Genomic DNA, 113120 nt, shown 5'->3' on the forward strand with positions numbered 1-113120 from the left:
GGGATAGAGGGGATGGATCGGGGCTGAACGAGGACCCCCACCCAACCTCCCCCTGCAAGGGGGAGGAGACCGCGCCACTCGTGGGGTGGGATCGGGCTCAATCATTCGGTCAGAGTCTCGATCCCAGTTCCACCCACCGGGCGGCTCCTCCCCCTGCCAGGGGGAGGTTGGGTGGGGGTGCAGGGAGCCACGATATCGCTGTGTTACGGACACCTTCCGGCTGGGGGTGCATCTCGGGATGGATACCGGCTGGCGCCGGGATGACATCGTGGGTGGGTAGGCGTGGTGATGGAGCCACGGCATCGTACCCCTCACCCGGATCGCGTGGCGATCCGACCTCTCCCCGGAGGGGCGAGGTGACGAAAGCAAAATCTTGACTGGACCACCTTCCGGCTGGGGGTGCATCTCGGGATGGGTACCGGCCTGCGCCGGTATGACACCGGGAGGTGGGGCGTTGGTGTTCCAGCCAAGTGAAAACCGCGGGATCGGGCTAACGAGGACCCCACCCTTGCCACTCGAGCGCAGGTCTCATGGCCTTCAGGGCTTGCGCAGCGTCACTGGCATTGCTTGTCCTTGGGGACGCGCCGCGAAGTGTCATGCTGTCTTCGCTCAAATCCCTCCACAGTGGCCATTGCCTACCCAAGGTTTGGAAGGCCATCATCGAGGGGCGAAGACTTGATCGACGGGCATGGGCGGTTTGGGTATCAGGGTCGCGAGTGTTCATGAGAGTCGAAGGGGAATGACTATGTATGGTCTGATCGGGAAAATGCTGGCGGCGCCTGGCAAGCGCGAGGCCCTCTTGGCGATCCTGCTCGACAACAGCACCGCCATGCCGGGATGCTTGAGCTATATCATTGCACGCGATGCCGCTTCGGAAGACGGCATCTGGATTACCGAGGTATGGATCGACAAGGAGCAGCACCAGGGATCGCTGCAATTGCCGCATGTGCAGGCCATGATTGCCAATGCGCGTCCCATCATCGCCGGCTTTGGCGAACGATTTGAAACCGAGCCGCTGGGTGAGATCGGATCGCTCAATTTGGGTGACGCGGCGCTCGCTAAAGCTTGACGGCAGTGCCCGAGACCGAGACCATCAGCATGGAGCCGCCCTGGCCAACGACTTCGTAGTCGATGTCGATGGCGATGACAGCGTCGGCACCCAGGCGATCCGCTTCGTCCTCGAGTTCGCGAAAAGCTTGTTGGCGGGCACTGCGCAGGGTGGATTCATAGGCGCCGGCGCGGCCGCCGACGATATCGCGGATGCCGGCAAACAGGTCCTTGAAGATATTGGCGCCGACGATGACTTCGCCGGTGACGATGCCCAGATAATTGCGGATCGGGCGGCCTTCGACGGTTGGCGTGGTGGTGATGATCACGGGTCAGCCCTTCTTGATAAAACTGTCCAGGACCTTCTTGCGGCCGGCTTTTTCGAAGTCGATGGTGAGTTTGTTGCCTTCGATGCCGGAAATGGCCCCGTAGCCGAACTTCAGGTGAAACACCCGGTCGCCGAAGGTGAAGGCGGAACTGTCGCCGCCGAGATCGACGGAGCGGGCGACGAGATCGCCGTCGATGGTCAGGGGACCGCCCCCTTTGCGCTGGCCCTGCTGGGCGCGGGCACGCTGCCAGCCGGGGGTTTCGTAGACGCTTTCGAAGGGGTCGGCCTTGTTGAAGCGCGCGGACGTGCCGCCGCCATAACCGTAGCCGCCATAGGAGGAGCCGGTGTCCTTGACCTCGACGGCATCGGCGGGGAGTTCGTCGAGAAAGCGCGACGGAATGGCGGACTGCCAGAGGCCGTGGATGCGGCGGTTCTGCGCCACCGACAGGCGCACGCGCTTGCGGCCGCGGGTGATGCCGACATAGGCCAGGCGCCGTTCCTCCTCGAGGCCGGCGCGACCCGACTCGTCCATGGTGCGCTGGGAGGGGAACAGGCCTTCTTCCCAACCTGGGAGAAAGACGGTGTTGAATTCGAGGCCCTTGGCGGAATGCAAAGTCATGATGGAGACCGAATCGTCGGCTTCGCCGGTGTCGCGGTCCATGACGAGGGAAATGTGTTCGAGGAAACCGGCCAGGGTTTCGAACTCCTCCATGGAGCGAACCAATTCCTTGAGGTTTTCGAGGCGCCCGGGGCTGTCGGGGGATTTGTCGTTTTGCCACATGGCGGTGTAGCCGCTCTCGTCGAGGATTTGTTCGGCGAGCTCGAAATGGGGGATGGAGCGGGAGCGTTCGGCCCAATTGTCGAACTGGCCGACCAGTTCGCGCAGGGTGGTGCGCTGCTTGGGCTTGAGCTCTTCGGTTTCGAGCAGCATGCGGGTGGCGCTCATCAGCGGGACGCGCTGATGGCGGGCGGTGTCGAACAGGACCTTGAGCGTGGTATCGCCGAGGCCGCGCTTGGGCGTGTTGATGATGCGCTCGAAGGCGAGGTCATCGGCGGGCTGGGCGGTGAGGCGCAGATAGGCCAGGGCGTCGCGGATTTCCTTGCGTTCATAGAAGCGCGGGCCGCCGATGACGCGATAGTTGAGCCCCAGGGTGATGAAGCGCTCTTCGAAGGAGCGCATCTGGTGGGAGGCGCGCACCAGGATGGCCATGGAATTGAGACTGTCGCCGGCGCGCTGGAATTGCTCGATTTCCTCGCCGACGGTGCGGGCTTCCTCCTCACTGTCCCAGACCGAGGTGACCGAGACCAGTTCACCCTGTTCGGCGACATCGGTCTGCAGGGTCTTGCCGAGGCGGCCTTCGTTGAAGGCGATCAGGGTGGAGGCAGCCTTGAGGATGTTGGCGGTGGAGCGATAATTGCGCTCGAGCTTGATGACCTTGGCGCCGGGAAAGTCTTTTTCGAAGCGCAGGATGTTGTCGACCTCGGCGCCGCGCCAGCCATAGATGGATTGGTCGTCGTCGCCGACGACGCAGATATTGGCCTTGCTGGCCTCCTTGCCCTGGGCGAGCAGGCGCAGCCAGAGATATTGGGCGACGTTGCTGTCCTGGTATTCGTCGACCAGCATGTATTTGAAGCGGGCGTGATATTCGGCCAGAACGCCGGGGTTTTCGCGGAACAGGCGGATGCATTCGAGCAGCAGATCGCCGAAATCGGCGGCGTTGAGGGATTTGAGCCGCGCCTGATAATCGGCATACAGTTTGGCGCCCAAGCCGTTGGCGTAGATGCCGCTTTCGGCAGCCGAAATATCCTTGGGCAGCATGCCCCGGTTTTTCCAGTTGTCCATCATGCCGGCGAACTGGCGGGCGGGCCAGCGCTTCTCGTCGATGTTCTCGACTTCGAGCAATTGCTTGATCAGGCGGATCTGATCGTCGGTATCGAGGATGGTGAAATCGGATTTGAGATCGACCAGCTCGGCATGGCGGCGCAGCAGGCGCGCGCCGATGGAGTGGAAGGTGCCGAGCCAGGGCATGCCCTCGACCGAGGCGCCCACCAGCTTGGCGATGCGCTCCTTCATCTCGCGGGCGGCCTTGTTGGTGAAGGTGACCGACAGGATCTCCGATCCGCGCGCCTTGCGGCTGGTCAGGATGTGGGCGATGCGGGTGGTCAGCACGCGCGTCTTGCCCGTGCCGGCGCCGGCCAGGACCAGCAGGGGACCTTCAGTGGTCTCGACTGCCTGGCGCTGCTCGGCGTTGAGGCCGGTGAAATAATCGGCAGGAGGACGGCCGAACTGGCTGGTAATCGAGCCAGCGGCGGGGCGCTCCAATCTGTTGGCATCGGCGGTCATGCGGCTTGGCTAATCTCTTTTTGTTCTCGTTCGGCAATATAGGCAGCGCGGGCGGCGATGTATATGGCGGGGTGTAAATGCAGCGGCGTTTGCGCTTAAAGCGCGGCGCCTGACGCAAGCGTGATAGAGGTGGTGGCGCACAGAGCAAATCTGTCGGCAGTACAAGGCAATCGCGCACTTGCGCGCAAGGCCGACTTGCCTAAACTCGCCACAGCCACTTCAGACCGGAACGCCCGTGCTCAACCGCATTTACATCATTATCGGCGTGCTGGCGATTCTCGTGCTGGCGGGGGCGTTCCTCGTGCCGCGGTTCGTCGAATGGGGCGATTATCGCGAGCGCATGGAGGCGCTGGCCTCCGAAGTGGCGGGCAGCCCGGTGGTGATTCGCGGGGATATCGATTTTTCGCTGCTGCCGCAGCCGCGGTTGCGCTTTTCCGATGTGCTGGTGGGACCGCCATCGGACCCGGCAGCCACGATCGGCTCGGTGGAGGCGGAGTTTTCGCTGCTGCAGTTCTTGCGCGACGACTATGAAGTGACCAACCTGGTACTGCGCCAGCCGGTGATCGATGCAGCGATCGATGACAGCGGGCTGTTCGGCAGCGGGGTGGCGTTCGGCTCCAATGGCGAAGGGCAGGTGGCGCTGCGACAGGCCAGCATCGTGGATGGCACGATGCGGCTGGCCGATGTGCGGGCGGGCGAGAATTTCGTGGCCAGCGATGTCGATGGGGAATTGACGCTGGCGGGGTTTGCCGGGCCGTACCAGTTTCAGGGCAGCGCGACGCTGGCGAGCCAGCGCTATGGCATCAGGCTTAATTCCTCGGCGGTCGATGGCGACGGGCTGAGCCGGATGACGGCCAGCGCGACGGGCATCGATGGTGGAATGTCGATCACCGTCGAAGGGCAGTTGAGCACGGGTATCGCGCCCAAGTTCGATGGATCGCTGAGCCTGCGGCAAAAGCCGCCGGCGGCCGAGGCGGCGCAGGATATTCGCGGCGACCTGCTGTTGCAGGCGCAGGTGACGGCGTCGACCGACCGGGTGGTGTTTTCATCCTATGTGCTGCAGCCGGATGAAAACCGGGCGGGCACGCGGCTGACCGGCGCGGCCAGCATCCAGATGGGCGCCCGGCGCAGCTTCGATGCGGTGATTTCGGGTGGGGTGTTCAGCCTGCCGCCGCGCGATGCGCAGGAGGATGCCACGACGCTGCCCTATGAGGCGGTGCGCATGCTGAGCGAATTGCCGGCGCCGCTGGTGCCGCCGCTGCCAGGACGGATCGGGGTCGATCTGGCGGAGATCGATCTGCGCGGGGTGGCGTTGCGCAATGTGCGCATGGATGCGGCGACGGACGGACGCTCGTGGCAGATCGAGCAGTTCCAGGCGCAATTGCCGGGTGAGGCGCAGGTGCGGGCCAGCGGGGTATTGCAGGGGCAGAACGGGCGGCCGGGATTTGGCGGGCAAATCTCGATCAGCACGCAACGGCTGGACGCGCTGGCGCGGCTGTGGCGCAAGCCGGACGAGAATTCGCCGCTGTTCAACCTGCCGGGCGAGCTGGATGCCAAGGTGATGCTGGCGGGGGATGCGCTGGGGCTGAGCCAGGGCGTGCTGACGCTGGACGGCATTGCCCATGCGGTGGAACTGCGGATTGGGTTCGGGGCGGAAAAGCGGCTCGACGTGGTGGGGCATTTCGATGATCTGGATGCCGCCGATAGCGCGGCGCTGAGCGCATTGTTGCCCAGGATCGCGGACGAGCCGTCGTTTCCGGTGAGCTTTCCCAGCGGCAGCTTTGCCCTATCGGCAAAAAGCGCCACGCTGCTGGGGCAAAACGGCACGGCATTGGCGGCGGAGGGACAATGGGGCCTCAATGGGCTGCAGTTTACCCGGCTTGCGGCAGGTGAATTTGGCGGTATCGGGCTAGACGCGGCGCTGCAATTGGCAGGGACATTGGCCGAGCCGCGATTTTCGGGATCGGGGCGGCTGAAAGTCGCCCGCGGCACTGCGCCGGCGCTGCGGGCGCTTTATGATCTGGGCGAGGTACCGGCGGATTGGCGCGACTTCGTGGGATTGTCGCTGCCAGGCGATGTGGGCTTCACCTTGAGTGCGCGCGATGCGGCAGGGGCGCAGACGCTGACGCTGGACGGCACTATGGGGGCCGCCAAGCTCGATATACGGGCGCAGATGGCCGGGGGCATCGGGCAGGCGCTGAGCGGGCAATTGGAGTTGAACGGTACGCTGGAGGCGGATGATCCGGCGGCGCTGACGCGGCAGCTCGCACTGGGCGAGGGGACGTTGTTTGCGGCCGATGGACCCATGATGGTGGCGATCGCCATGCAGGGATCGCCGTCCAACAGCCTGGCCAGCCAGATTACCGCAAGCGTCGGTGGCGGCAGCCTGAGCTATGCGGGAACGCTGCTGGCGGCCAATGGCGAAGTGCAGGGGACCGGGACGCTGAGTGGCACCGACATCGAGGGAGGCGGGGTGGCACACCTAGTGGGGGTCGAGGGGTTGGGCTTGCCGATCAGCACGCTTTCGGCGGCGCTCGACTTCGAAGGCGGCCGGATGGTGAAGTTGAGCGCTATCGATGGACAGTCGGGGGCAGCGGCATTTTCGGGAGCGCTGTCGCTGTTGCGCACCGGAGCGGTGGCGGCGGTGACGGGGGCGATCGATCTGGGCAGCATTGATGTGTCAGGGCTGGCGGGGGGTGTGATGGGGTCGGTGGCGCTGCTGCCGGGAGGCGAGGTGTGGCCGGACGGACCGATCGCCGTCGGGGACACGCCGCGGCAGACGCGGGGAACCGTACAGGTCACGGTGCCAGTGGTGACGGCCGGCGGAACGGCCAGGCTGCGCAATGCACGGTTCGAGTTCAATTGGGACGACACCAGGGTGCGGCTGTCCAAGTTCACGGCGGCGGCGGGCGCGGGTAGCGTGAGCGGCGATGTTGCGGTGTGTTGCGCGGGGGCGTTGCCGGACAAGACGGTCAGCGGGCATCTGTCGCTGGCCGGCGTGGCGCTGGACGATCTGGCGCCGCCAGCCGTGGCCGAGGCGATGAGCGGGGTCGTGGATGGCGGCATCAGCATCGAAGGGACCGGCGCGAGCATTGCCAGCATTCTGGCGGTGCTGTCGGGGGAAGGCAATTTCACCGTTCGAGGCCTGGATGTGCGCCAACTCGACCCCCAGGTATTTCCGACCGTGGCGCAACTGGACGACGTGCTGAACACCCCGGCGGACGATCTGGGGGTGCTGATCGGGATGGCGCTGGGGCGGGGCCATTTTACCGCGCCGAGCGCAACGGGGGCATTCACCGTGGCTGGCGGAGTGGCGCGATTGACCAATTTGATTGTCGCGGGCAGCGGCGCGCAGCTGGCGGGCGATTTGAACCTGAACCTGGAGACGCTTGGGCTGGACGGTAGTTTCGTGCTTAGCCCGGCCGGGTTCACCGATCCGAACGATCTGGTGACGGCCGATACCGCGCTGATCGGCAATCGCATCAGCGGCACGGTGGTGGCGCCGGAAACCCGGCTCGACCTGGATACTTTCGTGGCGGCGGTACAGGTGCGTGCCAATGAAATCGAGGTCGATCGATTGCAGGCCTTGCAAGCTGAAGATGCCGAGCGGCAACGTGCGGCGGCGCAGGAGCGTAACCGGCTGATCGAAGCACAGCGCCAAGCGGCGGCGGCAGCCGTCAAGGCCGCTGCCGAGGAAGCGGCGCGCCTGGCGGCGGAAGAAGCGGCGCGTCCGCAGCAGGTTTCGCCAACGCAACCGGCGCCGGTGGTGGCGCCGCAGCCGGCCTTGCCGGGAACGCTGAATTTGACATTGCCGCCACGAACCGCAAACCCCGATACACGGTTGCCGCTGAACCAGCCGTTTCTCGCGCCGCCAAACTAGGGATCCGATCGCTGCGCCAGCGCTATCTGCTCCTGGCTTGATACCAGGCGAGAACGGCCAAGCGGGTTGCCGAGGAGAGGTTGGCGCTGGTTCGGCTGGTGTCGATCGTGCGGATCAGGGCGGCCAGAGGCTGCCCGGCCTCGTGGGCCATGGCTTCGAGCGCGGCCCAGAATTCGGGCTCAAGCGCAATGCTGGTGCGATGGCCGGCAATGGAGAGCGACCGCTTTTCCATCGCAGGTGGCCGGTTCAGGGTTTTTTGCGGAAGGCGTCGAGGCTGACGACTTTTTCGCCGGGCTTTTCGGCGACCGGGGCGACATCCCCATTGGCGGCGCCTTCGCGATCATCGCCATCATCCTCGTCGTCATCGTCAGTCTTGGCGCCGGCGGGATCGAACTGCAGGCCGAACTGCACGGAGGGGTCGAAAAAGCCCTTGATGGCGGAAAACGGCACGACCAGCAGTTCGGGTTGGCCATCGAAGGACAGGCCGATTTCGAAACCGGTTTCGGTGACCTTGAGGTCCCAATACTGGTTCTGGATGACGATCGTCATTTCCTTGTCGTACTGGCCAAGCAGTTTCTCGGAGATGCGCACGCCCGGTCCGCGAGTGATGAACGAAATAAAGAAATGATGATCGCCCGGCAGACCGGTCTTGGCCACTTCGGACAGAACCTTGCGCACGACACCGCGCAGGGCTTCCTGAGCCAGGATGTCGTAACGGATCAAATCTTCGGCCATGAGCGCCCTTCCGGCGTTTGCAAACTGCATCAGGATACTGAACAGCCCATATCAGCCCCACGTTCCATGATAATTCAAGAACAAAGGCAACAGAAATCCGAAGGGGATAAGGTGCAGGCTTCTGTTGCCAGGTGCCTGCGGACCCCGCCTGTCACCCGGCTAGGGGTGGAGGACTTAATTTCCCAATGCTAGCACCGCTTACGCGGCGAGAGCGACTGGAGCCTTATGGTTGTCATTTGCAACTATAAGTTTCGGACCGATAACGGTGGTACCTCACCGAGCAAAAGCACACCCTTTACGCCCTCGTCGATCCTGTTTCGCCCCCATTGGCTGCCCGCCTGCGCGGGAAGATGGTGGAGGCGCCGGGTACTGCCCCCGGGTCCGATAGGTTTATTACGATGACAGTTTATCGCCATAGCCCTTACGGGCAGGTTCTATATAGGCGCGGCGCGTGCGCGATGCAAATGCTGCATAGCTGCAAATCGCCGGCTTGCGGCTGGAACCGGCGTGCCCTTTTGTTGGTTTGCAGCGTGATGTGACATAGTGTTGCAATCACGCGGGACAAGCACTCGACCATGCAGATCAAGGCCGGTTTCTCCTTAAGCTATGATTGCCCTAGTCCCACCCCAATGTTGCTATCGCTCAACCTGCACCCGTCGCGGCGCCAGGACCTGCTGACGCCCCATATCCTGAACTTTTCGCCGGCAGTGGAAAGCTGGGACTACTATGACAGCTACGGCAATCTGTGTACGCGAATAACGGCGCCGCAGGGCCGGATGACGATATCGGCGCAATTTGACATCTACGACAGCGGGACGCCCGATATCGTGCCCCATGACGCCACCCAGCACAGCATTCGCGACCTGCCGGACGACACTCTCCTATACCTGCTCGGATCGCGCTATTGCGAGACCGACCAGCTGACCGAGATCGCCTGGCAGCTGTTTGGCGGCACCACGCCGGGCTGGCCGCGGGTCCAGGCCATCCTGGATTTCGTGCACAACCACCTGACCTTCGACTATCAGCAGGCGGACCGCACCAGGACCGCGTTCGGTGCCTATGTCGGGCGGGTCGGGGTCTGCCGCGATTTTGCGCATCTGGCGCTGACGCTGTGCCGCTGCATGAACATACCGGCGCGCTACTGCACCGGCTATCTCGGCGATATCGGGGTGCCGCCCAACCCAGCCCCGATGGATTTTTCGGGCTGGTTCGAGGTTTACCTCGGCGGGCATTGGTACACGGCCGACGCCCGACACAATACGCCACGCATCGGCCGCATCCTGATGGCGATCGGGCGCGATGCGACCGATGTCGCGCTGTCGACGCAATTCGGACCGGCGACGCTGGCGGCGTTTGCGGTGACGACGGACGAGGTTATGCCGGGCTAGGCATCGAGCAGGTTCTCGAAACCGCCATAGATCATGCGCTGGCCATCGAAGGGCATCTCCATCGCGGACATGCGGGTATCGCTCATCATCCTGGCTTGTCCGGCATCCCGGACCTGTTTGGACGGCCATTCGACCCAGGAAAAGACGACGACCTCGCCGGCCTCGGCTTTGACCGCGCCCTTGAAGTCGGTGACTTTACCATCAGGCACGTCGTCGCCCCAGTTTTCAACCACGCGTAATGCACCATATTCCTTGAACAGTCCGGCAGCTTCCATCGCCAGCGTGCGATAGGCTTCCTTGTTGGCCAGTGGCACCGCAATTATGTAGCCATCGACATAGCTCATGATCGGTCTCCTTTGCTGATGTAAAACCGTCTCGGCGGATGCGAGCCTGTCGCGTCCTCGGGCCAGTTTGGCGTGGATAGGGCAATTGTGCCAGACCGAAATGGTGCCAATTCCCTTACCCGGTTTTTTGGCAAGCAAGGCGGCGCTCATGTCGTCATGCTGCCGGTGTGGACAGTCCAATACAGCGCAGCCTTGTGCATGGAGAATCGTTTAAACTGATCTCATGCAGATCTATCTCAAACTTCTGTCCGATATTCTCGAACACGGCACCGACAAGGGGGACCGGACGGGGACGGGTACGCGTTCGCTGTTCGGCTACCAGATGCGGTACGACCTGGGGCAGGGATTTCCGCTGCTGACGACCAAGAAGCTTCATCTCAAGTCGATCGTCTACGAGCTGCTGTGGTTCATCCGGGGTGAGACCAATGTGCGCTGGCTGCAGGAGCGCGGGGTCAAGATCTGGGACGACTGGGCGGACGAGAACGGCGATCTCGGGCCGGTTTACGGATCGCAGTGGCGCAGCTGGCCGACGCCGGGGGGCGGACATATCGACCAGATCGCCAATGTGATCCACTCGATCAAGACCAAGCCCGATTCACGCCGGCACATCGTTTCGGCGTGGAATCCGGCCGAGGTGGACGAGATGGCGCTGCCGCCCTGCCATTGCCTGTTCCAGTTCTACGTGGCGAACGGCCGGCTGAGTTGCCAGCTTTACCAGCGTTCGGCCGATAGTTTTCTGGGTGTGCCGTTCAACATCGCGTCCTATGCGCTGCTCACGCATATGGTGGCGCAGGTGACGGGGCTGCAGGTGGGCGATTTTGTCCATACGTTCGGCGATGTGCATCTGTATTCGAACCATTTCGAGCAGGCGAGGCTGCAATTGACCCGCGAGCCGCGGGTGCTGCCGAGGCTCGAGATCAATCCGGCTGTCATGCAGCTTGAGGATTTCAGCTTTGAGGACTTCGCGTTCGTCGGCTACGATCCGCACCCGCATATCAAGGCGGCGGTGGCCGTTTGAAGGTTCGGTGTTTGCAGGGGGAATGATGAAGCTGATCCACGTGCTGGCCGGGGCTATGGCGCTGGTGTCGCTGCCGGCGCTCGGCAATGACACGATGGCGCAATTGGGGACGGGCGGGCTGATCTTCGTCACCAATCCCGATATTGCCATGATGAGCGAAGAGCTGTCGATCTCGCCCGAGCAGGTCGAGGTGGTGTACAAATTCCACAACAATGCCGAGACGGACCAGCATATTCTGGTGGCGTTTCCGATGCCCGATATCACCGGCGATGGTGATTTCATGGTCAGCATTCCCACCGAGGATATGGACAATATCTTTGGCTTCAAGACCACCTTCAACGGCGAGCCGGTGGAGGCGACGCTGCATCAATATGCTTTTGCCAACAATATCGACTATTCAAAGCAATTGCGGGCGCTGGGCATTCCTTTCGCTCCCTTCGGGCAGGATACGCTCGACGCGCTCAACGATTTGCCGGAGGCCGACAAGGCCAAGCTGCAATCTGAGGGGCTGGTGATCCCGATGGAGTATGACGCCGGCGAAGGGCCGCAGGTGGATACGACGCCGGTCTGGACGTTGCGGTCGAGCTATAGCTGGGAAGCGACTTTTCCGGCTGGCGAGGATGTCGAGGTGGTGCACACCTATCAGCCCAGCGTGGGCGGCACGGTGGCGACGACGTTCATGCCCAATGCCGATGACGATGCCTATGCCAAGGACCGGTTCGCCGAATACCAGGCCAAGTATTGCGTCGACGACGATCTGGTGAGCGCGCTCAAGAATCGGGCGACAACGAGGGATGGTTTCACCAACTATCCTTATACCGAGAGCTGGATTTCCTATGTGTGGTCGACCGGGGCGAACTGGGCGGGCAGCGTGGGCAAATTCACCTTGACGGTGGACAAGGGCGATGCGGGCAACCTGGTGTCGTTTTGCGGCGAGGGCATCAAGAGGATCGGGCCGACGACGTTCCAGATGACGGCGACCGACTGGTATCCGCCTTATGGGCGGGAGCTGGATATCCTGCTTCTGGTCAAGAGCGAGGCTATGCAATGACGGGGCGAGCGCGATGAGCCTGGCGATCCGGCCAGCGGTTATTGGGGATGCAGAAACGATCGTCGAATTCGTGCTGGCGCTGGCGCGCTATGAAAAGCTCGAGCATGAGGCAAAGGCGAGCAAGGCCGATATCGGGCGCGACCTGTTCGGGCCTGAGCCCAAGGTGTTCTGCGAGATCGCCGAATGGGAGGGCAAGCCCGTGGGATTTGCGCTTTGGTTCTATACCTATTCGACGTTCCAGGGACGGCACGGCATCTGGCTGGAAGACCTGTTCGTGGATCCTGCCATGCGCGGCAAGGGGATCGGCAAGGCCCTGCTGGTCGATCTGGCACGGCGGTGCGTCAGGGCGGGGCTGGGGCGGTTCGAGTGGTGGGTGCTCGCCTGGAACAAGCCATCGATCGACTTCTACAGAGCGCAGGGTGGCGTCATGCAGGACGAATGGACCAAGGTGCGGCTTGAGGGTGAGGCGCTGGCCGCGTTGGGGGCAGCATGAGCGCCTGGATCTCGATGATCGCGGCGGTCGCGGAAAACGGCGTCATCGGCGCGGGACAGGCAATACCTTGGCGTATTCCGTCGGATTCCGCCTATTTCAAGCGCGTGACAATGGGCAAGCCGATCATCATGGGACGCAAGCAGTTCGAGACGGTCGGCAAGCCGTTACCGGGGCGCACCAATATCGTGGTGACGCGGCAGCAGGGCTATCACCCACGAGGTGTCGTGGTGTGCGAGGACATCGAGGTCGCCTTGGGTCGCGCGGAAGATATTGCGGCCGACGATGGCGTTAACGAAATCATGATCATCGGCGGGGGTGAACTTTATGCCCAGCTTATGGAGCAGGCCGACCGGCTCTACATCAGCCATGTCGATCTACAGCCGCAGGGCGATGTACGGTTTCCCGTGATTGTACCCGAGAAGTGGGCCGTTATTGACATGCCGGAGGTCCAACCGTCCGAAAAGGACAGTGCGACATACCGCGTCAAAGTGTACGAGCGACGTTAGCAAAGCACGCATTGATCGGCAGAGAAGCCGTGCCTATATAGGCCCGCAATGCATTTGGATAATCCGAAAGGGACGCGATGCCGTGGGAGAATAACGGAGGCGGAGGTGGCCGCAACAATAATGGCGGTCCGTGGGGCCAGGCCCCCGGCGGTAGCGGCGGTCCACGTCGACCCGGCAATACGCCCAACCTCGAGGATATTCTCAATCGTGGCCGCGACCGGTTCCAGGGTGGCGTGCCCGGCGGGCGCTGGGCGATCATCGGGGGTGTGGTCGCCATTGTGGCGTTCTGGCTGTTCAATTCGCTCTACACCGTCGATCCACAAGAGGTCGGCGTCGAGCTGCGGTTCGGCAAGCCCAAGCCGGAATTGTCGCAGCAGGGGCTGCACTTTCATTTCTGGCCGATCGACACCGTCGAAAAGGTCGCGCTGACCGAAAACCAGACCAATATCGGCAGTGCCGGCGGGTCGGGCTCGCGCACGGGCGATGATGACGGGCTGATGCTGTCGGGCGACCAGAACATCGTCGATGTGCGGTTTTCAACGCTTTGGTCGGTGCGGACGACCGATAATGGTCCGATCGAATATCTGTTCAATGTGCGTGATCCCGAAGACATGGTGCGCAATGCGGCCGAAAGCGCGATGCGCGAAGTCGTCGGGCGCCGTCCGGCCCAGGATATTTTCCGTGACGACCGGGCCGGGATTGCTGCCGAAGTGCAGGACATTACGCAATCGATCCTGGACGAATACCAGATCGGTGTGCAGGTGAGCCAGATCACCATCGAGCAGGCAGCGCCACCGGCCGAAGTGGCCGACGCGTTTAACGAGGTGCAGCGCGCCGAGCAGGATGAAGACCGCCTGCAGGAAGAGGCTCGCTCTTATGCCAATACGCTGCTGGGCGATGCCCGCGGCCGGGCTGCGGCGCTGCGGGAAGACGCTGCCGCATACACCAATCGCGTGGTGCAGGAAGCAACCGGCGAGGCCCAGCGCTTCAACGCCGTCTATGCCGAATATGTCAACGCGCCCGAAGTGACGCGCAAGCGGCTTTATCTTGAAACCATGGAAGAAGTGCTGGGCGGATCGGAAAAAGTGCTGATCGAAAATGGTCAAAACGGGCAGGGCGTCGTGCCGTATCTGCCATTGCCTGAATTGCGATCGGGGCCCACGACGGCACCGGCAACCACGGGGGCGGGCAATTGACCATGCAAAACCGTCTTATCGTCATCGGCGTCGCCATTGTTGCCGTGCTTTACGTGGTGTTCTCCTCGATCTACGTGGTCAACGAGCGCGACCAGGCGATCGTCATGCGCTTTGGCCAGATTACCGACATCCGCAAGGAGCCGGGGATCTATTTCAAGATCCCGACCGATATCGTGGACAGCGTGCAGATCATCGAAGATCGGCTGCTGCGCCAGGACATTGCCAACATGACCGTGCAGGTTTCGGGTGGCGCCTTTTATGAAGTCGACGCATTCCTGACCTATCGCATCACCGATCCGCGGCTGTTCCGCGAGCGGGCTCTGGGGCAGTTGCAGGTGGCCGAGGACCGTATCGCGACCCGGTTCGACGCAGCATTGCGCCAGGTCTACGGCTTGCGTGAATTCAACGCGGCGCTGTCCGAGCAGCGGCCGCAGATGATGCGCGAAGCGCGTGACCTGATCCGGCCGGACATGGCAGAACTGGGCATCGAAGTGGTGGATGTGCGTATCCTGCGCACGGATCTGGCGGCGGAAGTGTCCGAGCGGACCTATGAGCGGATGCGGGCCGAGCGCCTGGCCGAGGCCGCATTGCTGCGGGCGCGTGGCCAGGAACAGGCGCAAAGCCTGCGCGCGATCGCGGATCGCCAAGCGGTGGAAATCGTGGCGGCGGCGACGCGCGATGCGGAAATCATCCGCGGTACGGGCGATGCCGAACGCAACCGCATCTTTGCGGCGGCCTATGGACAGGACGAGGAATTCTTCGAGTTCTATCGCTCGATGGAATCCTATCGTACGGCGTTGTCGAATACCGGCACAACAATGGTGCTGTCGCCCGAAAGCGAATTCTTCCGCTATTTCGGGTCCAACGGCTCGCTGCCAGCGGCCAATGCGAACCTGGCGCCGCCGATCGCCCCCATTGCCGCGCCGATTACGCAGCAAAGCGACGAGCCGGCGCTGGATGGCCTTGGTATCGAGGACACGACGGCGCCGTCCATTACGCTGGACGATGGCTCGCAATTGGCACCGACAGTGGGGACCGAATTGCCCGAGCCGGTCGAGGCGCCTCCAGCAATCCCCGTCGCCCCGGCAGCGGACACGCCGGCCGCGCCTGCACCAGCGCCGGCCGCTCCCTAAGCGGCAGGCTTTGCACCGAACATGAAGCCGGTCCCGCAGATGCGGGGCCGGCTTCACCGTTTCGTGCAACGCTTTAAACCGTACAGGCGACGGGAGTTTATTGCTTCGCGCGCGGGCGCGGGTACATTGGCTTTGCGTCAATGCGGTCAGTGTGGGGAGTGCAGCATGCGGCGTTTTACAATCGGGCTGATCGTGGTGGCGGCGGCCCTGGCGGGAGCGCCAGCCTTTGGGCAGACACAGCCGGACGGGCCTGCATCCGTGGCGAGTCTGGCGGCCAAGCTGTCGCCAGCGGTGGTCAATATCGGCTCCAGCCGGCGCGTGCCCGGTGGTACGCCATTTCCCGAATTTCCCGAGGGCTCGCCGCTCGAGGATATGTTCGACCAGCTCAATCCCAACCAGGGGCAGGGCGAGGGGCCGATGCAGCAGGCGACGAGCTTGGGCTCGGGCTTCATCATCAGTGCCGACGGCTATGTGGTGACCAACAACCATGTCATCGAAGGCGCCGAGGAAATCCAAGTGTTCCTGCCCGATGGGCGGCGGTTGCCGGCGGTGTTGACGGGGCATGACGACAAGACCGACCTGGCGGTGCTCAAGATCAGCTCGTCGACGCCCCTGCCGTTCGTGGAATTCGGCGACAGCGACAGCGCGCAGGTGGGCGACTGGGTGATGGCGATCGGCAATCCGTTCGGGTTGGGCGGCTCGGTGACGCTGGGTATCGTTTCGGCGCGCAATCGCGATATCGCGTCGGGGCCGTATGACGATTTCATCCAGACCGATGCGTCGATCAACCAGGGCAATTCGGGCGGGCCGCTGTTCGACATGAACGGCAAGGTGGTGGGTATCAATACTGCCATCATCGCGCGCGGCAATGCATCGCTGGGGATCGGCTTTGCGGTGCCGGGCAACCTGGCCGATCCGGTGGTGCGCCAACTGGCCGAGTTTGGCGAGACGCGGCGGGGCTGGCTTGGCGTCGGCATCCAGGAAGTGACCGACGATATCGCGCTCAGCCTCGACCGACCCGACACGCATGGCGCCATGGTGGTCGACATCGATCCGGACGGACCCTCGATCGGGGTGTTGCTGGAAGGCGACGTCATTCTGCAGTTCGACGGCAAGACGGTGGCGCGGATGCGCGACCTGCCGCGAATCGTGGCGGAGACCGAAGTCGGCAAGGCGGTGCCAGTGACGGTGTTGCGCAATGGCGCGGAAACGAGCCTCGACATTACGCTGGGGCGGCTGGAAGTGCCGGGCGATACGGCAATGGTCGCCGGGACTGAAGCGCCGGCCGTCAGCGAAATGGATAGCGTGCCGGCGGCGGGGCTTGCCGAACTGCTGGGGCTGGGCGTGGCGCCGCTCAACGATGCGGCGCGGGCCGAGTTCGGGATTGATCCGGCGACACAGGGCATCATCATCACCCAGGTGGCGGACGGCAGCGATGCCTATGACAAGGGGCTCATTCCGGGCCTGCTGATCACCGAGGTGAACCAGAAGGCGGTGACCAGCGTCGATGAGATCGAGACGCTGGTGAGCGAGGCAAGCGTCGCCAAACGCGCGGCCGTTCTGTTCAAAGTGGTGGACCCGGCCGGCGCCAGCCGCTTCATCGCGGTGCGGCTGGACTAGGCGGTGTTCGGATTGGCGAGCCGATACAGCAGATGCGGGCGCAGGGCGTGGCCTTCGGGAATGTTGGGATGCTCGAAATCGGCCTGCGGATCGTAGCGCATGCCGAGCTTTTGCATGACCCGCTGGCTGGGCAGGTTGAGGCGAGCGGTGAAGGCGACGATCTCGGGAAACGCGTGGTCGGTGAAGGCGAAGTCGATCCAGGCCCTGGCGGCCTCGGGTGCGTAACCCTGGCCCCAATAGGCCTGGCCGAGCAGCCAGCCGACTTCCACTGGCGGATTGCCGCGCAGCGGCATCTTTACCGGCATGATGCCGACATCGCCGATGAACGATCCGTCACTCTTGCGCTGGACCGCGAGAAAGCCGAAGCCATCGTGCGCGAGCCCGGCAATGAACCGGTCAACCAGGGCGTTGCTGGCCTCTGTGGTTGGCATGTCGGGGTAAAAACGGCGCACGACAGGATCGGCATTGAAGCTGGCATAGGGCGCCCGGTCGCTGTCCAGCCATTCGCGGATGATCAGGCGCTCGGTTTCAAACCTCATCGCACAATTTCCTCGTCGTCGTAGCCCTGGAGATACAGCAGGGCCGTCAGGTCGGCGTGGTCGATGCGGATGCCGGCCTGGGCGGCGACGGCGGGCTTGGCGTGCAGGGCGACCCCGAAACCGGCAATGCGGATCATGTCGAGGTCATTGGCGCCGTCGCCGACGGCGATGGTCTGGTCTAGGGACAGGCCGCGTTCGGCGGCCAGGGACGTCAGGCGTTCGCGCTTGGTGTCCTTGTCGACGATGGGCTTTTGCACGGCGCCGGTGAGCGCATCCCCCTCGAACAGCAAGACATTGGCGACGGCCTCGTCGAAGCCGATGCGCCGGGCGAAGTAATCGGCGAAAATGGTGAAGCCGCCCGAGACCAGCGCCGTATGGGCGCCATAGGCCTTCATGGTCGAGACCAGCGCCCGGCCGCCGGGAGCCAGGGTGATGGTCTCGCGCCGGATGGTTTCGATCACCTTGCGTTCGAGCCCCTTGAGCAGGGCGACGCGGGTGTCGAGAGCCTGGGCGAAGTCCAGTTCGCCCCGCATGGCGCGGTCGGTGATAGCGGCGACCTGCTCCTTGAGGCCCAGGGCAGCGGCCAGCTCGTCGATGCATTCCTCGTTGATCATGGTGGAATCCATGTCGGCAACCAGAAGCTGCTTACGGCGGTTTTCGCTGGGTACGAGGGCGGCATCGACCCTGGCGGTGCCGATGATCTGGCGGGCCTCGGCAACAGCGTCGGTTGACTTCGGCTCGCGGATTTCGCAGGCAATGGAATGATTGAGCCAGTTGAGCTCGCCCCCCACCTGCTTGACGACGCGAGCGGCCAGGGCCACGTCGAGTTCGCTGTCGGCGGGATTGGCGATGAGGCAGAGAACCGGCATGGATAAGGGCTCTTGGGAATGTCGGTAATGGGCGGCAGGCGCGCTGCAGTGCTGATAGCGGGTCCGACTGCGAGCGGCAAGTCGGCGCTGGCGCTGGCGCTGGCGGCAGAGGGCGACGCGGTGATCGTCAATGCCGATGCCATGCAGGTTTACGATACGCTGGCGGTGGTGACGGCACGGCCGGGGGCGGCGGATCTGGCGGGGGCGGAGCACCGGCTTTACGGGACAGCGCCGGCGGGGGAGCGGTTTTCCACCGGGCGCTGGCTCGAGGCAGTGGGTGCCGTGATCAACGAAACGGCTGGACGAAAGCTGATTTTTGTTGGGGGGACGGGGCTTTACTTCGATGCTTTGATCCATGGATTCGCCGAAATTCCACCGGTGCCGGCTGAGATCGCGTTGGCGGTGGAGGAGGAGGTGCAGGCGTTGGACGGTGCGGAAAGGCTGGCGTTGTTGCAGCGGGAGGACCCCGATACGGCGGCGCGGCTCAAGGTGGCGGACCCACAGCGGGTGATCAGGGCGCTGGCGGTCAAGCGCGCCACGGGGCGGACGATTTCGAGCTTTCAGGACGCGCCGCAAGCCGGCATGCTGGATTTCTGGACGATCGAACGGGTGGTGCTGGACCCAGATCGCGCGGTGTTGCGGCAGCGGATCGCGCGGCGGTTCGAGGCGATGTTCGAGGGCGGCGCGGTGGCGGAGGTCGAGGCGCTGCTGCAGCAGGGGCTCGATGCGAGCCTGCCGGCGATGAAAGCGATCGGGGTGCCGGAAATCTCGGCCTGGCTGGAGGGGCGGATCACCCGCGAGGAGGCCTTGCGGTTGGCAATTACGGCCACGCACCAATATGCCAAGCGGCAGCGGACATGGTTTGGCAACCGCATGGGTGACTGGCCGCGGCAATAGGCGATTGACGCATGCGGCGGGCCTTTGCACAGTGTGGGCATGATCAAATCCATTGCGCTTGCCATCTTCATTCTGACTACCGGTTCTATGGTTCAGGGCGCGGAGCCAGCGGTGCGGACGGCGACGCTGTTCGAGCAGCAGTTTCCACTCACTACCAAAGTGTTGACGGCAGATTTTCCGCAGGACCTGCGAGCGTTGCAGCAGGCTTTTTCCGAGATCGACCGCAGCGAAGTGTCGCCGCCGATCAAGCTGCACCGGGCGTTCCAGAGCCTGACAGCGCTGCGCAAGGTGTATTCGGACAAGCTGCAATATGCGCGGGCCGACATGTCGGCGCTGCTGGTGCTGGGGCTCGCCGGTTTTTATGACAGCGTGCTGCAGCGCGACGGGGCGGACGTGTGTGGCGGGTTCGCTGTGGATGGCGCGGGCGCGCTGTTCGCGCTTGGGCGCTCCGCCGGCTATGGCAAGGAACTCGATGTGCAGGCGGCCGCCTATTTCGCTGCCGTTGCCAGCGCGCTGGAGGATCCCGACGTGGTGGGGCAGGCGAGCGAAGCGGATTGGGCCGAGGTGATGGGGCAGGTGGTCGCGCGGGGCAATCCGGCCTCCTATATTGCCACGATGGAAGAGGGACGAGCCGAAGACCCGGATCTGTGCCCGGCCCTTGCGGCATTTTTTTACGTGCTGGCCGACATGGATTCGGACGCAGGCAAGCGGGCGCGCGCCGAGTTGATCCAGGGCCTTACCGGGTACTAACGCGTGCGCATCAGGCCCAGTCGTTCACGCATCGCAAAGCGAATGACCAGCACGATGGCGACGAAGGCGAGCCCGGCGGCAAGGCCAAGCCAGATGCCGACGCCGCGCCACTGCAGGACAAAGCCCAGCACATAGGCGATGGGCAGGCCGATCAGCCAATAGCCGGCAATGGCAAAGAGCATGGGGATGGTGGTGTCGCTGAGCCCGCGCAGGGCATGGGCGGCAACGACCTGGGCGCCATCGACGAGCTGAAATACACCGGCGACGACGAGAAAGCTGGCCGCGAGGGCCAGTGCGTTGACATTGGCAGGATCGCCGGCGTTGAGGAACAGGGCCACGATCCAGGAGGCCAGGGTGAGAAAGACCAGGCAGGACAGCGCCATGAAGCCGACGCCGAGTCCGATCGCGGTCCAGCCGGCGCGGCGCACGCCATGCGGGTCGCTGCGGCCATAGGCCATGCCGACGCGCACGGTGGCGGCGGCGCCGATGCCCAAGGGCACCATGAAAGCCATGGAGGCGCATTGCAAAGCGATGGCATGGGCGGCGACTTCGTCGGTGCCCAGCCGGCCCATCAGCAGCGCGGCGGCAGTGAACAGGCTGACCTCGGCCAGCACCGTCAGACCGATCGGGACGCCGATGTGAAAAATCTGGCGAAAGCGCCACCAATCGGGTCGCCAGAAATGATGCAGGATGTGGAAGCGCTTGAGCCTGCGATGCCGGAGCACATAGGCCAGCATCAGGGCGAACATCAGCACATTGGTGGACAGGGTGGCGACGGCCGCGCCGCGCAGTTCCAGCCGGGGAAAACCGAAACTGCCGAAAATCAGCAGATAATTGATCCCCAGGTTGAACAGGAAACCGACGACCGAAATCACCAGGATGATCCGCGTCGCATCGAAGGCCGAAAGAAGCGAGCGCAACAGGGTCAGCAACAAAGCCGGAAACAGCATCCAGACGGCGATGTGAATGAACTGCTCGGCCATAGCAGTGGCATCGGGGTCCTGGCCCAGAGCTAAGAAGAGGGGCCGGATCTGCCAGATGACCGGCACCATCACAGCGCCCAGGGCGATGGCGGCCCAGGCGCCCTGGCGCACGATGCGGCGTACGGCCTTGATGTCGCGCGCACCCCTGGCTTGTGCCACCAGCGGCGCGACGGCCCCCACGATGCCGAAACCGGCAAGCAGGAACGGCATGAGGAAGGTGGTGCCGAGCGTGCTGGCGGCAAGGTAGCGCGGACCCAGCCAGCCCAGCATGATGACATCGGTCGTGGTCAGCGCGTTTTGCGCCAATTGAGCGATCACCAGCGGCCAGGCCAGGGTGAACATGGCGCGCAGTTCGGTGGTCCAGCCGATCGAAGGCGAAATGCGTGGTGCGGCATCGCCGCGCGCTGCCGTCAGGTGGTCGGTCATGTTATGTCGTCCCATTCGCGCCCCTGCTCTAGCCGAAGGCGAGGGCAGGCGAAAGGGGAGGGCCATTTGGCACCAGCTGGGAGGAGAGTCATGGCAAGGACCAATCCGGGGTTTGAGCGCATAACGATTGCGCTTGCCGGCGTTCTGGGCGGCGGCGGGGTGATGGCGGCGGCCGGCGCGGCGCATGGCGGGGCGGGGTCCAATCTGGGTTCCATCGCCATGGTGTGCCTGGCGCACGGACCGGCATTGCTGGCGCTGGGGCTGGCGGGACCCCGGGGACGACTGTTCGCCGCGGCGGCAATCCTGCTCGGTCTGGGAACGCTGGTGTTTGCGGGCGACCTGCTGGCGCGCCAGTATCTGGGGCGGGCCGCGTTTCCGCTGGCGGCGCCGCTGGGCGGAATGGGGATGATCGCGGGATGGATCGCCGTGATCGCGGCTGGGCTTTGGAGCCAAAGCCAGGCAGCGCAATAACCAGACATAGTTTGGTTGAATTTGTATTGGAACCAAGTGCGGGGCCGCACGTTTGAGCCCTGACTGTTATCGGAGGGTTTTCCTAAATGCATAAGTTCCTGATCGTCGCCTGCGCAGCACTGTCGATGACTGCCTGCACCGCTACCCAACAAGGCGCCGCCGTTGGCGCGGGTGCCGGCGCAATCGTCGGCGCGGCGACCACCGGCTCGGTGCTCGGCACTGTCGTTGGCGCTGGTGTGGGTGGCGTCGTTGGCGCCGCTGCCGGCAATGTTCTCGGTCGCGTACCAAACAGCAACAATCTGTGCTGGTACGAAAACTCACGTGGCCAGCGCTACCAGGATACCTGCCCGCGCGGCTAAACGCTAACAGCCGCATCGCCCCATGCGGCTGCGCGCCGAAACGGCGCCAAAGCACCCGATCCGAGACTAGTCTTGGGTCGGGTGTTTTCTTTCGAGTCGGGAATTGCCTTGTAATCGTCTTCGATTGACGCCATATTCGAGAGATACGTTTACACTCGTCTTGCGCTATCTGATCGACCGGCTCGCCGGGAAGCTTGGCTACCTCCTGATCTGTGAATCGTTAGGCCCGGGTCTCGCGTGTTGCAAAACCTGGTTTTCAACCCTTAGCCGCGCAGTGCGGCAACCACTCATTTGTGAGGATCACAAGCATGTCGACCTTTACCGGCACCGTCAAATTCTTCAATACTACCAAGGGCTTCGGCTTTATTTCGCCTGAAGGCGGCGACAAGGACGCATTCGTTCATATCTCCGCTGTCCAGCGTTCGGGCCTGCAGGGCCTGTATGAAGGCGACAAGGTGACCTATGAGCTCGAGACCGGCCGTGACGGCAAGGTTTCGGCAACGAACCTGACCTTGGTCAGCTAAGTCCAGTTGGATCGCAATGATGAGAAAGGCCCCTCGCGGGGCCTTTTTTGTTGCCGTTGTTGATTTGGTTAGGATGCTAGCAGTCTCGGACGGTCGTTGTTGAAGCAGAAACGCGCGATGGCAGTTGTTGTTTAAGTCATGTCGAGGTTAATTTTGGACTGTCTGGTTCGAACGGCCAAGCCTTGCCATCTCATGGTTCGGATGCGGTCCCTGCACTCCCCACAAGGTGGCGATGGCTGTCCGTTATGGCTTGGCACGATCCCGTCCGGGTCGGGACGGCTCCTTCCCGTGAAGGGGAGGGGTGGACTGCATTACTGCGCCAAGAGCCTTGTCCTGACTCGATAACCTTACCCCAAGGGCCGACGCGATCGGTTGCTTAAGTCAGCATGGATCTGGGTCCCGGCTTGACACCGTGCGGCGTTTGCCGATATCAAAGCGGCTAGAACTTTAAGGAGAGGTCCCGTGCGGACATCCATTCTCGTCGTACGAACGCGCATTGGCACCGTGGGGTAACGCCCCGCGAGCACGCTGATGCGCGAAACACAGGTCCCGAACGGGGCCTTTTTTATTGCCTTTTTTCCGGCGATGCGGACTAAAGGCGCCAACAAACGGAACAGACAGCCTGCCCAGTGCGGCTGACCGAGGAGACCGAAGATGGCCGAACAGATGACCGGCGCGGAAATGGTGATCGAGGCGCTGACCGATCAGGGGGTCGAGCATATTTTCGGCTATCCGGGTGGGGCGGCGCTGCCGATCTATGATGCGCTGTTCCAGCAGGACAAGATCCAGCACATCCTGGTGCGGCACGAGCAGGGCGCTACCCACATGGCCGAGGGCTATGCCCGGTCGACCGGCAAGCCCGGCATCGTGCTGGTGACCTCGGGGCCGGGGGCCACCAACGCCGTTACCGGGCTGACCGATGCGCTGATGGATTCCATCCCGCTGATCTGCATCACGGCGCAGGTGCCGACCAACCTGATCGGTTCGGATGCGTTCCAGGAGTGCGACACGGTCGGCATTACCCGCTCCTGTACCAAGCACAATTATCTGGTCAAGACCGTCAACGACCTGCCGCGGATCATGCACGAGGCCTTCCTGATCGCGACCACGGGCCGGCCGGGGCCCGTGGTGATCGATATTCCCAAGGATGTGCAGTTCGCGCTGGGAACGTACACCAAGCCCGATATCGAGAACTTGCGCCATCCCAGCTACCAGCCGCGCATGGACGGCGATCATGGAGCCATCGAGGCGGCGGTCGATCTGATGCTGCGTGCGGAGCGGCCGGTGTTTTATACCGGGGGCGGGGTGATCAATGCGGGACCGGAGGCTTCCGAGCATCTGCGCGAACTGGCCGAGCTGACCGGGTTTCCAGTGACGTCGACGTTGATGGGACTGGGGGCATTCCCGGCGTCCAATCCGCAGTGGCTGGGCATGCTGGGCATGCACGGGACGTACGAAGCGAACCTCGCCATGCATGACTGCGATCTGATGATCAATATCGGGGCGCGGTTCGACGACCGGATCACCGGGCGGGTGGATGCGTTTTCGCCCGATAGCCGCAAGATCCATGTCGATATCGACCCGTCTTCGATCAACAAGGTGATTGCGGTGGATGTGCCGATCATCGGCGATTGTGCGCGGGTGCTGGCGGAAATGGTGCGCATTTATCGCAGCAAGACCAACCAGCCGCGCACCGAGGCGATCGCACCGTGGTGGAAGCAGATCGGCAAGTGGCGGGCGGTCAATTCGCTGGGCTATAAGAACTCTGATACCGTCATCAAGCCGCAATATGCCATCGAGCGGCTCTATGAGCTGACCAAGGACAGGGACGTTTATATCACCACCGAAGTGGGCCAGCACCAGATGTGGGCGGCGCAGCATTTTCATTTCAACAAGCCCAACCGCTGGATGACATCGGGCGGGCTGGGGACGATGGGGTATGGCCTGCCGGCTTCGGTGGGCGTGCAGGTGGCGCATCCCGAGGCGCTGGTGATCGATATTGCCGGCGAGGCCAGCGTGCAGATGACGATGCAGGAGCTTTCGACGGCAGTGCAGTATCGCCTGCCGGTCAAGATCTTCATCCTCAACAACGAGCGCATGGGCATGGTGCGGCAGTGGCAGGACCTGCTGCACGGCTCACGATATGCGCATTCCTATTCGGAGTCGCTGCCCGATTTCGTCAAGCTGGCAGAGGCTTATGGCGGCAAGGGCATAAGATGCTCGAACCCGGCGGAGCTCGACGCTGCGATCACCGAAATGTTGGATTACGATGGGCCGGTGCTGTTCGATTGCCTGGTGGAAAAAGACGAGAACTGCCTGCCGATGATTCCATCGGGCAAGCCGCATAACGAGATCATTTTGCCGGATACGGCGAATATCGGGGACATCATCGACGAAAAGGGACGGGCGCTGGTCTGACATCGTACCCAGCCCTCGTGGTTCGAGGCGCCCATTGGGCGCACCTCACCGTGAGGGCCGAAGGATTGGATGCTCGCGAGACCTCATGGTGAGGCGCGAGCGCTTGCGAGCCTCGAACCACGAGGTCAGCCACCGCACTGAAAGGGAATAACAATAATGAACGCACATTTGCAGCCGACCGGCTCCGCCTATTTCCTCACTCAGGAAACTCAGCAGATCGAAAAGCACACGCTGTCGGTGCTGGTCGATAACGAGCCGGGGATTCTGGCGCGGGTGGTCGGGCTGTTTTCGGCGCGAGGCTACAATATCGACAGTCTCACGGTCAGCGAGACCGAGCACAACAAGCGCTTGAGCCGCATCACGGTGGTCGTGGTAGCGACGCCCAAGACGCTGGTGCAGATCAAGCTGCAGCTGGAGCGGCTGATCCCGGTGCACAAGGTGCATGACCTGACGGCGGAGGGGGCTTCGATCGAGCGCGAGCTGGCGCTGATCAAGGTTGCCGGTTCGGGCGATCATCGGGCCGAGACGCTGCGTCTGGCGGACGCGTTCCGGGCGCAGATCGTGGATGCGTCGGTGACCAGCTTCGTGTTCGAGCTGACCGGAAAATCGTCCAAGATCGACAGCTTCATTGCGCTAATGACGCCGCTGGGGCTGGTGGAGGTCGTGCGGACGGGGCTGGCCGCGATTTCGCGGGGGCCCGATGGGATGTGAAAGCGGTTAGGGAGTGGCGATCGGACAGCCAAGCGGCTAGCGTTGTCGCTCGCCACTCGCTGTCTGAACGGTTCTCATGACGCATCTTTCGGTCAATCTCAATGCGGTGGCGCAGTTGCGCAATCGGCGCGACCTGCCGTGGCCCAGCGTCACGGGAATTGCGCGGGTGGTGCTCGATGCGGGTGCCAGCGGCATCACCATCCATCCGCGGCCCGATGAGCGCCATATCCGGCGCACCGATGTGTTCGAACTGGCCGAGGTGCTGAGGGCGGAGTATCCCGAGGCCGAATACAATATCGAGGGCTATCCTAGCCCCGAATTCCTGGCCCTGGTCGAGGAAATCGCGCCGGACCAGGTGACGTTCGTGCCCGACGATCCGCGCCAGAATACCTCCGATCACGGCTGGAACATCGCGGGCAGCCACAATATCCTCGTGCCGGCGATGACGCGGATGAAGGCGGCTGGTATCCGGATTTCGCTGTTCGTGGACGAGGATCCGCTGGCGCCGGCGCTGGCCAAGGCGATCGGCGCCGACCGGGTCGAGCTTTATACCGGGCCCTATGGCGGCAGTTATGGCACGCCGGAAGGGGACGAGCATTTGCGGCTGCTCGCCGTGACGGCGGGGGCGGCGCATGCGGCGGGGCTGGTGGTCAATGCCGGGCACGACCTGACGCTGGAGAACCTGCCGGTGTTCATGCAGGTGATGCCCGATATCGCCGAAGTGTCGATCGGCCACGGCATTACCGCCGATGCACTGCTGCTCGGATTTGCCGAGGCAGTGCGGCAATACCGGGCGGTATTAGGGGGATAGGATTAGGGGCGGGCGCCGAACGCGCGCAGGAATGTCGAGACGCCGAGCGTGGCGGTGCTGCGCAGCGCTTCTTCGCTGGGGCGCACGCAGGGGCCCTGGTCGGTGGGAAGATCGGCATTGATCAGGGCCATGAAATGGCGGGCAGCCAGGCTGGCATCGGTGATGTCGAGATAGCCGTTGCGGGCCAGGCGGTCGAAACAGGCAGCGAGCGCCGGCCAGTCCTTGCCGGGTCCATATTGGTGCCAGGTTTCGAACAGTTCGGGAAAGCGGTGGCTTTCACGCACCAGAAGCAGGCTCAGTGCTCGCCCATCGATATCACACATGCACCGACCGAGCAGACGCACGGCGAAATCGGTCAGGTCCGCCTGCAGATCGCCGGGGCGGTCGGGGAAGGTGGCAAGCGTGGCCATCAACAGCGCGCTGGAGCGGGTGGTGACATCCTCCACCACCGCCACGAAGAGCTGATCCTTGTCGCCGATCTGGTTATAAACGGTTTGGCGTGACACACCGGCATCGATCGCGATGGCGTCAATGCCGACGGCGCCGATACCGTCGCGCACGAAGGCGCGCTTGGCGGCGTCGAGAATCGCCTGGCGCTTGGATGCCGGGCGCGTGACAGAAGGCGTGGCGAGGGCTTCGATCTGGCTCATTGCGTCCGAAATAGCACCAATCCAGACGGTTTACAAGTTTGTCCAATTTTTTGGACGCGGGTGGTTGACGGGCTTTACACTTGTGTCCAATAATGACGGTGCGGTCATGGCGACCTCCCTCGCTCCGCCGTTCACATTCTCAACACGCGACCTGCCGGCGTCTGCCTGGCGGTCAACAAGGTATTCGGCGATGAACTCAACCCTGCTGCGCGCGGCGCTGGTGCTCGGCCTGCTTTCGGCTATCGGGCCTTTCGCAATCGATATGTATCTCCCCGCCTTGCCGGCCATCGGCGTCAGTCTGCAGGCCAGCACCGCCGAGGTGCAAATGAGTCTGTTGGCCTTCATGGCGGCGATTGCGGTGTGTCAATTGTTCTATGGCCCGGTCAGCGACATGGTCGGGCGCAAGCCGCCGCTCTATTTCGGCATTGCCGTGTTCAGCCTCGGCGCGATCGGTTGCGCGCTGGCGCCCAGCATCGAATGGTTGATCATTGCCCGGTTCGTGCAAGGCGTCGGTGCCTGCGCCGCCATGGCTCTACCGCGCGCTATCGTGCGCGATGGCTATACCGGGGCCGATGCGGCGCAGTTGCAGAGCCTGTTGATGCTGGTGTTTTCGGTATCGCCGATCCTGGCGCCGCTGGCCGGCAGCCTGATGGTGCAGTTTGGCGACTGGCGCACGATTTTTTGGGCTATCGCGGTAATCGGCGTGCTGGGTCTGGCGTTGATCGGGTTTTTCCTCAAGGAGACGCGACCGGCGGCCGACCGGACCGAAAGCGGCGTCGGCAGCGCGATCAAGGGCTATGGCGTGTTGCTCAAGGATGCCAATTTCCTTGGGCTGTCGATGATCGGCGCTTTCGGCATGGCCAGCTTCATGGCGTACCTGGCCAATTCGTCGTTTATCCTGATCGAGCATTATGGGCTGAATCCCACGCTATATAGCGTGATGTTCTCGATCAATGCGGTGTCGTTCATCGGTGTGTCGCAGATGACCGGGGTGCTGACGCGCCGCTATGGTCTCAACAGCGTGGTGCGCACCTCGGTCACGGGCTTCATCGTGGTGATGGTCGCACTGGCGGCGCTGTTCGGGCTCGGGGTCGACCGGCTCGACGTGTTGGCGACCTTGCTGTTCGTCGGCTACGGTTTTCTGGGGTTGGTGATTCCCACGACCGCCGTTCTGGCGCTGGAGAACCACGGCAAGATTGCCGGCACTGCTTCGGCCCTGATGGGGACGCTGCAAATGGTGACGGCGGCAGTGGTGATGGGCATTGTCGGGGCGTTCTTCGATGGCACGGCAAAGCCCATGGTTATCGGCATTGCCGTGTGCGCCGTCATTGCTTTCACCCTGACGCGGGTGACCATGAAGGGCGGCGTTGGGGCTCCGGCTGCAGCCGAATAAAGTGGAGATTAAAGGGGCGCGTTCGCTGAGCGGCGCCCCTTTGCCGATCAGGCCGATCAGGGATTGAAGTTGAAGTCGGTCAATTCACAAACGTTGTTGTCGCGCGTGACGAGCTGATCATCGTCCTCGAACACGGCCAGGAAATCGAATTTGCAATAGCCGCTGCCATCATCGATGTTGATGAGAACGCTGTTGCCCGCCGGCAGAATGTCTTCGCCAAGGATGTCCTCTTCCCAGCTATCAGTGCCCTTGTTGGACGCGTAGAACTGGACGATATCGTAGTCGGTATTGTTGTTGATGCGCACGCGCCGATCGAGCGCAGCAGCCGAAGACATGTTCAGCGCGACCATAGCGCCGGCGACCGCAATTGCGGTCAATTGTCGTATCCACATGATTCTGTCCCCCAAGCCGAAATTCCCGGCGCAGTTTTGTAGAACAAACGCTGATAAAATGCACTGTCGGTGCCGGTGCGACAGTTAAAACACGGCGAATACTTGATCGGGGTGGTGAACGGTTTGTTCCCGAAGCCGATACGATCGACTGATCGAGGCGTCGGGTGGCGACGCCGATATCGGCAAACTCCAGGATTGGCAAATACTTACCTTTAGGTGCCTATGGCAAGGGAATGTGCCTGTGCCACACCTGCGTGCCCCCTTGTGAGACGGGATGGAAGGCACATATATCGCCTCAGTTACGATTTGTTACCAAGGAGGGCTTCCATGTCCAAACTCAAGATTGCCGTCATCATCGGTTCAACCCGCGACGCCCGTTTCGGCGACAAGCCGGCAAAGTGGATCGCCGACCTGGCCGCCGAACGCCCCGAACTCGATGTCGAGCTCGTCGACCTCAAGACTTTTGATTTGCCGCTGTTCAATGAGGCCACTTCGAACGCCTGGGCACCTTCGCAAGATCCGCGCGCCATTGCCTGGCAAAACAAGATCGGCGAATTCGACGGCTACATCGTCATCGCCGCTGAATATAACCGGTCGGTCACCGGCGCGCTCAAGAATGCGTTCGACCAAGCCTATAAGGAATGGAACCGGAAGGCGATCGGCTTTGTCGGATATGGTTCGGTCGGTGGCGCCCGCGCTATCGAGCATGCCCGCAATATTTCTGTCGAGCTGCAGATGGTGCCGGTCCGCTCGGCCGTTCACATCGGCGGCAGCGACTTCATGCCGATCCTGTTTGGCCAGAAGACCTTGGCCGATATCGAAGCCAATATCGCCCCGTCGGCTAAGGACATGCTGGACCAGCTGACCTGGTGGACTGCCGCCACCAAGGCTGCGCGCGAGCAGGACGCCGTTCGCGCCGCCGCCGAGTAACCTATTCGAAGACCTCCAAAGCTTCGTTTACCGAGAGGGGCCGCTTCGCAAGGAGTGGCCCCTGCTGTTGAGGCGGTTTGAACCAATGTGGCAGCAAAGTGTTGTGTGTGACCGGTGCCGGGTGTAGAGAGGCGCCGCCTTAGACCCACGAGAGCGCACCGTTCATGACGCAGACGAACACGCCCGGCCTCTCTGCCGGTGGCGAGGCGAGCGAGACTGGCGGACACGCGCGCACCGACCTCAACGTGTTGATCCTGGGTGCGCTGGGCGTCGTTTATGGCGATATCGGCACCAGTCCGATCTATGCATTTCGCCAGGCCATGAGCATTCGTCCCGGCGCCGCGTCCCATGACAGCGAAATTTTGGGGCTGTTGTCGCTGATCGTTTGGGCGCTGACGCTGACCGTGACGGTCAAGTACATCTTCTTCGTCACCCGTGCCGACAATAATGGGGAAGGGGGCACGCTGTCGCTGGTGGCGCTGGCGCGCAAGACCTTTACCAGCGCGCCGGCCTGGATTACCGGGTTGGGCGTATTGGGGGCAGCGCTGTTTTTTGGCGACGCCATCATCACGCCGGCTATTTCCGTGCTTTCGGCCGTGGAGGGGTTGGAACTGGTGGCGCCGAGCCTAACGCGGTTCGTAGTGCCGATCACGCTGGTCATTATCGTCGTGCTGTTTTTCGTGCAGCGGTTCGGCACGACCAAAGTTTCAACCGTATTCGGACCGATTACGGCCGTGTGGTTCCTGGCGCTGGGTATTTCGGGCCTCGTGCATATCGTGGCCTATCCCAGCGTGCTGGCGGCGCTGAATCCGTTCCTCGGCGTGAGCTTTCTCGCCACCCATATCGGCATTGCCTTTGTGGTGGTGGGCGCAATTTTCCTGGCGGTGACGGGTGCCGAGGCGCTTTATGTCGACCTCGGCCATTTCGGGCGCAAGCCGATCGTGATCGCCTGGTTCGGGATGGTTTTTCCCTGCCTGCTGCTCAATTATTTCGGGCAGGGCGCGTTCGTTCTGAGCGTCGGCATCGAGAACGTCGAAAGCCCTTTCTTCGAGATGGTGCCCGAATGGGCGCTGGTGCCTATGGTGGGGCTTGCCACCGCGGCGACGGTGATCGCCAGCCAGGCGGTGATTTCAGGCACCTATAGCCTGGCGCAGCAGGCTATCGCGCTCAATATGCTGCCCCGGCTGGAGGTCATGCATACGTCCGAAACCCAGAGTGGGCAGATCTACATGCCCCAGATCAACACCATGCTGATGATTGGCGTTCTGGTGCTGGTCGTCATTTTTGGTAGTTCGGGAGCATTGTCCAACGCCTATGGCATTGCCGTGTCTGGCGTCATGATCGTGACGTTGATGCTGTTGCTTGTGGTGATGTGGCGGGCCTGGAAGTGGCATCCCCTGGCGGTAGTTGCCTTTGGTGTGGTGTTCGCGGTAATCGACGCCGGGTTTTTTGCGTCCAATGCGTCGAAATTGTTCCAGGGTGGCTGGATGCCGGCGCTGGTGGCGGCAGCTGCTGCCATCGTCATGGCAACATGGATTTCGGGCCGACAGCGCCTGGCCGACAAGACGCGGCGCGACGAAGTGCCGTTGCAATTCCTGGTCGAGAATCTATCCAAGAAGAAGCCGACGCTGGTGCCGGGCACGGCAATCTTCCTGACCAGCGATATCGAAGGGGCGCCGACGGCGCTGCTGCACAGCCTCAAGCATTATAAAGTGCTGCACGAGCAGAACGTGATCCTGACCGTCAAGACTTCGGCGTCACCGCGGGTCAACGACGACGAAAAAGTGCGGATCGAGGCCTATAACGAGCTGTTCAGCCGCGTTGTGGTGACCTTCGGCTATATGGAGACGCCCAATATTCCCAAGGCGTTGGCGCTCGGGCGCAAGCTGGGCTGGAAGTTCGACATCATGAGCACGTCGTTCTTTCTGTCGCGCCGGTCGCTCAAGGCGGGCAACAAGCAAGGCCTGCTGCGGTTCTGGCAGGACCGTCTCTACGTGCGGCTGGCGCGCAATGCCAGCGACGCCACGGAGTATTTCCATATTCCAACCGGGCGCGTGGTGGAAATCGGCACGCAACTCGCTCTGTAGCCAGCGCTACTTCTGCATGTCCGGACACACATAGGGCGTGGTGGCGACGACGAAGCGCTGTTCCTGGATCTCGTTGCCGAGCTTTAGGTTGAGCACCAATTCGGTCGGGCTGATCAAGGCGATATCGGCATTGATGGTCGTGCCGTCTTCATCCCAGCTGATCGCATTGGCCGAGACCTGTTGCCACTTCGACAGGCGATAAGTTTCCCAGCAACTGTCGGTGACCAGGGTTCCGTCTTCGAGGAAGATCTGCATCGGACCGGGCAGGTTGGCGTCGGCATCGGCGCGCACCCAAACGCGGTCGAGCAAAGGATTTTCGCCATCGTCACCGGCATCGTCGGTGGTTTCCTCGGTATCCTGCGCAGTTGCCGGGGCGGTGCTGGCGGCACCAACGCCCCAGACCGCCAGCAAGGCCAGGATAGCGGCCTTGGTATCCATGCCCATGTTCAATCTCCCTTGCCCATAACCCGATCTGGTGACCGGGACGTTCGAGCGCAAGAGTGCCTGCCCGATAACGGCAAATTTGCGTTGCGGGCAGGGCGGTTTGACGATGGTTGCGGAAGATTATTTCGCGAAGCTGTGGCGCTTGAGCGAGCGGTCCATGCTCTCGACGCGCTTGGTGGGGTCGGGCCACAGATCGTAATTGGCACCGTCCAGCGCGAGCCTGGCGTGGACGGCCCAGTTGGGATCGTCCAGGGCACCGCGCGCCAGGGCGACGAAATCCCCAGCGCCATCGGCCAGAATGGCTTCGGCTTCCTCGGGCGTCGAAATCAGGCCGACAGCGATGGTGGGAATACCGGCGCCATCACGGACGGTCTTGGAGAATGGCACCTGATAATTGGCGACTGAATTGATCACGCCGCCATCGAACCCGCCGCTAGAGCAATGCACCGCGTCGACGCCACGCGCCTTGAGTTCCTGGGACAGCACGACACTATCCTCGGGCTGCCAGCCGTCGGGGCGATTGTCGCTGACCGAAATGCGCACCAGGAGTGGCTTGTCGGCCGGCCAGACGGCGCGAACCGCCTCGACCACCTGCAAGGGCAGGCGCATGCGGTTTTCGCGGCTGCCGCCATATTGGTCGGTGCGGCTATTGGCCAGGGGCGAGAGGAACTGGTTGAGGAGATAGCCATGGGCCGCGTGAATTTCCACAGTGTCGAAACCGGCCTTTTCGGCCCGGATCGCGGCCGCGACGAAGGCCTGGATCACGCCATCGATGCCGGCCTGATCGAGCGCGGTCGGCGTGGTGAAGGCGGGATCGGCATTGTGGGCGACGGCGCTCGGCCCGACCGGTGTCCACTGCTCGTAGCCAGCTTCGATCTTGCCGGCGTCGGTCTTGATCAGCTCATCGTGCCAGGTGACCGGCGTCGAGGCTTTCCGACCGGCATGTGCCAGTTGAATGCCGGCGGCCGCGCCCTGGCTGTGCAGGAAATCGACGATGCGCGACAGCGGCGCGATATGCTCGTCCTGCCACAGGCCCAGGTCCGCGTAGGAAATTCGTGCTTCGGGGGTTACCCCGGCCGCTTCGAGGATGACCAGACCGAAGCCACCGATGGCGAAGCGCCCCAGATGCACTAAGTGCCAGTCATTGGCGAAGCCATCCTTGGCCGAATATTGGCACATCGGCGCAACGACGGCGCGATTGCGCAAATGCAGGCCGCGCAGGGTGGCAGGAGAGAATAGCTGGGACATGAAGGGCTCGTACATAACGGGGGAACAGGCGCAAGCATGCACAATCAGGTATCCATCGGCAAGTGCCGATGGAACAAAGCTGACGGCCTTGTCGCGCATGGGCGGGCGTGCGGGCTTGGCGGCCGCGGAGCGGCACGATATCTGTGAACCGTTGGGGGGAATAGCGCCATGAAAATCATGCTCGATCTGGAGGCGCTGGCTGCTGCAGGCTCGCTGAGCGTGTCGGAGGCGGCGCCGCTCAAGACTTTGGCTGCTGCCGATACCGGGGCGTCCGGCTTCGGACTGCTGCTGGCCCGGTGCAACCGCTGGATCGGCGCCTGTCGCCAAGGCTTGGCCATCCCCGCTTAGCCAAACCAAGTTTGTGCTTGCATAGAACCGTACCGTACGGTACGGCAGTGTTCTCGCGGGTGGGGCCAGTCGATGTTGCGCATGCCGGTCGTCAGCAGACAAGAGGAAGAGGTGTTTACGCCCCGCCAGCAGGCCGTGCTGACGGCAGCGCTTGATCTGTTGGTGGAGAATGGCGACGGGCTGACCATGACGGCCGTCGCGCGGCGGGCGTCATGTTCCAAGGAGACGCTCTACAAATGGTTCGGTGACCGCGACGGCTTGTTGACGGCGACGGTGCAGTGGCAGGCCGCCAAGGTGCGGATGCCGCAGGTGAGCCGGTCCGGGCTCAATGCCAAGTCGCTGCGTTTGAGCGTCGAGCAGTTCGCGCGCGACCTGCTGACGGTGCTGATCGGGGAAATTTCGGTGACGCTCAACCGCACCGCCGTGACCCATGCGGCGCAGGAAAAAGACAGCCTGGGCGCCATCGTGCTGGAAAACGGGCCGATGGCGATCCGTCGCCGGCTCAAGCCAATCCTAGAGGCGGGGCGTGATGCGCGGTTGCTGCGTTTCGAGGGCAGCGAGGACGCCTATCGCACGTTTTTTGGCCTAGTGGTGCGCGACGTGCAGATCCGGCTGCTCCTGGGCGACAAGACGCTGACGCAAACCAATGTCGCCGAGAACATCGAAGCCGATGTGAAGACCGCGACGGATCAATTCTTTGCCCTCTATGGGGCGGATAAAACGCAATAAAAGGGAGAATTCCAATGCGTGTCTATTACGATCGTGATGCCGATCTCAACATCATCAAGTCGCGCAAGGTCGCCATCATCGGCTATGGCAGCCAGGGCCACGCCCATGTGCTGAACCTGCGCGATTCCGGGGTAACCGATGTCGCCGTCGGCCTGCGTCCCGGTTCCGCATCGGCCAAAAAGGCCGAAGGCGAGGGGCTCAAGGTGATGAGCGTCGCCGAAGCGTCCGCCTGGGCCGATGTCATCATGATGCTGACGCCGGATGAATTGCAGGCCGATATCTACAAGCAGCACATCGAGCCCAATATCCGCGATGGCGCGGCGCTGGCGTTCGCGCATGGCCTCAACGTGCATTTCAACCTGATCGAACCCAAGGCCAGTGTCGATGTGATCATGATCGCGCCCAAGGGCCCGGGCCATACCGTGCGCGGGGAATATCAGCAGGGTGGCGGCGTGCCGTGCCTGATCGCGGTGCACCAGGATGCATCGGGCAATGCCCATGATATCGCTTTGGCCTATGCTTCGGGCGTCGGCGGCGGGCGGTCGGGCGTGATCGAAACCAATTTCCGCGAGGAATGCGAGACCGATCTGTTCGGCGAGCAGGTCGTGCTGTGCGGTGGCTTGGTGGAACTGATCCGCGCCGGCTTCGAGACCCTGGTCGAGGCTGGTTATGCGCCGGAAATGGCGTATTTCGAGTGCCTGCACGAGGTCAAGCTGATCGTCGATTTGATCTATCAGGGCGGCATCGCCAACATGAACTACTCGATATCAAATACTGCCGAATGGGGCGAATATGTTAGCGGCCCGCGTATCATTACGTCCGACACCAAGGCCGAAATGAAGCGCGTGCTGAAGGATATCCAGTCGGGCAAGTTCACCGCCGAGTGGATGCAGGAAATCAAGGCGGGGGGTTCGCGCTTCAAGGCGACGCGTCGCCTTGCGGACGAACACCAGATCGAAGAAGTCGGCACCAAGCTGCGCGACATGATGCCCTGGATCAAGGCCGGCGCTTTGGTGGACAAGGCGAAGAACTGAGGCCCTGGCCTATCGGTAACATCAAGGCCGCGCGCGCAATCGCGCGGCCTTTTTCGTTTGGGCGTCAAATCGGGCGCGACAGCAGTACGTATTATCGATAATATGGCTGCGGAACACATAGAGGAGTCGGTTCGTGTCCGTGGAAAGCGATCTGGAAATCATTGCCGAGCAGGAGCGTCAGCTGGTGTTCACCCGGTTTGACGAAGACGTTGCCTTTGCCCTTGGCGCCCATGTGCGCGAGGCGGGCAGGGCGCTTGGCAAGGGGATCGCAGTGGGTGTGTATCTGTGGGACCGGACCATGTTTTATGGCGCGACGGCGGGTGCTTCGGGTGGCAATCGCGGCTGGGTGGAGCGCAAGGCCAATACGGTGCGCCTGCAGATGAAGAGCACGTACCGCATCGTGCTGGAGCGTGGCGACAAGCCGCGCCTGTTCGAGGACAGCTGGGCGGTGGATGCGGGCACGTACGTCATTGCCGGGGGTGCCTTTCCCATCGTCATGGCGGGACTTGGCGTGGTTGGCGCCGTTGCGACTTCCGGCCTCAGCGAGCGTGACGACCACGAGTTGTCCCGCCGGGCGATCGCCGTTGCCATTGGGCGCAATCCGGACGATCTGGCATTGCTGCCGGTATAGCGGTCTTCTTTGCCCAAGCGGTTTGGTCCAAGCCTGACGCAGTTGGCTGGATTTCCCGAATCGCGTCAGATGGACTTGCCGGAATTTCCGTCAAAGGCGGATGCTAATGCGGCGCGGTGCGGCCGCGCCGACTGGTCGTCGCCGAAGGTTGGACGGCATTGACCCGCAGGGAGGGCTGAGCATGGAAGCTGCCGCCGATATCGCGCTGATCAAGCGCCAGGAGCAGGAGCTGGTGCTGCCTGCATTTGACGAACATGTAGCGTTCGCGCTGGGCAGCGGGATCTACCAGCGGGCGGTGGCCGAAAGCCTGTCGCTGGTGGTGGATGTTCGCAGCTGGGACCGGCAGATGTTTTTCGCGGCCACGCCGGGCACCACCGCCGACAATGCCGAATGGGTCCGCCGCAAGATCAATACGGTGCGGCGCTTTCAGCGAGCGAGCTATCGCATGGTGGTCGAGCGTGGCGGGGATGCGGTGTTTTCCGACATCGTTCATGCGCCGGCGAGCGACTATGTGATTGCCGGCGGCGGCTTTCCGCTGCGCGTGCGCAATGCGGGGATCATCGGGTGCCTGACCATTTCGGGCCTGCCGGGACGCAGCGACCATGGCGTTGCCGTTGCAGCGCTGTGCCGGCATCTGGGATTGGACGAAAGATTGCTCGCCTTGCCCCCGGACTAGCGCGGCGCGGCTTGACTGAAAGCGCAATTTGAGCCGATCTGAGTGTCAGTGCGGGGGCCACCATGAAACTCAATTATCTGTTGCTCGACGTGTTCACACAGGAGCGCCTGAAGGGCAATCCGCTCGCCGTGGTGTGCAAGGCCGATGGCCTGCTTGATGGCGAAATGCAGGCGATCGCGCGCGAGTTCGGGTTGAGCGAGACCGTCTTCATCCAGAAGCCGCATGGCGAGCGCAACACGGCGCTGGTGCGCATTTTCACGCCCATGGTGGAACTGCCGTTCGCCGGTCATCCAACGGTGGGTGCCGCGGTGGTGCTGGGCTTGCAGAACAAGGTCAGCGCCGTGCGTCTCGAGGAAAAAGTCGGCTTGATCACTGCCTTGTTCGAGCGCAGCGACAAGCGGAGCGGGGAGGCCAGGTTCGGCCTGCCGCGCCTGCCGGCGCGGATCGCAGCGCTGAACGACAAGCTTATCCTCGCCCAGGCCCTGGGCCTTGAGGTTGAGGACATCGGATGCGGCGTCTATCAGCCGGGGGTGTATTCGGCGGGGGTCGAGTTCCATCTGGTGCCAGTGCGCAACAGCGATGCGCTGCGCCGCCTCGAGCGCAACATGCAGATCTGGCCGCTGGCGTTTCCGCATGGCCGCCAGTCCGTCTATGTTTTTACCACAACGCCGGACGAGCCCGACAACGACCTGGCCGCCCGCATGTTCGCGCCGGGCATGGGGCTGGGGGAAGATCCCGGAACGGGCGCTGCGGCAGCGGCGCTGATCGGGCTCCTGTCCGAGCACGCCGATATCGGCACCGGGCAGGCCGATTTCGTCTTGCGGCAAGGCGTCGAGATGGGCCGGCCCTGCCGCATCACCATCCAGTTGCGCAAGGACAGCGACGTGCTGGTGCATGGCGGCATAGGTGGCCATGCGGTGATCGTGGGCGAGGGGGTACTGGACCTCGACGACTGATCAGGCGCGCAGGCGCTGCGGTGACAGGGCGGCGCTATCGCTGAGTTGGGGCAAGCTTGCGGCGTCCGCCTTGTCCAGGTTGGACAGGGTTCGCGACAGACCGGCCATGCGCTCGCGGCTTTCGGTAACCAAGAGGTTGACGTTGCGCGCCGCCGTGGTGGATTGCTGGGCCAAGGTGCGCACTTCGGCGGCCACGACGGCAAAGCCGCGTCCGGCATCGCCGGCTCGAGCGGCCTCGACTGCGGCGTTGAGCGCCAGGATGTTGGTCTGGAAGGCGATCGAGTCAATATTGGTCACAATATCGGCAATGCGCTGCAGCATATCGCGCATGACCTGGCTGGTTTGATCGATCATCAGACGGCGGTCGGAGGTGTCGATGCCGCACATCAGCACGCGCGTGACCTTGCCCTGCAGATTGCGCAGCGCGGAAAACACCGCGTCCAGATAAAGCGTTTCGCCACTGGCTTTGGGCCAGGCGACTTCGCGCCGGACGCTGGAGCCGTCCAGAACCTTTTTGAGTTCACCATCGCCGAGCAGCCGGGTGAGGCGCACGGCGTCGCCGCCGGACAGGCCTTCCCAATCGACCAGCGCATCGTTGACGCTGGCAATGGCGCCCGAGGTTTCCCATTCGGCCAAGGCATTGGATTGACCGATGGTGTCCAGCTTGGTGGTATATTCCAGCGCCTGCTGCTTGGTGGCCGTCACGTTGGCCTGGATGGAGATGAAGCGCTCCAACTGCCCATCGGCGCCATGAACCGGGTTGATGGCAAGGCTGATCCAGTAGGGTTCCTTGCTGGCGGAATAGTTGAGAATTTCCTCGTAGAAGGGTTCGCCGCGATTGAGCTTGTCGCGGATGCGCTTGACCGTGGCTGGATCGGTGTGTTGACCCTGCAGCAAGGCGCCTGGGCTTTTGCCGAGGACCTGCGCCATGCTGTAGCCGGTCAGGCGTTCAAAGCCGTTATTGACGTATTCGATCCGCCGATTGGCATCGGTAATGATGACGGAATTGTCGGTGCCGTTGGCAACCAGCGACAGCTGGTGATGCCGTTCGCGCAGTGCCACCTCCTGGGTGATGTCGGTGGCGAACTTGACCACCTTGAACGGCCTGCCGTTCATATCGAGGATGGGATTGTAGGCGGCCTGGATCCAGATATCGTTGCCGTTCTTGCCGCGGCGGCGAAACTCGCCGGCCTCGTACCTGCCCTGGTTGAGGTCGGCCCAGAAGGTGCGGTAGGCAGCGCTCTCGGCCTCCGCCGGGTCCATCAGCATGCGGTGATGGCGGCCGACGAGTTCGTGACGGGCATAGCCGACGGCGGCGCAGAACTTGTCGTTGGCATTCAGGATCGTGCCATCCAGCGCAAATTCGATGACGGCCTGCGATTTGCCGATGGCGGCGATCTGCCCGGCGAAATCGGCAGCCTTCAGCTTGGCTTCGGTAACATCGCTGGCATATTTGACGATCTTGAACGGGGCTCCGTCCAATCCGAAGATCGGATTGTAGGAGGCCTGCAGCCAGATTTCGCGGCCGCCACGCGCCAGGCGCTTGAACTCGCCCGAAACGTGTTCGCCCTGGCGCAGCCGGCTCCAAAAGGCGCGATAGTCGTCGCCGGCTGCCTCGGCGGGTACGACGAACATGGCGTGGTGCTTCCCCCGGATCTGCTCGAGATCGTAGCCGACAGCGGCGAGAAACAGCGGGTTGGCCGACAGGATGGTGCCGTCGAGGCCAAATTCGATGACTGCATGGGATTTGCCGACGGCCGCGATCTGGCCTTCGTGGTCGGCGTTGCGCAGCTTGGCGGCAGTAACGTCGCTGGCGTATTTGACGACCTTGCGCGGATTGCCGGCGGCATCGAGAATTGGATTGTAGGAGGCTTGCAGCCACACGTGGCGGCCGTCCTTGGCGATGCGCCGGTATTCAGCGACAAAGAATTCGCCCTTGTTCAGGTTTTGCCAAAACGTCTTGTATTCGTTGCTGGTGCGCAGCGGCGGCTCGACGAAAATGCTGTGATGCTGGCCGATGATCTCTTCGGCACGATAGCCCATCGTCAGCAGAAAGTTTTCGTTGGCAGCCAGAATAGTGCCGTCCATGGCAAATTCGATGACCGCCTGGGAGCGGCTGATAGCCTCGCTCTTGGCCTGCAATTCGCGCAGGAGTTCGTCGTGGGCCGTGTCGATTTCCACAGGGCGCCGCAGTTTGCCGAATATGTTCATCACAATCCCGTCCATGGGCATCAAGCCGTCGGCAAGGAGGCCCGTCCCGTTCCCGCGAGACGACAATTCCGATGGCATCCGTATTAATGCGGATGCGGGGTAAAGAAGAGATTGACGAGAGAATGCCGGTACTTGGCGTACAAACCGGGCGTTGCCGCGGCCGCTCCGAACGTGGGGGACTTGCACAAAAAGGCAATCTCGCGCATGCTCGGAAAGAACCGGGATCGGACCTATGCAGCGCAAGCGCGCTATTGCCATCGCCATCGAGCAGCAACAGACCGTCAGGGTCCGCTTGATCGTAGCCTCCGGAACGCTGGTCGGCGCGGCACTGCTTCTCCTTCTTATCAGCCCCTGATAACCGACAGCTCGGCAAGCGAGCGGGTGGTCAGGGGATCGTCTTAAAACAAGCCGAACAGTTTATGTCCGGCCTGCAGAGCCAATGTCTCTGGGCCGATTGATAGGAATAAACCAATGCCTGCCGTAACCAGCGATACCAACAAAGACCGCGTCTTCATTTTCGACACCACATTGCGCGACGGCGAACAGTCGCCCGGCGCCACCATGACGCTGGAGGAAAAACTCCAGGTCGCCGAGGCGCTCGACGAGATGGGCGTCGATATCATCGAGGCGGGATTTCCGATCGCGTCCAACGGCGATTTCGAGGCCGTGGTCGCGGTGGCCAAGCAGGTCAAGACCGCGACGGTGGCGGGTCTCGCCCGCGCCATTCCCGCCGATATCGACCGGGCAGGGGAGGCCATACGCCACGCCCGGCGCGGGCGCATCCACACCTTCGTGTCCACCTCGCCGATCCATCTGGCGCACCAGATGAAAAAGAGCGAGGACGAGGTCATCGAGATCATCGCCCGCACCGTGGCGCAGGCGCGCAACCTGATCGACGATGTCGAATGGAGCGCGATGGATGCGACGCGTACGCCGATGGAATTCCTGATGCGCTGCGTGGAAACGGCGATCAAGGCGGGCGCGACGACGATCAACCTTCCCGATACAGTGGGCTATGCGGTGCCCGAGGAACATTTCGCGATGTTCAAGACCATCATCGAAAAAGTGCCCGGCGCCGACAAGGCGATCTTTTCGGTGCATTGCCATAACGATCTGGGCATGGCCGTCGCCAATTCCCTGGCCGGGGTCGCCGGGGGGGCGCGCCAGATCGAGTGCACGATCAACGGGTTGGGCGAGCGGGCAGGCAATGCGGCGCTCGAGGAAGTGGTGATGGCGCTGCGGACGCGCGGCGATGCCATGCCGTATCAAACCGGTATCGAGACGACGCACCTGGCGCGCGCCAGCCGCATCGTCGCGGCAGCCGCCAATTTTCCGGTGCAGTACAACAAGGCGATCGTGGGCAAGAACGCCTTTGCCCATGAAAGCGGGATTCACCAGGACGGCATGCTCAAGAATGCCGAGACCTATGAGATCATGACGCCAGCCAGTGTCGGCATCAAGGCCACGACGCTGGTCATGGGCAAGCATTCGGGCCGCGCCGCCTTCAAGGACAAGCTGAGGGAACTGGGCTATGAGCTTGGCGACAACGCGTTCCAGGAAGCGTTCGTGCGCTTCAAGGATCTGGCGGATCGCAAGAAGCATGTGTATGACGCCGATATCGTGGCGCTGGTCGATGACGAAGTGGGCTCGGTGGGTGATCGCATCCGGCTGATCGCCATGGAAGTGGTGTCCAAGATCGGCGGCGTGCACAAATGCGATCTGACGCTGAGCATCGATGGCGACGAAACCAGCGTCAGCTATGAGGGCACCGGCTCGGTCGATGCCATTTTCAACGCGATCAAGCAGGGCGTCGGGCAGGAGCCCAATCTGGTGCTCTATGCCGTCGATGGCGTCACCGGCGGGACCGATGCGCAAGCCAGCGCGCATGTGCGGCTGGAAATGAACGGCCGCATCGTTTCGGGCAATGCCGCCGAGCCCGATACGCTGGTGGCCTCGGCGCGGGCGTATCTGAATGCCTATAACCGCCTGTTGATCGATCGCGGCGCGGCAGCGCAAGGGGCGATGGCCGGCTAGCGCGCATGGCAGGGTCGAACGCGAGCCGCTTGCGTTCGACCCCGATTTGGGCGACCACCGTGTCGGGCCATTAGCGAGCGCGCCGGATTTGCTGTTCAGGGTAGAAATTCGTGGCGTGTTGACCGGCCTGGGGCTGGTGGCCGTGGTTTTGCTGGCGGCCATTTCAGTGCGGACGGGGCTTCCGGGCCAGGAATTGCTCACCAGCTTGCGCTTTCATATCGGGATCACCCTGCTGGCCCTGCCGGTGCTGCTGGCACTGACCGGGGGGCATTGGCGGGCATCGCTCTTGGCGGGATTGATTTGCCTTAGCCTCGGGCAGGGCGCCCTGGTGGTTCTCGGGCAATTGAGCAAGCGGGCAGAATTGGCGCAGCAGCAGCCGGTGGCCAGCTTCAGGATGCTGAATTTCAACGTGCTGGCGCGCAATCCGCGCGGGGCGGAAATTGCCGATTACATCGTGCGCACGTTGCCTGACGTTGCAGTCATTCTGGAAACCCCGGCGATCGAGGACGAAATGGGCAAGCTCAGTGCCCTTTACCCCTATCGCGTCGGGTGCGAGAGCCGCGCGACCTGCGATCTGTCGCTGTTCTCGCGCACGCCGTTGCGTGATGCCGTCATGTATCGGCCCAAGCCGTTTTTGCGCGAACGGCTGATCGTGGCCAAGACCACGATCGGCGGGCAGGAGGTAACGCTGGTTGCCGTGCATTTGAGCAAGCCGTATTTCGACGAGGCGGCGCAGACCGAGTTGCTGCAGGTGCAGGCGCTGTTGCGCAGCCTCGATGGCCCGGTGGTGGTCAGTGGCGATTTCAACGCTGCCGCCTGGTCAGACGATCTCGCGGCGCTGGTTGCCGGCAACGATCTGGTGCCGCCGCCGCGGTTCGTCTCGACCTGGCCGGTGGAACTGGGATCGTTCGGCGTTCCCATCGACAATATGTTCAGCCGGGGCGGCGCCTTGATCGAGGATGTGGAGCCGCTGGAGTCGGCCATCGGCTCCAATCACCGGGGTTTGCTGGCGCGCATTTCGATCATGGAACGCCCATAGCGCGGGCTGCAGCCAAGGCGGCGGGCAGCTCGGCTTCCAGAATGTCCAGCATGGCTTCGGGGCCGACGGTGATGCGGACGCAGCGGTCGAGACCGGGTGCCATCGGCTTGCGGATGAAGACGCCGCGGTCGGCCAGGGCTTCGAGCACGGATTTGGCAAAGGCCGCGTGGCGGCCGCAATCCACGGTGACGAAATTGGTGGCCGAGGGCAGGGGGTTCAAGCCGTGGGCGCTGGCCATGGCGGAAACCCGATGGCGCGCCGCGATGGTGCGGGCGACGACAATGTCGAGGAACGCTTGGTCCGCCAGCGCGGCCAGGGCAGCGGCCTGGGCAAGGCTGGAGACGCCGAAATGGTTGCGCACCCGATCGAATGGTGCGATCAGCGAAGCGTTGCCGATAGCGTAGCCACAGCGGACGCCCGCCATGCCATAGGCTTTGGAAAAGGTGCGCAGGCGCAGCACATTGGGGCGGTTGATGTCGATGGGCGGCAGCGCGCCGGGCGGGGCGAGTTCGCCATAGGCTTCGTCCAGCAGGAGCAGCGTGGTTGGCGGCAGGGCATCGACAAAGGCGGTCACCGTGTCGGCATCCCACCAGCCGGCCATTGGATTGTCGGGATTGGCCAGATAGACGATGTTGGCCGCAGTCGCCTGTGCGGCGGCGAGCAGGGCCTCGAGATCGGCCCGGTCATTGCGATAGGGCACGGCATGCAGCTGCGCGCCAAAGCCGATGATGTGGTAATTCATGGTCGGGTAGCCGCCGATCGAGGTCACCACCGTTCCGCCCTGGCCGGCGAACAGGCGGACGCAATGGCCCAAGAGGCCATCGATGCCCTCGCCGATGGTTACGTTGTCGGCCGGGACGCCATGGTGCCGACCGACGGCCCGGCGCAGGTCGAACACATCCGGGTCGCCATATTTCCAGCTGTCCCCGGCGGCATCGGCGATGGCGGCGAGCACCTTTGGCGATGGACCGAAGCCCGACTCGTTGGCGCCCAGGCGCGCGCGAAACGGGCGGCCCAAGCGCCGCTCGATCGCCTCGGGCCCGACAAAGGGGACGGTCTGCGGCAGGCCGGCGGCAAGCGGGGTCAGCAAAGAAGGGGGCATGGGGCGGCCTCGATTCGTCTAGCCATTATCATAAGGCAAGTTTGAACGGTGTCGCGCATCCGCGCGCTCGACTGCAAAGGCGGTTTTGCACAGGAGTAGCCCCTTTGCCTTGGTGCTAATCCCTTGTGACACAAGGGATTGCGCCGGCTTGTGCGGCTGGTGGTCTTTGAATCAAAAGCGGCGGGTCCAGGCAAGGTCTGGGAAGGCATGGCGGAGCAGATTGGGCCCGTGCCGGTGCAGGCACAAGACCTCTGGAAATAGCTAGGAGCTTTGTCATGCCGCCCACCTTTGTGCTCGCCCGCGATCATCTGGAACGTGCCGCTGCGATCCTGCAGGGGCCCGACAGCCAGTCCCGTCAACTCCGCCATATCATCGAGCGTACCATCGGGCTCATGGAAGAACTCGAGACGGAACTGCCGCCCGAAGCCGGCAATATCCTGGATTTTTCGGCGTTCCGTCGCGGCCGTCATGCGTAAGTCCACGTCTCGTCGTGGCGGGGTCCCAGGGATCGCTATCGCGCCGGTTCCACATGGCTTTCCGGACTCGGCGTGGCCGGGTCCGGTGCCACGGTGATGGCCGATTTTTCGGAGGCGCTGGTGGACAGTTCCTGGTCCAGGGCCAGCTTGGATTCCTCAGTCAGGCTGTAGAGCGTGGGCAGGTAGTCGGGCGTCAGCACCCAGGCGCGCAGTTGCATATTGACCGTCGAGCCGTCAAAACTGGCCACATGCACGATCGGCGCCGGATCGACCAGCACACGCTGGTCCAGTGTGGCGATGCGCAGCAGGAGCTTGCGCGATTTGGGAATGTCGATGGTTTGGGGCACGCTGACATTGACATCGATGCGCCGGCGCGGCTCGCGGCTGTGATTGGTGATCGCCGAGGCCCACAGCTTTTGGTTGGGGGTGAAGATATAGAGCCCGCTGGTGGAGCGCAGGCGCGTGCCGAAGAGGCCGATCTCGACCACGACACCCGCCACGCCATCGCCCTGGATGAACTCGCCGATGGCGATGGGGCGCAGCCAGATCAGCATGATGCCGGCGGCGATATTGGCGAGGGTGCCCTGCAAGGCGAGCGCGACCGCCAGGCCGGCGGCGCCCAGCACGGTCAGGATTGAATTGTTGGCGACGCCGAGCAGGTTCAGCGCGGTGACCACGGCAAAGATGATGATGGCGTAGCGGGCTGCCTGCGACAGCAAGGGAGCAAAATTCTTGTCCACACCGGAGGCCAGCGGCAGAAAGCGCCGGATCGCGCGCGCGGCGAGACGCGCCAGGTGCCAGCCTGCCACCAGCACGGCGATGGCTGACACCAGGCCGATGCCATTGGCGACAAACCAGGCTGCGGTCAGACTGAGAAAATCGGGAAGGTGCATGGATGGGCCGGTCCTTGGGGCAGGTGCGCCAAACCCACCTTAGCAAAGCCGCAAGCGCAGGAAAGTGGCCCCCGGCTGTAGACATGGGGAAATCCCTTTGCTAGAGAGCGTCCACTTTGGAAGCCCGGGCAAGGGCGAGTAGCTCAGCTGGTAGAGCAGACGACTCTTAATCGTCGGGTCCACGGTTCGAATCCGTGCTCGCCCACCAAAGCAAAATCCCGATATCGATAGTTTATCCGTGCGCCTTCCCGCTTTGCTAACCACGCGCGCGGAAGGCGAACGCGCGTATGCGACCGCTTAGCTCCTCTTAATCAATGGGGTCTATCTGTGTCGCGTCTTAAATTCCATAGTGGAACAAAAATGCGCGCAGTCTTCAAACCTCTGGTTTTCGTCGCCGCCGCCGCTCATCTGGCCGTCGCGCCGATCGCTTACTCCACGCAGTCCTTCGCCCTGACCGGCGATGTCGATCTGCCCAAGCCTTACGTGTCACGGGCGCTGGACGCTGTGCTGCTGCCGATCGATGCAGTGGTCCGCACCACATTCGCGCTCGATGCCAAGGACCAGGGCGTGCTGGTCTTGTCGGTACAGCCCGGAGGCGTTGCCGACCAGCAGGGCCTTGTTCCGGGCGATGTACTGTCGCAGGTGCGCGGCCACAAAATCGTCGATCCGATCGAGCTGGACGAAGTGGTCTATTATTGGATCAACCAGGGTAGCTTCGACTTCTCGTTCGACTATTATCGTGCCGGTGTCCTTGCCGCGACGACAGCGGTGATCACGCTCGAGCTTTACAGCGAGGTCGTCGACGTCGCTACGGTCGCCAGCTGGGAGACATGGTCGACCGAGACCAGCTTCAGCTATGCCGAGTTCTACGCGGAATATTCCGAGGAAATCACCGAGAGCTATGAAAGCTCGGAAAGCACGATCGAGGAAGTGGCCAGCGCTGAGGAATTCACCGAGGAGGTGACCGAGGAAGATGCAAGCGACGACAGCGTCGATGACGCCACAGACGACGACGGCACCGACGATGCTGCTGACGACACGGCCGATGATGATGATGATGGCGACGACGCCGACGATGATGGCGACACTGACGACGGTGACGATGGTGGTGACGACGGCGATGATGGCGGCGATGACGATAGTGGCGGTGATGACGGCGGCGAAGAATAAACCCAAGTTCGGCTGATGATTTGGGGCCCCGATCCTAACCGGTTGGGGCCTTTATCGTTTGCGAGCGCCAATCGCCTCTTACAAGCGATCACCAAGGCTCCATATTAGGCTAAACCTTGCAACTTTTGCCGACCCGGTCCGGTTCGGTCTTTCCCTGCCGCAGCCAGACCGCTATAGCGCCACCAGAACATTTTCCCGCCAGAGGTCACCGATGCCGTTTACCGACCCCAGCTTCCTGAGTTCACTGTTGCAGGTGATCCTGATCGATTTGGTGCTGGCGGGCGACAATGCGGTGGTGATCGGGCTGGCCGCGGCGGGCCTGGCGAGCGATGTGCGCCGCAAGGCTATCCTGATCGGCATCATCGCGGCGACCGTGCTGCGGATCTTCTTTGCGCTGATCACCACGCAACTGCTGGCGCTGGGCGGGGGCTTGCTGATCGCAGGCGGCGTGCTGCTGCTCTATGTGTGCTGGAAGATGTACCGCGAGCTATCGTCTTCTCATGCCGACGAACATGAGGCGCAGGAAGCGCTGGACAATGCGGATACCAACGCGGATGGCACCGTGGCCGGCAGGGCGCCGCGCAAGACGCTGCGCCAGGCCGTCATCCAGATCATCATTGCCGACGTGTCGATGTCGCTCGACAACGTGCTGGCCGTGGCGGGGGCGGCGCAGCATCATTTCGAGGCACTGGTGATCGGGCTGGGCCTGTCGGTCGTGATGATGGGCGTCGCCGCCAGCTTCATCGCGGGGCTGTTGCAGCGTTTCCGCTGGATCGCGTGGGTGGGCCTTCTGATCATCCTGTTCGTGGCCATCCGCATGGCGCTCGAGGGGCTGGGCGCGTTCGTTGCGATCCCGGAAATTCCGCTGCTTTATAAGCCGCACGCAGTCGGTGAAGTTGCGGGCGCGGCGCATTAGCCTTTGGTAACCACGGCTCGAACTTTGCGGCATTATCCTCGGCGAAATAGGACTTTGATCATCTTGGGCGGGTAGTTTCGGGGGCAATTGCCAGCCGGAACCCTGCGCCATGTCCGCCATCGTCAATCGACTGGCTCCAGCAAACGCCGTTGTCCCCGAGCAGCAGCCCAGTGCTGTGGCCGGGTTGCGGCTCGAAACGCGCATCGTCGACGGTGCCGAGTGGGACCGGACCATTGCGGGGTTCGACGAGGTTTGCCAGGAACAATTGCATGTGTTCGCCACAGCGCGCTGGCCGAGTGTCAAGCAGGAGCCGATGCTGTTCCTGGCCGACGGGCAGGTGGTGGGCGGCTCGCTGATGATGGTGCAGCCCCTGCCATTGCGCATCGGTCATATCGCGGTGTCCAAATGGGGCCCGATGCTCAAGGACAGCAGCGCGCCCCATGCTGCCGCCCTGCGCGACGCCATGGTGGAAGCGCTGATCGCCGACTATGCCGAGCGGCGCGGACTGATGCTGTCGGTGCTGCCGAGGGCGGCGCTGGAGACGGACAATAGCGCCTATGAGCGGTTGCTGGCGCGCGGCTTCAAGCGCGGATCGGAGCTGGGATTTCCCAGCCGCTATATCGTCAGGCTGGGTTTGAGCGATGCCGAGCAGCGCAAAAGCCTGCAGCAGAAATGGCGGTACCACCTCAATAAATCCGAAAAAGCAGGGCTCAGTTTCGAGCATGCCGGGCCCGAGCGGATGGGGGAATTCGACAGGCTTTATGCGGCCATGAGCGAGCGCAAGCAGTTTCCCGACCATTCGGCCTATGACACGGTGCCGCTGCTGATGGCGCTCGATATCGAGACGCTGCGGCCGGAACTGTTCTTCGTCCGGCACGCGGGCGAGGTTGTCGCGGGGGCATTGATCTTCAAGGCGGGGGACCGCGCGGTTTATCTCTACGGTGCCACCAACGACACGGCGCTGCCGCTGCGCGCGGGCTATTTCATGCATTGGCAGATCATCCGCTGGTTGCGCGATAATACCAGAGCCGGCTGGTACGATCTGGGCGGCACCGATGGATTTCACGGGTTGCACCAGTTCAAGAAGGGCATGGTGGGGGAGGCGGGCGTGATCACGCCCGTGCCGCCCGTCGCCAACTATGCGGCCAGGCCGTGGGCTTACCTGTTGGGCAACGGTGCATTCTGGGCACGCGACGCGGCCTATCACATCCGGCGCGTCGTGACGGGCGCGCTGCGGCCCAAGGCACGGCCGGACCAGGCACCGGTCGTGGTCGAAGCGGGCCAGCCATGAGCCTGCAGCGCCGGCTGGCGTCGCAATCAACGATCATTTTCGCCGCCCGGATCGGCGGGTCGGGACTGGTGTTTCTGACGCAGGCGCTGATCGCTCGGCTCTGGGGCGCCGCGTTGCTGGGCGATTACCTGCTGGTTACGGCCACGATCAACCTGATCGCGGTGGTGATGCCCTTGGGCTTTCATACCGTGGGTGCGTATTTCGCCGCCGACTATCGAGCGCGGGGCGAGAAGCGGCAGCTGGCGCAGTTCATGCGGCGTGCCTATGGGCATGTGCTGGGCACGTTCGTCGCCCTGCTGCTGGCGGGCTATCCGCTGCTGATGGTGCTGGGCCAGACCGGCTCGGCGCTGGGACAGCATTTCGTGCCGCTGGCGGTGCTGGCGTTCTGTTCGGGGCTGGTGCATGTCAACGGCTCGGTGCTGATCGGGCTCAAGCGCCCGCTGGCCGGGTATTTTGCCGATGCCGTCGTGCGGCCGATGATCGTGCTGGCGGCGTTTGTGCTGGCGCTGAGCTTTGCGGTGCCGGATGCGGCGTTCGGCTCCATGCTGTGGATCATGGCAATTGCCTATCTCGTCGTCGCGCTGGGGCATTTCGGCTTCGTGATGTTGACCATGCGCACGGTGCCCGACACGGCCGAGCCGCGGCTTGAGGATGTGCGACGCTGGTGGCGGTTCGCGCTGCCATGGGTGCTGATATCGCTGGCCACGGATTTCTTTTTCGATATCGACCTGCTGCTGTTGTCGCATGCGCTGCCCAAGGACCAGCTGGCGATATTCGGGGTCTGCACGCGCATTTTCTCGCTGGTGTCGTTTGGCGTGGCGGTGGTTTATGCCGTGACCCTGCCGGATATCTTCGAGAGCGAAGCCAATGCCGACCGGGCGGCATTCACCCGCAAGATCGGCGATGCCAACCTCGTGGCCAGCGGCATTTCCGTACTGCTGTTCGCCGGCATGGCGATCGTCGGCCCGTTCGCGCTGATGCTGTTCGGCTCCAGCTTTTCCGCAGGAGCGTTGCCGCTGGCGATCTTGTGCCTGGCACTGGTGGTGCGCTCGGTGATGGGTCCGGCTTCGGTGGTGCTGTCGATGCATGACCGGCCATATGCGAGCCTGCCGGCAGTGGGGCTGGGGATCGTGTCGCTGGTGGTGCTCAATGGCGTGTTGGTGCCGCGGTTCGGGATCATCGGCGCGGCGCTGGCGGCAACGCTGGCGATCACGCTGTGGTCGGTCGCGCTGTGGTGGACGGCGTTGCGGACGGCCAAGCTGGATGTGTCGATCGTGCAGCGGTTTCGCCGGGCGGGGGTGCCTGAGCCGGTGTGAAGCCTATGCGCCGACCAACGTGCCAAGACGCTGCTTCAGGCGGCCCAGGCGGCCAAGGTTGACGCCGTGATCGTAGCCGTCGCTGACCTTGGTATAGGGCTTTTCGACGAACACGTAGTCCTGCCCGAACAGATGGTTTTCCATCACGAAGGTCTGTTTATAGCCATAGCGGCGCAGCAGCAGGAGGGCGACTTCGTTTTCGGGGCGCACGAAGGTGAAGGCCTTGTGGAAGCGGCCGTTGTTCCAGTGCTCGTCGAAGGCGCGCATGCCGAACATGCCCAGCTTGGTATTGCGGAACTTGGGGAATACCCAGGACCAGTAGCGGAAGATGGCGCCGTATTCGGGGCCGGACACCATGGCGCCGCCGGGCTTGCCGTCGCTCATCATGATCATGATGTGCCAGGGGTCATGGGCGATCAGCGCGCGCAGGAAGGCCTTGCTCAAGCGGCCCATTTCGTGGGCCTTGAAGATGTCATTGTAATGGGGCGAATTGCCGATCACGTCCATCAATTCGACGTGGATCATGTCGATATCGGCGGGCGTTGCTGCCCGGATCGTCATTTCGGCCATGGAACTCACCTCATCGCGAAAACAGCATAGCAAATCGGGGGCTTAGGCTGAAGCGCGGGGCTTTTTCGCGGTTAATGTCCGGTACTGTCGAGCCGCCGGAGATATACCCATAGCTGGGCGTTTGTGGCCTTGCGGGGCACGGGAGGCGCCAGTAAAACCGAAAGAAAAGGGAGCACCATCCATGAGCGAGCCGCTCGTCTTCCAGCCCAGCGCGGCTGCCATCGCGCATACCCATGCCACCAAGGCGCAATACGAGCAGATGTATGCCCGCTCGCTCAGCGATCCGGACGGGTTCTGGGCCGAACAGGCGAGGACCGTGGACTGGATGGAGCCGTTCACGAGGATCAAGAACACCAGCTTTGCCTATCCCGACGTGTCGATCAAATGGTTCGAGGACGGGGTGCTCAACATCTCGGCCAATTGCATCGACCGGCATCTGGCCACCCGGGGCGAGCAGGTCGCCATCATCTGGGAGGGGGACACGCCGGGGACAGACGAGACGATCACCTATCGGCAATTGCACGAACAGGTCTGCCGCTTTGCCAATGTGCTCAAGGCGCAGGGGGTCCGAAAGGGCGACCGCGTCACCATTTACCTGCCGATGATCCCGGCGGCCACCTATGCCATGCTGGCCTGCGCGCGGATCGGGGCGGTGCATTCGGTGGTGTTCGGGGGCTTCTCGCCCGAGGCGCTGGCCGGCCGCATCGCCGATTGCGACAGCCGCATCGTCATCACCGCCGACGAGGGAAGGCGCGGCGGCAAGACGGTGCCACTCAAGGCCAATGTCGATGCGGCGCTGGCCAAGACACCGGGGGTCGATCGCGTGCTGGTGGTGCGCAATACCGGTGGCGCGGTGCTTATGCAGGAGGGGCGCGATCTTTGGTATCACGAGGCTGCGGCAGACGTATCCGCCGATTGCGCGCCCGAGCCGATGCATGCCGAGGACCCGCTGTTCATCCTTTACACGTCTGGTTCCACCGGCAAGCCCAAGGGCGTGCTGCATACGACGGGGGGATATCTGGTCTGGGCGGCGCTGACGCATCGCTATGCGTTCGATTATCGCGATGGCGATATCTACTGGTGCACGGCCGATGTGGGCTGGGTCACGGGGCACACCTACATCGTTTACGGGCCGCTGGCCAATGGCGCCACCACGCTGATGTTCGAGGGCATTCCGAGCTATCCCGATGCGGGCCGGTTCTGGGAGGTGATCGACAAGCACAAGGTCAATATCTTTTACACCGCGCCCACCGCCATTCGTGCGCTGATGGGGGCGGGAGCCGATTGGGTCGACAAGGCCGACCTCTCCTCGCTGCGGCTGATCGGGTCGGTCGGCGAGCCGATCAATCCCGAAGCCTGGCTGTGGTATCACAAGCATGTGGGGCACGAGCGGGCAGCGGTAGTGGATACCTGGTGGCAGACCGAGACCGGCGGCATATTGATCACGCCATTGCCCGGCGCCATCGCCGCCAAGCCGGGCTCGGCGACACTGCCGTTTTTCGGGGTCAAGCCGCTGGTGCTGTCGCCCGAGGGCAGGCTGCAGGAGCAGGCCGTGGCAGAGGGGGTGCTGGCCATCGCCGATAGCTGGCCGGGGCAGGCGCGCACGATCTGGGGCGACCATGCGCGGTTCGTCTCGACCTATTTCGAGACCTATAAGGGGCTCTATTTCACCGGCGACGGCTGCCGGCGTGATGCAGACGGCTATTACTGGATCACGGGCCGGGTCGATGACGTGCTGAACGTGTCGGGTCATCGGCTGGGCACCGCCGAGGTGGAGAGTGCGCTGGTCAGTCATCCCAAGGTTAGCGAGGCCGCCGTGGTCGGCTATCCGCACGAGATCAAGGGGCAGGGCATTTATTGCTATGTCACCCTGATGGCGGGCGAGCGCTATGACGACGCCCTCAAGAGTGAATTGCGCAACTGGGTGCGCAAGGAAATCGGGCCAATCGCCTCGCCGGACTTGATCCAGTGGGCGCCCGGCCTGCCCAAGACTCGATCCGGCAAGATCATGCGGCGCATCTTGCGCAAGGTGGCGGAGAACGATTTCGGCTCGCTGGGCGATACCTCGACGCTGGCCGACCCGGCCGTGGTGACGGACTTGATCGAGAACCGGCAGAACAGGTAGCCCGGCACTGCGCTCAGCGGTCAACCTAGGCCCTTCCGCTCTCCTTGCGGGTAGGGTTATTGCATGTGGCTTGGCACGATTCTGTCGGTGGCACAGGACGGCTCCTCCCCCTGTCAGGGGGAGGTTGGGTGGGGTGAGGGAGCCCGGATATTGGGGCCAATGGACCCCCACCTTGATCCTCCCCCTGGTAGGGGGAGGTGTCGACTGAGGCGTTTTGCCAAGAGACCTGGTCGTCTGCGATAGTCCTGCACTTGCGGGAGAGGACAGGGTTGGGAAGCTCCGCAGGTAGAGGTCACAGGCGGACACGCCAAGATTTCCGATCCCGCCATTGTTTTGGCTGGTTTGCTGCATCAACGTGCGGCCAGCGAATCACGATCCGGATCATCCCCTTGCCCTCATTGTTGTCTAGGCTGCTGCTGGCGTTCGGCCTGCTGACCCTTTCGCTTGCCTGCGCCCAGGCGGCGAGCCTTGAGCAGATGGCCGGGCAGATGATCGTGATCGGCTTTCAGGGTGATGACGCCGACGACGCCTCGGTGCGGGCCCTGCGCGACGAGATCGCGGACGGGCACCTGGGCGGGGTGATGTATCTCAAGACCAATGTCAAAAGCCTCGATGCCGTCGGCGCGATGAACGCCGCGTTCAAGGCCGCAGCGCCCGATCTGCCGCCATTCATCACGCTGGACCAGGAAGGCGGCTCGGTCGAGCGGCTGACGCGCGCGGTCGGCTTCATGGAAGTTCCCAGCGCGGCGGCCGTAGCGGCGAAGAGTTCGGTGCAAAAGGCGCAAGCGATCTATTCCAGCATGGCGCAGGATATTGCCGCCCTGGGATTCACCGTCAATTTCGGGCCGGTCGCCGACATGGCGGTCAATCCCGACAACCGGGTCATCGCCAGGGTCGGCCGGGCTTTCGGCACCGATCCGCAGACCGTGGCCGCCTATGACAGCGCCTTTATCGCAGCGCACCACCAGGCGGGACTGGTCACTGCGCTCAAGCATTTTCCCGGCCACGGGTCCTCGACCGCCGACAGCCATGCCGGCTTTGTCGATATCACCAATACTTGGAACCAAGCTGAGCTCGATCCCTATCGCACCCTGATTGCGCAGGGCTATGACGACCTGATCATGGTGGGTCATCTCTACCATGCAAACTATTCCGGCAGCGACCAGAAGCTGCCCGCGTCGCTGTCGCCGCAATGGATCGACGGCGTGCTGCGCAGCGAGCTCGGGTTCAAGGGCGTGGTGATCAGCGACGATCTGGAAATGGGCGCCATCCGCAAGCTTTTCAGCTTGCGCGAGACCGTGACCGGGGCCGTACGCGCGGGCACCGACGTGCTGCTGTTTTCCAATACGGCGCAGTATCATGAAGGGCTCGGCGCCGAGATCCTGGCCATCCTGATGGACGAGGCGCAGAAGGATCCGGCTTTTGCCGCCCGGATCGAGCAAAGCTACAATCGCATCGTCGCGCTCAAGGGGCGCCTGCACTGAGCCGATTCGGTTGCGTTTTGGCTTGAAAGCCCGGCAAACAGCCGGTCTCAAGGCCGCTGTTCCTTCTTGCGCGCGTGGCGGATAAGATGGCGGTCCGCGCTGGCCGCGGGGGGTAGCAGGAGAAGGCGCGCTTGACGATCGAGGGCCGCGAAACGCGTCATGTGCGCGCGATATTCATTTCCGACGTGCATCTGGGCATGCGCCCGATCCGGGTGGGGCAGCTGATCGCGTTTTTGCGCGCCCATGATGCCGATACCATCTATCTGGTGGGCGATATCCTGGACGGGTGGCGGCTGGCCAAGTCCTGGCATTGGCCCAGCGAATACAATGTGCTGGTGCAACTGTTGCTGGACAAGGCACTGGCGGGCACCCGCGTCATCTACATGCCGGGCAATCACGACGAATTCCTGCGCGAATATCTGGGCACCTATTTCGGCGAGGTTGAGATCGTCGATCGCACGATCCACACCACGGCGCTGGGCAAGACCTATCTCGTAATCCATGGCGACCAGTTCGACGTGGTGGTGATGAATGCCAAATGGCTCGCCCATGTCGGGGACTGGGCCTATAACTTCGCCTTGCGCGTCAACATCGTCATCAACTGGATGCGCCGGCGGCTGGGGCTGCAATATTGGTCATTGTCGGCCTGGGCCAAGCAAAAGGTCAAGAATGCCGTCAGCGTCATCGGCCGCTTCGAGGAGGCATTGGTGCACGAAGCCAAGGTTTCGGGCGTCGACGGGGTTATTTGCGGGCACATTCATTTTGCCGACATGCATGAGCGCTTAGGTATCCACTACATCAACACCGGCGATTGGGTTGAGTCGTGCACAGCGATCGTGGAAACCCCCGAGGGCCAGTTCGAACTGGTCAAATGGACCGAGATGGCGGCTGGCGAGCCGCGCAAGTTCCGGCTGCGGCGCGCCGCGTCCTGATCGTCACGGATGCGTGGCGACCCCAAACCAATGGCGTGGTGCGCACGCTCGAGGCACTCGGGCGCGAACTGGAGCGCCGATCCATCGAGGTTCGCTACCTGACACCGGAGCGCTTCTGGACCCTGCCAGTGCCGACCTATCCCGAAATCCGGCTGTCGCTGGCGACCCAGAGCAGCGTAGCCGCCTTTATCGACGGGGTCGCGCCCCAGCATATCCATATTGCCACCGAGGGGCCGCTGGGCCTGCAGGCGCGGCAATATTGCCTGGATCGGGGACTGGCCTTCACCACCAGCTTCCACACCCGCTTTCCTGAATATCTGGCGGCGCGCGTGCCGGTGCATCCTGATTGGAGCTATGGCTATTTCCGCTGGTTTCACGAGCCCGCCGTGCGCACGCTGGTGCCCACGCCCTCGCTCTTGGCCGAACTGAGCCTGCGCGGACTGGACAATCTGGTGCTGTGGTCGCGCGGCGTCGATGCGTCCCGCTTTGCGCCGGGGCCCAAATCGCGGTTTCTCGATCTCGCGGGGCCGCATCTGCTTTATGTCGGCCGGATCGCGGCGGAAAAATCGGTGGAGGATTTCCTGCGGCTCGATCACCCCGGCACCAAGATCGTGGTTGGCGATGGCCCCGACCGGGCGGCGCTGGAGCGCGATTATCCCGAAGCGGTGTTTCTCGGCTATCAGTTCGGCGAGGAACTAGCGGCGCTGTATCGCAGCGCCGACGTGTTCGTCTTCCCCAGCCGCACCGATACGTTCGGCAATGTCGTGATCGAGGCTCTGGCCTCGGGCCTGCCGGTGGCGGCCTATCCGGTCACCGGGCCCAAGGATATTCTTGCCGGCACCCAGGCGGGCGCGCTCGACGATGATCTGGGGGCAGCGGTGGCGCGGGCGTTGACGCTATCGCGGCAGGCCGCGAGGCGGCTGGGCGAAAGCTTCACCTATGCCGCCAGCGCCAGCCAGTTCCTGATGGCGCTGGCGCCAGTGGGGCAGATGGTCTCGCAACTGGCCCATGCCGGCTGAAATCGATTGCGGTGTGTCGGCTGCGCCCTTGCGCGGGTAAGCGCTTCGGGCGAGGACATTTGCGGGCGGCGGATTCGCCCGGAGTGCATATTCATGTCGGCTGCATTGGCGCGCTGGGCTTCGCCCGAATTGCGCGCATCGGTATTCCATTTTACCGTGTTCGGAGCGGGTGGGGTCGCCTCGGTCTATCTGGGCATCTGGCTGAGCCAGAAGGGCATTGTTCCCGATCAGATCGGGCTGATCAGCGCCGTGCCGGTGTTTGGCCTGCTGCTGCTCAACCTTTATATCGGCCGGCTGGCTGACAAGGCCGGCGATTGGCGCACGGTGATCCTGATCCTGTCGCTGCTGGGCGCGGCGTTTCCGATCGGATTGTTCTTCGTCGATGAGTTCTGGGGCATTCTGCTGGTCTGGGCGTTCTGCACGCTATCGGCGGGGGCCATTCCGCCGGTGATCGACGCGGCAACGGTGCGGCTGACACAGCGCAACGGCACCGACTTCGGCTTCGTGCGGGCCTGGGGCACGATCGGCTATGTGGTGGCGGCTGCCGGCACGGGGCTGGTGGTCACGCTTTGGGGTCCGCGTGGTTTCGTGCCGCTGTTTTTCGCCTTGTCGCTGCTGCGGGCTCTGGCGGCCTTGCAATTGCCGCGCTTTCGGGCGCCGGCGCAAGCGGTGACGCTGGCTTCGGTCGCTGCCCGTCCGGGTGCCAGCAGGCTGGGCGAGGTGCTCAAGCCCTGGTTCGTGCTGCCGCTGCTGGGCTTTGCCCTGGTCAATTTCAGCCACAGCGTCATCGGCTCGTTTTCCGCCCTGCTCTGGCACAATGACGGGGTGCCCGACTATTTCATTGGTCCACTGCTGGCCACGTCGGCGGGCGCCGAGGCGGCAATGATGTTTATCTGGCGCCGCGTCGGGGGACGGTTCACGGCACGCAACATGATCCTGGTGGCCGGCATGACGGCGGTGGTGCGCTATGCCATCATGGCGTTCAGCCCGCCGGTGCCGGTGCTGTTCGCCATTCAGTTGCTGCATGCGCTGACCTTCGGGGTGGGCTATTTCGGCGTGGTGCATTTCATTGCCAACTGGACGCGAGAGGAAATTGCCGCCGAGGCACAGGGCTTCGCCAATGTGCTGCAGCAGGCGATCGCCGTGGTCGGGCTGATGGGGTTCGGCTTGCTGGTGTCGCATTTCGGCACGCGCTCGTTTTTGGCATGTTCGATCGCCGGAGCGCTGGCGATGGCCTGCGTGCTGGGGTCGCTGGCATTGCGCTCGCCCAAGGAAGCGCATTGAAGGTCGGCAGTCGGGTCTTACGGCAAGTGTCCAGACGCGTTACTGTTCAAGTGCAAAGCGCCCCGTTTGGCTTCAAGGTACCATGACCGCATCGCAGGCTATCGACCAGTTGATCGCCAATCTTGCGGATTGGCGCGGTGAAATGCTGGCCGGGGTTCGCCGGGCAATTCTTGCGGCCGACCCGCAAATCATCGAGGAATGGAAGTGGATGGGCAGTCCGGTATGGTCCCGCCACGGCATCATCGCGGTCGGCAATGCCCACAAGGACAAGGTCAAGCTGACCTTTTCGCATGGGGCCAGCTTGAGCGATCCGGACAAGCTCTTCAACGCCGGGCTGAACGGCAAAGTGTGGCGGGCGATCGACCTGTTCGAGGGCGACGTCATCGACGTAACCGCCCTGCAAAGTCTCATCCGCGCGGCCGCAGACTACAATGGGGCCAAAACCAAGCGCAAAGCACTCTAAGCAGAACGGCCCCGGTTTGCCGGGGCCGCGTTGGTCGATACTCAGTTCAGCCGGCCGCTGGCGTGGGCGAGGGTGGTATAGACCTTGCCGCGATCGGAGAGCAGGTATTCGCGGGTTTCGGCGGCCGGGCGGGCGCCGCTGGCGGCACGCTTGAGCAACTGCTCGAACTCGGACATGTAAGCCTGGGCGGTACGGGCGAATTCCGGATCGCGCTGCAGTTTCTTGCGCACTTCGTCATAGGTGCCCTGGCCGGTCAGCGAGTAGATGCGGCGCGAGAAGACGTTGGATTCGCCGGCCTGGTATCGGGTCCAGGCATCGGCCAGCGCATTGTCGTCGATCGAGCGGGCGATTTCCTCGGTCAGTCCGGAGAGGCCCTGCGGTTGGGCACTGGCCTGCTTGGCCGTGGCATTGCGCAGTACGTCGCGCAGCCAGCCGCCGTCTCCCTGCGGAGCAGGTGCGGCTTCGGCGACCACGGGCTGGGGTTCCGGCTCGGGCTGGGGGGCCGGGCGCGGTTCGGGCCGATAGACGTCCTGGCGCGCCGGCTCCTGGCGTTGGGGAACGGGGCGCAGCACATCCTGGATGGCCGCGGGGCGCGCCGGCTCAGCGCGAACCGGCTCGGGCCGCGTGTCCTGGCGGACGGGCTCGGGACGAGGCGGCTCCTGCCGAACGGGCTCGGGACGGACCGGTTCGGGCCGGGGCGCCTCGACCTGGCGGGGCGTCTGGTAGGGGGCTTCGGCGCGGCGGCGATCGTTGAGATCCCGCGTTGCCGGCTGGGCGCGCACGATGGCGTTCAGTTCGCTCAGCGCCTCGATCTGCTCGGCCACGACGCGGCGCATGGCGGCGGCGCTGGCGCGGGTTTCCTCGGGCAGTTCGGATACACCGCGAGCGAGTTCGGAGCGGGTTGCCTCGAGTTCGCTGCCCACTTCCTTGGCGGTGTCGCGCATCGCCCTGGCGGTGTCGTTGAAGCGCGCGGTGGCTTCCTCGATGGCCTTTTGCATTTCGGCGATCATGGCCTGCTGCGCCTGGCGCAGCGCCTCGTTGGCGCGTTGGCCCTGGTTGTCGGCGGTATCGCGGAAATCACCCAGGCGCGTGGTCATTTCCTCCAAGGTCTGGTCCAGCGCGTCGCGGAAAGTGCCGGTGGTCTGGTCGATCGCCTGGCGCAACTGGCCGGTCTGGGTCGCCACCGTGGTGCGCACAGAGGCGGAGCTTTCGTTGATGGCATTGGCCAGCGTATCGGTGGTGTTGGAGAGCACGTCGTTGACGTTGCTGGCGGTGATCGAGAGCACGTCGCCGACGCGGGCTGCATTGTCGCTCAGAACCGTGTTGACCTGATCGGCGTTCTCCGTCAGCGCCGTACGGACGCGCGCGGCAGATTCGCCGACGGCGGCATTGACCTGGGAGGCCGTGTCGGCCAGCGCGGCCCTGACCACGCCGGTATTGTCCTGCAGCGCCGCCGCTGCCGCGTCGCCGGCGCGGGTCAGGGCATCGTCGACCTGGGCGCTGTTGGCACTGAGCGTGGTGGAGAAGCGCTCGCTGGTGGAATAGAGCGCCTCGTTGACGCTCGAGGTGGTCGAGGTCAAGACGTCGGTGATGTTGGTGGAGGTGGTGGTCAGCGCATCGTTGACCGCGGCGGTCGTCGTCGTCAGCACATCGGTCACGGTATGGGTGGTAGCCTGCAGGGCCTCGTCCATGGCGCGGCGGGCGCCGATCAGGCGGCGTTCGGTATCGTTGACCGTATCGGCGATCGACTGGGCGAACAGCCGCATGCGGCCATCGATGTCGTCGGCGCGCGAGGCAAAGCTGGAGGCCAGCGCATCCATGGCGCCGCGGCGGTCCTCCAGGGTTTCCAGGGCCGTGCCGCTGGTGGTGCTGAGCGCGGTGGTCGCCTGTTGCATATTGAAGGCTTCGGTGTCGAGCTTGCCCAGCACGGAGGAGAATTCGTCCACCATCGAGCGGATCGTCGCCTGCAGCGCACCCACATGCTGGGTAACCATGGCGCCGGCCTGCTCGGTCTGGCCGATGGCGTCGCGGACCGTCGAGGAATAGGTCGAGGTCTGCTGGGCGACAGTGGATTCCAGATTGGCCAGGTTGGCCGTCGAGGCGTCGAGCACGCGTTGCAGCAGCAGGTTGCTGTCGTTGAGCTTGCCCAGCGCCGCGGTAACGTCGGTCAGGATGCGCGAGGTCGAGACCGACATGATCGCTTCGGCCTCACGGGCATTTTCGCCCAGGGCATCGCGCAGGATATTGCCATGGCCGTGCAGGGCGCCATGCAACTGGTCGGATTTTTCGCTGACCAACGCGGCAAAGGCATTGGTGTGCTGCTCGACCGAGCGGTTCACATCGGCCAGGCGTTGGCTGATCGTGTCGACCGCGCCGACGGCGCGTACCGAAACCAGCTGGTCGATATCGGTGGCGGCGACGCGGATCTGGTCCAGCGCGGAGCGGACGGCCTGGTCCATGCGATTGGCGGTGGTCGTCACGTCAGTGGAGATGGCCTCGGTCGCCAGCGTGATGCGGGTCGAGATGGTCTCCTCGATCCGGTCGGCGCCGGCTTCCAGATCGGCCATGGACTGGGTGATGGACGTGTTGATCGACGCGTTGAGCGCGGCCAGGCGTTCGGCCGTGATGTCGGCCCGTGCCGTGATCGCCTCGGGCAGGGTGCCCAGGCGGCTATCGACCATTTCGGTGATGGCGCGGCGGGCCGAATTGACGCCGGTTTCGATGATGTCGGCGGCCTGACGGGCGCTTTCGCTCACCGTGGCGCTCGCCGCATCGATCCGGGTGGTCACGCCATGTTCGGCGTCGGTCATGCGCAAAATGGCATTGTCCAGGCCGGTGCCGAGATTGCTGTTGAGCTCGGCGACCTTGCCGGCGATCAGGGTGGACATGGAATTGACGCGTTCGCCCATGGTGTCGGTCGCGCCGCGCAGGGACGCGTCGATCTTGGCGCGGGCCTCTTCGCCCTGGGCGGAGATGGTATCGGCCAGTTCGGAGGTACGCAGGCCGATGGTTTCACCGATCGAGGTGGTATGGGTCGCCAAGGTATCGGAAAGCTGCTCGGTCCGGCTGCCCAGGGCTTCGGACAATTGCTGGGTGCGGGTGCCCACGACACTGGCCAATTGCTGGGTGCCGCCATCGAGCGCCGCAGTCAGCTCGGCAGTCCGTTGTTCCAGCTTGCTGACGAAGACGCCCGAATGCACATCGATCTGATCGGCCAGGTTGCCGGCCCGCCGGTCGATCTGGTCGCCAAGGGTGGCCGTGCGGCTATCGAGTTGCTCGCCCAGCGCCAGCGTGCGCTCGTCAAGCTGCGTGGAAAGAGCGGTGGTGCGCTCACCCAGGGTATCGGCCAGGCGCTGCGTGCGGCTGGCGATGGCCATGTCGAATGCCGAGGTGCTGCCCGCGAGGGTAGCGCCCAGTTCCTGCGAGCGGACGCGAATGGCTTCGCTCAAATCGCGGCTATGGTCGCTCAGGGTCTGGTCGAGTTCCTGAGTGCGACCCTCGAAGGCGGTATTGATTTCCAGGGCGCGGCCGCCCAGCAGTTCGTCCAGCCGCCGGGTGCGGTCGTCCAGTGCTTCGGCAATGATGTCGCTATGGCCGATCAGCGAGTCAGCGATTTCGCGGGTGCGGTGTTCCAGGCTCTCGGTCATCGCCCTGGTGCGGGTATCGAGCAGGTTGCCTATATCGGCGGTGCGCTGGGTCACGACGTCGTTGAAGCGGCCGGACTGCTCGTCCAATGCCATTTCCAGGACGTTGGCGCGCGCGGCGAAGCTGGTGCCCTGGGCGTCGAGGCGCTGCACGAGGATGTCGCCCTTGTCGCCGATGACGCTATCGAGCGTATGCAGGCGCGAATCCAGGATGCCGGCAATCTCGGTCAGCCGGGCATCGAACTGGCCGAGCGAGTCGGCGCCGGCTGAGGACAGGGTGATGCGGGCGCGTTCGGAGGTATCGTCCAGTGCGCCATTGATCTCGATCAGCGCCGATTGCAGGCGGCTATCGAGGGAATTGAGCTGGATCGACACGCTTTCGTCGAGCTGACGGGTCAGCGAGCTCAGCATGGTCTCGGCTTCACGCGAGCGGTCCGAAATATTGCCGGCGACGCGGCCGCCAATCTCGTCGAGAGCGCTGCTGACTTCCTGGCCGCGCTGACGCAAATTTTCCAAGAGGGAGGCGCCGCCGTCGGTCAAAAGAGTGGAGAGGCCGGTCGTGCGCTCATCGAGGGCGCTGGTCAGTTCGTGCGTGCGCGTTTCCAGCAGGCCGGCGATCATGCGTGTGCTGTCCTCGAACGAGCCGGTGAGCGCCGCGGTGCGCTGTTCGATCTGCTGCGTACGCGAATCAATGGCATAGCCGATGGAGGCCGAATGGGCGTCCAGCGCATCGGTCAGGGAGACGATGCGGCTTTCGACACCGGCATTGAGATCGGCGGCGCGCGCGTCCAGCGTGCGGGTCATGGTGCCGGTGTGGTCCTCGAAGGTTAGCGACAGGCGGCCGGCGCTTTCGTCCAGGGCCGAGATGAAGTCGGTGGTGCGATTGTCCACCAGCGACACGAAGCCTTCGGTACGTTCGCCAAAGGCGTTGGTCAGCGTGTTGCCGGCGGTCTCCAGCGCGCGGGTGAGATTGCCGCCGCTTTCCACGATGGTGCCGGCGATGCGCTGGCTGATCATGTCGAGATCGAACACCAGGCCGGTATGGCTTTCGGTGATGGCTTCGCGGACGCGCTCGGTATTGGTCAAAACGCTTTCGCGCTGGCTGGCCAGTTCGGCGATCAGCGAGCGCATGCGCGATTCATTATCTGAATAGGTACGCTCGAGCGCGGTGACCTCATTGTGGATCATGACCTCGAGCTCGCCGGCGCGCGACAGGGCGCGCTCCAGGCCATCGCCCAGGGCATTGACCTCGCGGCGCACGGCCTGGCCGACGGAGGCGACTTTGTCGGCCGCGGTCACTTCGGGCTCGGCCAGCCGGATCGCCGCCTGGGTGATCGAGGAGGCGGCATTGCGCAAATCCTGGGCGCGGCGGAAGAGGGTCGCCACCGCGAAGAAGCCGAGCACCGGCAGCACCATGATGGCCAGCACGCCGATGAAATCGATGGTGCCGACGAAGCTGCCGAAATTCTGCAACTGCGTGCCGTAGCGCATATAGGCTGCAGCGCCGGTCGCGAGCAGCCAGATGACGGACAGCACCAGCGCGATCCAGGTGGAGGCATTGGACGTGCGGTTTTGCAGGCCGTAAAGAATTTTGGTTGTCGGGAAGCGATCGTCGTTGGCGACGTTGCCCGCCTGGCTCGCGATCTTGTCGGCAGCGCGCAAGCGTTCGGAGCGGGCCGAAGACTGATCGAAACCGCGCTTTTCAGACGGGGTGTCCTTGGGAGCATCGAGGCTGAAAACCGATTCCTTCAGCGCGTCTTCGACGGCCGAAAATGCCAGGGCGGCGGGATCGTTCGCTGGGGTGGGGTTATTCGCCATACTCTTTACAACTCTCGCGTCGGCTCGGCAGCGACTAGGCGGCAAGCGTAAGTTGTGATGACTCCGCAGCCCTTGTCGGACCGCTCGCCAATTGGAAACAATTCGATGCAAATGCCCCGCATTGTTTCCGCAACCCTCGCCGCCGCGCGCTGGTTAATGCCAGTAATACATTCAATTTGAACCAAACCGAACGGTTTCTTACCCAAAGGTTAATTTTTAACATCGGAAACGCGCGCACCAGAAAGGCAAACCAAGGCGAAGGTGTGACTTAATCCCCTGTTCATCCGGGCGTTTTAAGGTTGGGCACGAGTAATTTCTCCAGCCTGAAAGCTGGCGCGTGTGAGAGGTGAAGCCGGATGGCTCAGACCATAGCTGCCGACGCCACCCCATCCCCGATTGGACGACGGCCGGCGCGACCCATCGATCTGGTGCATCTGGCCCGGCAATGCCTGGGCGATGCGGGGCTTGAGCACGAGATCCTGCGCATGTTCGACACCACGGCCAAGGTGTATTTTGGCCGCCTGGAGCGGGCGAGCACGCACGAAGAGCTGGCGCTCACCTTGCATTCGCTCAAGGGCGCCGCAGGTGGGGTCGGCGCCTGGGCCATTGCCGATCTGGCCAGGGCCGCTGAGACCGAGCTCAAGGCAGGTCGTCCCATCCAGCCGGAGCGCATTGCCGATATCGGTATGGCAGTGGAAGAGGTCGGTACATTCGTGGCGCGGATGCTGAGCAAAGAGCCGATCTGAGGGCACCCGACAGGTCGGCTCCTCCTCCGCCAATTTGACGCAAAGCCTTGCTTGCGCCTATAGAGCGCCCAATATCAGGACGCTGTGCTATCGGTCCCGCTGTCGCGGGATCGTCGCGATATAAGGCCAAGCATTTTTCATGAGCATGTCCAATCTCGCGCCCGACCTTGCGGTGCGGGCCACCTCGAAAGAAGCGTTCCGCACCAGGCGGACCTTCGCCATCATTTCGCATCCGGACGCGGGCAAGACCACGCTGACGGAGCGGCTGCTGTCGGCCGCCGGCGCGATCCAGCAGGCGGGCGCGGTGCGGGGCAAGGCCGGGGCGCGCTCGACGCGTTCGGACTGGATGGAAATCGAGCAGCAGCGCGGCATTTCCATTACGTCATCGGTGATGACCTTCGACTATGACGGGTTGACGCTGAACCTGCTCGATACGCCCGGCCACTCGGACTTTTCCGAGGACACCTATCGCACCCTGACGGCAGTCGATGCGGCGATCATGGTGATCGACGCGGCCAAGGGTATCGAATCCCAGACGCTGAAACTGTTCGAAGTCTGCCGGCTGCGCGACATTCCCATCATCACCTTCATCAACAAGGTGGACCGCGAGGGCCTGGGTCCGCTCGAGCTGATGGACGAGATCGCGGGCAAGCTGGCGCTGGATTTGACGCCGGTGCTGTGGCCGATCGGGCAGGGGGTGGATTTTCACGGCTATCTGGACCTGTTGGAACAGCGTGTCGTCAGCCCTGCCGGCAAGCCGGTCGCCGAATGGTCCGAGATCGAGGACCTGCTGGATAACGAGACCCTGGTGGACGATCCGGTGTTCATGACGGCCATCGAGACGCTGGAGCTGGCGCGGGCGGCGTTGCCGGCCTTCGATCTGGAAACCTTTCACGCCGGGCATTTGAGCCCGGTCCTGTTCGGCTCGGCGCTCAAGGGCATCGGGGTGGCCGAACTGCTGCGCACACTGGGCGAATGGGGCCCCGAGCCCCGGCCGCAACCGGCCATACCGGCGCCAATTCAGCCAGAGGACAGCAAGGTCAGCGGCTTCGTGTTCAAGGTGCAGGCCAACATGGACGCCAATCACCGTGACCGCATCGCCTTCGTGCGGCTGTGCTCGGGCACTTTCACGCGCGGGATGCGGCTCAAAAACGTGCGCTCGGGCAAGGACATGGCCGTATCGAACCCGATGTTCTTTTTCGGGCATGACCGTGCATTGGCCGAGCAGGCGGTGGCCGGCGACATCGTGGGCATTCCCAATCACGGCACGCTTTCGGTGGGCGATACGCTGACCGAAGGCGCCACGATCAATGTGACCGGCATTCCCAATTTTGCCCCCGAAATCATCCGGCGCGTGCGCCTGACCGATCACATGAAGACCAAGCAGATGGCCAAGGCGCTGAGCGATCTGGCCGAGGAGGGGGTGGCGCAGGTGTTTCGCCGCGTGCTCGGCTCGGACTGGATCGTGGGCGTGGTGGGGCCGCTGCAGCTCGAGGTGCTGGGGGCCCGTGTCGCCAAGGAATATGGCGTGCCGATTACCTTTGAGAGCCTCAATTTCGAGGTGGCGCGCTGGATCGAGAGCGACGATGCCGATGAGCTCAAGCGCTTCATCACCGCCCAGAAGATGAATATTGCCGAGGATCGCACCGGGGCGCCGGTGTTTCTGGCGCAAAATGCCTGGTGGGCGGATCGGGCGAAGCAGGATTTTCCCAAACTGCGCTTCATGACCACGAAGGAACGCCATTGAGTTCGGCCGAGCGCATCGAGGACTTCCTGGGCCAGGTCAAAAATGCTTTTACCGGCAATGATCTGCTGCGGCTTCGGCTGGGCGGGTATCATGGGAGCGAGGTCGATCTGAAGGGGGTCGACGTCAAGAAGATCGCCGTCAAGGGCGGGGACAAGTTCAGCTTCACTTTTCACTACAAGACGCGCGATATCATCAAGAACTTGATCCAGCCCGAGGCGATCGGGCAATTGCGGACGGCGCTGACCGGCGAGTTCCGCAGCGCGCAACTGGCGACGACGGGGTTCGACATGAGCTTCGAGCGCAACGGCGACAAGGTTCGGCTGAAGCGCACGGACGTGACGGGGCGCGAAGCACCCTCGAGCGAGCATGATCGGGCCAAGAACCGGATGATCGGTGCCGGCAAAAAGCCCTATCTGCACGCTCTCAAGATTACCGATGCCGAAGGCACGGTGCTCAAGGCGAGCCAGGACAAGTTCCGGCAGATCAACAAGATGGTGGAAATCTTCGCGCCATTGATTGAGGCGATTCCGGCGGAGCGTCCCCGGATTGTCGACATGGGCGCGGGCAAGGGCTATCTGACGTTTGCGCTCTACGATTACCTGGTCAATGTCGCCAAGCGGCCGGTCGAGATGGTGGGTGTGGAATATCGGGCAGAGCTTGTCGGGTTGTGCAACGAGATCGCCCGCCAGTCAGGCTTTGAGGGGCTGCGGTTCGAGCAGGGGTCGATCATCGACCATGATGCCGGCGGGGCCGATGCGGTGATTGCATTGCATGCCTGCGACACGGCCACTGACGATGCCATCTTCAAGGGGATAAGTTCGGGTGCGTCGTTGATCACGGTTGCTCCGTGCTGCCACAAACAGATTCGCCGGCAGATGGAAGCTCGGTCAGATGCTGCCGGCGCGCTGGATTTCCTGTTGCGTCATGGCACGTTCCTGGAGCGTCAGGCCGAGATGGTCACCGATGGGATGAGATCGCTGCTGCTGGAACAGCATGGCTACAAGACCAAGGTCTTCGAATTCATTTCGGATGCGCACACGCCCAAGAATGTGCTGATCGTGGCGGAACGGCAAAACCAGCGGGCCGATCCGCAGGCCATCGCGGACAAGATTGCGGCGACCAAGGCGTTTTTCGGCATAGACTACCATCATCTCGAACGGCTGCTCTCGGCGCCACTTTAAGGTTTTGACATGGCTAAAGTGACTTTCGTCGAGCCGGATGGCGAGCGCATCGAGACCGAGGCGCAGACCGGTTCGACCGTGATGGAAACCGCGGTGATCAACGGTGTGCCCGGCATTATCGGGGAGTGTGGTGGCGCCTGTACCTGCGCGACATGCCATGTCTATGTGGATGATGCCTGGACCGAAGCGGTGGGGCCGCCCTCGAACATGGAAGAAGACATGCTGGATTTTGCCTTCGACGTGAAGCCGACCAGCCGCCTGGGGTGCCAGATCAAGATCAAGGACGCGCTGGACGGCTTGGTGCTGCACGTACCGAGCCGGCAGGGGTGACTGTGCCGCGTCCTCGTGGTTCGAGGCTCTTAAGAACTCGCGCCTCACCATGAGGACGACATAAAATACGGGCAACGACAGCACTGATGCCAGGGTAGCCCTCATGGTGAGGTGGGAGCGCAGCGACCCTCGAACCACGAGGGCACGCACCAATGTTCAAAGTAGAATTTTCTTCTCTTCGCCCCCTCACAGATTCTTTTAGCGGATTGCCGCGATAGTGCCGACCGACGTTCTACCGGCGCTCCCTGACAGGAAATATAAAAGCGATTGAATTTCAATGCCTTGTCCGAAAGGGCGGGATTGCTGTAGTTTCCGCCTCTCACAGACAGGAATCCAATGGGCGACCTCAACACATTTCCGTTGAGCTACAAAGTTCAGGGCCAGCGCATCGTCATCATCGGCGGTGGTGAAGAAGCCCTCAACAAAGTCCGATTGGTGACTAAGACGACTGCAACAGTCGTGATTATCTCCCAGCGGATCGAAGCCGATTTTTCCGGGTTCGCGGTCGAGGTTCTGGAGCGGGCATTCCGCGCTTCGGACCTCGACAATGTTGCTCTGGTCTTCGTGGCCGAGGAGAGCGGCGACGCCGACGCTGCCAAATCGACCGCGCGGGCGCGCAATATTCCGCTCAACGTGGTCGACGTGCCGGCTGAGTGCGATTTCTACACGCCCTCCATCATCGAGCGCGCACCGCTGACGATCGCCATTTCGAGCGAGGGCGCCGCTCCCGTGCTGGCGCGGCTGGTGCGGGCGCGGATCGAGGCCATGCTGCCGCCCGGTTTCGGCAAGATCGCCAAGCTGGCTGGTGGTTTACGCCAACGCGTTGAAAGCCTGATTCACGACGGTGCCGCGCGGCGGCGATACTACGAAGCGCTGGTGACCTCGCGGCAGGTTGAGGCCGCGATCGGCACCAGCCCGGTTGCCGGGCTCTACCAGGCCGAAGCGCTGCTCGACCAGCATGTCCGCTCAGGCGCTGCTCCAGGCGTGGTCTGGCTGATCGGCGCCGGTCCCGGCGCCGAGGATTTGCTGACCCTGCGCGCACAGCGGCTGCTGCAGGAAGCCGATGTGATCGTGCATGACCAATTGGTGCCCAGCGCCGTAGTGCAGATGGGGCGGCGCGATGCCGAGCAGATCGATGTCGGCAAGGCCAAGGGCCATCATTCGTTTTCGCAGGCGCAGATCAATACGCTGATCGTGCGGTTGGCACTTGAGGGTAAAAGGGTGGCCCGGCTCAAGTCGGGCGACCCGATGATTTTTGGGCGCGCCGGCGAGGAAATTGCGGCGTTGCGGCTGGCGGGCATAGACTACCAGATCGTGCCTGGCGTCAGCGCGGCGCTCGCCGCTGCGGCCGATACGGCGACGCCGGTGACCTTGCGCAAAGTGTCCAGCGGCTTCGTGATGGCGACCGCACATGGCGCCGAGGATGGCGATCTGGCTCACTGGGCGGCATTGGCGCAATCGGGGCTGACGCTGGCGCTGTATATGGGAAAGTCGATCGCGCCCAGCGTCGCGGTGCGGCTGATCGGGCAGGGCGCCGCGGTTGGCTTGCCGGTTGGAATCGTGATCAATGCCGGTCGGGCGGACAAGTCAATGCATCGCGGCACCCTCGGGCAACTCGCGGCAGATACCCTCAAGATGGCCGAAGGGCCGGCAATCATTTTCGTAGGCGAAGCGGTAGCGGCGGGAGATTGGGCGGATGCCGCCGAAATCGCCACGCTAGGCTTCAAGGTGGCATGAGCATGGATATTCTGGTTGGCAACGAGCTGACATCGGGCGCGGCTGTGTATCTGGACAACCACGGCAATTGGGTCGAGAGCCTGCAGGCGGCGCGGCTGTTCGGCAAGGACGACGCTGTGGCGCGCGACGCCGCGATTGCGGCCACCAAGAGCACTGGCCGTATCGTCGGTGTTGAAATCGAGGATGTCGACGATCTGGGCGGGCATGTGGTGCCCAAGCGCCTGCGCGAGCGGATTCGTTCGGTGGGACCGACGACGACGGCATGGAACGGCGAGGCGTTTGACCGCCAGCATCTGGATGAGGACGGTCATGTATCGATATGACGAATTCGACGCGGCGTTCGTGGAAGGCCGCACGGCGCAGTTTGCCGACCAGGTGGCGCGTCGCCTGTCGGGCGAATTGAGCGAGGACCAGTTCCGGCCACTACGGCTGATGAACGGGCTCTACCTGCAATTGCATGCCTATATGCTGCGCATCGCCGTGCCCTATGGCACGCTGAGCGCCAGGCAATTGCGCATGTTCGCCCACATTGCGCGCACCTATGATCGCGGTTACGGCCATTTCACGACGCGCCAGAACATCCAGTTCAACTGGCCCAAGCTCAAGGACGTGCCGGCGATCTTGGCCGATCTCGCTTCGGTCGAGATGCATGCCATCCAGACCTCGGGCAATTGCATCCGCAATGTCACGGCAGACCAGTTCGCCGGGGCCGCGGCCGACGAGATCATCGATCCGCGCCCGATTGCCGAAATCCTGCGGCAATGGTCGAGCCTGCATCCGGAATTTTCCTATCTGCCGCGCAAGTTCAAGATTGCGGTGACTGGCGCGCCGAATGACCGGGCGGCGATCCGGTTTCACGATATCGGCTTGCAGGCGGCGGCCAATGCCGAGGGCGAGATCGGCTGGGAAGTGTGGGTTGGCGGCGGGCTGGGACGGACGCCGATGATCGGCAAGCTGATCAACAGCTTCGTGCCGAACGAGCATCTACTCGCCTACCTCGAAAGCATCATGCGCGTTTACAACCGCTATGGGCGGCGGGACAACAAGTACAAGGCGCGCATCAAGATCCTCGTGCATGAAGAGGGGCTGGAGACGATCAAGGGCCAGGTCGAGGCCGAGTTCGCCGAAGTGCGCGGGGGCGTGCTGAGCCTGCCGCAGGCGGAGGTGGATCGCATCACGGCGTATTTCGCGCTGCCCGCTTTTGCTACCCAGGCGGCGGCCAAGATCGATGTGGCTTATGAGTCGATCATCGATCCGGCTTATGGCCGCTGGCTCGACAACAATATCAATTCCCATCGCCAGCCGGGCTATGCCTCGGTGACGATTTCGCTCAAGCCCATCGGCGGCGCGCCGGGGGACGCGACCGACAAGCAGATGGACGACGTTGCGGACCTGGCGGAGCGCTATGGGTTCGATGAGTTGCGCGTCAGCCATGAGCAGAACCTGGTGCTGCCGCACGTGGCGATCGGTGACCTGCGCGCGGTCTATGACGGGCTGGTGGCGACCGGGCTGGCCGAGGGTAATACCGGCCTGATCACCGACATCATCTGCTGCCCGGGCATGGACTTTTGCGCGCTGGCGACGGCACGCTCGATCCCCATTGCCCAGGAAATCGGCCGCAAGTTCGCGGCGCCCGAGCGGCAGAAAGATATCGGCGATCTCAAGATCAAGATTTCCGGTTGCATCAATGCCTGCGGGCACCACCATGTCGGCCATATCGGCATTCTGGGCGTCGAGAAGAAGGGCGGCGAGCTGTACCAGATCACGCTGGGCGGCGACGCTACCGAAAACGCTTCGGTGGGCAAGATCATCGGGCCCGGATTTGAGGCGGACGAGGTGCCGGACGCCATCGAAACTCTCGTGGATACGTACATCGCGCGCCGCATGAGCGCTGACGAAAGCTTCATTGCGGCTTATCGCCGGCTGGGCGAAGCGCCGTTCAAGGAGGCGCTGTATGGCAATGGCTGAAACCAACCCAATGCACCGTGTTCCCCTTCTCCCCTTGCGGGAGAAGGTGCCCGAAGGGCGGATGAGGGGTTTCTCTCTGCCATCGCAGCCCCCTCATCCGGCGCTGCGCGCCACCTTCTCACAAGGGGAGAAGGGAAGAAAGCGCGGCGAGACGCAAGAGTCTGGAGGCCTTTTATGGCAACGCTTAATATGCTGCATTCCGAGCGCAAGCCGGACAAGCTGCGCTCATTGGGTATCCTGGCGCTCAACGGCATGTTCGACGAGATGGATGCCGTCGGCGTCTTGCGTCAGGCGGCCAACGAAATCCTGCCGGGAGACCTCGCCATCGTCTCCTCGTTCGGCGCCGACTCCGCTGTGCTGCTGCATCTGGTGGCGCAGGTCGATCCGAATCTGCCGGTGTATTTCCTCGAGACCGGTAAGCATTTTCCCGAGACCTTGGCTTATGTCGAGACGCTCAAGAAGCAGCTCGGCTTGATGAATGTCATCGCCATTCATCCCGATCCGGCCGATATCAAGCGCTTCGATCCCAGCGGCGAATTGTGGGAAACCGATCCGGATTCCTGCTGCCATATCCGCAAGACCGAGCCGTTGGAGCCAATTACCGAGCAGTTCGGCGGCTGGGTGACCGGGCGCAAGCGCTTCCAGACCGTGGAACGCGGGGTGTTGCCGCATTTCGAATTGACCAGCGATGATCGCATCAAGGTCAATCCGCTGGCCTATTTTTCGGATGCCGATGTCAACCAGTACAAGATCGATCACGGCTTGCCCGAGCATCCGCTGTTCTCTAAAGGCTACAAGTCGATCGGCTGCGCGCCTTGCACCTCGGTGGTTGCCGAGGGAGAGGATCCGCGCGCCGGACGGTGGCGCGGCCTCAACAAGAAAGAGTGCGGCATCCACTTCGATTTCAACGGAGCGATCGCCTCGCCAATGAACGCCGCCAAATTCACCCTGTTCAAGGATGGCGCTTTCATCGCCGACCCATTCCATGCGTGGGAAGACGGCGACGACGCCGCGACCGCGCGCTACAAGCATGTGCCGTTGCCGGTGTTCCTGGCCAATCGCACGGCGTTTGTCGGCAACAGCGCGCCCTTGGGCTTGCTGGTGTCGCCAGGTGAGAAAATCGAGGACGTGGCGCAGGACTTGTCGCGCTTTTCCTCGGTGGCGATCAGGTTTCCCGCCTTCACCGACGGAAGGGGCTATTCGACAGCCCGGATGTTAGCAGAACGCTATCATTATGCTGGGGAAATCCGCGCCGTGGGTGACGTGTTGCAGGACCAGATTCCGTTGATGCGCCGCTGCGGGGTCAATGCCTTCGTGGTCACGCACCAGCCGACGCGGCAAGCCCTGGAAGAGAACCGGCTGCCGGAAGTCGCGATTTTCTACCAGCCGGTCGGCGTGACCGAAGTGCCCGTGGGCACGCGGCCGTACCTGCGCCGGGCAAAGTGACTTTATCATCCACCGCGTCATTCCTGCGACGGCGCGAACCCATTCTCAGGCGTGCGGTCAACCATGGAACCCCGCGTTTGCGGGGATGACGCCGAGAGTAAATATGGGTTTCGGCCCTACCAACCAGACTTGAGACCCTTATGAGCGGAACTGAAATCGTCACCGATGTGGTCGTGATCGGCGCGGGGCCCTGCGGGCTGTTCGCGGCATTCGAGCTCGGGCTGCTCGATATCAAATGCCATTTTATCGATATTCTCGATCGTGCCGGCGGGCAATGCGCGGAGTTGTATCCGGAAAAGCCGATTTACGACATTCCCGGTTTTCCGGTGGTGACCGGGCAGGCGCTGGTCGACAACCTGATGGCGCAGATTTCCCCGTTCGCGCCGGAGTTTCACTTCAACCGCATGGTCAATTCACTGGTCAGGCAGGATGACGGCTCGTTCGTTTTGACCACGGATGCCGATGAGGTGTTCCGGGCCAAAGTGGTGGTGATCGCGGCGGGCGGTGGCTCGTTCCAGGCCAAGCGGCCGCCGGTGCCGGAGATCGAGCAATACGAGAACACATCGGTGTTCTATTCGGTCCGCAAGATGGACGATTTCCGCGACCAGGACGTGGTGATCGTGGGGGGCGGGGACTCGGCGCTGGACTGGACGCTGAACCTGCAGCCAATCGTGCGTTCGCTGACGCTGGTGCATCGGCGCGATGCGTTCAAGGCCGCGCCGGCATCGGTCAACAAGATGAAAGAGCTGGTGATGGCGGGCAAGATCCAGTTCATGCTCGGCCAGATCGCCAAGCTGGACGGGGCGAACGGGCAGATCGACCATGTCCACCTGACCACGGATGCCGGAGATCTCTCGGTGCCGGCGACGCGGCTGTTGCCGTTCTTCGGGTTGACGATGAAGCTGGGGCCGGTGTCGGATTGGGGGCTGGAGCTCAACGACAACCTGATCGCGGTGGATACCGAGAAGTTCGAGACTTCGGTGCCCGGCGTTTTCGCGATTGGCGACATCAATGCCTATCCGGGCAAGCTCAAGCTCATCCTTTCAGGGTTCCACGAAGCGGCGCTGATGGCGCAGCGCGCCAAGAAGATCATTTCGCCCGACGAGCGCGTGGTGTTTCAATATACCACCAGCTCCACCAAGCTGCAGAAGAAGCTCGGGGTCGCCTGATGATCCTCAATGTCACCGACCAGGCCGGGGAGCAGCACGAGCTGGAAGCGCTCGAGGGCTGGCGCGTCATGGAAGTGATCCGCGATTGGGGCCTGAACATCAAGGCCGAGTGCGGCGGGGCGCTGGCCTGCGCCACGTGCCACGTCTATGTGGATGCCGAGTGGTTCGATCAGGTCGGCGCACCCAGCGAGGAGGAAGAGGACATGCTCGACAGCGTCGGCGATGTCCGCTCGAACTCGCGGCTGAGCTGCCAGATTTTGATGAGTGATGCGCTCGATGGGCTCACGGTGACGCTGGCGCCCAGTGCGGCCAAGGATGAGGCTTAGGTAGGCGTCGTCGTTGCATTATGATTGCCTAAACCGCCCCAAACACGCCGTGGATTTTGGCGGACATCTTGGCCGGGCCATGCCCGGCCTTTCCATTACTCCGCCGCCGCCGCGATCGCCAGGTCGCGCGCACCGTGGTGGTCGATGAACGCGGCGAACTTGGCGAGATAGCCTTCGAGAAAGCCGCGGGTGGTGTCGTCGGTGATTTCGAAGTGGTCGTCGATCAGGCCGGGCTTGAAGTTCAGGTAAACTTCGGGCTGGCCCATGACGATCAGGTCGAACAGCGGCAGGATGGTGCGCAAGTGGCCCTGGCCGGGCGCCGTCCCCGAGGTGCCGGGCGTCATGCCGACCAGCGATACCGGCTTGCCCAGCCAAGAACTCTGGCCCCAGGGCCGCGATCCCCAATCGAGCGCGTTCTTGATGACGGCAGGGAAGGAGCGGTTGATCTCGGGCATGACGATGAGAACCGCATCGGCTGCCGACACCTGCGCCTTGAACCGGGTGACGGCCTCGGGCGGGTTGTCCCAAAGATCATTGTTGTAATGCGGCAGGCTGGCGATATCGAGATAGTCGAACGCAAGGGCCGGAGCGGCGAGTTTTTCCAACGCCTTGGCAAGGCTGGCATTGATGGACTTGCGGCTCAGGCTGCCGAGCAGGACGGCGACGATTTTCATGGAAATCTCACTAGTATCTATTGGTAACTGACGCTATATGAGTGACTGTGAAATTCGTCGCAAGACGGCACTTTTTCGATACGTCAGGTACCAAAATGAAACCAATGGAACTGCATCACGACTGCCGCCCCGTCGGCGAAATCCTGCACCAGATCGGTGGCAAGTGGACGGTGCTGATCATTACCAAACTGGCAGGCGGGCCAATGCGGTTCGGGGAGATCAAACGGGTGATCGGCGGCATCAGCCAGAAGGTTCTGACCGCGACCTTGCGCGATCTCGAGATGGACGGCTTTGTGACGCGGACGGTGACGCCGTCGATACCGCCTCGGGTGGATTATGAGTTGACCGCTCTGGGGCAGGATTTGCAGCGCCCGCTCGACGCGATCGCGCAATGGGCCACCCAGAACCGGCCTAGGGTGCTCGATGCGCGGCGGCAGTATTTCAGCGAGCATCCCGACGCCATGCCCATGCGGGGCGGCCGTATTCCCGAATCGCGGCAGGCGGCGGAGTAGGGGCTAACAAGACAAAGCCCGCCGGCGTGTTGTCGCCGACGTGGCTGATTGTGACGCGAATTGGGTTCGGTGCTGTGTGGCAACCGGCTTGTCGCCTTCTCCGGCCCGGAAACTTGCTGTTCCGGGTCGGGCATACAATCGCATCTTCCCGGCGCCCTTAGGCGCCTGGCTGATCCTTACTTAGTCGTCGGTGAGGCTGAACGTGGTGTTTTCCTGAGGAGCAGTCGCCTTGACGGTGGAGTTCACCTTCACTTCAGGCTGGCGAACGGAGTAGTCCGAAGCGACAACCTCACAGCTGAAGCCCTTGGTGTTGGCTGCGGTCGATCCATCCTTGGCAAGGTCGCTATCGTCGGCAATCGAATAGAACGACTGATCGGGGGTCAAGCAACCAGCGGCAAAAGCGGAACCGGCGCTGGCAAAGATACCAAGACCAACTACCGTGGCGACGGAAACAGACTTCAGATAGGTGTTCATTTACTTTTCCTTTACTTTAACCCAAGCCCTCATGACGGCGTTCCAGATTATCTGGACAGCGGCGGTGGAGGCTGATCGAGACTGATTTGTTTATTATCGTCAGTCTCATAGCCAAACAGGTAGGTAGGGGGCTAAGGGGTTTCAAGTTAAGTGATGTCCATGATTTGGACAGGTCAGCCAAGGATCGGCGTGCTGCTGATAAATAAGCGATCCGAGAGGCCCGGATTTTCCAAAAGTATCTTTAGGGAAACCGGCCCAAATTCTCGGATATATTTTTTTTGCATAGCAGCTATGAAATTACTTGGTGCCTTGCGCGACCTTGACCAGGTCGGGGATGTAATCACGCACCACGGGCTGGGTTTGCGTTCCGAACGGCAGGGGTCGTACCACGCGCATGGCGGCGATGCCGACTCGGACTGTCATCAAGCCATTGACCACGCCTTCGCCAAGCCGTGCAGAAAGTTTGGCGGCCAGACCCTGACCGACCAATTGCTCGACAATGCCGTCGGTCAGCACCAGGCCGCCGGTAACGGCCAGATGGGCCAGGATAGCGCCGGCAAGGCGCCAGAACCCGAAAAATCCGGGACGGGCGCCATAAAGGGCCGCGATTGCCCCCGCCAGACGCACGCTTTCATAAACCACGAAAGCGATATCGACCAAGGCGCGCGGCGATATTGCGGTGACCAGCGCTACCCGGCGGGCGGAGGCCGCTGTCAGGGCCTTGGCGCGGGCATCGAGTGGCACCATCAAGCCGTTTTCGGCCAAGGCGAGGATTTCGGTGCCATCGAACAAATGGGGCGCGTGGTCGGTTACGGCTTGGCGGGCGCGGGCCAGATCGGGGCGGCCGGCATAGATGGCGTCAAGCGTAGCGAGTACCCGGCGCGCGTCGTGCTGATCGTTGCCGGCGATGGCCTCTACAGCATCGCGACGCAGCGTATCCAGGACGCGCAGCCGGCGCAGGGCTGCAACTTCGCGGATGGCCAGCACGAGGAGCGCCACAAGAAAAATGGCGAGCACCACAAGGCCGGCCCAGCCAAGCCATGGATTGTTCGCGAACAGGTCTTGGATCAGGCGGTCGGCGGCAAGGCCAAGGCCGGCCGAAACCAGGATGCCGCCGGCAGTCCAGGCGGCACGCGCCGCCCAACCCATCCGCCGGGGTGGCGGGGCCACCAGGGCTTCATCGGCTGCCGGAACGAACTGGGCTTCGACGATTTCAGCCTCGGTGGCAAGAAAGGCGCGGGGCAGGCGGACCGCGTCGTCCCGATGGGGGGACGGGGCGGTGGGACGAGCGATCGGGCGCTTCATTTCAGCCAATCTCCAAGGAGGAAATCCAGCGCCCGGTCGAACCGGATATGGGGCAGGATCGGATCGCCGGCGGCGTTGCGGTCCAGCTTCTGCGGCGGCACGAAGCGCAGGAAATTGAGCGAGACCGGATTGCCATCTTCAAACAATGAGTCCGGCCGCTCCGGCAAGTCGCCGGGAAACAAAGCGATTTCGGTCTTGCCGTCATAGCTGATGCCGTCGAGCACTTCGCCTTGTATCGGCGTGCCGATGATGGTGGGCAGGGTCTGGCCGGCTTCGCTGATAGTGCCCTCGCGTGTGGCGCGGATCGCCGCCAGGGCGATGGAGCGGGTTTGCGCGCCAACGAAGCTGGCGCGCCGGCTCGCTTCGGCGACGAGGCGGTTGAGGATGGACTCCAGCCGGTCATGGCTGGTGTGATGGACATGGTCGGCCTTGGTCGCGGCAAACAGGATGCGATCGATCTTGCGTACGAACGGCCGCAGCAGCGGATTGGTGTCGCCTTGGCGAAAGCAGGCCAAGACCGAGGTCAAAGCCGTTTCCAGATCGGCCACTGCGGCGGGCCCGGCGTTCAGGGCGCGCAGGGTATCCACCAGCACGATCTGGCGGTCGAGCCGGGCGAAATGGTCGCGAAAGAACGGCCGCACCACCAGATCCTTGTAAGCCTCGTAGCGGTGCTCCAGCATGGTGTAGAGGCTGTTGCGCGGTGGCTGGGCCTGGGGCGGCAGTGGCGCGAAGGTAAGGGCGGGCGAGCCCTCCAAGTCACCCGGCAAGAGGAACCGGCCAGGCGGCAGGGTAGAGAGCGCGCCATGCTCGCGGCTGCGGCGCAGATAGTCGGTGAAGGCGGCGGCCAGCTTTTCCGCATCGGGATCGTTGGCGTCCTGGCGGGGATCAAGGCGCGAGAGCATGTCGAGGAACGGGGTCGCCTCCCTGCCGGAGCCGGGTCGCCGTGCCCGTTCCAGCGCCTCAAGGCTCCACTGGGCAAAATTCATGCCCAGGAGCGGCAGGTCGAGCAGCCATTCGCCGGGATAATCGACGATATCGAGATTGAGCGTGGATGGCCCGCGCAGGCCCGAGAACCAGGCGGTGGACTGGTATTTGAGCACGATGCGCAATTGGGAAATGCGGCGCGTGCTTTCGGGCCATGTCGGCGTTCGGCCGGTCAGGGCTTCCAGATGCTGCTCGTAGGCAAACCGGGGGATCGTCGCTTCGGGATAGTCGGCCAGCCGCGCGCCGATGAAGCGGCCCTGTGCCAATGGCGTGAAGCCTGGAAGGCGCCCTCCGGTCAGGAGGTTGTGGATCAGCGCGGTGATGAAGATGGTCTTGCCGGCCCGGCTGAGGCCGGTGACGCCAAGGCGCAGGGTCGGCGTGAAGTTGCCGGCGGCGGCGTCGGCGAGATTGCTGAGCGCGATGCCCAGTTCATCGACGATCGTGGTCGGAGATTGTGCCAAGCGATCATCCTCGGTGTGCGGGGGAGAAGGTAGGGGTTGGGGGCGGTAATGCAAGGGTGGGATTGTGGGTTGCCTGCGCGTAGCTACCCCCACCCTCCTCCCCCTGGCAGGGGGAGGGGATCGCTCCACTATAGGAAACTATCCAGTTCAACCCACCGGCAGACTCCTCCTCTGGTAGGGGAGGTTGGGTGGGGGTCTGCTCGGCGACCCGTCCTAAACCCCGATCTCCCCGATCTCATAGGGTGTCGTCTGGTAAATCTCGTTGATCCAGTTCTGGAACAAGAGGTGGGCGTGGCTGCGCCAACGGTTCTCGGGCTCGGCACTGGTGTCGCCATTGGGGAAGAGATTGGCAGGTGGTAGGGTGTCGAGGCCGGCCTTGCGGTCGCGTTCGTATTCGTCGGCCAGCGAGCGGTTGTCATATTCGAGGTGGTTGAGGAAGTAGATCGCGCGCTGCTTGAGGTCGCCGAGCATGCAGACGCCGATGTCCGCATTGTCGATGAGAATTTCGAGGTCGCCGCCCAGTGAAGCGCGGTCGACGTCGTTGATGCGTGACACCGGGATCATCGGGCTATCGGAAAAACCGCGCAGGAAGGGCGAGCGATCGCCGGTGATGCGGTGGCGGAACACGCCGAACGCCTTTTGCGCCATGCGATGGCGCCGAACGCCATGGAAGTGGTGCAAGGCCGCCTGCGCGCCCCAGCAGATGAACATGGTGTGGTGCACATTGGTCTGGGTCCAGTTCATGATCTCGACCATTTCGGACCAGTATTTGATGTCCTCGAACGGAATGTGGGCGATCGGCGCGCCGGTGACGATAAAGCCATCGAACTTGCGGGTCCGCACCTCCTCCCAGGTCTTGTAGAAGGTGTTGAGGTAGTCCTCCGGGGTGTTCTTGGCCTTATGGTCGCTGACCCGCACCAGGGTCAGCTCGATCTGCAGCGGCGTCGAGCCGATGAGCCGGGCAAACTGGGTTTCGGTGCGCTCCTTGTTGGGCATCAGGTTGAGCAGGCCGATCTGGAGCGGGCGGATGTCCTGCCGCGCGGCGCGGGTGGAATCCATCACGTTGACGCCCTCGGCCTCAAGCGTCCGGCGGGCGGGGAGATGATCGGGAATGCGGATAGGCATGGTGACCCTCTTTCGGGTTCAGTATTGGCGACAAAGGCGCGATGCAGGCCGGCGCGTCTCCAGGGGGAGGACGCGCTAGCGCATTCGGGCTTCGATCGCTGCTGCCATCAAGTCGATGAATTCGTCGCCGTCGCGCACGATGGCCAGGTCGGAAGCGTCCACCACATAGCCGAAATTGTCGGCCAGCGCCTGGTAGCGCGGCATGCGGTCATGCAGCAGCGCCTCGAAGCTCCAGGCGCCAAAGCCGTGTGGATCGACATCGCAATCGTCGGCGACCTTGTTGAGCGTCTTGTATTCCGCCCATTTTTCCAGGAGGAAAGCGGGTCGGTAATAGAGCGGCTTGGGGCTGGCGCGGAAGCGGCTGATCAGTTGGGCGGCGTCCTTTTCGGTGCCGCGGATATAGAGCAGGGCCGTGCCGGCGGCCAGGGTCTGGATCACCGGATCGGCGGGATCGGCGGGATCGACGACCTCGATCAGCGAGCCACCGGTATCGGCGATGAAATCGTCATAACCGTAAAGCTGGCGGGCCCGGTCGATGAAATGGGGTACGTCGCCCAAGGCGGCGATTTCAGCAATGCGGTGCTGCTCCTGGCGGCGCTGGTATTCCTCAAGAGGCAGTCCGCCCCGGTCGGGATTGCCGGGGGTGCCGAGATAGGTGGAAAGCGGATCGAGATTGGCGAAGGTGATATTGGACGAGATGTAGATCGAATCCGAGCGCAGCAGCTCGGCCAGGAAGGGGTTCTTCATGGCCTCGCGCTTGAAATTGTCAACGATGTACTCGCCCATATAGCGCGTGCCGATGCGATAATCGGCCGAATAGTGAAACCAGCTGGAATGGCGCAGGGTGGCGCTGAGGCGGGTCTTGCCGACGCCGGCCATGCCGAACACGGTCACCGCGCGCCGCGGCGATGCAATGAACTCGTCGGCGGATTTGAACAGCATCGCGACCCTTTTGCCCGCAATGTCAGTGCCGCGAAGGCGGGGATGACGGTGCGGGAGAAACAGGCTCTGCGTGTACTGGAATGACGTTCATTTCACAAGCAGGCGGCAATTTCTGCCGCCGGCTCGGACTCAATTGCCGGTGCGGGACCGGGGAATGCAGGGTCCGAGGCGGATTCATCAATTGGTTCAGTGCGTAACGCGGTTGGCATCGGGCTTGCATTGCTGGTCCCGAAATGCGTCGCCAGGCGCCAAATGGGATCACGGAGTTTTTGATGGGCATTTATGGGGCTCTTTCCAGTGCGGTGACCGGCCTTCGGGCACAAGCGCATGCGCTGGAGAACATTTCGGGCAATATCGCCAACTCGCAGACGACGGGTTACAAGCGGATCGAAACCGATTTCCTCGATTTGATTCCCGATGCGCCGATCAAGCGACAGGTGCCGGGCGCGGTGCTGGCGCAATCGCGTGGCACCAACGACGTGCAGGGCGATATCAAGACGGTTTCCAACGAGACCTTCATAGCGCTCAATTCCAACGGCTTTTTCGTGGTCGAGCCCAAGGTTGGGCAGTCGGACGGCAATGCGGTGTTCTCGGGGAGCAATTTCTTCACCCGGCGCGGCGATTTCGAGATCGACAAGGACGGCTTGCTGGTCAACGGCGCCGGCTATTACCTCAAGGGCCTGCCGATCGACACCGTGACCGGCAATATCTCGGGATCGGTGCCCGAGGTCATCAAGCTGTCCAACGCGTTCCTGCCGGCGCAACAGACCAACCGGATCAACTACCAGGCCAACCTGCCGCAATTGCCCAAGAATACGGGCTACAACGCCACCATTCCGGGCAGCGAACTGCTTAAATCGGGCAGCTATGCGGGCGTAACCGCTACGGCGGTGGGCGATGCCGTGACGCCGGGCAGCAATGCCGCCGCCACCGTCGCTGCCGGTGAAACGCTGACGCTCAATGCCGGCGGCGGCGCGTTGACGTTCGAATTTTATGATGGTGCCGCAGGGGCGTTCGTGCCGACCACGGCCGGCAACCGCGGTATCGACGTGCGGACCAGCCCGGCGGTCACCATCGAAGCGGCGCTGGCCGAAATCCAGGCGCAGTTCCGCGCCGATGGCGGCCCCAATGCCGCGAGCGCCACGATCGGCGTCGTCAACGGCGTCATCACCGCCACGTTGGGCAACAACAAGACCTCGGTGCTGACCACGGGCGGCACCGCCGATCTCGGCTTCACTCCCGGCGCCAACAATCCAGTGCCGCCGCCGGCGCGCCTGGCCACGATCAGCGCCGCCAACGACGCGCTGTTCCAGTCCAATTCGCTGACGGGTGGCGCCATTACGGTCTATGCGCAGAATGGCGCGCCGGCCGCGGTGCAGTTGCGCTGGGCCAAGATCGACAGCGCGGCGACGGGCAGCGCCGATACCTGGAACCTGTTCTACATGTCGGACAGCGCGGCCACGGGCGCCCAGCCGAAATGGACCAATGTGGGGCAAGACTATACGTTCGGCCCCGATGGGTCGCTGGTGGCTCCCGGCGTGCCGTCCACGGTCATCCAGGACCTGACGGTCAATGGCGTCGTCATCGGCGATGTGGACCTGGAACACGAGTCCAACGGCATCTCCCAGTTCGCCGACGTCAACGGCACGGTCAGCACCTCGACGCTGAACCAGAACGGCTATGGCGCGGGCGAGTTCGTGTCGGTGGCGATCAATGACAGCGGCCGGGTGGTGGCGAGCTATTCCAATGGCGAGCGCATCGATATCGCCCAGGTGGTGACCGCGCAATTCAACGCCATCAATTCGCTCAAGCGGCTGGATGGCGGGGTGTTTGCGGCAACGTCGGAGTCGGGGGAGGCGATTCTCGATCTGTCCGGCACGGGCATTATCGGCGGTTCGCTCGAAGCCTCCAACACCGACATCTCGGACGAATTCACCAAGCTGATCGTGACGCAGCAAGCCTATGCGGCCGGCACGCGCATCGTCAGCGCGGCCGACGACATGCTGCAGGAAGCGCTGAACATGATCCGCTGATCGCGGAGCGTAATTTGAGTCGGGACTAGCACGGCCCCGACCGGACCATTGTGTGAGGAGCCCCAGGGATGGGTCTTACAACGTCGCTAACCAATGCCGTGTCGGGTCTGCGCGTCAACCAGGACGCGTTGGACATCGTCAGCCGCAATGTCGCCAATCAGGGCACGCCGGGATATCATCGGCAGTCGCTCAACATCGTCGACTACAACTCGCAAAATTCCACCTATGCGCGGACCGCGGGGGCAAGCCGGGCGTTTTCCACCAGCCTTCAGACCTATTACACGCGGCAGGTGTCCGATACGTCCAGCTCGGCGGTGCAGGCGACCTATCTGGACCGGCTGCAGGGCACATTGGGCAAGCCTGGTTCCACCGGCTCGCTCGACACCCTTTACGGGCAGTTGCAGAATGCCTTGCAGACCTTGGCCACCAGCCCGGACGACTACACCGCACGCGCCGGCGCCGTTTCGCAGGCGCAGACCATGGCCGAGCAGCTGAACCGGCTGTCGAGCACCATCCAGGGCATGCGCCAGGAAACCGAAGGCCAGATGGCCTCGGACGTGCAGAACCTGAACGGCATGCTGACCTCGCTGCAGGAGGTCAATGCGCGCATGCTCGATCTGGGCATGGGCGACACGGCGCGCTCGGCGTTGCAGGACCAGCGCGACCGGCTGGTCTCATCGGTGTCCGAACTGATCGACGTGCAGGCCAGCTATCGCGGCGACGGCACGGTGGCGCTGATGACGCGCTCAGGCGTTGGCCTGCTCGACAACGGCCTGTCCACCTTCAAGTTCGAAAGCGCCGGCAATCTGGCGGCGACCTCGGAGTTCGACCCCGATCCGAGCAAGACCAAGGTCGGCAAGCTGACGCTGACCACTCCATCGGGCCTGACGATCGACCTGGTGGCGTCGGGGGTCATCCAGGGGGGCGAGCTGGGCGGGCTGATGACGCTGCGCGACCAGACCCTGGTCGAGGCGCAAGCCCAGCTCGACGAGATCGCCAGCGGACTGGCACAGGCATTTTCAACCATCCAGACTGCCGGAACCCCGGCGACTTCTGGCACCGCGTCCGGTTTTGACGTGGATCTGGCCAGCATGGCTCCCGGCAACGACATGTTGCTGACCTATACCAATGGTGGGGTCGAAAAGCGGGTCAGGGTGGTCAACTCCACCCAGGCGATGGATTACATCGATGCCAATGGGCAGCGGGTGCTGGGGATCGATCTTTCTGGCGGTGCAGCCGGCGCCGCAGCGGCGTTGAGTGGGAAACTGCCGGGGCTGGCGATCACCAGCACCGGGGCCGACACCTTACGCATCCTCGATGGCGGGGTCGGCGGCACCACGACAGTCAAGCTGGCCACGACGCGCACGACGGCTGCCGGAACGCAAGGGGAGGGCCTGGCCCTCTCGCTGTTCGTGGACGCGGGCAATACGGCTTTTACCAATAGCCTCGAAGGCAACCCGCCGCAGAAGCAGGGCTTTGCCGCACGGATTTCGATCAATTCGGCAGTCCTGGCCGACAACCGGCTGCTGATCCAGGACGAGGTCGGGGCCACGCTCGGCGATGCCGATCGTCCCAACTTCCTGATCAAGCAGTTGGCGGATTTGAAGTTCGTATCGGGCGGCGATCCCGTCGCCAGCAAGGGGCGGTTCCAGCTCAGCGGCAATCTGGGCGAAGTGATCAACCAGACCATCACGTTCCAGGGCTCCTCGATCGCAGCGGCGATTACCAAGTATGACGACCGGCAGCTCACTCTGGACACCGTGGTGCAGCAGATGGACGAGGAATACGGCGTCAATGTCGATGAGGAAATGGTGCGGCTGACGGAGTTGCAGAACGCCTATTCCGCCAATGCGCGCGTGGTGGGAGTGGTCAAGGAACTGCTCGACGCCCTGTTCAACGCGGTCTGAGGAGCCTCACCATGATCGTCAACAAATCGATGTTCCCCGTGCAGGCCGGTTTTTCGGTCATCTCGCAGATGCAGGACCGGTTCGCGACGCTGCAAACCCAGCTCGGCACCGGCGAGAAGTCCAGCACGCTGGCCGGCATGGGCCGGGACTTGCCGATGTCGCTCAGCGTGCGCTCGCGCCTCGACAAGATCGAAGGGTTTTCCAGCAATATCGACACAGTCAATCTGCGCCTCAGCTTTCTCGACAATACGCTGACGCGGTTCGACAAGATCGAAAGCGAAGCGCGCTCCTCGGCGGTGCAGGGCCAGTACGGCACCGGCAATATCAACATGGCGACGCAGCCGGGCCAGTCCCAGGCGCGGCTCGACGAAGTGGTGACGCTGCTCAATTCGGAGGTGGCGGGGCGCTATCTGTTCGGCGGTTCCAACACCGATCAGGCGCCGCTGCCCACGACCGACGTGCTGCTCGATGGCGAAGGGGGCCGTGCCGGCTTCAAGGCGGTGGTCAGCGAGCGCAAGGCCGCCGATGCCGGTGCCGACGATCGCGGCCGGCTCGCTACGGCCCATGCCGCCGGCAGCACCGCCGTCAGCCTGACCGAGGATGGCGTGCATCCGTTCGGCTACAAGGTCTCGAGCGTGTCGAGCACCAGCGGCGCGGTTTCGGTGACACAGCCGACAGCGCAGACCTTGCCGGCCGGGGACGGGATCAGCGTGACCTTCGCGCCGACACCGGCGGCCCAGATCGCAGCAGGCCATACTGTTTCGGTCGGGCTGAGCCTGCCGGACGGCACCCAGACGCAAATCACCATGAAGGCGGTGACGGCGGCCGAAGCCACCGGAAACGTCAATGAATTCGTGATCGGCGCCGATGCGGAGGCCACCGCAGCGGCATTCGAAACGGCATTACAGGGCAGTCTGCAAGAACTGACCGGCACGACGCTGGCGGGGGCCTCCACTTTTGCCGCATCGCAGAACTTCTTCAATGGCGCGGGTGAGCCGGTGTTGCGCGTCGCGGGCAATCCGGCAACCGCCACGGCGCTGCGCGTCGGCACGGCGGCGGATACCGTCATGTGGTATGCCGGACAGAGCCCGGCGATCAGCGCCGCGGGTCTGGGGCGGCTCGATGTCGCCACCAGCGGGGATACCACGACGCTCAGCGAACGGGCGCCGGCTTCGGCCAATTACGGTTTTCAGATCACTGGCGTTTCAGCCGACACTGCCAATATCGACACCAGCTTTACCGCCGCGGACCCCAGCACGCTCGGCGTGGCGTTCACCAACGTGCCCAATGTCGGCGAAACGGTGACCCTGGGCCTGGCGCAACCCGACGGTACCACCCGTTCCGTGTCGCTGACGGCGGTTACCGGCAAGGCCGGGCCCGGCCAGTTCTCGATCGGCGCCGATGCCGATGCCACGGCGGCCAATTTTTCCAAGGCGCTGACGGGGGCGCTGACCGAAGCGGCCACGGTGGCACAGGGCAATCCGCGCCAGAGCGTTTCGGCACAGGTCGATGAAAACACCCGCACCAACTATGGCCTGCAAGCCAATGAGAGCGGCTTTCTGGCGATGATGCGCAGCTTTGCGTCGACGGCCGTCACCACCTATCCGGACAGCGATTCGACCTCCAAGGGGCGGTTCGACGCCATGGCGATCCGGCAGCAGGACGCGCTGTCGGAAGCGCACAATACTGAGCCGGGCTCGATCGAAATCATCACCATGGATCTGGGCATCGCCCGCTCGACCGCCGACAATGCCACCAAGCGGCACACCGACTACAAGACCCAACTCGACAACCTCTTGAGCGACGTGGAAACGGTCAGCAAGGAAGAAGTGACGCTGGAAATCCTGGCCTTGCAGACCCGGCTCCAGGCCAGCTACCAGGTCACTTCGATGCTCAGCAAGCTTAGCCTGAGCAACTATCTCTGATGGAAAGTTGGATGGCGTAGGCGGTAGTACGCTGCGAGATACTCGTTCCTCGGGGAAGAAATACGCCCGATGACATCGGCTGGCGCCGGATCACCTCGCCCGCCTGGGAGCGGTCGGCGCGATGGCGCCGGGTGAGGGGTGCGATGTTTTGGCCATGGCCGAGGGGCCTTCACCCCTCACCCTAGCCCTCCCCCCGCGAGGGGCGAGGGGACGAAATAACCAAAGCTGCGGTTCATAAACGGCAGGCTTCCCTCACGTAGAGGGAGGCTGTCCGGCTGCGTTCAAAGGATCAAAATCAATCCTAGTTGCCGCGCAGGCCTGCGGCGAGTTGACGGTTGATGTTGATCAGGGCATCGAGCTTGCCGGGATTGGTCGGGCTCAGCAGCATTTCGCGGGTTTCGTTCAGAATGTAGATACCCAGGTTGGCGACGTTCTGGCGAACATCCTGGGGCAGGGCGCTATCCTCGCGCGTCACCGAGGTCATCAGGATGGTCCACAGCTTGCGGTTGAAGGCCAGGGCCGTGGTGAGCTGGGTCAATTCGCTGGGCCATTCGTCGCGGACATTCTGGAGCGAAGCTGCGGCTTTGATCAGCAGGGCCGACTCGCGTTCACGCGGAGATTCAACTGTCTTGGCCGTCTGCTGGTAAGCTTGGGCGCCGTATTGCTGCATTTTCTATAAGGTCCCGCTCGTACTGGATTAGCTGCTTTGCCGACTTCAGTGCTTTGTACAATGTGCCAGTTAAGATGTCGTTATTGATCCGATCGATAATGGCGGTCGTTGATGGCGCAGCAGTAACCATGTCGTTGATCAAAGAGAAGTATTCCTGGCGCAGCACGTCGGTGTTGTTCTCGATGTACATGATCTGCACGGCCAGGTAGATGCGCTTGGCGGGCGTGTCGGCGGTGCTGGGCGTCAGGATGTCCTTTTCGCGCAGGATGGGCGCCTGTCCCTCGATGAACAGCCGTGTGCGCTGCTCGGAATTGGTGATGATGCAATTGCCCACCAGCAGCTTTTCGCCGGGCTTGAGTTCGACTTTGAGCGCCATGGGCTGATTCTCCTCGAGAGTGCGTTGCCTTTAGCACATTTGGCCGGTCGGCAGGATGGCGAGCCGTGCCGGGGCAGGGTACAAAGGAAAAAGGCGGGCCGAAGCCCGCCTTTGCCGTTTTTTGCACTTGCCGTGCGGATTAACGCAGCAGCTGGAGCACGTTCTGGTCGCCCTGCGAAGCCAGCGACAGAGCCGAAGTCGACAGCGACTGGCGGGTCTGCAGAGCCAGCACGTTGGCAGCTTCCTGGTTGGCGTCGGCCAGGGTCAGGTTGGCAGCACCGGTCTCGAGGGTGTTGATAACCTTCTTGGTGAAGTCTTCGCGGTTCTGCACGATCGACAGGTTCGAACCGAAGGCGGAGGACTGCGTACGGACCTTGTTCAGCGCCGTCTTGACGTTTTCGACGAGGCTGTCGATCTTGGTGTCGCTGTCGAGATCGGCAGCCACCAGCGTGGTTTCCACACCCAGGGTCTTGGCGTTGATCGCCTCAGAGTTCTTGGAGTGGATGTCGATGGAGGAGGTGCCGGTTTCGTTGAAGGTGATCTTGAGGTTATCACCGCTCAACAGGTTGGTACCGTTGAACGAGCCATCGTCGGCCAGCTTGTCGAGCTGATCGCGCAGCTCGTTGTACTGGTCGGCCAGATCGCTACGGACCGTGTTGCCACCAACTTTGGCCACACCGCTCGAAGCGCCGTCGAGAACACCGGCAAGGCTGGCGCCATCGACGTTCAGTTCGCTGGTCGAAAGGTTTTCGATACGCAGCTTGCCGTTGTCGTTGGAGGCCCGGATCTTGCCCTTGAGGGAGGCATTGTTGTTGATCTCCGACACCAGTGTATCGGCGGTCTTGACCGCGGCAAGCGAGCCTTCAACGCCATTGGTTGACGAGACGTTGCCGGTGCCGAAGCCGACCGCGGTGGCAAGGGTGCCGCCCGTGATCGTCAAATCGGCGCCAGAGGCCAGCGACAGAGCGACCTGGCCGCTGGAACCATCGGCAGTCAGGCCGGTGATGCCGGCGGCTGCGAAGTCGGCGGCGACGGTTACGGCAGTGGCGTCAAAAGCGGCGTTGCCGTTCGTCGAGGTCAGGTTGGACGAACCGAAACCGATAGCCGTTGCCGTGGTGCCGGTGGTGACGGTGATGTCAGCCCCAGAAGCCAGGGACAAAGCCAGTTGGCCGCCCGAGACCGTTGCCGTGAGGCCGGTGATGCCGGCGCCCGAGATATCAGAGGCGACCGTTGTGGCGGTGGCGTCGAAGGCGACGGTACCGTTAGTGGAGGTAGCACCGGCGCCGGTAAAGCCGAGAGCGGCGGCAGTGCCGTTGGTGTTACCGGCAGCGTCGGCGATGACGATGTCTTCGCCCGAGGTGCTGGTGAACGCGATCTGGCCGGCGCCGTCGTCTGCCGCCAGCGTGCCAGTGCCGCCAGCAGCGGTAAAGGCGGTGTTAATGGCCGTGATGACGTCGGTTGTGGTGTCGCCGTCGGCAGTGATGACGGTGAATGGGTTACCGCCGTTGAAGGTGCCGCCCAGATCGACGGTGATGTTGCCGCCTTCGCCAACGGCAAGCGTCGCGCCGCCCGAACCAGTCAAGGTTGTGTTGACCACGCTTTGGTCGCCACGAATGTTGACGGAGGTGCCGTTGATGCTGACCGCGCCAGAAGTGAAGTTGGTGCCGAAGTTGGCACCCGCGCCGGCAAGGGTCGTTGCAGTCAAAGAGGTGTCACCACGAACAGCGACGTTGGTGCCGTTGACGCTGAGATTGCCCCCGGTGAAGTTGGTGGAGAAGTTGGCGCTGGCGCCAGTCAGGGTGGTCGGGGTGGACGAACCGGCCAGTGTGTTCAGGTTGATCGCCACCGGGGTAGCGCCGACAGCGCCGCCGGAGAACGAAAGCGACTTCAGGGTCGTGGTGCCGATAGCGGTCGGATCGATGGTGTAGGACGAGGTCTGGAAGGACTTGTCCTGACGAGCCTGACGCAGGGTCGACTGCAGCGATTCCAGGTTCTTGGTGATGGCGGTGAGGCCGTTGTCAGCCTGCTCGATGGTCTTGATGCCGTTGGCGATCGAGTCCAGCAGGTTGTTGAGGTCACCAGCGCGGCTGTTCAGGGCGGAGGCGGTGAAGAAGTTGGTGGGGTTGTCGAGTGCCGAGTTCACCTTGTTACCGGTCGACAGACGCTCCTGCGTCTTGTTGAGCAGGCTGGAAGTGTTCTGGAGCGACAGAAGGTTGGAGCGGACGGCTTTCGAAAGTGAGATGTCGGACATTTCCGAGTTTCCTTTTCTGGGAGATAGAGATTGACGCCTCTTCCTGAGACGCCCAAATGCTTGCTCTACAGATTATAAAGATTGGTTAATTGCGGCTCGCAGATGCCGCATAAATGCGCATTATCGACGCGACGGTCCGGGCGAGGCTAACAAGACATGAAAAAGCCCGGCTGCATTTGCGCCGGGCTGAAACGGGACCGCCGACCGAAGGTCAGACCGAGAAATCGCGCAACTGCAATTCGGACTCGGGTGGGATCCAAGCGCTGCCAATTCGTGCATAGACTTCGGCGATTGACTGCGGCCGGGGCGACAGCGATCCGGCAATCACGGCGGCGGCGAACATCGCGCCGGGTGGCAGCGATGGCGCAGCAGGCTCGGCCCGTTCGGGGGTGGCAGGCTGGTCGGGCGGAAACTTGCCGCCGGCGTTGGAATTTTTCGGTGCCGTCGGGGTGCTGTCCTGCAGCAATGAACGTTCGCCGGTCACCTGGCGCGAGCGGAAATCGGTCAGGGACTGCGTACTGACGACGATGGGTTCGGGCGCGATTCTGGCGACCATGATGGTATCCTTTGCGGCAGCGATGCCGTTCGCAGGATAGAGCCTTGGCCTTTACTGTAGTGTTTCCCCAGATAGATTGATTTTATTTAAATACAGCCCAAGTCAAAGGGCGCGATTGACGGCAATGCCGCGTGCCGATGCTGACGGGTCGACAGCAATGGTTCCCGTCTTGCCATAGGTGCGCGCCTTGGCCTGCTGTCCGACGATTTTGGCGACATCGGTCAACAGGTCCTCGGTGACCGTTTTGGCCGTAGCCAGCACGCGAAGATTTTCGGCCATCTGGGTGGCAAGCCGCTCATGGCCATTGTGGAGGCGGTCGATCAGGCCGGGGGCTTCGGTCTTGAGGCGAGCGGATTGCCGCTGCACAGAGCGGGCCAGCACGACGTAATCCTGGGCAAGCCGGGCCTTTTCGGCGGTCAGGCTCACCGCCTGGCGGTGCCGCCCGGCGCGCAGCAGGACCGTCTCCTGGTTCATCACGTCGACCAGGGCGCTGAGGGCGGCTTCGGCGCGCGTACACAGGTCGGTGGCGGACAGGGTGTCAAGCGCGTCAATGCGGGCTGCGGCGGTCATGGCGTGGGTGCTCCCATCAGAGTGTTCGGATTTTGTGCGGCTTCCTGCATGGCGATCAGGTCGCCCATCATCTGGTCGGCGATGCCCAGGCCGCCGTGCTGGGCCATGGTATTGGCCAGTTGTTCGGACTGCATCGAGCGCCAGGTCTCCTCGGCAAAACCGCCGCCGAAATCGCCGTCGGTCTTGATCGAGGAGAACATCTGCTTGGTCAGGGTATTGAGGAACACGCCTTCGAGGTCCTCGGCCTGCCGGTGCAGCCGGTTCATGGTCGCGGTGTCGAGGCTGGTCCTGGGCGACGTCGTAGCGTCGAGCATCATCACAGCACCTCGATTTCGGCCTGCAGGGCCCCTGTGGCCTTGATGGCCTGGAGAATGGCGATCAGGTCTCGGGGCGCGATGCCCAGGGCGTTGAGCCCATCCACCAGCTCCTGCAGCGTCACCGACTCGTTGACGACGGCCAGCGAGGTTTCGGACAGATTGGCGTTCAGCGTGGTGTTGGGTTCGACGGCGGTAACGCCCTGGCTCAACGGAGCCGGCTGCACCACCGCGGGATTTTCGGCAATGGTGACGGTCAGGTTGGATTGCGCCACAGCGACGCTCGAGACCCGCACGTCTTTGCCCATGACGATAATGCCGGAATTCTCGTCGATAACGATCTTGGCGGTCTGGTCGGTTTCGACGATCAGCTGCTCGATATCGGTCAGCAGGTCGACGATATTGCCGTTGAAGCCGCGGGGCAGGGTGACGCGCACTGTCGAAGGGTCTTCCGGTGTCGCGGTGGGAACGCCGATGAAGTCGTTGATCGACAAGGCGATACGGCGCGCGGTCGTCAGGTCGGGATTGCGCAGCGCCAGCCGCAGGGAAGTTTGCGCGCCGAGCTTGAACTCGATTTCACGCTCGATCACGGCGCCCGATGATATCCGGCCGGTGGTCGGGACGCCCGAAATGATGGTGGCGGCGTCGCCTTCGGCCTTGAAGCCATTGATGGAGACCGGTCCCTGGGCGAGGGCATAGACTTCGCCGTCGGCGCCGAGCAGAGGGGTGACGAGCAGGGTTCCGCCTTGCAGGCTGTCGCTGTCGCCCAGGGCGGCGACCGACACATCCATGCGCGAACCCTGGGTTGCGAAGGGCGGCAGGTTGGCGGTGATCATGACGGCCGCGACATTGGCGGTCCGCACGTTTTCGCCGGCCGTATTGACGCCCAGGCGCTCGAGCATGGATTGCAGCGATTGCTTGGTGAAGGGCGAGTTGTTGAGGCTGTCGCCGGTGCCGTTGAGGCCGACCACGAGGCCGTAGCCGATCAGCTGGTTTTCGCGGATGCCTTCGATGTCGACGATGTCCTTGATGCGCGCGGCCGCCGCCTGGACACCGCTCAGGGGCGCCAGCAGCGTCGCCATCGCGATCCAGAATGCGAGACCTATCCGCATCAGCTTTGCCATCGTCATGTCCCCAAGGCTGCCGCCCCATCCTAGTGGCGCCGCTTGGTGACAGACTTAGCGAAAACCGTGCCAAGGCGAGGACGGCGACATTAAGATACTGAAAGCGAACAGTTTTTATGGTTTTTGTTGTGTCGTTGCGCTTGCCGATCGGGACTGGCTTGAGCCGCTGCAGCAATTCTTGCCGGGTCTGTTAACGCGCTGTTAACGGATCACGGCAGATTTTGCCGGGATAGACCTCGCACTGATTTGAGTCCGGCTTTGCGCATCGACACCACACAGCGGATCAACGGCGTCGCTGCACGCAATCCTGCCGGCTCGGGCCAGAGCGGGGTGGCGTTTAATCCCGTAGGGGTCGATACGCCTGCGCGCGCGGCAAACACCGCGCCAGCCGCGCCCGCTGCCTCGCTGGACTACCTGCTGGCCTTGCAGGGAGTGGACGATCCGCTGCATGGGCGCAAGCGCAAGGTGCTGCTGGGCCGCACGCTGCTGGATACGCTGGAGGCAGTCAAGGCGGACTTGTTGACCGGACGGGTCAGCCCCGACCGGCTCGACCAGCTGATAGAGATGGTGGGGCAGGCCCGCGAACGCTCGGAGCCGGGGCTGGACAGCCTGCTCGACGATATCGACCTGCGGGTACGGGTCGAGCTGGCCAAGCTCGGGCGGTATCCGGCTTGAATGGCATGGGCGTCTGCCGCAGGCCCAGGGGGCCGGCCTGTCGTTACAATGTCATCGACTTTCCGCTATGGGACTGAAACACTTGGGGTGTCACAAGTTAATCACAGCGCCGTTGGCCGCTTGCCGGGTCTGTGGTGCTGGATTATAGAGGCGCGTCTAGGGGTGCATTGGAGTTGAGTCTGCTGATGTCTTCGGTTGTTGACCTTGTAGAATACCGGCCCAGTGACGACGAGCCGTTCATGAACCCGCGTCAGCGGGACTATTTCCGGGCCCGGCTCAGTGGGTGGAAGGACGATATTCTTCGCGAAAGTCGCGGCACCCTCGAGAACCTGCAGGAAGAATCGCAGAACCATCCGGACATGGCCGATCGTGCGTCATCGGAAAGCGACCGCTCGCTGGAGTTGCGTACGCGCGACCGGCAGCGCAAACTGATTTCCAAGATCGATGCAGCGCTCAAGCGGCTCGACGATGGCACCTATGGCTACTGCGAGGACACCGGCGAGCCGATCGGCATCGCCCGGCTGGATGCCCGCCCGATCGCCACGCTGAGCCTGGAGGCCCAGGAAATGCACGAGCGGCGTGAAAAGGTTTATCGCGACGAATGAATCGCTTGGCGTCAAGCTTTGAAACCATCTGTGAGGCCCGCAGCGATGCGGGCCTTTATGTTTGCGCGGCGAACAGCAGGGCGCTGTTGCCCGGCAGCATCCAGAACTGGCTCATGTCGGACGGATAGCGCCCGGAGCCGCCGTAGTCCGGGTGTTCGCTCGACCAGATCGCTTCCCAATGCCTGGCTTTAGGCGGGGCGGTCAACGGGTCGGCAATGCTGCCCATGGGGCGGTCACGGCCAAGATTGAGGAACAGCAGCCGGTCATCGCCGCCGTCCGCCGCGAAATAGCGCAGGAAAAAAGCCTCCTCGGCCAGCACGGCGCCGTCAAGGCGGGCGCCGCGTCCCTGTTGGGCAATGGCCGGCTCGCCTTTGCGCAACCGCAACAGATCGCGGTGCATGGCGACAACGCCGGCATGGCGCTCCCATTCGGACCAGTCCAGCTTGCTGGTGGCCAGGGTTCGCGGCGCGGCGGGGTCCGCCAGGGCCGCGGTCATGGCCGGGTCGGACACGCCCAGGAAATTGCGCAAATTGCTGGCCCGACCCTCGGCAACGGCCGCTGCGTTCGCGCCCTCATAGCCGGCGAAGTAGAAAAACGGCGACGAGGCGCCAAACTCCTGGCCGTGGAAGAGGCACGGGGTTTGCGGCGCCAACAGCAGCAGCGCCGTCAGCGCTCGGACCTTGCCGGGGGTGCTGAGCCTGTCCATGCGCAGGCCATGGGCCGAATTGGCCACCTGATCGTGGTTTTCAAGAAAATGCATGAAATTCCATGGCTTCAGATCGAGCGAGGCGGTGCCATAAGCCTGGTCGCGCATGTCGGAGCGCTGTCCCTGGTACAGGTAGCCGAACTTGGCCGCTGCCAGCAGTTCGCGGGCACTGCCGTCATAGTCGCGATAATAGAAGTCGTTGTGCCCGGTCAGGGCGACGCGGGCGGTGTGATGAAAATCATCGCTGGCCAGGGCGTCAAGGCCATAGCCGCCCCTGTCGGGCGCATCGACCAGGCGGCGATCCTGGGGATGGTTTTCGGCAACGATGTAGATCTGCCGGTCACCCGCCGCGGCGCGCGCCGCCCCGGCGATATCGGCGATGATGTGGGGGGTGCCGTCATCGAACAGCGCCTGGGTGGCGTCCAGCCGCAGGCCGTCGAAGTGGAAATCGCTGATCCAGTAGGCGGCATTGCGGGTGACGAAGTCGCGCACGGCAGGGGAATTGGGGCCGTCGTAGTTGAAGGTCGCGCCCCATTCGATCTTGTGCTTGTCACTGAAATAATCCGGGCTGAAGGCGGCGAACTGATCGCCGATGCCGACATGGTTGTAAACGACGTCCAGGACGACCCCGAGGCCCAGATTATGGGCATGGTCGATGAAACGGCGCAGATCGTCGGGCGTGCCGTAAAGCTGGCTCGGCGCGTAGTGCAGCACTGTGTCGTAGCCCCAGCCGTAGTTTCCGGTGAAGGCCGCGATCGGCATCATCTGCAGCACGGTGATCCCCAGGTCGCGCAACGCTTCCAGCCGTTCGGCGGCGGCGGACCAGGTGCCTTGGGGCGTGAAGGTGCCGATATGGACCTCGTAGAATACCTGGCCCTCGGCTCCGACGCCGCGCCAGTCATGGTCGGTCCAGGCAAAACCCGCGTCGGTCACCACCGAGGGGCCGGCTGGACCGTCGGGTTGCCAGCGGGACGCTGGGTCCGCCAAAGGCATAGGCAGATCGTCGAGCTGGAATTGATAGCGTGTGCCAGGCCGGGCACCGGGCACGTGGCCGCTGAAATACCCATCTGCCTCGGCTTGCAGCGGTGTCGATCGACCCTCGATGACCACTGACACCCTGCTTCGTGCAGGTGCCCAAAGGCGAAAGGTCGTGCCGGCGGGGTCTGGCGTGGCGCCGATGCCGTTATGGCCGGCCGTCATCGAGACAAGCCGGAGGCAGAAGGCAAAGCAGTGGGAGATAGGGTCAAGGTCGGCTCGCGCGCTAAACTGCTGCCGAAGTGTAACGACAGCGTCGCTTTAAGGTTCCGGAAACGGCGCTGGTTCTCAACCCAGATAACGCTGGCGCAGATGGGATCTGAACACGTCGGTGTTGAGCGGCTCGCCGGTGGCGCGGGTGATCAGGTCGGGGGTGGTATAACGCGAGCCTTGGCTCCAGATATTGTCGCTGCGCCACTGGTTGATCGCGGTAAAATCGCCCCTGCCGACATCGGAGCGCAATCGGGGATGGCTCTTTTCCAAAGCGGCCCATTGCTGGGCGGCGATCATGGCGCCCAAGGTATAGCTGGGGAAATAACCGAAGGCGCCGCCGGGCCAATGCACGTCCTGCATCGGGCCGTCCTTGGGATCGGCCAGGGTGGACAAGCCCAGATAGTCGACCATCTTGGCGTTCCAGGCCTCGGGTATCTGGCTGGCTTCCAGCTTGCCGTTGACCAGGTCCTGCTCCAGTTCGTAGCGTAGGATGACGTGCAGCGGGTAGGTGACCTCGTCGGCATCGACCCGGATATAGCCGCGCTCGACGAAATTGACTTCGGCCAGGATGTCCTCGATGTCCCAGCCGGCAATGGCATCGGCGCCCAAATGCAGGTGCACCAAGGGTAGGGCGAATTGCCAGAATTCCGGGCTGCGGGCCAATTGCATTTCCACGAACAGCGATTGGGATTCGTGAATGCCCATGCCGCGCGCCTTGCCCAGCGGCCAATGCGACCAGGGCTTGGGCAATCCCTGCTCGTAAAGGGCATGCCCGGTTTCATGCAGCACGCCCATCAGCGAGGACAGGAAATCGTCGGTGCGATAGCGCGTGGTCATGCGCACATCGGTCGGCACGCCGCCACAAAAGGGATGGTGCGACACGGCAAGCGAACCATGGGTGAAATCGAAGCCGACGGCACGCATTGCCGCCAGGCCCAGCTCGCGCTGCCGCTCGATGGGGTAGGGGCCGTTCAGCGATTTGCGCGGACGGCGCGCCAGCCGCTCGGTTTGCGCATCGAGCGCCTCGGGCACGAAATCCTTAAGGAAGCTCTTGAGACCGGCAAAAACGCCGTCCAGATCGGCTGTCCGGTTGCCGGGATCGTATTGCTCCATCAGGGCATCGTAGGGCGCGAGCTTGAGCGCGTTGGCGCGCAACTGCGCCTCCTCGCGCACCAGGGCGACGACGCCCTCGAGCGCGGGCAGGAAGCTGTCCCAGTCGTTCTTGGCGCGCAGGTCGCGCCAGAGCTGTTCGGAGCGCATGGTTGCCGCGGTCCGGCGCTCGACGAATTCGGTCGGCAGGCAGGTGGCGTTGATATAGTTGCGCTTGAACTCGGCAAGCGCCAGGCGCCGATCCTCGGAGTCGGGGCGGGCGGCCTCGATCCAGTCGGCGATCTGGGGCGCAGTGGCCTGGGCATGATACATGCCGGCCAGGTTGGCCATCGCCTCGGCGCGCTTTTCACCGCCGCCGACGGCCATATGGGTTGCCTCGTCGGCCCCCAGGATGGACAGGGCGTGTTCCAGAGCTTCGAGCTTGCGCCCCAGATCGTCGAGTTTGGCAAAGGACATTGACGGCTCCGGCACAGTTCGGTGCCGCAGGTGTTCCACAGGCTAGCGGCGGAGGAAAGGCCATTGCCAGTGTTTTTCATGGGTCATGGCCAGAAGCGCGATCCCGACGCCCGCCCCGATGGCGACGCCAAGCACCATGCCGACTGCCAGATTGCCCGTGGCAAGGCCAAGAATTAAGCCAAGACATAAACCGAACGAGATGCCAAGCGGAAGAAAGGCCATGGCGCGTCCTCCTCAGGGTAATACAATCTGCGGCAATCGAGCGCGTTCCGCCGGTCCGGTTGGCAGGGTTAACGATCGGTTAAGCCTTGGCAGGTGCAGAAGGGCTCAGAACGGGGAAGAGGCGCAGCCGGGGGACTGCGCCTCTGGGGTGGCGGTCTCTATTCTGGAGACGCGCCCGTGGCTGTTCCTTCTGGACCCTGCCGGGGAGCCCGGCCGCACCAATGGGGGATTGTGCGGCCGGGAAACTGGGGGCGAAACGCGCTGCGGCGAGTCAGTCGGCCGAGGCAGTAGCGTTTCTAGAACGGCAGGATGGCGTCCAGCACCTGCTGGCCATAGCGGGGCTGCTGCACATCGGTGATCTGGCCGCGCCCGCCATAGGCGATCCGGGCTTCGGCGATCTTGGATGAGGGAATAGTGTTGTTAGCCTGGATGTCGGATGGACGCACGATGCCGGCGACGATCAAGTCGCGCACCTCGAAGTTGACGCGCACTTCCTGGCGCCCCTCGATCACCAGGTTACCGTTGGGCAGGACCTGGGTGACCACGGCGGCGACGGAGGTCTGCAGGCTTTCCGAGCGATTGACCGAGCCGGTGCCGGCGTCCTTGATGCCCGAGGTGAAATCGACGGCGTCCGACGTGTCGATGGTGCCGCCGCTGGCGGTATCGATGGCGGAGCCGAGAATGCCACCCATGCCGGCCGTGTTGGTGGAGTTGCGGCTGCGCTGGGTGGCATTGTCGATCTGGGCATTGTCATCGATAGTGACGATGACGGTCAGGATGTCGCCGACACGGTGGGCCCGCTCATCCTTGAAAAAGCCCTTCGCGGAGGTACGGTAAAGCGAATTGGGCTGGTAGGTATCGGCGATCGCCTCGGGCATCGGCATGCGCACGGGCACGTAGCCGGCCACGGTGGTAGGGTCCTCGATGGCGGTCAGGCGCGGCGCGTTGCCCACATCGGCCAGGCGATCCATGGTGTTGCAGCCAGCCAGCGCGGCGGTCAGCGTCAGGATGGCGGTGATTTTGAGAAGGGTCATGAAAGTCTCCTGAAAGCTGGTTCAGAGGCCGGCAAGGGCGAGTGGATCGGCGCTGACTTCGACGGCGCCGGCGGCAAGTGCCTTGGCCGTGATGACGCGCTTGGACATGAGGTTGAGGACCTGGACCGGCGCGCCGGTGACGGCGCTGGTAATGGCCTGGCCCTTGACGGTCAGCGTCATCGGGCCCTGGCGGAAGTAGATGGTGACCAGATCGTTGCGGGCGATCAAGGCGGGGGTCGATACATCGGCGGGCTTGAGCAGCATGCCCTCGCGGCTCTGGCGGTTGAGCTGCATACCGATGAGCTGTTCGGGCGAGGCGACGCCGACCGTGTCGGCATATTTGACCGGTACCGGCGCCATGATCATGTCGGCGGCGGTCAGCACCGTTCCGGCCGGCAGGCTGGTGGCAAGGTGGGGGGCGTCGATGGTCAGATCGATGGTGCCCGCGAGGTCGAGGGGCGTGTCGATGCCGGCCAGTGCGAAGCGGGCGGTAAAAGCATTGCTGGCGGGCAGGTAGCGCAGGCTCAGCAGCGTGGCCGGCTGGTCGCTGACTTCGGCATCGATAGGCGCGAACGGGGTGGTAAATACGGTCTGAGCGGCCATACCGTGGGAGATGATGCCGCGTTCGGCCAGATCGCGGGTGATCAGGCTGGTGAGCACGGCTTCGTCGACGACGCTGGCGCGGCGCATGACGCTGACCGACTGCAAGCCGTCGGCGTCGAAGCTATCGAGCCCCGCCCGGTTGGCAGCGGCGGTGATCGCGGCCAGCGGCACGGCGCCGGTGGTGCCGGGATTGGGCGCACGGAATAGCGGTTGTTCGGCCAGCAGACCGGCATCCTCGAACATGTCGCCGACCGTGACGACCGAGGCGGTGACGATCACTTCGGACTTGAGCTGGGGCGCCGCCAGCGCGGTGCCGGCCAGCAAAGTGGCGGCAAGAGCGGTAAAGAGTGAACGCAGGATCATCTGGTGCTCCTATCAGCGCAGCTGGCTGGTCGATTGCATCATCTCGTCGGCGCCCGAGATGACGCGCGCGTTCATCTCGTAGGCGCGCTGCGCCGCGATGAGGTCGGCGATTTCGGTGACGGAGTTGACATTGGACATTTCGAGATACCCCTCCAGCAGGTCGCCATTGCCGTCGGTATTGGGCGTGCCCACCTGGGCGGGGCCGCTGGCGGCGGTCTCGCCAAACAGATTGTCGCCCAAGGATTCAAGGCCGGTCTTGTTGACGAAGCGTGCGAGCTGGAGCTGGCCCAACTGGGTCGGCGCGCCGTCGGTGCCTAGGACGGCCTCGACGGTGCCATCGGGAGCGATGGAGACCGATTTGGCGGTGGCCGGAATGGTGATGCCGGGCTGCACTTCATAGCCGCTGGAATTGACCAGCGTGCCCTGGTCGCTGCGCTCGAAGGAGCCGTCACGGGTATAGGCGGTGCGGCCATCGGGCAGGTTGATCATGAAGAAACCTTCCCCGCGGATGGCGACGTCGAGTTCCTTTTCGGTCGGGTTGACGCCGCCCTGGCTCATGATGCGGGGCGTTGCCACGGTGCGCACGCCCGAGCCGATCTCGACGCCGGCCGGCAGCATGGTGCCCTGGTCGGAAGTCTGCGAGCCGGAGCGGGTGATCTGCTGGTAAAGCAGGTCCTGGAATTCGGCGCGCTGGCGCTTGAAGCCGGTGGTGCGCATGTTGGCGATGTTGTTGGAGATAACTTCGACGTTGCGTTCCTGGGCACTCATGCCGGTCGATGCGATGTAAAGCGCTTTCATGGCGGTGTCCCTTAAGCGTTGGCGTCGCCGAGACGCTGGATGGCGGTGCGGCGCATCTCGTCCTGGCGTTGCGACATGGAGGCAGCCGATTCATAGGCGCGCTGCACCTTGATCATTTCAGCCATGGAAGACACGCCCGAAACGTTGGACTTTTCGATGAAGCCCTGCATGGCCTGGGTTGTGGTGGCCGGTTGCGGGGCGCCGCCGGAAAACAGGTTGCCGCCTTCGTGGACGATGGCCTGGGGATTGGCGAATTCAACGATGCGCAGCCGCCCCTTGGGCCCGGCGCTGCTGCTGATGGCGCCATCCTTGGAAATGGTGATGCCGTTTTCCTCGGGGCCGAACTGGATCGGGCCGCCTTCACCCAGCACCGGATTGCCGCCGAGGTCGACCAGCGTGCCGGCATTGTCGATCTGGAACGAGCCGGCGCGGGTCCAGCGATCGCCGCCAGCGGTCTGCACGGTGAAAAAGCCGTCGCCATTGAGCGCCACGTCGAGCTCGTTGCCGGTCTGCACGTTGGCGCCGGCCGACAGGTCGTGCATGGTCGCCCAGTCCTGCACATAGGACAGGGGCTGGTCGGACCCGATGAAATCGCGGTCGCGGGCGACGGGCATGACATATTGCTCGAACAGCATGTCCTCGGCCTTGAAGCCGGTGGTGTTGATGTTGGCCATGTTGTTGGCCACGACATCCATCTGCCGTTGCAGCGCGATCTGACGCGACAGGCCGATCAGTTGCGCATTTTCAATCATGCCAGGTCCCCGGAAGTCTTTGTTCGTCGTCGAGCCGTCCCGCTTCCCCAAGCCGGCAGGCTCGCTTTTTACCTTGCAGAAACCATGCCAAAGCCGAAAATTGAATTAAATCAAAGCGATCGCGCCGATGTGCCGTTAGCGGCGTTTGGCGCAAGCTGAACGGGCGGCAAAACCTGCCCGGCAATATCTGCCGCTCAGGGGGCGTTTGTAACCCTTCGTTAACCATCGCGCGCTTAGCTGATCGCTGGGACGGAATCGTCCGGACATCCCCTGTTGCCCGAGGTTTGGCATGGCCGCTGAAGCAGAAGTCGAAGACGGCGCGGTCGCCAAGAAGGGCAAGGGCAAGCTCATCATCATCGCCGCGGCCGCCATCGTCGTGGTGCTGGCGGGGGCAGGGCTTTACTTCTTTTTGTCGGCAAGCAAGCCGGCGGATGCCGCACACAGCGAAGCCCCGGCTGTGGCGCAAAGCTTCATCTTCAACCTGCCGCCGATGACCGTAAATCTCAACAACGAGTCCGATGGCGAAGCCTTCATGAAGCTGACCGTGGCGCTGGAAGTCGCCAACGAGGAGATGATGGCCGCCATCCAGCCGCGCATGGCCAAGGTGGTGGATGCGTTCCAGGTGTACTTGCGCGAACTGCGCAAGAGCGACCTGGAAGGCTCGGCCGGCATCTATCGGCTCAAGGAAGAACTGCTGCGCCGCGTCAACGTCGCGATCTATCCCTCGCAGATCGAAAGCATCCTGTTCAAAGAAATCCTGGTGCAGTAGTGGCCGGACCCAGCGATCAGGACAAGCTGAGCGAGGATTGGGGGCTCGATGATGCCCTGCCGGGCATCGAGCTGACCGAGGAAGCCAAGGCCGCCGAAGCCGCTGCCGAATGGGCGGCAATGATCGAGGGCGAGGCCGGGGCTGCCGCCGGCGATGGCGCCGACCGGGTGCTCAACCAGGACGAAATTGACAGCCTGCTGGGGTTCGATGCGAGCGCCGGCAGCAATGTCGAGCTGACCGGGGTGCAGGCGCTGATCAATTCGGCGCTCGTCTCCTATGAACGCCTGCCGATGCTAGAAATCGTGTTCGACCGGCTGGTGCGGCTGGCGACCACGTCCCTGCGCAATTTCACCTCCGACAATGTCGAAGTCACCATGGACTCGATCTCCTCGGTGCGGTTCGGCGATTATCTCAATTCCATCCCGCTGCCGGCCATCCTGTCGGTGATCAAGGCGGAGGAATGGGAGAATTATGGCCTGCTCACTGTGGATTCGGGCCTGATCTATTCCATGATCGACGTGCTGCTGGGCGGCAGGCGCATCGGGGGCAATATCCGCGTCGAGGGGCGACCATACACCACCATCGAAATGGCGCTGGCCCGCAAGATGATCGAGATCATCCTCGAGGACACCCACCGCGCCTTCGAGCCGGTGACGCAGGTGCATTTCAAGCTGGAGCGCATGGAGACCAATCCACGCTTCGCCGCTATTTCGCGACCCGCCAATGCGGCGATCCTGATCGAATTGCGCATCGAGATGGACGATCGCGGCGGCAAGATCGAGATCCTCTTGCCCTATGCCACGATCGAGCCGATCCGCGAGCAACTGCTGCAGATGTTCATGGGCGAGAAATTCGGCCGCGACCCGATCTGGGAAGGGCATCTGGCCACCGAAATCTATTCGGCGGATGTCGAGATCGAAGCGGTGTTGCACGAGCAGGACCTGCCGCTGTCGCGGGTGCTGGGGCTCAAGCCGGGCGATACCATCATGTTCGAGCGCTCGCCCAGCGATCCGGTGCGGCTGCGCTGCGGCGATGTCGATCTGACAGAGGCCATCATGGGCCATATCGGCAATCACGTCTCGGTGCGGGCGACGCGGTCGCTCAATCCGCCCAAGGTGACGATGGCGGCGTTCGAAGCGATCGACGAGAAAATGGAGGGACGATGATGTTTGGCTTGCCTTTGGGGTTTTTCGTCGAGTCGGCGGTCGCCATTCTGATGGCGCTGACAATCGGTTATTGCGTTGTTTTGAATGCACGCCTGAAGCGGCTGCATGCCGATCGCGACGTGCTGCGCCAGATGGTGGCGGATCTGGTGGGGGCCACCAACCTGGCCAATCAGGCGATCAAGGAGCTCAAGGCCACGGCTCTTGACGCCGACGTGGCGCTCAATGCCCGGCTGGAGCAGGCGGAGCGGTTCGGCATCGAACTGGCCAATCACGTCAGCGCCGGCACGGTGTTGATGGACCGCATCGCCAGGATCACCAGCGTGGCGCGGCATAGCCAGGCGATCGAGCCGATCGAAGAACCCAACAAGGTGCAATCGGCGCTGCAGCAATTGACGGCGCGTGCGCGTGCCCGGGGGAACGCCGCGTGAAATCGATCCGCCTGCTGCCCGTCGTCGTCCTCGCCATATCGGCCATGCTGGTGCTCAAGACCCTGGGTCTGGTCACCACTGGCAGCTATGTGCTGGGCGGCGTGGGGGTGGCGCAGGCGGAAGAAGCGGCGCCGGAAGGCGACGCGGCGACGGGTCTTTCGGAAGAGCCGACCATGGCCGATACCAGCCCGACGCTGGACGATGCGGCCCCAACGCTTGGCGCGACCGAGGGCGGCGATCATAGCGCAGCGCCGGCAGAAGGCGAACACGGTGCCGAGGCGCCCGAAGGCGATCACGCTGCCCCGGCCGTAACCGAAGGCGATCCCGCACTGTCGGACGCGGCACATGGCGAGGCTGCGCCCGAAGCCGGAGCCGATCATGGAGCGGAGGAGGCTGGTCTTGCCGCCGGGCTCGAACTGGCTTGCCCACCAAGCGGCACGCTGCCGGTCGCCGCGCCGGTGGAGGCCAACGCCGAGTCCCCGCAACCGGCCGAAGAGGGCGCCCATGATACCAGCCTTGCGGCAGCGCTGACCGAGCCCGATTGCGTGCCGTTGACCGATGCGGTGCCGACGCAGATCGGCGCCGATGGCCAGCCGGTGCCGCTGGTGGGAGAGGACGGCGAAACCGCGAGCGAACGTGCGCTGCTGGAACGGCTGTCGGAGCGACGCACCGAACTGGAGGCCTATGAGCAGGATCTGACGCTGCGCTCGGCAATCGTGGATGCGGCGGAAAAAAAGATGGCTGAGCGGCAGGCGACGCTGGAGGCCCTGGAGGCGCAGATTTCGGGGCTGGTCGACCAACGCACCGAGATGGAAAGCGGACAGTTCGCCACCATCGTGACGCTCTACGAAAACATGAAGCCCAAGGATGCCGCCATCATCTTCAACTCGCTGGACATGGAGGTGCTGCTGCGCGTCGCCAAGTCGATGAATCCGCGCAAGATGTCCCCGATCCTGGCGGCTATGGACCCGGCTCGGGCGCAGGAACTGACGGTCCGCATGGCGGCACTGGCGGACCAGCCGGCCGAGCAGATGACACCGGCGGACGTCGCGGCTTTGCCGCAAATCGTCGGCCAATAGCGGGGTTAACCGTAAGGCGACGTTAAGCCCATTCCGTTAGGGTCGGCAGCAGTAAAGTTGTAACCCGCGTTTTTGGGACCCCGAAGTGTCGCGCTTCGCCTTCAAACGCAGCATTGCGTCGGGCGGCTTGCCGGTGGGGACTGCATTCAAGGCGATTTGGCTGAGGACGGCGCGCGCCCTGTTGCTGGCCGCTGTGCTGGCATTGTTCGGCGTGATGGCGCCCGGCATTGCCCATGCCGCCGACCAGGGACAGCTGTTTGCCACCCAGGAAGCGGGCTATGCCCGGCTGATCCTGAGTTTTCCTGGACGCGACAGCCTGCCGGCCTATTCCATCAAGGTGGACAATGGCGTGCTGTCGATCGAATTTCCCCAGGCCGTGGATGTCCTGCTGCCCGATCTCGGGGTGACCTTGCCCGATTACGTTTCGATCGCCCGCATTGATCCGGATGGCAAGGGGCTGCGCATGGCGCTGCGGTCGGGGTTCAATTTCAATCGCATCGAGGCCGGCGAAAAGCTGTTCATTGACCTGTTGCCGACGACTTGGCAGGGCATGCCGCCGGCGTTGCCACAGGACATCATCGACCAATTGGCGGAACGCGCCCGTCTTGCCGCGATCAAGGCGGAGCAGGATCGCAAGGCGGCCGATGTCATTGCGCTCAAGCCCGCCGCCAGCGTCCGGATCGGGCGCAATCCGACCTTCATGCGGGTGCAGTTCGACTGGACCGTCGACACCAAGGCGGATTTTGCGCAGGACGAACAAACCGGTATCGTCAGCTTCGAATGGCCGGTCGATGTCGACATGGGCGCGCTGACCACGGATCTGCCGCCCGAAGTCGTTGCCGTTACCAGCACGAAAACGCCCGATGGGGCACGCATCTCGCTGACGCTGGGCGAGGGGGTCAAGCCGCGGTTCTACGCCAATTCATCGCGGCAGTTCCTGCTCGATATCGATTTGGCGGGGGCCAGCCTGCCCGACCTGACGACGCCCGAACTGGCGGCCAAGGCCGCCGAGACCGAGGCGCCCAAAGAGCATGAGGCCGAAACGCATCCGGGCGAGGATGTCAGTCCCTTGGCGCCACAACCGCCACAAAGCATCGCGCCGTTCGTCAGCGTGCTGGGATCGACGGTGCGCGTGGTGTTTCCATTCGAGCAGGACACGCCGGCGGCGGTGTTTCGGCGCGGCGATACGGTATGGATGGTGTTCGATACCGTGTCGGGGATCGTCGCCCCGGCCAAGAGCGATGCGCTCGATGCCCTGGCCAGCGATTTCGAGGTCGTACCGTCCGGCGATACGCAAGTGGTGCGGATCGATCTGTCGCAGGAGCGGCTGGCGACGCTGGGCTCGGAGGGAATGGCCTGGGTGCTGTCGCTGGGGGATATCATGCTGACGCCGACCGAGCCGATTGCGCTGACGCGGCGACGCGACATCGAGGGCGTGTTCCAGATGACCGCCGACGTGGCGCGGCCGGCGCGGGTGCACGAGTTCCGTGATCCCAATGCGGGCGACGTCCTGGAGGTCGTGACGGCCTATCCGCCGGCGCGCGGGCTGACGCGCACGCTGGACTATGTCGATTTTTCCGCGCTGCGCAGCGTGCATGGCCTTGTGGTCAAGCCCGAGCATGACGGGGTCGACGTGGCGATCGAGAATGACCTGGCGGTGATTTCGAGCGCGGGCGGGCTGACGGTGTCCTCGCTCGACCAGCCGCGCAGTCTGGGCAATGGGGTGGCGGCGACCGCGCGGACCGGCTTTATCGATCTGAGCCGCCTTGAGGAGCCCGATCCTGGCGTTTTTGTTACGACGCGCGAGCAGTTGCTCGCCGACGCATCGCGCACCGAGGGCAAGGAGCGCGACAATGCAAGGCTTGAGCTGGCCGAGTATTATCTGGCGAACCAGTTTGCCTATGAGGCGATCGGGGTCTTGCATATCGCCGAAAATGAACTGGAAACCGAGCAGCTGACGCCAAAGCTTCGCCTGTCGCTGGCGATCGCCGATACCATGGCGGACCGGACGGCGGATGCCCTGGCTATTCTCAATGCGGCTCCTTTTGCCGAGGATGTCGATGCCCAGGTGTGGCGGACCATTGCACGCGCCGACAGTTATGATTTCAACGGCGCGCGCCTGGATGCGCTGCAGGCACAGGCGGTGATCGACAGCTATCCGGTGTGGGTGCGCAATCGTTTCCGCTTCTCGGCGGTGCGCGCAGCCATCGAGACGGGCGATCAAACCCTGGCCGAGCGGGTGCTGGGGGAGATCGATTTTGCGACTCTGGAACTGAGCGATACCAGCCTTTATCACCTGCTTTCGGGCCGGATCGATGAGGCTGCCGGGCGGACCGGCGAGGCGATCGACACCTATGGTCAGGTGATTGCCGCCGATATCCGGCCGACGCGGGCGGAAGCGATTTTCCGGACCTTGGCGCTGCTCGACAAACAGGGCAATCTCAATCTGGACAAGGCGACGGATACCCTGTCGGCCGAGGCGCTGCTCTGGCGCGGCAATCCGCTGGAAGCGGATATGCAGAAAATGCTGGCGACGTTCTACTTCCGCAAGGGTGACTATCGGGCGGGGTTCGAAACGGTCAAGCAGGCGGTCGCCAGTTATCCCGAGAACCCGCTCATCAATGCCCTGCGTGACGATGCGCAGCAGGTGTTCAGCGACCTTTATCTCGATGGGCTGGCCGACTCCATGGGTCCGGTGGATGCACTGGGCTTATACTATGATTTCCGGCAGTTGACGCCGCCGGGCGCCAAGGGCGACGAAATGATCCGCAACCTGGCGCGGCGGCTGGTGCGGGTCGATCTGTTGTCGCAGGCGGCCGAATTGCTCGACTACCAGTTGCAGAACCGGCTGCGCGGCGTGGCGCGGACGCAGATTGCCGCCGACCTGGCCGTTATCTACCTCGCCGACCGCCGGCCGCAGGAGGCGCTGCGGGTTCTCAATGCCACGCGCCTGTCGGGCATTCCGGACTCGCTGGCCCGGCAGCGGCGCATCCTGGAAGCGCGGGCGCTGATCGATGGCGGACGCGACGAGTTGGCGCTGGACGTGCTCAATGGCGTCAGCGGCCAGGATGCGGACTTGTTGCGGATCGATGCGCAATGGAAGGCCAAGCGCTATTCCGTCGCGGGCGAACTGATCGAGGCGATGGTGGGCGCGCAAAGCCCGACCGGCGCGCTGGGCCAGACGACGCGCATGAACATCATCAAGGCAGCGGTGGGATTCGTGTTGAGCGGCGATGAATTCGGCTCGTCGCGGCTGCGCTCCAAATTCGCGGACCGCATGGTGACGACGCCGGAATGGCCGGTGTTCGACTATGTGACCAGCACGATTTCAACGGGCAGCCTGGAATTCAAGAAGGTGGCCAGCGACGTATCGGCGCTGGACAGCCTGAATGCGTTTTTAGACTCCTACCGGCAAATCTATAGCGGGGACGGTGCCTTGGCGCCGGCCGTCGCCAGCAAGCCCGACGCCGACGTCGCCAGCGCGGGATAGGATGGTTGCGGCGCCGCTTTACCCAGCCCCGGTGGTGCCGCTGACGAAGCTACGCACCAGGGACCCGGCGACCAGATACCAGCCGTCCACCAGCACAAAGAAAATCAGCTTGAACGGCAGGGAAATAACGATCGGGGGCAGCATCATCATGCCCATGGACATCAATACCGATGCCACAACCATGTCGATGACGACGAAGGGCAGGAACAGGAGGAAGCCGATCTCGAAGGCGCGGCGCAGCTCCGAAATCATGAAGGCGGGGATCAGCAGTTGCAGCTGAATGGCTTCGGGCGTTTCGGGCGGCTCGGCTCCGGTCAGGTCGAAAAACAGCATCAAATCCTTTTCACGCACATTGGCGCGCATGAATTCGTGCAAGGGGGCGGCGCCAAGCTCGAATGCCTCGGCGGCTTCGATCTGCCCGGCCATCAGCGGGGCGATGCCCTGGTCATAAGTTTGCTGCAGGGTCGGGCCCATGACGAACAGCGTCAGGAACAAAGCCAGCGACACCATCACCGAGTTGGGCGGCGCGGTTTGCAGGCCGATGGCCGTGCGCAGCAGCGACAGCACCACGACGATGCGGGTAAAGCTGGTCACCATGATCAGGATGGAGGGCGCCAGCGACAGCAGGGTAATCAGCCCGATGAGCTGGATTGCCCGCTCGGTCAGGGTGGTTTCGTCGCCGAAGTCGATCGACAGTTCCTGCCCGAAGGCAAGGCTGGGGGCAAAGGCCAGCGCCAGCATCGTGGCGAGCCCAAGCCAAGGCAGATAGCGCCGGCTAGAAACCGTCGGCCTTGCGCTCTTCGCGCCGGATAATGGCGTCGTGTTCGTCAAGTTCTGTGGTTCCAGCCTGGGGATGCCCTTCGACCTCTTTAGCTGAGTCGTGGTCCAGCTGATCTGAATTCTGAGGGCGCTGCACCGGGGCTTCGACAACCGGCACCTGGCGCATCAGCCCGGTATGGCGCAGCGATTTCGGCCCGGGCACTGCGGCCGGCCGCCCGAAATCGCGCAAGCGTTCAATAGCGGTCGCCGGGGAGGGCGGCGCCTCGGGCACCGGAACCGGCGCGGCGACCGGTGCCGGACGGGCCGGAACCGGCCGGCGAGGCACGACGGGAAGAGGCCGGCGCCCGGTCTGGGTCACTGGCGGCTCCTGGATCGGAATGCCGGTTTCGACCACCACATCCTGCGGACCGCCCGTCAGGATCAAATGTTCGACATTGTCACGGCGGATGATCAGCAATTGTCGCCTGGGATCGAGCGCCAGGGTGTCGATGACCGACAACCGCCGGTCGCGCCCGCGGGCAATGCTTCCCGATGCGTTGAACACCAGCTTGAGCAGCCAGACTGCAAGCACGATCAGGACAAGGACGACGCCGAGCGCGAACAGCGCGGTCACGAGGGAACCGCCTTCGCCGCCAAAGAGGCTGGAAATGAACTGCACTGCTTAAAACTCCGAGACTCGCCGACCAAAACCGGCAGCTTTTGCCGATTAGACTCACCAAATATGCAAATTGCGAGGCCGCTACCACTAACAGCCGTCAAAGTTAACACTTGGTTAACCATAGGGCGGCAAGAATTGCCCATTGCTAGAGTCTAGCGGGAGTGTGGCCGATGGGCCTTCTGGACATGCCGGTGTTTACCGCGCTGACGGACAAGATGCGCTGGCACCAGACGCGTCAAGGGCTGTTGGCGGAAAATGTGGCAAATGCGGAAACGCCGGGTTACCGGGGCCGCGACCTCAAGCAATTCGATTTTGCCGACCAGCTCGGCGCCTTCTCATCGGCCAGCGTCACCACCACGGCGACGCAGCCAATGCATTTTTCTGCCTCGAGCGAAGGCGATAGCAGCTTTGGCGCCCAAGCGATGGCCAATTTCGAGATCACGCCCGAGGGCAATGGCGTGTCGCTCGAAGACGAGATGATGAAGGTGACGACGAACCTGATGGATTATCAAGCCGCCACCAGCATTTACCAGAAATCGATCAAGATCCTGCGCACCGCAATGGGCCGGCAGGCCTAGGAGTAGATCATGGTTGATTTCAACGCTTCGATGCGGATCGCCGCCACCGGGCTACATGCCCAGACGGCGCGCATGCGGGTGATCGCCGAAAACCTGGCCAATGCGGATTCTGCCGGCAAGACGCCAGGCGAGGAACCCTATCGCCGCCGCGTGCCGACGTTCGAGACCAAGTTCGATCCGGACGTGGGTGGCAAGGTCGTGGAGGTCGGCCGGCTGGGTTACGACATGAGCCCGTTCCAAAGCCGTTATGAACCCGGTCATCCGGCAGCCGATGCCAAGGGCTATGTGCAATATCCCAACGTCAATTCGCTGATCGAAACCATGGACATGCGCGAAGCGCAGCGGACCTATGAAGCCAATTTGAACGTCGTGACCGTCACCCGGCAAATGCTGGGCCGGACACTCGATATCCTGCGCGGTTGAAGGAGTTAGACTATGGCCATTCCCCTTAATGCCGCCACCGCCGCCTACGGCAACGCTTCGCGGCTGATCTCGCAGGCCGCCAAGCCGGGCACCGACCTGTTGGCCCAGCAGAGCGGGCAGGGCCAGGATTTCGGCAAGCTTCTGGCCCAAAGCATGCAAGGTGTGGTCGACGCCGGCAAAACCTCCGATGCCATGGCGATGGACATGGTCAACGGCAAGGCCGACGTAGTGGACATGGTCACGGCCCTCTCCAAGACTGAGATCGCTATTGAAAGCATGGTGACCGTGCGTGACCGGGTGATTTCGGCCTATGAGGAAATCATGCGGATGCCGATCTGATATATTCCGCACGGCGCGGCTTAAGCTACACAAGAGCCAGCGAGCGATTCGCCCGCCCAGGGAACGACAATGACCGGCGCCGAAGTTCTCGATATCGCGACCGACGGCATCTGGACGCTGATCATCGTGTCGGCGCCGATGATGGTGGTGGGCCTGCTGGTAGGCGTCGTCATCTCGCTGTTCCAGGCGCTGACGCAGATCCAGGAGCAGACCCTGGTCTTCGTGCCCAAGATTATCGCCATCTTCGTGACCATGCTGATCACGCTGCCGTTTCTCGGCGCCACCATGGGTGGTTATATGAGCCGGGTGATGGACATGATCATCGTGGGCGGGTGACGGCTTGACCATCGGGCTCGACTGGCTGCCGCAGACCGCGTTTGTCTATATCCTGCTGTTTTCGCGTATCGGCGCCATTCTGATGCTGATGCCCGCCCTGGGCGAGCAGATGATCCCGGCCAGGATGCGGCTGAGTTTCGCACTGGCGTTCACGCTGGTGCTTTACCCGCTGCTGGCGAACGTGGTTCCGGCGCTGCCGGATGATCCGATGGCGATTTTCGCGCTGATATTCCATGAACTGGCGATCGGGCTGATGCTGGGCGCCATTGCGCGGATCACGGTAATGGCGACGCAGGTGGCGGGGGCGATCATCGCTTTCCAGTCCGGCCTCAGCGTGGCGCAGACGGCGGACCCGACGCAGGGCGGCATCCAGGGCGCGGTGTTCGGCAGTTTCCTGTCTTTCGTCGGGGTGGCGCTGATATTTGCCACCGACCTGCATCACGTGGCGCTGGCGGCCACCTATGACAGCTACATGGTGTTCACCGTGCAGACGCCGCTGATGTTCGACGACGCCGCGCAAATGGCGATCAGGACGGTGGCGCATGCCTTCGTCATCGGCATCCAGATGTCGGCGCCGTTTATCGTGTTCGGGTTGGTGTTCAACCTCGGCGCGGGCGTTCTGGCGCGGCTGATGCCGCAGATGCAGGTGTTTTTCGTGCTGATGCCGGCCAATATCATCGGCGGGCTCATTTTGTTTGCGCTGCTGCTGACCATGATGATGGGTTGGTACATTTCGGCGTTCGAAGAGCACCTGGCGATGTGGCGAGGGGCCTCGTAATGTCCGACGAAGCCCCCGAACAATCCAGCAAAAGCGAGGACCCGTCCCAGAAAAAGCTGGAGGACGCCCATAAAAAGGGCGACGTGGCCAAGAGCCAGGAGGTAACGACCTGGTTCATGCTGCTGGGCTCGGCCGTGGTGTTCGCCATGATCGCTCCGTCGGCCAGCGCGAGCCTGATGGCGTCGCTCAAGGTCCTGTTGACCAATGCCGATCAGTTCGAGCTTGGCGGCGCCGCCTTCGGGAGTTTCTTCAATGGGCTGGCGCTGTCGCTGCTCGGCATCATCTTGCTGCCGCTCGGCATTTTGTCGGCCTGCGCGGTTGCCTCCAATCTGGTGCAGCATCGGCCCTTGCTGTCGGCCGATCCGATTACGCCGAAATTTTCCAAGGTTTCGCCGGTCGCTGGATTCAAGCGGCTGTTTTCGGTCGAGGCACTGGTCAATTTCGGCAAGGGCCTGGCCAAGATCGGCATTGTCGGGACGGCGATGTATTTCACCATCTGGCCCGAACGCGACCGTCTCGACACCATGATGACGACCGATCCGCTGGTCATCCTGATGGATTTCCAGGAGATTGGAGTCAAGATCTTCACCTCGGTGCTAGCGGTGGTGACGATCATCGCCCTGGCCGATTTCATCTACCAGCGCCAGAAATGGTGGAAGCGGCAGATGATGACGGTCCAGGAAACGCGCGAGGAATACAAGCAGATGGAGGGCGACCCCAAGGTG

Annotated in this window: 107 protein-coding genes, 1 tRNA gene and 1 other RNA gene (1 of these 109 running past the window's edge); 69 read left to right on the plus strand and 40 right to left on the minus strand. The window is 63.2% G+C overall.

From position 1 onward, the window contains the following. The first annotated feature begins 745 nt into the window (after positions 1 to 745). On the plus strand, positions 746 to 1069 hold the full coding sequence (locus ACFE8X_RS12925; RefSeq protein WP_375451895.1) for a putative quinol monooxygenase: 324 nt from the start codon (positions 746 to 748) through the stop codon (positions 1067 to 1069). Here the strand turns inward: ACFE8X_RS12925 and ACFE8X_RS12930 are convergent. After that, a complete protein-coding gene (locus ACFE8X_RS12930) occupies positions 1059 to 1376 on the minus strand; it encodes a heavy metal-binding domain-containing protein (protein WP_375451896.1) in 318 nt (105 codons plus the stop codon). The two genes, ACFE8X_RS12925 and ACFE8X_RS12930, sit on opposite strands and share 11 nt — an antisense overlap. A gap of 3 nt (positions 1377 to 1379) precedes the next feature. Further along, positions 1380 to 3719, minus strand: coding sequence for an ATP-dependent helicase (locus ACFE8X_RS12935; RefSeq protein ID WP_375451897.1), 2340 nt, complete (start codon positions 3717 to 3719; stop codon positions 1380 to 1382). A gap of 235 nt (positions 3720 to 3954) precedes the next feature. Here ACFE8X_RS12935 and ACFE8X_RS12940 point away from each other — a divergent pair, with 235 nt between their 5' ends. Beyond that, positions 3955 to 7599 (plus strand): AsmA family protein, encoded by a 3645-nt coding sequence (locus ACFE8X_RS12940; protein ID WP_375451898.1) that lies wholly within the window; start codon positions 3955 to 3957, stop codon positions 7597 to 7599. A 22-nt stretch (positions 7600 to 7621) separates the two neighbouring features. Here ACFE8X_RS12940 and ACFE8X_RS12945 read toward each other — a convergent pair whose 3' ends face one another. The 3 genes from ACFE8X_RS12945 to ssrA all read right to left on the minus strand — a co-directional run bounded on the left by ACFE8X_RS12945 (position 7622) and on the right by ssrA (position 8802). Beyond that, on the minus strand, positions 7622 to 7831 hold the full coding sequence (locus tag ACFE8X_RS12945) for a ribbon-helix-helix domain-containing protein (RefSeq protein WP_375451899.1): 210 nt from the start codon (positions 7829 to 7831) through the stop codon (positions 7622 to 7624). A 14-nt stretch (positions 7832 to 7845) separates the two neighbouring features. After that, entirely contained in the window at positions 7846 to 8334 is a 489-nt protein-coding gene (locus ACFE8X_RS12950) for an SspB family protein (RefSeq protein ID WP_375451900.1), read from the minus strand. A gap of 110 nt (positions 8335 to 8444) precedes the next feature. Then, positions 8445 to 8802, minus strand: a transfer-messenger RNA (tmRNA) gene (gene ssrA, locus ACFE8X_RS12955). 107 nt (positions 8803 to 8909) lie between these two features. Between ssrA and ACFE8X_RS12960 the strand changes: the two genes are divergently transcribed. Continuing rightward, the gene (locus tag ACFE8X_RS12960; protein ID WP_375451901.1) at positions 8910 to 9722 is read left to right on the plus strand and encodes a transglutaminase family protein; all 813 of its coding nucleotides are present in this window, start codon (positions 8910 to 8912) and stop codon (positions 9720 to 9722) included. Here ACFE8X_RS12960 and ACFE8X_RS12965 read toward each other — a convergent pair. Next, positions 9719 to 10066, minus strand: coding sequence for a DUF1428 domain-containing protein (locus tag ACFE8X_RS12965; RefSeq protein ID WP_375452028.1), 348 nt, complete (start codon positions 10064 to 10066; stop codon positions 9719 to 9721). The two genes, ACFE8X_RS12960 and ACFE8X_RS12965, sit on opposite strands and share 4 nt — an antisense overlap. 223 nt (positions 10067 to 10289) lie before the next feature. Here ACFE8X_RS12965 and ACFE8X_RS12970 point away from each other — a divergent pair, with 223 nt between their 5' ends. From ACFE8X_RS12970 to ACFE8X_RS13000, 7 genes are all read left to right on the plus strand, one after another. Further along, complete coding sequence (locus ACFE8X_RS12970) at positions 10290 to 11084, plus strand: thymidylate synthase (protein ID WP_375451902.1); 795 nt, start codon at positions 10290 to 10292, stop codon at positions 11082 to 11084. A gap of 22 nt (positions 11085 to 11106) precedes the next feature. Continuing rightward, positions 11107 to 12135: a DUF4424 domain-containing protein gene (locus ACFE8X_RS12975; RefSeq protein WP_375451903.1), complete on the plus strand. Its 1029-nt coding sequence runs from the start codon at positions 11107 to 11109 to the stop codon at positions 12133 to 12135. A gap of 13 nt (positions 12136 to 12148) precedes the next feature. Beyond that, positions 12149 to 12628, plus strand: coding sequence for a GNAT family N-acetyltransferase (locus ACFE8X_RS12980; RefSeq protein ID WP_375451904.1), 480 nt, complete (start codon positions 12149 to 12151; stop codon positions 12626 to 12628). After that, positions 12625 to 13134 carry a dihydrofolate reductase gene (locus ACFE8X_RS12985; protein WP_375451905.1) on the plus strand — a complete coding sequence of 170 codons (510 nt, stop codon included), beginning with the start codon at positions 12625 to 12627 and terminating at the stop codon, positions 13132 to 13134. The genes ACFE8X_RS12980 and ACFE8X_RS12985 overlap by 4 nt, the downstream gene beginning before the upstream one ends. Before the next feature lie 77 nt (positions 13135 to 13211). Further along, positions 13212 to 14330, plus strand: coding sequence for an FtsH protease activity modulator HflK (gene hflK / locus ACFE8X_RS12990; protein ID WP_375451906.1), 1119 nt, complete (start codon positions 13212 to 13214; stop codon positions 14328 to 14330). Between the two features lie 2 nt (positions 14331 to 14332). Then, entirely contained in the window at positions 14333 to 15463 is a 1131-nt protein-coding gene (gene hflC, locus ACFE8X_RS12995; RefSeq protein ID WP_375451907.1) for a protease modulator HflC, read from the plus strand. Positions 15464 to 15628: 165 nt separating this feature from the next. Continuing rightward, positions 15629 to 17083, plus strand: a complete 1455-nt coding sequence (locus ACFE8X_RS13000; RefSeq protein ID WP_375451908.1) for a Do family serine endopeptidase — start codon at positions 15629 to 15631, stop codon at positions 17081 to 17083. Here ACFE8X_RS13000 and ACFE8X_RS13005 read toward each other — a convergent pair. Both ACFE8X_RS13005 and serB read right to left on the minus strand, forming a co-directional pair. After that, the gene (locus ACFE8X_RS13005; RefSeq protein WP_375451909.1) at positions 17080 to 17622 is read right to left on the minus strand and encodes a GNAT family N-acetyltransferase; all 543 of its coding nucleotides are present in this window, start codon (positions 17620 to 17622) and stop codon (positions 17080 to 17082) included. The two genes, ACFE8X_RS13000 and ACFE8X_RS13005, sit on opposite strands and share 4 nt — an antisense overlap. Further along, on the minus strand, positions 17619 to 18491 hold the full coding sequence (serB, locus tag ACFE8X_RS13010) for a phosphoserine phosphatase SerB (RefSeq protein ID WP_375451910.1): 873 nt from the start codon (positions 18489 to 18491) through the stop codon (positions 17619 to 17621). The genes ACFE8X_RS13005 and serB overlap by 4 nt, the downstream gene beginning before the upstream one ends. Positions 18492 to 18518: 27 nt before the next feature. On the opposite strand from serB, the gene miaA reads away from it, so the two are divergent. Together miaA and ACFE8X_RS13020 are read left to right on the plus strand one after the other, a co-directional pair. Next, positions 18519 to 19388: a tRNA (adenosine(37)-N6)-dimethylallyltransferase MiaA gene (gene miaA, locus ACFE8X_RS13015; RefSeq protein WP_375451911.1), complete on the plus strand. Its 870-nt coding sequence runs from the start codon at positions 18519 to 18521 to the stop codon at positions 19386 to 19388. Positions 19389 to 19427: 39 nt separating this feature from the next. Further along, the gene (locus ACFE8X_RS13020; protein ID WP_375451912.1) at positions 19428 to 20138 is read left to right on the plus strand and encodes a hypothetical protein; all 711 of its coding nucleotides are present in this window, start codon (positions 19428 to 19430) and stop codon (positions 20136 to 20138) included. On the opposite strand, the gene ACFE8X_RS13025 is transcribed toward ACFE8X_RS13020, so the two are convergent. Then, positions 20135 to 21547, minus strand: coding sequence for an MATE family efflux transporter (locus ACFE8X_RS13025; RefSeq protein WP_375451913.1), 1413 nt, complete (start codon positions 21545 to 21547; stop codon positions 20135 to 20137). The genes ACFE8X_RS13020 and ACFE8X_RS13025 overlap by 4 nt on opposite strands. A 90-nt stretch (positions 21548 to 21637) precedes the next feature. On the opposite strand from ACFE8X_RS13025, the gene ACFE8X_RS13030 reads away from it, so the two are divergent. The 6 genes from ACFE8X_RS13030 to ACFE8X_RS13055 all read left to right on the plus strand — a co-directional run bounded on the left by ACFE8X_RS13030 (position 21638) and on the right by ACFE8X_RS13055 (position 26841). Continuing rightward, positions 21638 to 22018: a DUF423 domain-containing protein gene (locus ACFE8X_RS13030; protein WP_375451914.1), complete on the plus strand. Its 381-nt coding sequence runs from the start codon at positions 21638 to 21640 to the stop codon at positions 22016 to 22018. An 86-nt stretch (positions 22019 to 22104) separates the two neighbouring features. Beyond that, a complete protein-coding gene (locus tag ACFE8X_RS13035) occupies positions 22105 to 22377 on the plus strand; it encodes a glycine zipper domain-containing protein (protein WP_375451915.1) in 273 nt (90 codons plus the stop codon). A 308-nt stretch (positions 22378 to 22685) separates the two neighbouring features. Then, positions 22686 to 22901, plus strand: coding sequence for a cold-shock protein (locus ACFE8X_RS13040; protein ID WP_299744093.1), 216 nt, complete (start codon positions 22686 to 22688; stop codon positions 22899 to 22901). 654 nt (positions 22902 to 23555) lie between these two features. Continuing rightward, positions 23556 to 25319 carry an acetolactate synthase 3 large subunit gene (locus tag ACFE8X_RS13045; protein WP_375451916.1) on the plus strand — a complete coding sequence of 588 codons (1764 nt, stop codon included), beginning with the start codon at positions 23556 to 23558 and terminating at the stop codon, positions 25317 to 25319. A gap of 156 nt (positions 25320 to 25475) precedes the next feature. Then, a complete protein-coding gene (gene ilvN / locus ACFE8X_RS13050) occupies positions 25476 to 26030 on the plus strand; it encodes an acetolactate synthase small subunit (protein ID WP_375451917.1) in 555 nt (184 codons plus the stop codon). Between the two features lie 76 nt (positions 26031 to 26106). Then, complete coding sequence (locus ACFE8X_RS13055) at positions 26107 to 26841, plus strand: pyridoxine 5'-phosphate synthase (protein WP_375451918.1); 735 nt, start codon at positions 26107 to 26109, stop codon at positions 26839 to 26841. Positions 26842 to 26843: 2 nt separating this feature from the next. Here ACFE8X_RS13055 and ACFE8X_RS13060 read toward each other — a convergent pair whose 3' ends face one another. Continuing rightward, entirely contained in the window at positions 26844 to 27491 is a 648-nt protein-coding gene (locus tag ACFE8X_RS13060) for a TetR/AcrR family transcriptional regulator (protein ID WP_375451919.1), read from the minus strand. Between the two features lie 190 nt (positions 27492 to 27681). Here ACFE8X_RS13060 and ACFE8X_RS13065 point away from each other — a divergent pair, with 190 nt between their 5' ends. After that, entirely contained in the window at positions 27682 to 28884 is a 1203-nt protein-coding gene (locus ACFE8X_RS13065; RefSeq protein WP_375451920.1) for a multidrug effflux MFS transporter, read from the plus strand. Positions 28885 to 28940: 56 nt separating this feature from the next. Here ACFE8X_RS13065 and ACFE8X_RS13070 read toward each other — a convergent pair whose 3' ends face one another. Then, positions 28941 to 29261: a hypothetical protein gene (locus ACFE8X_RS13070; RefSeq protein ID WP_375451921.1), complete on the minus strand. Its 321-nt coding sequence runs from the start codon at positions 29259 to 29261 to the stop codon at positions 28941 to 28943. A gap of 342 nt (positions 29262 to 29603) precedes the next feature. On the opposite strand from ACFE8X_RS13070, the gene ACFE8X_RS13075 reads away from it, so the two are divergent. Both ACFE8X_RS13075 and ACFE8X_RS13080 read left to right on the plus strand, forming a co-directional pair. Further along, positions 29604 to 30206, plus strand: coding sequence for an NADPH-dependent FMN reductase (locus ACFE8X_RS13075; protein WP_375451922.1), 603 nt, complete (start codon positions 29604 to 29606; stop codon positions 30204 to 30206). Positions 30207 to 30370: 164 nt separating this feature from the next. Then, complete coding sequence (locus tag ACFE8X_RS13080) at positions 30371 to 32293, plus strand: potassium transporter Kup (RefSeq protein WP_375451923.1); 1923 nt, start codon at positions 30371 to 30373, stop codon at positions 32291 to 32293. A 6-nt stretch (positions 32294 to 32299) separates the two neighbouring features. On the opposite strand, the gene ACFE8X_RS13085 is transcribed toward ACFE8X_RS13080, so the two are convergent. Both ACFE8X_RS13085 and ACFE8X_RS13090 read right to left on the minus strand, forming a co-directional pair. Further along, a complete protein-coding gene (locus tag ACFE8X_RS13085; protein WP_375451924.1) occupies positions 32300 to 32737 on the minus strand; it encodes a hypothetical protein in 438 nt (145 codons plus the stop codon). A gap of 120 nt (positions 32738 to 32857) precedes the next feature. Further along, entirely contained in the window at positions 32858 to 33985 is a 1128-nt protein-coding gene (locus ACFE8X_RS13090; RefSeq protein ID WP_375451925.1) for an NADH:flavin oxidoreductase/NADH oxidase, read from the minus strand. 168 nt (positions 33986 to 34153) lie between these two features. On the opposite strand from ACFE8X_RS13090, the gene ACFE8X_RS13095 reads away from it, so the two are divergent. The 6 genes from ACFE8X_RS13095 to ACFE8X_RS13120 all read left to right on the plus strand — a co-directional run bounded on the left by ACFE8X_RS13095 (position 34154) and on the right by ACFE8X_RS13120 (position 38359). Beyond that, a complete protein-coding gene (locus ACFE8X_RS13095; RefSeq protein ID WP_375451926.1) occupies positions 34154 to 34333 on the plus strand; it encodes a hypothetical protein in 180 nt (59 codons plus the stop codon). Between the two features lie 72 nt (positions 34334 to 34405). Then, positions 34406 to 35062: a TetR/AcrR family transcriptional regulator gene (locus ACFE8X_RS13100; RefSeq protein WP_375451927.1), complete on the plus strand. Its 657-nt coding sequence runs from the start codon at positions 34406 to 34408 to the stop codon at positions 35060 to 35062. A gap of 14 nt (positions 35063 to 35076) precedes the next feature. Then, on the plus strand, positions 35077 to 36096 hold the full coding sequence (gene ilvC / locus ACFE8X_RS13105) for a ketol-acid reductoisomerase (RefSeq protein WP_375451928.1): 1020 nt from the start codon (positions 35077 to 35079) through the stop codon (positions 36094 to 36096). Positions 36097 to 36229: 133 nt separating this feature from the next. Further along, on the plus strand, positions 36230 to 36727 hold the full coding sequence (locus tag ACFE8X_RS13110) for a heme-degrading domain-containing protein (protein ID WP_375451929.1): 498 nt from the start codon (positions 36230 to 36232) through the stop codon (positions 36725 to 36727). Positions 36728 to 36908: 181 nt separating this feature from the next. Further along, positions 36909 to 37403: a heme-degrading domain-containing protein gene (locus ACFE8X_RS13115; RefSeq protein ID WP_375451930.1), complete on the plus strand. Its 495-nt coding sequence runs from the start codon at positions 36909 to 36911 to the stop codon at positions 37401 to 37403. A gap of 62 nt (positions 37404 to 37465) precedes the next feature. Then, positions 37466 to 38359, plus strand: coding sequence for a PhzF family phenazine biosynthesis protein (locus ACFE8X_RS13120; protein ID WP_375451931.1), 894 nt, complete (start codon positions 37466 to 37468; stop codon positions 38357 to 38359). Here ACFE8X_RS13120 and ACFE8X_RS13125 read toward each other — a convergent pair whose 3' ends face one another. Beyond that, positions 38360 to 40570, minus strand: coding sequence for a PAS domain S-box protein (locus ACFE8X_RS13125; RefSeq protein ID WP_375451932.1), 2211 nt, complete (start codon positions 40568 to 40570; stop codon positions 38360 to 38362). Positions 40571 to 40802: 232 nt separating this feature from the next. On the opposite strand from ACFE8X_RS13125, the gene ACFE8X_RS13130 reads away from it, so the two are divergent. From ACFE8X_RS13130 to ACFE8X_RS13140, 3 genes are all read left to right on the plus strand, one after another. Continuing rightward, entirely contained in the window at positions 40803 to 40925 is a 123-nt protein-coding gene (locus ACFE8X_RS13130) for a hypothetical protein (RefSeq protein ID WP_375451933.1), read from the plus strand. Between the two features lie 116 nt (positions 40926 to 41041). After that, complete coding sequence (locus ACFE8X_RS13135; protein WP_375451934.1) at positions 41042 to 42604, plus strand: 2-isopropylmalate synthase; 1563 nt, start codon at positions 41042 to 41044, stop codon at positions 42602 to 42604. A gap of 88 nt (positions 42605 to 42692) precedes the next feature. Beyond that, on the plus strand, positions 42693 to 43643 hold the full coding sequence (locus ACFE8X_RS13140) for an endonuclease/exonuclease/phosphatase family protein (RefSeq protein WP_375451935.1): 951 nt from the start codon (positions 42693 to 42695) through the stop codon (positions 43641 to 43643). On the opposite strand, the gene ACFE8X_RS13145 is transcribed toward ACFE8X_RS13140, so the two are convergent. Further along, entirely contained in the window at positions 43627 to 44745 is a 1119-nt protein-coding gene (locus ACFE8X_RS13145) for a pyridoxal phosphate-dependent aminotransferase (protein WP_375451936.1), read from the minus strand. The genes ACFE8X_RS13140 and ACFE8X_RS13145 overlap by 17 nt on opposite strands. A gap of 275 nt (positions 44746 to 45020) precedes the next feature. On the opposite strand from ACFE8X_RS13145, the gene ACFE8X_RS13150 reads away from it, so the two are divergent. Beyond that, complete coding sequence (locus ACFE8X_RS13150) at positions 45021 to 45221, plus strand: hypothetical protein (RefSeq protein WP_375451937.1); 201 nt, start codon at positions 45021 to 45023, stop codon at positions 45219 to 45221. A gap of 35 nt (positions 45222 to 45256) precedes the next feature. On the opposite strand, the gene ACFE8X_RS13155 is transcribed toward ACFE8X_RS13150, so the two are convergent. After that, positions 45257 to 46114 carry a mechanosensitive ion channel family protein gene (locus tag ACFE8X_RS13155; RefSeq protein ID WP_375451938.1) on the minus strand — a complete coding sequence of 286 codons (858 nt, stop codon included), beginning with the start codon at positions 46112 to 46114 and terminating at the stop codon, positions 45257 to 45259. A 132-nt stretch (positions 46115 to 46246) separates the two neighbouring features. On the opposite strand from ACFE8X_RS13155, the gene ACFE8X_RS13160 reads away from it, so the two are divergent. The 5 genes from ACFE8X_RS13160 to ACFE8X_RS13180 all read left to right on the plus strand — a co-directional run bounded on the left by ACFE8X_RS13160 (position 46247) and on the right by ACFE8X_RS13180 (position 50807). Then, positions 46247 to 46322, plus strand: a tRNA-Lys gene (locus ACFE8X_RS13160). 152 nt (positions 46323 to 46474) lie between these two features. Next, positions 46475 to 47284: a PDZ domain-containing protein gene (locus tag ACFE8X_RS13165; RefSeq protein ID WP_375451939.1), complete on the plus strand. Its 810-nt coding sequence runs from the start codon at positions 46475 to 46477 to the stop codon at positions 47282 to 47284. 211 nt (positions 47285 to 47495) lie between these two features. Continuing rightward, positions 47496 to 48200: a YjbE family putative metal transport protein gene (locus ACFE8X_RS13170; protein ID WP_375451940.1), complete on the plus strand. Its 705-nt coding sequence runs from the start codon at positions 47496 to 47498 to the stop codon at positions 48198 to 48200. A 109-nt stretch (positions 48201 to 48309) separates the two neighbouring features. Continuing rightward, a complete protein-coding gene (locus ACFE8X_RS13175; RefSeq protein ID WP_375451941.1) occupies positions 48310 to 49491 on the plus strand; it encodes a lipid II:glycine glycyltransferase FemX in 1182 nt (393 codons plus the stop codon). Further along, a complete protein-coding gene (locus ACFE8X_RS13180; RefSeq protein WP_375451942.1) occupies positions 49488 to 50807 on the plus strand; it encodes a lipopolysaccharide biosynthesis protein in 1320 nt (439 codons plus the stop codon). The genes ACFE8X_RS13175 and ACFE8X_RS13180 overlap by 4 nt, the downstream gene beginning before the upstream one ends. A 3-nt stretch (positions 50808 to 50810) precedes the next feature. Here ACFE8X_RS13180 and ACFE8X_RS13185 read toward each other — a convergent pair whose 3' ends face one another. Further along, complete coding sequence (locus tag ACFE8X_RS13185; RefSeq protein ID WP_375451943.1) at positions 50811 to 51377, minus strand: hypothetical protein; 567 nt, start codon at positions 51375 to 51377, stop codon at positions 50811 to 50813. Between the two features lie 181 nt (positions 51378 to 51558). Here ACFE8X_RS13185 and acs point away from each other — a divergent pair, with 181 nt between their 5' ends. The 6 genes from acs to ACFE8X_RS13215 all read left to right on the plus strand — a co-directional run bounded on the left by acs (position 51559) and on the right by ACFE8X_RS13215 (position 58684). Continuing rightward, on the plus strand, positions 51559 to 53502 hold the full coding sequence (gene acs, locus ACFE8X_RS13190) for an acetate--CoA ligase (protein WP_375451944.1): 1944 nt from the start codon (positions 51559 to 51561) through the stop codon (positions 53500 to 53502). A 389-nt stretch (positions 53503 to 53891) separates the two neighbouring features. After that, a complete protein-coding gene (locus ACFE8X_RS13195) occupies positions 53892 to 54986 on the plus strand; it encodes a glycoside hydrolase family 3 N-terminal domain-containing protein (RefSeq protein WP_375451945.1) in 1095 nt (364 codons plus the stop codon). Positions 54987 to 55123: 137 nt separating this feature from the next. Beyond that, positions 55124 to 55918 (plus strand): UDP-2,3-diacylglucosamine diphosphatase, encoded by a 795-nt coding sequence (locus tag ACFE8X_RS13200; protein ID WP_375452029.1) that lies wholly within the window; start codon positions 55124 to 55126, stop codon positions 55916 to 55918. Continuing rightward, a complete protein-coding gene (locus ACFE8X_RS13205; RefSeq protein WP_375451946.1) occupies positions 55858 to 56937 on the plus strand; it encodes a glycosyltransferase family 4 protein in 1080 nt (359 codons plus the stop codon). Before ACFE8X_RS13200 ends, ACFE8X_RS13205 begins: the two co-directional genes overlap by 61 nt. 93 nt (positions 56938 to 57030) lie before the next feature. After that, positions 57031 to 58221 carry an MFS transporter gene (locus ACFE8X_RS13210; RefSeq protein WP_375451947.1) on the plus strand — a complete coding sequence of 397 codons (1191 nt, stop codon included), beginning with the start codon at positions 57031 to 57033 and terminating at the stop codon, positions 58219 to 58221. A gap of 82 nt (positions 58222 to 58303) precedes the next feature. Beyond that, positions 58304 to 58684: a DUF1801 domain-containing protein gene (locus ACFE8X_RS13215; RefSeq protein WP_375451948.1), complete on the plus strand. Its 381-nt coding sequence runs from the start codon at positions 58304 to 58306 to the stop codon at positions 58682 to 58684. Positions 58685 to 58725: 41 nt separating this feature from the next. On the opposite strand, the gene ACFE8X_RS13220 is transcribed toward ACFE8X_RS13215, so the two are convergent. Next, a complete protein-coding gene (locus ACFE8X_RS13220; RefSeq protein ID WP_375451949.1) occupies positions 58726 to 64146 on the minus strand; it encodes a hypothetical protein in 5421 nt (1806 codons plus the stop codon). A gap of 356 nt (positions 64147 to 64502) precedes the next feature. Here ACFE8X_RS13220 and ACFE8X_RS13225 point away from each other — a divergent pair, with 356 nt between their 5' ends. From ACFE8X_RS13225 to ACFE8X_RS13270, 10 genes are all read left to right on the plus strand, one after another. Next, entirely contained in the window at positions 64503 to 64892 is a 390-nt protein-coding gene (locus tag ACFE8X_RS13225) for an Hpt domain-containing protein (RefSeq protein WP_375451950.1), read from the plus strand. Between the two features lie 145 nt (positions 64893 to 65037). Further along, positions 65038 to 66639, plus strand: coding sequence for a peptide chain release factor 3 (locus ACFE8X_RS13230; RefSeq protein ID WP_375452030.1), 1602 nt, complete (start codon positions 65038 to 65040; stop codon positions 66637 to 66639). After that, the gene (locus ACFE8X_RS13235; RefSeq protein ID WP_375451951.1) at positions 66636 to 67820 is read left to right on the plus strand and encodes an SAM-dependent methyltransferase; all 1185 of its coding nucleotides are present in this window, start codon (positions 66636 to 66638) and stop codon (positions 67818 to 67820) included. Before ACFE8X_RS13230 ends, ACFE8X_RS13235 begins: the two co-directional genes overlap by 4 nt. A gap of 9 nt (positions 67821 to 67829) precedes the next feature. Further along, positions 67830 to 68150 (plus strand): 2Fe-2S iron-sulfur cluster-binding protein, encoded by a 321-nt coding sequence (locus ACFE8X_RS13240; RefSeq protein WP_375451952.1) that lies wholly within the window; start codon positions 67830 to 67832, stop codon positions 68148 to 68150. 336 nt (positions 68151 to 68486) lie between these two features. Then, positions 68487 to 69887 (plus strand): siroheme synthase CysG, encoded by a 1401-nt coding sequence (gene cysG / locus ACFE8X_RS13245; RefSeq protein ID WP_375451953.1) that lies wholly within the window; start codon positions 68487 to 68489, stop codon positions 69885 to 69887. Positions 69888 to 69889: 2 nt separating this feature from the next. Beyond that, the gene (locus ACFE8X_RS13250) at positions 69890 to 70210 is read left to right on the plus strand and encodes a DUF2849 domain-containing protein (RefSeq protein WP_375451954.1); all 321 of its coding nucleotides are present in this window, start codon (positions 69890 to 69892) and stop codon (positions 70208 to 70210) included. Next, entirely contained in the window at positions 70197 to 71855 is a 1659-nt protein-coding gene (locus ACFE8X_RS13255) for a nitrite/sulfite reductase (protein ID WP_375451955.1), read from the plus strand. Before ACFE8X_RS13250 ends, ACFE8X_RS13255 begins: the two co-directional genes overlap by 14 nt. A 174-nt stretch (positions 71856 to 72029) precedes the next feature. Continuing rightward, entirely contained in the window at positions 72030 to 73301 is a 1272-nt protein-coding gene (locus ACFE8X_RS13260) for a phosphoadenylyl-sulfate reductase (RefSeq protein ID WP_375451956.1), read from the plus strand. A 140-nt stretch (positions 73302 to 73441) separates the two neighbouring features. After that, positions 73442 to 74470, plus strand: coding sequence for an NAD(P)/FAD-dependent oxidoreductase (locus ACFE8X_RS13265; protein WP_375451957.1), 1029 nt, complete (start codon positions 73442 to 73444; stop codon positions 74468 to 74470). Further along, a complete protein-coding gene (locus tag ACFE8X_RS13270; protein WP_375451958.1) occupies positions 74470 to 74796 on the plus strand; it encodes a 2Fe-2S iron-sulfur cluster-binding protein in 327 nt (108 codons plus the stop codon). Before ACFE8X_RS13265 ends, ACFE8X_RS13270 begins: the two co-directional genes overlap by 1 nt. A gap of 95 nt (positions 74797 to 74891) precedes the next feature. Here ACFE8X_RS13270 and ACFE8X_RS13275 read toward each other — a convergent pair whose 3' ends face one another. Continuing rightward, positions 74892 to 75470, minus strand: a complete 579-nt coding sequence (locus ACFE8X_RS13275; RefSeq protein ID WP_375451959.1) for an NADPH-dependent FMN reductase — start codon at positions 75468 to 75470, stop codon at positions 74892 to 74894. 95 nt (positions 75471 to 75565) lie between these two features. Between ACFE8X_RS13275 and ACFE8X_RS13280 the strand changes: the two genes are divergently transcribed. Further along, positions 75566 to 75982 carry a winged helix-turn-helix transcriptional regulator gene (locus ACFE8X_RS13280; RefSeq protein ID WP_375451960.1) on the plus strand — a complete coding sequence of 139 codons (417 nt, stop codon included), beginning with the start codon at positions 75566 to 75568 and terminating at the stop codon, positions 75980 to 75982. Between the two features lie 180 nt (positions 75983 to 76162). On the opposite strand, the gene ACFE8X_RS13285 is transcribed toward ACFE8X_RS13280, so the two are convergent. The 5 genes from ACFE8X_RS13285 to ACFE8X_RS13305 all read right to left on the minus strand — a co-directional run bounded on the left by ACFE8X_RS13285 (position 76163) and on the right by ACFE8X_RS13305 (position 81273). Next, positions 76163 to 76456: a hypothetical protein gene (locus ACFE8X_RS13285; protein ID WP_375451961.1), complete on the minus strand. Its 294-nt coding sequence runs from the start codon at positions 76454 to 76456 to the stop codon at positions 76163 to 76165. A gap of 297 nt (positions 76457 to 76753) precedes the next feature. Beyond that, positions 76754 to 77761, minus strand: a complete 1008-nt coding sequence (locus ACFE8X_RS13290; RefSeq protein ID WP_375451962.1) for a YcjF family protein — start codon at positions 77759 to 77761, stop codon at positions 76754 to 76756. Next, positions 77758 to 79206 (minus strand): YcjX family protein, encoded by a 1449-nt coding sequence (locus tag ACFE8X_RS13295; protein ID WP_375451963.1) that lies wholly within the window; start codon positions 79204 to 79206, stop codon positions 77758 to 77760. The genes ACFE8X_RS13290 and ACFE8X_RS13295 overlap by 4 nt, the downstream gene beginning before the upstream one ends. Before the next feature lie 213 nt (positions 79207 to 79419). After that, positions 79420 to 80331 (minus strand): homoserine O-succinyltransferase, encoded by a 912-nt coding sequence (gene metA, locus ACFE8X_RS13300; RefSeq protein ID WP_375451964.1) that lies wholly within the window; start codon positions 80329 to 80331, stop codon positions 79420 to 79422. A gap of 75 nt (positions 80332 to 80406) precedes the next feature. Continuing rightward, positions 80407 to 81273, minus strand: coding sequence for an ATPase (locus tag ACFE8X_RS13305; RefSeq protein ID WP_375451965.1), 867 nt, complete (start codon positions 81271 to 81273; stop codon positions 80407 to 80409). Between the two features lie 272 nt (positions 81274 to 81545). On the opposite strand from ACFE8X_RS13305, the gene ACFE8X_RS13310 reads away from it, so the two are divergent. From ACFE8X_RS13310 to ACFE8X_RS13320, 3 genes are all read left to right on the plus strand, one after another. Next, the gene (locus tag ACFE8X_RS13310) at positions 81546 to 83306 is read left to right on the plus strand and encodes a flagellar hook protein FlgE (protein WP_375451966.1); all 1761 of its coding nucleotides are present in this window, start codon (positions 81546 to 81548) and stop codon (positions 83304 to 83306) included. A 68-nt stretch (positions 83307 to 83374) separates the two neighbouring features. Then, on the plus strand, positions 83375 to 85213 hold the full coding sequence (gene flgK, locus ACFE8X_RS13315) for a flagellar hook-associated protein FlgK (RefSeq protein WP_375451967.1): 1839 nt from the start codon (positions 83375 to 83377) through the stop codon (positions 85211 to 85213). Between the two features lie 11 nt (positions 85214 to 85224). Further along, positions 85225 to 87138 carry a hypothetical protein gene (locus tag ACFE8X_RS13320; protein WP_375451968.1) on the plus strand — a complete coding sequence of 638 codons (1914 nt, stop codon included), beginning with the start codon at positions 85225 to 85227 and terminating at the stop codon, positions 87136 to 87138. 301 nt (positions 87139 to 87439) lie between these two features. On the opposite strand, the gene flaF is transcribed toward ACFE8X_RS13320, so the two are convergent. The 7 genes from flaF to ACFE8X_RS13355 all read right to left on the minus strand — a co-directional run bounded on the left by flaF (position 87440) and on the right by ACFE8X_RS13355 (position 92957). Beyond that, a complete protein-coding gene (gene flaF / locus ACFE8X_RS13325; protein ID WP_375451969.1) occupies positions 87440 to 87808 on the minus strand; it encodes a flagellar biosynthesis regulator FlaF in 369 nt (122 codons plus the stop codon). Then, on the minus strand, positions 87759 to 88184 hold the full coding sequence (flbT, locus tag ACFE8X_RS13330; protein WP_375451970.1) for a flagellar biosynthesis repressor FlbT: 426 nt from the start codon (positions 88182 to 88184) through the stop codon (positions 87759 to 87761). Before flbT ends, flaF begins: the two co-directional genes overlap by 50 nt. 139 nt (positions 88185 to 88323) lie before the next feature. Then, positions 88324 to 90435, minus strand: a complete 2112-nt coding sequence (locus ACFE8X_RS13335) for a flagellin (RefSeq protein WP_375451971.1) — start codon at positions 90433 to 90435, stop codon at positions 88324 to 88326. 211 nt (positions 90436 to 90646) lie between these two features. Next, positions 90647 to 90991 (minus strand): hypothetical protein, encoded by a 345-nt coding sequence (locus ACFE8X_RS13340; protein WP_375451972.1) that lies wholly within the window; start codon positions 90989 to 90991, stop codon positions 90647 to 90649. Positions 90992 to 91093: 102 nt separating this feature from the next. Beyond that, the gene (locus tag ACFE8X_RS13345) at positions 91094 to 91561 is read right to left on the minus strand and encodes a hypothetical protein (RefSeq protein WP_375451973.1); all 468 of its coding nucleotides are present in this window, start codon (positions 91559 to 91561) and stop codon (positions 91094 to 91096) included. Beyond that, the gene (locus tag ACFE8X_RS13350) at positions 91558 to 91878 is read right to left on the minus strand and encodes a rod-binding protein (protein WP_375451974.1); all 321 of its coding nucleotides are present in this window, start codon (positions 91876 to 91878) and stop codon (positions 91558 to 91560) included. Before ACFE8X_RS13350 ends, ACFE8X_RS13345 begins: the two co-directional genes overlap by 4 nt. Then, positions 91878 to 92957, minus strand: a complete 1080-nt coding sequence (locus tag ACFE8X_RS13355) for a flagellar basal body P-ring protein FlgI (protein ID WP_375452031.1) — start codon at positions 92955 to 92957, stop codon at positions 91878 to 91880. Before ACFE8X_RS13355 ends, ACFE8X_RS13350 begins: the two co-directional genes overlap by 1 nt. A gap of 288 nt (positions 92958 to 93245) precedes the next feature. On the opposite strand from ACFE8X_RS13355, the gene ACFE8X_RS13360 reads away from it, so the two are divergent. Then, entirely contained in the window at positions 93246 to 93674 is a 429-nt protein-coding gene (locus ACFE8X_RS13360; protein WP_375451975.1) for a flagellar assembly protein FliX, read from the plus strand. A 185-nt stretch (positions 93675 to 93859) separates the two neighbouring features. Next, positions 93860 to 94279 carry an RNA polymerase-binding protein DksA gene (gene dksA, locus ACFE8X_RS13365; protein ID WP_375451976.1) on the plus strand — a complete coding sequence of 140 codons (420 nt, stop codon included), beginning with the start codon at positions 93860 to 93862 and terminating at the stop codon, positions 94277 to 94279. A gap of 55 nt (positions 94280 to 94334) precedes the next feature. Here the strand turns inward: dksA and treZ are convergent, their stop codons facing one another. The 7 genes from treZ to flgF form a co-directional block, all read right to left on the minus strand. After that, on the minus strand, positions 94335 to 96185 hold the full coding sequence (gene treZ / locus ACFE8X_RS13370; RefSeq protein ID WP_375451977.1) for a malto-oligosyltrehalose trehalohydrolase: 1851 nt from the start codon (positions 96183 to 96185) through the stop codon (positions 94335 to 94337). A gap of 123 nt (positions 96186 to 96308) precedes the next feature. Beyond that, the gene (locus tag ACFE8X_RS13375) at positions 96309 to 97799 is read right to left on the minus strand and encodes a carboxypeptidase M32 (protein WP_375451978.1); all 1491 of its coding nucleotides are present in this window, start codon (positions 97797 to 97799) and stop codon (positions 96309 to 96311) included. Between the two features lie 42 nt (positions 97800 to 97841). Continuing rightward, entirely contained in the window at positions 97842 to 98021 is a 180-nt protein-coding gene (locus ACFE8X_RS13380) for a hypothetical protein (protein WP_375451979.1), read from the minus strand. Between the two features lie 296 nt (positions 98022 to 98317). Then, positions 98318 to 99055: a flagellar basal body L-ring protein FlgH gene (gene flgH / locus ACFE8X_RS13385; protein WP_375451980.1), complete on the minus strand. Its 738-nt coding sequence runs from the start codon at positions 99053 to 99055 to the stop codon at positions 98318 to 98320. A gap of 21 nt (positions 99056 to 99076) precedes the next feature. Beyond that, entirely contained in the window at positions 99077 to 100021 is a 945-nt protein-coding gene (gene flgA, locus ACFE8X_RS13390) for a flagellar basal body P-ring formation chaperone FlgA (protein WP_375451981.1), read from the minus strand. 12 nt (positions 100022 to 100033) lie between these two features. After that, complete coding sequence (flgG, locus tag ACFE8X_RS13395) at positions 100034 to 100819, minus strand: flagellar basal-body rod protein FlgG (RefSeq protein ID WP_375451982.1); 786 nt, start codon at positions 100817 to 100819, stop codon at positions 100034 to 100036. Positions 100820 to 100830: 11 nt separating this feature from the next. After that, on the minus strand, positions 100831 to 101571 hold the full coding sequence (gene flgF, locus ACFE8X_RS13400; protein ID WP_375451983.1) for a flagellar basal-body rod protein FlgF: 741 nt from the start codon (positions 101569 to 101571) through the stop codon (positions 100831 to 100833). Between the two features lie 289 nt (positions 101572 to 101860). Between flgF and ACFE8X_RS13405 the strand changes: the two genes are divergently transcribed. From ACFE8X_RS13405 to ACFE8X_RS13425, 5 genes are all read left to right on the plus strand, one after another. After that, on the plus strand, positions 101861 to 102340 hold the full coding sequence (locus ACFE8X_RS13405; protein WP_375451984.1) for a flagellar basal body-associated FliL family protein: 480 nt from the start codon (positions 101861 to 101863) through the stop codon (positions 102338 to 102340). After that, the gene (fliM, locus tag ACFE8X_RS13410) at positions 102340 to 103506 is read left to right on the plus strand and encodes a flagellar motor switch protein FliM (protein WP_375451985.1); all 1167 of its coding nucleotides are present in this window, start codon (positions 102340 to 102342) and stop codon (positions 103504 to 103506) included. Before ACFE8X_RS13405 ends, fliM begins: the two co-directional genes overlap by 1 nt. Continuing rightward, entirely contained in the window at positions 103503 to 103934 is a 432-nt protein-coding gene (locus ACFE8X_RS13415) for a DUF6468 domain-containing protein (RefSeq protein ID WP_375451986.1), read from the plus strand. Before fliM ends, ACFE8X_RS13415 begins: the two co-directional genes overlap by 4 nt. Then, entirely contained in the window at positions 103931 to 105013 is a 1083-nt protein-coding gene (locus tag ACFE8X_RS13420; protein WP_375451987.1) for a hypothetical protein, read from the plus strand. Before ACFE8X_RS13415 ends, ACFE8X_RS13420 begins: the two co-directional genes overlap by 4 nt. Before the next feature lie 85 nt (positions 105014 to 105098). Then, complete coding sequence (locus tag ACFE8X_RS13425) at positions 105099 to 108503, plus strand: hypothetical protein (RefSeq protein ID WP_375451988.1); 3405 nt, start codon at positions 105099 to 105101, stop codon at positions 108501 to 108503. Positions 108504 to 108521: 18 nt separating this feature from the next. Here the strand turns inward: ACFE8X_RS13425 and fliP are convergent, their stop codons facing one another. Together fliP and ACFE8X_RS13435 are read right to left on the minus strand one after the other, a co-directional pair. Next, positions 108522 to 109244, minus strand: coding sequence for a flagellar type III secretion system pore protein FliP (gene fliP / locus ACFE8X_RS13430; protein ID WP_375451989.1), 723 nt, complete (start codon positions 109242 to 109244; stop codon positions 108522 to 108524). A 34-nt stretch (positions 109245 to 109278) separates the two neighbouring features. Further along, the gene (locus tag ACFE8X_RS13435) at positions 109279 to 109941 is read right to left on the minus strand and encodes a flagellar biosynthetic protein FliO (protein ID WP_375451990.1); all 663 of its coding nucleotides are present in this window, start codon (positions 109939 to 109941) and stop codon (positions 109279 to 109281) included. Positions 109942 to 110111: 170 nt separating this feature from the next. Here ACFE8X_RS13435 and flgB point away from each other — a divergent pair, with 170 nt between their 5' ends. The 6 genes from flgB to flhB all read left to right on the plus strand — a co-directional run. Continuing rightward, a complete protein-coding gene (flgB, locus tag ACFE8X_RS13440; protein ID WP_375451991.1) occupies positions 110112 to 110519 on the plus strand; it encodes a flagellar basal body rod protein FlgB in 408 nt (135 codons plus the stop codon). Positions 110520 to 110528: 9 nt separating this feature from the next. Then, positions 110529 to 110942, plus strand: coding sequence for a flagellar basal body rod protein FlgC (flgC, locus tag ACFE8X_RS13445; RefSeq protein WP_375451992.1), 414 nt, complete (start codon positions 110529 to 110531; stop codon positions 110940 to 110942). Between the two features lie 12 nt (positions 110943 to 110954). Then, a complete protein-coding gene (gene fliE, locus ACFE8X_RS13450; RefSeq protein WP_375451993.1) occupies positions 110955 to 111281 on the plus strand; it encodes a flagellar hook-basal body complex protein FliE in 327 nt (108 codons plus the stop codon). A 69-nt stretch (positions 111282 to 111350) separates the two neighbouring features. Further along, on the plus strand, positions 111351 to 111617 hold the full coding sequence (gene fliQ / locus ACFE8X_RS13455) for a flagellar biosynthesis protein FliQ (protein WP_375451994.1): 267 nt from the start codon (positions 111351 to 111353) through the stop codon (positions 111615 to 111617). Between the two features lie 4 nt (positions 111618 to 111621). After that, positions 111622 to 112395, plus strand: a complete 774-nt coding sequence (gene fliR, locus ACFE8X_RS13460) for a flagellar biosynthetic protein FliR (RefSeq protein ID WP_375451995.1) — start codon at positions 111622 to 111624, stop codon at positions 112393 to 112395. Then, on the plus strand, positions 112395 to 113120 hold the 5' portion of the coding sequence (gene flhB / locus ACFE8X_RS13465) for a flagellar biosynthesis protein FlhB (RefSeq protein WP_375451996.1). 360 nt of this gene lie beyond the right edge of the window; only the first 726 of its 1086 coding nucleotides appear in the window; its start codon is at positions 112395 to 112397; its stop codon lies beyond the right edge, outside the window. Before fliR ends, flhB begins: the two co-directional genes overlap by 1 nt.

Source organism: uncultured Devosia sp., assembly GCF_964244875.1.
GTDB lineage: Bacteria > Pseudomonadota > Alphaproteobacteria > Rhizobiales > Devosiaceae > Devosia.

Coding starts and splice junctions, on each gene's coding strand:
- ACFE8X_RS12925 (WP_375451895.1), top strand. CDS start 746: ATGTATGGTCTGATCGGGAAAATGCTGGCGGCGCCTGGCAAGCGCGAG.
- ACFE8X_RS12935 (WP_375451897.1), bottom strand. CDS start 3,719: ATGACCGCCGATGCCAACAGATTGGAGCGCCCCGCCGCTGGCTCGATT.
- ACFE8X_RS12945 (WP_375451899.1), bottom strand. CDS start 7,831: ATGGAAAAGCGGTCGCTCTCCATTGCCGGCCATCGCACCAGCATTGCG.
- ACFE8X_RS12950 (WP_375451900.1), bottom strand. CDS start 8,334: ATGGCCGAAGATTTGATCCGTTACGACATCCTGGCTCAGGAAGCCCTG.
- ACFE8X_RS12960 (WP_375451901.1), top strand. CDS start 8,910: ATGCAGATCAAGGCCGGTTTCTCCTTAAGCTATGATTGCCCTAGTCCC.
- ACFE8X_RS12965 (WP_375452028.1), bottom strand. CDS start 10,066: ATGAGCTATGTCGATGGCTACATAATTGCGGTGCCACTGGCCAACAAG.
- ACFE8X_RS12970 (WP_375451902.1), top strand. CDS start 10,290: ATGCAGATCTATCTCAAACTTCTGTCCGATATTCTCGAACACGGCACC.
- ACFE8X_RS12975 (WP_375451903.1), top strand. CDS start 11,107: ATGATGAAGCTGATCCACGTGCTGGCCGGGGCTATGGCGCTGGTGTCG.
- ACFE8X_RS12980 (WP_375451904.1), top strand. CDS start 12,149: ATGAGCCTGGCGATCCGGCCAGCGGTTATTGGGGATGCAGAAACGATC.
- ACFE8X_RS12985 (WP_375451905.1), top strand. CDS start 12,625: ATGAGCGCCTGGATCTCGATGATCGCGGCGGTCGCGGAAAACGGCGTC.
- hflK (WP_375451906.1), top strand. CDS start 13,212: ATGCCGTGGGAGAATAACGGAGGCGGAGGTGGCCGCAACAATAATGGC.
- hflC (WP_375451907.1), top strand. CDS start 14,333: ATGCAAAACCGTCTTATCGTCATCGGCGTCGCCATTGTTGCCGTGCTT.
- ACFE8X_RS13000 (WP_375451908.1), top strand. CDS start 15,629: ATGCGGCGTTTTACAATCGGGCTGATCGTGGTGGCGGCGGCCCTGGCG.
- ACFE8X_RS13005 (WP_375451909.1), bottom strand. CDS start 17,622: ATGAGGTTTGAAACCGAGCGCCTGATCATCCGCGAATGGCTGGACAGC.
- serB (WP_375451910.1), bottom strand. CDS start 18,491: ATGCCGGTTCTCTGCCTCATCGCCAATCCCGCCGACAGCGAACTCGAC.
- miaA (WP_375451911.1), top strand. CDS start 18,519: ATGGGCGGCAGGCGCGCTGCAGTGCTGATAGCGGGTCCGACTGCGAGC.
- ACFE8X_RS13020 (WP_375451912.1), top strand. CDS start 19,428: ATGATCAAATCCATTGCGCTTGCCATCTTCATTCTGACTACCGGTTCT.
- ACFE8X_RS13025 (WP_375451913.1), bottom strand. CDS start 21,547: ATGACCGACCACCTGACGGCAGCGCGCGGCGATGCCGCACCACGCATT.
- ACFE8X_RS13030 (WP_375451914.1), top strand. CDS start 21,638: ATGGCAAGGACCAATCCGGGGTTTGAGCGCATAACGATTGCGCTTGCC.
- ACFE8X_RS13035 (WP_375451915.1), top strand. CDS start 22,105: ATGCATAAGTTCCTGATCGTCGCCTGCGCAGCACTGTCGATGACTGCC.
- ACFE8X_RS13040 (WP_299744093.1), top strand. CDS start 22,686: ATGTCGACCTTTACCGGCACCGTCAAATTCTTCAATACTACCAAGGGC.
- ACFE8X_RS13045 (WP_375451916.1), top strand. CDS start 23,556: ATGGCCGAACAGATGACCGGCGCGGAAATGGTGATCGAGGCGCTGACC.
- ilvN (WP_375451917.1), top strand. CDS start 25,476: ATGAACGCACATTTGCAGCCGACCGGCTCCGCCTATTTCCTCACTCAG.
- ACFE8X_RS13055 (WP_375451918.1), top strand. CDS start 26,107: ATGACGCATCTTTCGGTCAATCTCAATGCGGTGGCGCAGTTGCGCAAT.
- ACFE8X_RS13060 (WP_375451919.1), bottom strand. CDS start 27,491: ATGAGCCAGATCGAAGCCCTCGCCACGCCTTCTGTCACGCGCCCGGCA.
- ACFE8X_RS13065 (WP_375451920.1), top strand. CDS start 27,682: ATGAACTCAACCCTGCTGCGCGCGGCGCTGGTGCTCGGCCTGCTTTCG.
- ACFE8X_RS13075 (WP_375451922.1), top strand. CDS start 29,604: ATGTCCAAACTCAAGATTGCCGTCATCATCGGTTCAACCCGCGACGCC.
- ACFE8X_RS13080 (WP_375451923.1), top strand. CDS start 30,371: ATGACGCAGACGAACACGCCCGGCCTCTCTGCCGGTGGCGAGGCGAGC.
- ACFE8X_RS13085 (WP_375451924.1), bottom strand. CDS start 32,737: ATGGGCATGGATACCAAGGCCGCTATCCTGGCCTTGCTGGCGGTCTGG.
- ACFE8X_RS13090 (WP_375451925.1), bottom strand. CDS start 33,985: ATGTCCCAGCTATTCTCTCCTGCCACCCTGCGCGGCCTGCATTTGCGC.
- ACFE8X_RS13095 (WP_375451926.1), top strand. CDS start 34,154: ATGAAAATCATGCTCGATCTGGAGGCGCTGGCTGCTGCAGGCTCGCTG.
- ACFE8X_RS13100 (WP_375451927.1), top strand. CDS start 34,406: ATGTTGCGCATGCCGGTCGTCAGCAGACAAGAGGAAGAGGTGTTTACG.
- ilvC (WP_375451928.1), top strand. CDS start 35,077: ATGCGTGTCTATTACGATCGTGATGCCGATCTCAACATCATCAAGTCG.
- ACFE8X_RS13115 (WP_375451930.1), top strand. CDS start 36,909: ATGGAAGCTGCCGCCGATATCGCGCTGATCAAGCGCCAGGAGCAGGAG.
- ACFE8X_RS13120 (WP_375451931.1), top strand. CDS start 37,466: ATGAAACTCAATTATCTGTTGCTCGACGTGTTCACACAGGAGCGCCTG.
- ACFE8X_RS13125 (WP_375451932.1), bottom strand. CDS start 40,570: ATGAACATATTCGGCAAACTGCGGCGCCCTGTGGAAATCGACACGGCC.
- ACFE8X_RS13130 (WP_375451933.1), top strand. CDS start 40,803: ATGCAGCGCAAGCGCGCTATTGCCATCGCCATCGAGCAGCAACAGACC.
- ACFE8X_RS13135 (WP_375451934.1), top strand. CDS start 41,042: ATGCCTGCCGTAACCAGCGATACCAACAAAGACCGCGTCTTCATTTTC.
- ACFE8X_RS13145 (WP_375451936.1), bottom strand. CDS start 44,745: ATGCCCCCTTCTTTGCTGACCCCGCTTGCCGCCGGCCTGCCGCAGACC.
- ACFE8X_RS13150 (WP_375451937.1), top strand. CDS start 45,021: ATGCCGCCCACCTTTGTGCTCGCCCGCGATCATCTGGAACGTGCCGCT.
- ACFE8X_RS13155 (WP_375451938.1), bottom strand. CDS start 46,114: ATGCACCTTCCCGATTTTCTCAGTCTGACCGCAGCCTGGTTTGTCGCC.
- ACFE8X_RS13165 (WP_375451939.1), top strand. CDS start 46,475: ATGCGCGCAGTCTTCAAACCTCTGGTTTTCGTCGCCGCCGCCGCTCAT.
- ACFE8X_RS13170 (WP_375451940.1), top strand. CDS start 47,496: ATGCCGTTTACCGACCCCAGCTTCCTGAGTTCACTGTTGCAGGTGATC.
- ACFE8X_RS13175 (WP_375451941.1), top strand. CDS start 48,310: ATGTCCGCCATCGTCAATCGACTGGCTCCAGCAAACGCCGTTGTCCCC.
- ACFE8X_RS13180 (WP_375451942.1), top strand. CDS start 49,488: ATGAGCCTGCAGCGCCGGCTGGCGTCGCAATCAACGATCATTTTCGCC.
- ACFE8X_RS13185 (WP_375451943.1), bottom strand. CDS start 51,377: ATGGCCGAAATGACGATCCGGGCAGCAACGCCCGCCGATATCGACATG.
- acs (WP_375451944.1), top strand. CDS start 51,559: ATGAGCGAGCCGCTCGTCTTCCAGCCCAGCGCGGCTGCCATCGCGCAT.
- ACFE8X_RS13205 (WP_375451946.1), top strand. CDS start 55,858: ATGGACCGAGATGGCGGCTGGCGAGCCGCGCAAGTTCCGGCTGCGGCG.
- ACFE8X_RS13210 (WP_375451947.1), top strand. CDS start 57,031: ATGTCGGCTGCATTGGCGCGCTGGGCTTCGCCCGAATTGCGCGCATCG.
- ACFE8X_RS13215 (WP_375451948.1), top strand. CDS start 58,304: ATGACCGCATCGCAGGCTATCGACCAGTTGATCGCCAATCTTGCGGAT.
- ACFE8X_RS13220 (WP_375451949.1), bottom strand. CDS start 64,146: ATGGCGAATAACCCCACCCCAGCGAACGATCCCGCCGCCCTGGCATTT.
- ACFE8X_RS13225 (WP_375451950.1), top strand. CDS start 64,503: ATGGCTCAGACCATAGCTGCCGACGCCACCCCATCCCCGATTGGACGA.
- ACFE8X_RS13230 (WP_375452030.1), top strand. CDS start 65,038: ATGTCCAATCTCGCGCCCGACCTTGCGGTGCGGGCCACCTCGAAAGAA.
- ACFE8X_RS13240 (WP_375451952.1), top strand. CDS start 67,830: ATGGCTAAAGTGACTTTCGTCGAGCCGGATGGCGAGCGCATCGAGACC.
- cysG (WP_375451953.1), top strand. CDS start 68,487: ATGGGCGACCTCAACACATTTCCGTTGAGCTACAAAGTTCAGGGCCAG.
- ACFE8X_RS13250 (WP_375451954.1), top strand. CDS start 69,890: ATGGATATTCTGGTTGGCAACGAGCTGACATCGGGCGCGGCTGTGTAT.
- ACFE8X_RS13255 (WP_375451955.1), top strand. CDS start 70,197: ATGTATCGATATGACGAATTCGACGCGGCGTTCGTGGAAGGCCGCACG.
- ACFE8X_RS13260 (WP_375451956.1), top strand. CDS start 72,030: ATGGCAACGCTTAATATGCTGCATTCCGAGCGCAAGCCGGACAAGCTG.
- ACFE8X_RS13265 (WP_375451957.1), top strand. CDS start 73,442: ATGAGCGGAACTGAAATCGTCACCGATGTGGTCGTGATCGGCGCGGGG.
- ACFE8X_RS13270 (WP_375451958.1), top strand. CDS start 74,470: ATGATCCTCAATGTCACCGACCAGGCCGGGGAGCAGCACGAGCTGGAA.
- ACFE8X_RS13275 (WP_375451959.1), bottom strand. CDS start 75,470: ATGAAAATCGTCGCCGTCCTGCTCGGCAGCCTGAGCCGCAAGTCCATC.
- ACFE8X_RS13280 (WP_375451960.1), top strand. CDS start 75,566: ATGAAACCAATGGAACTGCATCACGACTGCCGCCCCGTCGGCGAAATC.
- ACFE8X_RS13285 (WP_375451961.1), bottom strand. CDS start 76,456: ATGAACACCTATCTGAAGTCTGTTTCCGTCGCCACGGTAGTTGGTCTT.
- ACFE8X_RS13290 (WP_375451962.1), bottom strand. CDS start 77,761: ATGAAGCGCCCGATCGCTCGTCCCACCGCCCCGTCCCCCCATCGGGAC.
- metA (WP_375451964.1), bottom strand. CDS start 80,331: ATGCCTATCCGCATTCCCGATCATCTCCCCGCCCGCCGGACGCTTGAG.
- ACFE8X_RS13305 (WP_375451965.1), bottom strand. CDS start 81,273: ATGCTGTTCAAATCCGCCGACGAGTTCATTGCATCGCCGCGGCGCGCG.
- ACFE8X_RS13310 (WP_375451966.1), top strand. CDS start 81,546: ATGGGCATTTATGGGGCTCTTTCCAGTGCGGTGACCGGCCTTCGGGCA.
- flgK (WP_375451967.1), top strand. CDS start 83,375: ATGGGTCTTACAACGTCGCTAACCAATGCCGTGTCGGGTCTGCGCGTC.
- ACFE8X_RS13320 (WP_375451968.1), top strand. CDS start 85,225: ATGATCGTCAACAAATCGATGTTCCCCGTGCAGGCCGGTTTTTCGGTC.
- flaF (WP_375451969.1), bottom strand. CDS start 87,808: ATGCAGCAATACGGCGCCCAAGCTTACCAGCAGACGGCCAAGACAGTT.
- flbT (WP_375451970.1), bottom strand. CDS start 88,184: ATGGCGCTCAAAGTCGAACTCAAGCCCGGCGAAAAGCTGCTGGTGGGC.
- ACFE8X_RS13335 (WP_375451971.1), bottom strand. CDS start 90,435: ATGTCCGACATCTCACTTTCGAAAGCCGTCCGCTCCAACCTTCTGTCG.
- ACFE8X_RS13340 (WP_375451972.1), bottom strand. CDS start 90,991: ATGGTCGCCAGAATCGCGCCCGAACCCATCGTCGTCAGTACGCAGTCC.
- ACFE8X_RS13345 (WP_375451973.1), bottom strand. CDS start 91,561: ATGACCGCCGCAGCCCGCATTGACGCGCTTGACACCCTGTCCGCCACC.
- ACFE8X_RS13350 (WP_375451974.1), bottom strand. CDS start 91,878: ATGATGCTCGACGCTACGACGTCGCCCAGGACCAGCCTCGACACCGCG.
- ACFE8X_RS13355 (WP_375452031.1), bottom strand. CDS start 92,957: ATGGCGACGCTGCTGGCGCCCCTGAGCGGTGTCCAGGCGGCGGCCGCG.
- dksA (WP_375451976.1), top strand. CDS start 93,860: ATGTCTTCGGTTGTTGACCTTGTAGAATACCGGCCCAGTGACGACGAG.
- treZ (WP_375451977.1), bottom strand. CDS start 96,185: ATGACGGCCGGCCATAACGGCATCGGCGCCACGCCAGACCCCGCCGGC.
- ACFE8X_RS13375 (WP_375451978.1), bottom strand. CDS start 97,799: ATGTCCTTTGCCAAACTCGACGATCTGGGGCGCAAGCTCGAAGCTCTG.
- ACFE8X_RS13380 (WP_375451979.1), bottom strand. CDS start 98,021: ATGGCCTTTCTTCCGCTTGGCATCTCGTTCGGTTTATGTCTTGGCTTA.
- flgH (WP_375451980.1), bottom strand. CDS start 99,055: ATGACCCTTCTCAAAATCACCGCCATCCTGACGCTGACCGCCGCGCTG.
- flgA (WP_375451981.1), bottom strand. CDS start 100,021: ATGATCCTGCGTTCACTCTTTACCGCTCTTGCCGCCACTTTGCTGGCC.
- flgG (WP_375451982.1), bottom strand. CDS start 100,819: ATGAAAGCGCTTTACATCGCATCGACCGGCATGAGTGCCCAGGAACGC.
- flgF (WP_375451983.1), bottom strand. CDS start 101,571: ATGATTGAAAATGCGCAACTGATCGGCCTGTCGCGTCAGATCGCGCTG.
- ACFE8X_RS13405 (WP_375451984.1), top strand. CDS start 101,861: ATGGCCGCTGAAGCAGAAGTCGAAGACGGCGCGGTCGCCAAGAAGGGC.
- ACFE8X_RS13415 (WP_375451986.1), top strand. CDS start 103,503: ATGATGTTTGGCTTGCCTTTGGGGTTTTTCGTCGAGTCGGCGGTCGCC.
- fliP (WP_375451989.1), bottom strand. CDS start 109,244: ATGCTGGCGCTGGCCTTTGCCCCCAGCCTTGCCTTCGGGCAGGAACTG.
- flgB (WP_375451991.1), top strand. CDS start 110,112: ATGGGCCTTCTGGACATGCCGGTGTTTACCGCGCTGACGGACAAGATG.
- flgC (WP_375451992.1), top strand. CDS start 110,529: ATGGTTGATTTCAACGCTTCGATGCGGATCGCCGCCACCGGGCTACAT.
- fliE (WP_375451993.1), top strand. CDS start 110,955: ATGGCCATTCCCCTTAATGCCGCCACCGCCGCCTACGGCAACGCTTCG.
- fliQ (WP_375451994.1), top strand. CDS start 111,351: ATGACCGGCGCCGAAGTTCTCGATATCGCGACCGACGGCATCTGGACG.